This window comes from Bartonella machadoae, assembly GCF_022559585.1.
Lineage (GTDB): Bacteria > Pseudomonadota > Alphaproteobacteria > Rhizobiales > Rhizobiaceae > Bartonella > Bartonella machadoae.
In genome coordinates this window covers 800,623-915,965 of record NZ_CP087114.1, presented here as the reverse complement: position 1 = coordinate 915,965, position 115,343 = coordinate 800,623, and the positions used below count along the sequence as shown (strand labels likewise).

At 38.3% G+C, this 115,343-nt stretch carries 83 protein-coding genes, 1 tRNA gene and 8 pseudogenes (1 of these 92 running past the window's edge); 24 read left to right on the top strand and 68 right to left on the bottom strand.

Translation table 11 applies throughout. The annotated features are described in order from the left end of the window. From aroC to LNM86_RS04185, 3 genes are all read right to left on the bottom strand, one after another. Positions 1 to 232, bottom strand: partial view of a chorismate synthase gene (gene aroC, locus LNM86_RS04195; RefSeq protein ID WP_241438564.1) — the start only. Its footprint begins 869 nt before the window's first position; the window shows 232 of its 1,101 coding nt (coding positions 1–232); it begins with the start codon at positions 230 to 232; the stop codon falls past the left edge of the window. Between the two features lie 147 nt (positions 233 to 379). Beyond that, positions 380 to 1,198: an enoyl-ACP reductase FabI gene (gene fabI, locus LNM86_RS04190; protein WP_241438563.1), complete on the bottom strand. Its 819-nt coding sequence runs from the start codon at positions 1,196 to 1,198 to the stop codon at positions 380 to 382. Positions 1,199 to 1,317: 119 nt separating this feature from the next. Next, positions 1,318 to 2,220 (bottom strand): DnaJ C-terminal domain-containing protein, encoded by a 903-nt coding sequence (locus tag LNM86_RS04185; RefSeq protein WP_241438561.1) that lies wholly within the window; start codon positions 2,218 to 2,220, stop codon positions 1,318 to 1,320. Between the two features lie 314 nt (positions 2,221 to 2,534). On the opposite strand from LNM86_RS04185, the gene pdxH reads away from it, so the two are divergent. Next, positions 2,535 to 3,158: a pyridoxamine 5'-phosphate oxidase gene (gene pdxH, locus LNM86_RS04180; RefSeq protein ID WP_241438560.1), complete on the top strand. Its 624-nt coding sequence runs from the start codon at positions 2,535 to 2,537 to the stop codon at positions 3,156 to 3,158. A gap of 338 nt (positions 3,159 to 3,496) precedes the next feature. After that, positions 3,497 to 3,939: pseudogene (locus LNM86_RS04175) on the top strand (integrase); the annotation flags it as partial. Positions 3,940 to 4,099: 160 nt separating this feature from the next. Here LNM86_RS04175 and ubiA read toward each other — a convergent pair. Then, positions 4,100 to 5,104, bottom strand: coding sequence for a 4-hydroxybenzoate octaprenyltransferase (gene ubiA / locus LNM86_RS04170; RefSeq protein ID WP_241438559.1), 1,005 nt, complete (start codon positions 5,102 to 5,104; stop codon positions 4,100 to 4,102). A gap of 91 nt (positions 5,105 to 5,195) precedes the next feature. On the opposite strand from ubiA, the gene purD reads away from it, so the two are divergent. Then, positions 5,196 to 6,479, top strand: coding sequence for a phosphoribosylamine--glycine ligase (gene purD / locus LNM86_RS04165; RefSeq protein ID WP_241438558.1), 1,284 nt, complete (start codon positions 5,196 to 5,198; stop codon positions 6,477 to 6,479). 525 nt (positions 6,480 to 7,004) lie between these two features. On the opposite strand, the gene LNM86_RS04160 is transcribed toward purD, so the two are convergent. From LNM86_RS04160 to LNM86_RS04130, 7 genes are all read right to left on the bottom strand, one after another. Next, positions 7,005 to 7,538 carry a DUF6101 family protein gene (locus LNM86_RS04160; RefSeq protein ID WP_241438557.1) on the bottom strand — a complete coding sequence of 178 codons (534 nt, stop codon included), beginning with the start codon at positions 7,536 to 7,538 and terminating at the stop codon, positions 7,005 to 7,007. Positions 7,539 to 7,685: 147 nt separating this feature from the next. Beyond that, positions 7,686 to 9,095 (bottom strand): FAD-binding oxidoreductase, encoded by a 1,410-nt coding sequence (locus LNM86_RS04155; RefSeq protein ID WP_241438556.1) that lies wholly within the window; start codon positions 9,093 to 9,095, stop codon positions 7,686 to 7,688. Positions 9,096 to 9,097: 2 nt separating this feature from the next. Beyond that, positions 9,098 to 10,060, bottom strand: coding sequence for an L-threonylcarbamoyladenylate synthase (locus LNM86_RS04150; RefSeq protein WP_241438555.1), 963 nt, complete (start codon positions 10,058 to 10,060; stop codon positions 9,098 to 9,100). Continuing rightward, the gene (gene rnhB / locus LNM86_RS04145; RefSeq protein ID WP_241438554.1) at positions 10,057 to 10,698 is read right to left on the bottom strand and encodes a ribonuclease HII; all 642 of its coding nucleotides are present in this window, start codon (positions 10,696 to 10,698) and stop codon (positions 10,057 to 10,059) included. The genes LNM86_RS04150 and rnhB overlap by 4 nt, the downstream gene beginning before the upstream one ends. Before the next feature lie 305 nt (positions 10,699 to 11,003). Further along, complete coding sequence (locus LNM86_RS04140; protein WP_241438553.1) at positions 11,004 to 11,912, bottom strand: 4-(cytidine 5'-diphospho)-2-C-methyl-D-erythritol kinase; 909 nt, start codon at positions 11,910 to 11,912, stop codon at positions 11,004 to 11,006. A gap of 250 nt (positions 11,913 to 12,162) precedes the next feature. Next, complete coding sequence (locus LNM86_RS04135; protein ID WP_241438552.1) at positions 12,163 to 13,014, bottom strand: S49 family peptidase; 852 nt, start codon at positions 13,012 to 13,014, stop codon at positions 12,163 to 12,165. Between the two features lie 214 nt (positions 13,015 to 13,228). Continuing rightward, positions 13,229 to 14,017, bottom strand: a complete 789-nt coding sequence (locus LNM86_RS04130) for a tRNA1(Val) (adenine(37)-N6)-methyltransferase (protein WP_241438551.1) — start codon at positions 14,015 to 14,017, stop codon at positions 13,229 to 13,231. Positions 14,018 to 14,210: 193 nt separating this feature from the next. On the opposite strand from LNM86_RS04130, the gene LNM86_RS04125 reads away from it, so the two are divergent. The 7 genes from LNM86_RS04125 to LNM86_RS04095 all read left to right on the top strand — a co-directional run bounded on the left by LNM86_RS04125 (position 14,211) and on the right by LNM86_RS04095 (position 23,671). Then, positions 14,211 to 15,287 carry a polyprenyl synthetase family protein gene (locus tag LNM86_RS04125; RefSeq protein WP_241438550.1) on the top strand — a complete coding sequence of 359 codons (1,077 nt, stop codon included), beginning with the start codon at positions 14,211 to 14,213 and terminating at the stop codon, positions 15,285 to 15,287. A 94-nt stretch (positions 15,288 to 15,381) separates the two neighbouring features. Further along, a complete protein-coding gene (locus LNM86_RS04120) occupies positions 15,382 to 17,076 on the top strand; it encodes a tetratricopeptide repeat protein (protein WP_241438549.1) in 1,695 nt (564 codons plus the stop codon). 95 nt (positions 17,077 to 17,171) lie between these two features. Continuing rightward, positions 17,172 to 18,116, top strand: coding sequence for a glycine--tRNA ligase subunit alpha (locus LNM86_RS04115; RefSeq protein ID WP_241438548.1), 945 nt, complete (start codon positions 17,172 to 17,174; stop codon positions 18,114 to 18,116). Next, positions 18,116 to 20,338: a glycine--tRNA ligase subunit beta gene (gene glyS / locus LNM86_RS04110; protein ID WP_241438547.1), complete on the top strand. Its 2,223-nt coding sequence runs from the start codon at positions 18,116 to 18,118 to the stop codon at positions 20,336 to 20,338. The genes LNM86_RS04115 and glyS overlap by 1 nt, the downstream gene beginning before the upstream one ends. 486 nt (positions 20,339 to 20,824) lie before the next feature. Next, positions 20,825 to 21,037: a hypothetical protein gene (locus tag LNM86_RS04105; protein WP_241438546.1), complete on the top strand. Its 213-nt coding sequence runs from the start codon at positions 20,825 to 20,827 to the stop codon at positions 21,035 to 21,037. 599 nt (positions 21,038 to 21,636) lie between these two features. Further along, on the top strand, positions 21,637 to 23,067 hold the full coding sequence (xseA, locus tag LNM86_RS04100; protein ID WP_241438545.1) for an exodeoxyribonuclease VII large subunit: 1,431 nt from the start codon (positions 21,637 to 21,639) through the stop codon (positions 23,065 to 23,067). Then, entirely contained in the window at positions 23,045 to 23,671 is a 627-nt protein-coding gene (locus tag LNM86_RS04095) for a DNA-3-methyladenine glycosylase I (RefSeq protein ID WP_241438544.1), read from the top strand. Before xseA ends, LNM86_RS04095 begins: the two co-directional genes overlap by 23 nt. Positions 23,672 to 24,132: 461 nt before the next feature. On the opposite strand, the pseudogene LNM86_RS12850 reads toward LNM86_RS04095, so the two are convergent. Further along, a pseudogene (locus tag LNM86_RS12850) lies at positions 24,133 to 25,141 on the bottom strand (tyrosine-type recombinase/integrase). Between LNM86_RS12850 and LNM86_RS04080 the strand changes: the two are divergent. Then, positions 25,129 to 25,404 (top strand): annotated as a pseudogene (locus LNM86_RS04080) (Arm DNA-binding domain-containing protein); the annotation flags it as partial. The pseudogenes LNM86_RS12850 and LNM86_RS04080 overlap by 13 nt on opposite strands. A gap of 90 nt (positions 25,405 to 25,494) precedes the next feature. Here LNM86_RS04080 and LNM86_RS04075 read toward each other — a convergent pair. The 3 genes from LNM86_RS04075 to LNM86_RS04065 form a co-directional block, all read right to left on the bottom strand. Then, entirely contained in the window at positions 25,495 to 27,126 is a 1,632-nt protein-coding gene (locus LNM86_RS04075) for an ABC transporter substrate-binding protein (protein ID WP_241438541.1), read from the bottom strand. Positions 27,127 to 28,002: 876 nt separating this feature from the next. Next, positions 28,003 to 29,628 (bottom strand): ABC transporter substrate-binding protein, encoded by a 1,626-nt coding sequence (locus tag LNM86_RS04070; RefSeq protein WP_241438540.1) that lies wholly within the window; start codon positions 29,626 to 29,628, stop codon positions 28,003 to 28,005. 918 nt (positions 29,629 to 30,546) lie between these two features. Beyond that, positions 30,547 to 32,178 (bottom strand): ABC transporter substrate-binding protein, encoded by a 1,632-nt coding sequence (locus LNM86_RS04065; RefSeq protein WP_241438539.1) that lies wholly within the window; start codon positions 32,176 to 32,178, stop codon positions 30,547 to 30,549. A gap of 950 nt (positions 32,179 to 33,128) precedes the next feature. Between LNM86_RS04065 and LNM86_RS04060 the strand changes: the two genes are divergently transcribed. Then, complete coding sequence (locus LNM86_RS04060; protein ID WP_241438538.1) at positions 33,129 to 33,269, top strand: hypothetical protein; 141 nt, start codon at positions 33,129 to 33,131, stop codon at positions 33,267 to 33,269. Between the two features lie 76 nt (positions 33,270 to 33,345). Further along, positions 33,346 to 33,609 carry a DUF6460 domain-containing protein gene (locus tag LNM86_RS04055; RefSeq protein ID WP_241438537.1) on the top strand — a complete coding sequence of 88 codons (264 nt, stop codon included), beginning with the start codon at positions 33,346 to 33,348 and terminating at the stop codon, positions 33,607 to 33,609. A 22-nt stretch (positions 33,610 to 33,631) separates the two neighbouring features. Here LNM86_RS04055 and LNM86_RS04050 read toward each other — a convergent pair whose 3' ends face one another. The 3 genes from LNM86_RS04050 to LNM86_RS04040 all read right to left on the bottom strand — a co-directional run bounded on the left by LNM86_RS04050 (position 33,632) and on the right by LNM86_RS04040 (position 36,155). Continuing rightward, positions 33,632 to 34,441: a TIGR02186 family protein gene (locus LNM86_RS04050; RefSeq protein WP_241438536.1), complete on the bottom strand. Its 810-nt coding sequence runs from the start codon at positions 34,439 to 34,441 to the stop codon at positions 33,632 to 33,634. A 2-nt stretch (positions 34,442 to 34,443) separates the two neighbouring features. Continuing rightward, positions 34,444 to 35,364, bottom strand: coding sequence for a sulfite exporter TauE/SafE family protein (locus tag LNM86_RS04045; RefSeq protein ID WP_241438535.1), 921 nt, complete (start codon positions 35,362 to 35,364; stop codon positions 34,444 to 34,446). Between the two features lie 161 nt (positions 35,365 to 35,525). Then, a complete protein-coding gene (locus LNM86_RS04040) occupies positions 35,526 to 36,155 on the bottom strand; it encodes a hypothetical protein (RefSeq protein WP_308219231.1) in 630 nt (209 codons plus the stop codon). Positions 36,156 to 36,872: 717 nt separating this feature from the next. Between LNM86_RS04040 and LNM86_RS04035 the strand changes: the two genes are divergently transcribed. From LNM86_RS04035 to LNM86_RS04025, 3 genes are read left to right on the top strand one after another with little or no spacing between them, the layout of a single operon-like run. Next, positions 36,873 to 37,619: an electron transfer flavoprotein subunit beta/FixA family protein gene (locus tag LNM86_RS04035; protein WP_241438533.1), complete on the top strand. Its 747-nt coding sequence runs from the start codon at positions 36,873 to 36,875 to the stop codon at positions 37,617 to 37,619. A 52-nt stretch (positions 37,620 to 37,671) separates the two neighbouring features. Next, the gene (locus tag LNM86_RS04030) at positions 37,672 to 38,592 is read left to right on the top strand and encodes an electron transfer flavoprotein subunit alpha/FixB family protein (protein ID WP_241438532.1); all 921 of its coding nucleotides are present in this window, start codon (positions 37,672 to 37,674) and stop codon (positions 38,590 to 38,592) included. A 3-nt stretch (positions 38,593 to 38,595) separates the two neighbouring features. Further along, positions 38,596 to 40,260, top strand: a complete 1,665-nt coding sequence (locus LNM86_RS04025) for an electron transfer flavoprotein-ubiquinone oxidoreductase (protein ID WP_241438531.1) — start codon at positions 38,596 to 38,598, stop codon at positions 40,258 to 40,260. Between the two features lie 874 nt (positions 40,261 to 41,134). Here LNM86_RS04025 and LNM86_RS04020 read toward each other — a convergent pair. The 6 genes and pseudogenes from LNM86_RS04020 to LNM86_RS03995 all read right to left on the bottom strand — a co-directional run. After that, a pseudogene (locus tag LNM86_RS04020) lies at positions 41,135 to 41,376 on the bottom strand (Arm DNA-binding domain-containing protein); the annotation flags it as partial. A 471-nt stretch (positions 41,377 to 41,847) separates the two neighbouring features. Continuing rightward, positions 41,848 to 42,639 carry a pyrroline-5-carboxylate reductase gene (locus tag LNM86_RS04015; RefSeq protein WP_241438530.1) on the bottom strand — a complete coding sequence of 264 codons (792 nt, stop codon included), beginning with the start codon at positions 42,637 to 42,639 and terminating at the stop codon, positions 41,848 to 41,850. A 56-nt stretch (positions 42,640 to 42,695) separates the two neighbouring features. Next, complete coding sequence (locus tag LNM86_RS04010) at positions 42,696 to 42,941, bottom strand: hypothetical protein (RefSeq protein ID WP_241438529.1); 246 nt, start codon at positions 42,939 to 42,941, stop codon at positions 42,696 to 42,698. A 105-nt stretch (positions 42,942 to 43,046) separates the two neighbouring features. Continuing rightward, positions 43,047 to 43,415 carry a YraN family protein gene (locus LNM86_RS04005; protein ID WP_241438528.1) on the bottom strand — a complete coding sequence of 123 codons (369 nt, stop codon included), beginning with the start codon at positions 43,413 to 43,415 and terminating at the stop codon, positions 43,047 to 43,049. Positions 43,416 to 43,438: 23 nt separating this feature from the next. Then, positions 43,439 to 44,326 (bottom strand): 16S rRNA (cytidine(1402)-2'-O)-methyltransferase, encoded by an 888-nt coding sequence (gene rsmI, locus LNM86_RS04000; RefSeq protein WP_241438527.1) that lies wholly within the window; start codon positions 44,324 to 44,326, stop codon positions 43,439 to 43,441. Positions 44,327 to 45,144: 818 nt separating this feature from the next. Then, positions 45,145 to 46,239 (bottom strand): Mrp/NBP35 family ATP-binding protein, encoded by a 1,095-nt coding sequence (locus LNM86_RS03995; RefSeq protein WP_241438526.1) that lies wholly within the window; start codon positions 46,237 to 46,239, stop codon positions 45,145 to 45,147. A gap of 592 nt (positions 46,240 to 46,831) precedes the next feature. Here LNM86_RS03995 and rpmH point away from each other — a divergent pair. The 8 genes from rpmH (at position 46,832) to LNM86_RS03955 (ending at position 52,805) form a co-directional block, all read left to right on the top strand. Then, positions 46,832 to 46,966: a 50S ribosomal protein L34 gene (gene rpmH / locus LNM86_RS03990; protein ID WP_005864709.1), complete on the top strand. Its 135-nt coding sequence runs from the start codon at positions 46,832 to 46,834 to the stop codon at positions 46,964 to 46,966. A 130-nt stretch (positions 46,967 to 47,096) separates the two neighbouring features. Next, positions 47,097 to 47,465 carry a ribonuclease P protein component gene (gene rnpA / locus LNM86_RS03985; RefSeq protein ID WP_241438525.1) on the top strand — a complete coding sequence of 123 codons (369 nt, stop codon included), beginning with the start codon at positions 47,097 to 47,099 and terminating at the stop codon, positions 47,463 to 47,465. Between the two features lie 13 nt (positions 47,466 to 47,478). Then, a complete protein-coding gene (gene yidC / locus LNM86_RS03980) occupies positions 47,479 to 49,317 on the top strand; it encodes a membrane protein insertase YidC (RefSeq protein ID WP_241438524.1) in 1,839 nt (612 codons plus the stop codon). Further along, positions 49,314 to 49,961 (top strand): ribosome biogenesis GTP-binding protein YihA/YsxC, encoded by a 648-nt coding sequence (gene yihA / locus LNM86_RS03975; RefSeq protein ID WP_241438523.1) that lies wholly within the window; start codon positions 49,314 to 49,316, stop codon positions 49,959 to 49,961. Before yidC ends, yihA begins: the two co-directional genes overlap by 4 nt. A 135-nt stretch (positions 49,962 to 50,096) precedes the next feature. After that, a complete protein-coding gene (locus LNM86_RS03970; protein WP_241438522.1) occupies positions 50,097 to 50,789 on the top strand; it encodes a glutathione S-transferase family protein in 693 nt (230 codons plus the stop codon). Between the two features lie 362 nt (positions 50,790 to 51,151). Next, positions 51,152 to 51,964: a 4-hydroxy-tetrahydrodipicolinate reductase gene (gene dapB / locus LNM86_RS03965; RefSeq protein ID WP_241438521.1), complete on the top strand. Its 813-nt coding sequence runs from the start codon at positions 51,152 to 51,154 to the stop codon at positions 51,962 to 51,964. Positions 51,965 to 51,993: 29 nt separating this feature from the next. Beyond that, complete coding sequence (locus LNM86_RS03960; protein ID WP_241438520.1) at positions 51,994 to 52,614, top strand: 2,3-bisphosphoglycerate-dependent phosphoglycerate mutase; 621 nt, start codon at positions 51,994 to 51,996, stop codon at positions 52,612 to 52,614. A 106-nt stretch (positions 52,615 to 52,720) separates the two neighbouring features. Continuing rightward, positions 52,721 to 52,805, top strand: a tRNA-Leu gene (locus tag LNM86_RS03955). Positions 52,806 to 52,897: 92 nt separating this feature from the next. Here LNM86_RS03955 and LNM86_RS03950 read toward each other — a convergent pair. The 44 genes and pseudogenes from LNM86_RS03950 to LNM86_RS03730 all read right to left on the bottom strand — a co-directional run bounded on the left by LNM86_RS03950 (position 52,898) and on the right by LNM86_RS03730 (position 115,326). Then, a complete protein-coding gene (locus tag LNM86_RS03950; protein ID WP_241438519.1) occupies positions 52,898 to 53,287 on the bottom strand; it encodes an XRE family transcriptional regulator in 390 nt (129 codons plus the stop codon). Between the two features lie 100 nt (positions 53,288 to 53,387). Then, on the bottom strand, positions 53,388 to 53,618 hold the full coding sequence (locus tag LNM86_RS03945) for a hypothetical protein (protein WP_241438518.1): 231 nt from the start codon (positions 53,616 to 53,618) through the stop codon (positions 53,388 to 53,390). A 110-nt stretch (positions 53,619 to 53,728) separates the two neighbouring features. Next, complete coding sequence (locus tag LNM86_RS03935; RefSeq protein ID WP_241438516.1) at positions 53,729 to 53,962, bottom strand: hypothetical protein; 234 nt, start codon at positions 53,960 to 53,962, stop codon at positions 53,729 to 53,731. After that, positions 53,959 to 54,621: a gene transfer agent endolysin BgtA gene (gene bgtA / locus LNM86_RS03930; RefSeq protein ID WP_241438515.1), complete on the bottom strand. Its 663-nt coding sequence runs from the start codon at positions 54,619 to 54,621 to the stop codon at positions 53,959 to 53,961. Before bgtA ends, LNM86_RS03935 begins: the two co-directional genes overlap by 4 nt. Before the next feature lie 66 nt (positions 54,622 to 54,687). Next, entirely contained in the window at positions 54,688 to 55,020 is a 333-nt protein-coding gene (locus tag LNM86_RS03925; RefSeq protein ID WP_241438514.1) for a hypothetical protein, read from the bottom strand. A 13-nt stretch (positions 55,021 to 55,033) separates the two neighbouring features. Further along, complete coding sequence (locus LNM86_RS03920) at positions 55,034 to 55,981, bottom strand: phage major tropism determinant (RefSeq protein ID WP_241438513.1); 948 nt, start codon at positions 55,979 to 55,981, stop codon at positions 55,034 to 55,036. A gap of 1,153 nt (positions 55,982 to 57,134) precedes the next feature. Continuing rightward, positions 57,135 to 57,914 (bottom strand): hypothetical protein, encoded by a 780-nt coding sequence (locus LNM86_RS03915; RefSeq protein WP_241438911.1) that lies wholly within the window; start codon positions 57,912 to 57,914, stop codon positions 57,135 to 57,137. A 76-nt stretch (positions 57,915 to 57,990) separates the two neighbouring features. Further along, positions 57,991 to 58,488, bottom strand: a complete 498-nt coding sequence (locus tag LNM86_RS03910; RefSeq protein ID WP_241438512.1) for a hypothetical protein — start codon at positions 58,486 to 58,488, stop codon at positions 57,991 to 57,993. 82 nt (positions 58,489 to 58,570) lie between these two features. Next, on the bottom strand, positions 58,571 to 59,254 hold the full coding sequence (locus tag LNM86_RS03905) for an LbetaH domain-containing protein (protein ID WP_241438511.1): 684 nt from the start codon (positions 59,252 to 59,254) through the stop codon (positions 58,571 to 58,573). An 84-nt stretch (positions 59,255 to 59,338) separates the two neighbouring features. After that, complete coding sequence (locus LNM86_RS03900) at positions 59,339 to 60,067, bottom strand: LbetaH domain-containing protein (RefSeq protein ID WP_241438510.1); 729 nt, start codon at positions 60,065 to 60,067, stop codon at positions 59,339 to 59,341. Between the two features lie 1,508 nt (positions 60,068 to 61,575). Then, positions 61,576 to 66,540 carry a DEAD/DEAH box helicase gene (locus LNM86_RS03895; RefSeq protein WP_241438509.1) on the bottom strand — a complete coding sequence of 1,655 codons (4,965 nt, stop codon included), beginning with the start codon at positions 66,538 to 66,540 and terminating at the stop codon, positions 61,576 to 61,578. 602 nt (positions 66,541 to 67,142) lie between these two features. Next, entirely contained in the window at positions 67,143 to 68,771 is a 1,629-nt protein-coding gene (locus LNM86_RS03890; RefSeq protein WP_241438508.1) for a YfjI family protein, read from the bottom strand. Then, a pseudogene (locus tag LNM86_RS03885) lies at positions 68,744 to 69,671 on the bottom strand (DUF7146 domain-containing protein). The gene LNM86_RS03890 and the pseudogene LNM86_RS03885 overlap by 28 nt, the downstream one beginning before the upstream one ends. Before the next feature lie 100 nt (positions 69,672 to 69,771). Continuing rightward, the gene (locus LNM86_RS03880; protein ID WP_241438507.1) at positions 69,772 to 69,978 is read right to left on the bottom strand and encodes a helix-turn-helix transcriptional regulator; all 207 of its coding nucleotides are present in this window, start codon (positions 69,976 to 69,978) and stop codon (positions 69,772 to 69,774) included. 219 nt (positions 69,979 to 70,197) lie between these two features. Further along, positions 70,198 to 71,364 (bottom strand): tyrosine-type recombinase/integrase, encoded by a 1,167-nt coding sequence (locus tag LNM86_RS03875; protein WP_241438506.1) that lies wholly within the window; start codon positions 71,362 to 71,364, stop codon positions 70,198 to 70,200. A gap of 125 nt (positions 71,365 to 71,489) precedes the next feature. Continuing rightward, entirely contained in the window at positions 71,490 to 75,173 is a 3,684-nt protein-coding gene (locus LNM86_RS03870) for an alanine-zipper protein (protein ID WP_241438505.1), read from the bottom strand. Positions 75,174 to 75,189: 16 nt separating this feature from the next. Beyond that, positions 75,190 to 75,408 (bottom strand): hypothetical protein, encoded by a 219-nt coding sequence (locus tag LNM86_RS03865; protein ID WP_241438910.1) that lies wholly within the window; start codon positions 75,406 to 75,408, stop codon positions 75,190 to 75,192. A 761-nt stretch (positions 75,409 to 76,169) separates the two neighbouring features. Continuing rightward, positions 76,170 to 76,949, bottom strand: coding sequence for a hypothetical protein (locus LNM86_RS03860; RefSeq protein WP_241438908.1), 780 nt, complete (start codon positions 76,947 to 76,949; stop codon positions 76,170 to 76,172). 79 nt (positions 76,950 to 77,028) lie between these two features. Beyond that, on the bottom strand, positions 77,029 to 77,526 hold the full coding sequence (locus LNM86_RS03855) for a hypothetical protein (RefSeq protein WP_241438469.1): 498 nt from the start codon (positions 77,524 to 77,526) through the stop codon (positions 77,029 to 77,031). Between the two features lie 88 nt (positions 77,527 to 77,614). Then, positions 77,615 to 78,778, bottom strand: a complete 1,164-nt coding sequence (locus tag LNM86_RS12845) for an LbetaH domain-containing protein (RefSeq protein ID WP_308219230.1) — start codon at positions 78,776 to 78,778, stop codon at positions 77,615 to 77,617. A gap of 83 nt (positions 78,779 to 78,861) precedes the next feature. Continuing rightward, positions 78,862 to 79,638, bottom strand: coding sequence for an LbetaH domain-containing protein (locus LNM86_RS03845; RefSeq protein WP_241438504.1), 777 nt, complete (start codon positions 79,636 to 79,638; stop codon positions 78,862 to 78,864). Positions 79,639 to 81,024: 1,386 nt separating this feature from the next. After that, positions 81,025 to 86,004: a DEAD/DEAH box helicase gene (locus LNM86_RS03840; protein ID WP_241438503.1), complete on the bottom strand. Its 4,980-nt coding sequence runs from the start codon at positions 86,002 to 86,004 to the stop codon at positions 81,025 to 81,027. Positions 86,005 to 86,576: 572 nt separating this feature from the next. Beyond that, on the bottom strand, positions 86,577 to 88,178 hold the full coding sequence (locus tag LNM86_RS03835; RefSeq protein WP_241438502.1) for a YfjI family protein: 1,602 nt from the start codon (positions 88,176 to 88,178) through the stop codon (positions 86,577 to 86,579). Beyond that, positions 88,175 to 89,081: pseudogene (locus LNM86_RS03830) on the bottom strand (DUF7146 domain-containing protein). The gene LNM86_RS03835 and the pseudogene LNM86_RS03830 overlap by 4 nt, the downstream one beginning before the upstream one ends. Before the next feature lie 98 nt (positions 89,082 to 89,179). Beyond that, a complete protein-coding gene (locus LNM86_RS03825; RefSeq protein ID WP_241437301.1) occupies positions 89,180 to 89,386 on the bottom strand; it encodes a helix-turn-helix transcriptional regulator in 207 nt (68 codons plus the stop codon). A 219-nt stretch (positions 89,387 to 89,605) separates the two neighbouring features. Continuing rightward, on the bottom strand, positions 89,606 to 90,772 hold the full coding sequence (locus tag LNM86_RS03820) for a tyrosine-type recombinase/integrase (RefSeq protein ID WP_241438501.1): 1,167 nt from the start codon (positions 90,770 to 90,772) through the stop codon (positions 89,606 to 89,608). 216 nt (positions 90,773 to 90,988) lie between these two features. After that, on the bottom strand, positions 90,989 to 92,110 hold the full coding sequence (gene bgtC, locus LNM86_RS03815; protein ID WP_241438500.1) for a gene transfer agent tail collar protein BgtC: 1,122 nt from the start codon (positions 92,108 to 92,110) through the stop codon (positions 90,989 to 90,991). A 7-nt stretch (positions 92,111 to 92,117) separates the two neighbouring features. Next, positions 92,118 to 93,128, bottom strand: a complete 1,011-nt coding sequence (gene bgtC, locus LNM86_RS03810; RefSeq protein WP_241438499.1) for a gene transfer agent tail collar protein BgtC — start codon at positions 93,126 to 93,128, stop codon at positions 92,118 to 92,120. A 7-nt stretch (positions 93,129 to 93,135) separates the two neighbouring features. Then, on the bottom strand, positions 93,136 to 94,143 hold the full coding sequence (gene bgtC, locus LNM86_RS03805) for a gene transfer agent tail collar protein BgtC (protein WP_241438498.1): 1,008 nt from the start codon (positions 94,141 to 94,143) through the stop codon (positions 93,136 to 93,138). A gap of 11 nt (positions 94,144 to 94,154) precedes the next feature. Next, positions 94,155 to 94,820, bottom strand: a complete 666-nt coding sequence (locus LNM86_RS03800) for a transglycosylase SLT domain-containing protein (RefSeq protein WP_241438497.1) — start codon at positions 94,818 to 94,820, stop codon at positions 94,155 to 94,157. After that, on the bottom strand, positions 94,817 to 96,898 hold the full coding sequence (locus tag LNM86_RS03795) for a glycine zipper family protein (protein WP_241438496.1): 2,082 nt from the start codon (positions 96,896 to 96,898) through the stop codon (positions 94,817 to 94,819). The genes LNM86_RS03800 and LNM86_RS03795 overlap by 4 nt, the downstream gene beginning before the upstream one ends. A gap of 11 nt (positions 96,899 to 96,909) precedes the next feature. After that, complete coding sequence (locus tag LNM86_RS03790; RefSeq protein ID WP_241438495.1) at positions 96,910 to 98,178, bottom strand: hypothetical protein; 1,269 nt, start codon at positions 98,176 to 98,178, stop codon at positions 96,910 to 96,912. Between the two features lie 192 nt (positions 98,179 to 98,370). Further along, on the bottom strand, positions 98,371 to 99,294 hold the full coding sequence (gene bgtD / locus LNM86_RS03785) for a BaGTA-type gene transfer agent maturation protease BgtD (RefSeq protein ID WP_241438494.1): 924 nt from the start codon (positions 99,292 to 99,294) through the stop codon (positions 98,371 to 98,373). After that, positions 99,284 to 99,721, bottom strand: coding sequence for a hypothetical protein (locus LNM86_RS03780; RefSeq protein WP_241438493.1), 438 nt, complete (start codon positions 99,719 to 99,721; stop codon positions 99,284 to 99,286). Before LNM86_RS03780 ends, bgtD begins: the two co-directional genes overlap by 11 nt. Next, complete coding sequence (bgtE, locus tag LNM86_RS03775; RefSeq protein ID WP_241438492.1) at positions 99,721 to 101,178, bottom strand: gene transfer agent protein BgtE; 1,458 nt, start codon at positions 101,176 to 101,178, stop codon at positions 99,721 to 99,723. The genes LNM86_RS03780 and bgtE overlap by 1 nt, the downstream gene beginning before the upstream one ends. Before the next feature lies 1 nt (position 101,179). Further along, positions 101,180 to 101,725: pseudogene (locus tag LNM86_RS03770) on the bottom strand (phage adaptor protein); the annotation flags it as partial. A gap of 882 nt (positions 101,726 to 102,607) precedes the next feature. Then, complete coding sequence (locus LNM86_RS03765; RefSeq protein WP_241438906.1) at positions 102,608 to 103,348, bottom strand: hypothetical protein; 741 nt, start codon at positions 103,346 to 103,348, stop codon at positions 102,608 to 102,610. Between the two features lie 114 nt (positions 103,349 to 103,462). Next, positions 103,463 to 103,960: a hypothetical protein gene (locus LNM86_RS03760; RefSeq protein ID WP_241438491.1), complete on the bottom strand. Its 498-nt coding sequence runs from the start codon at positions 103,958 to 103,960 to the stop codon at positions 103,463 to 103,465. 72 nt (positions 103,961 to 104,032) lie between these two features. After that, positions 104,033 to 104,716, bottom strand: coding sequence for an LbetaH domain-containing protein (locus LNM86_RS03755; RefSeq protein WP_241437517.1), 684 nt, complete (start codon positions 104,714 to 104,716; stop codon positions 104,033 to 104,035). 84 nt (positions 104,717 to 104,800) lie between these two features. Beyond that, entirely contained in the window at positions 104,801 to 105,529 is a 729-nt protein-coding gene (locus tag LNM86_RS03750; protein ID WP_241438490.1) for a hypothetical protein, read from the bottom strand. 1,431 nt (positions 105,530 to 106,960) lie between these two features. Continuing rightward, positions 106,961 to 111,946, bottom strand: coding sequence for a DEAD/DEAH box helicase (locus LNM86_RS03745; RefSeq protein WP_241438489.1), 4,986 nt, complete (start codon positions 111,944 to 111,946; stop codon positions 106,961 to 106,963). Positions 111,947 to 112,516: 570 nt separating this feature from the next. Next, the gene (locus LNM86_RS03740) at positions 112,517 to 114,118 is read right to left on the bottom strand and encodes a YfjI family protein (RefSeq protein WP_241438488.1); all 1,602 of its coding nucleotides are present in this window, start codon (positions 114,116 to 114,118) and stop codon (positions 112,517 to 112,519) included. 4 nt (positions 114,119 to 114,122) lie between these two features. Beyond that, a pseudogene (locus tag LNM86_RS03735) lies at positions 114,123 to 115,020 on the bottom strand (DUF7146 domain-containing protein). 99 nt (positions 115,021 to 115,119) lie between these two features. After that, positions 115,120 to 115,326: a helix-turn-helix transcriptional regulator gene (locus LNM86_RS03730; RefSeq protein WP_241437301.1), complete on the bottom strand. Its 207-nt coding sequence runs from the start codon at positions 115,324 to 115,326 to the stop codon at positions 115,120 to 115,122. Between the last annotated feature and the right edge of the window lie 17 nt (positions 115,327 to 115,343).

Here is a 115,343-nt window from a genome sequence, read left to right as displayed (position 1 = left end):
TACCATCATCCTGAACAACAACACCTGAAAGCACCTCTACTTGATCTAATTCTCGGCGCTGAGTTGTATATCGAGATTGCCCTGGTCTGCGTTTATCAAGATAGGCTTGAATTTCTGCAACAGTAAAGGTAATCCCTGGGGGGCACCCATCAATGACACAACCAAGAGCAGCACCATGGCTTTCACCCCATGTTGTGACACGAAATAAATGACCAAATGTATTATGCGACATAAAAAATGCCCCGCTTCTCCGTCAAATATACGTAACTAAAGCCCATGCTGAATTGCGCAAAAACAACCCCTCTTCCAAAACGTCATTGACCATTTTAATTTTTTTGGTCAAATCATTGCTGTCAAAAAAAGTTTTGTAAAACAGATTTTATTCTTTAACGACAGAAATGTCTGGTGCATCAACAGCTTTCATACCGATGATATTATAACCTGAATCCACATGATGCACTTCACCCGTAACAGAACGAGACAAATCGGAAAGAAAATAAAGAGCAGAATCACCTACTTCTTCAATTGTCACCGTACGGCGTAAAGGAGCATTATATTCATTCCATTTTAAAATATAACGGAAATCACCAATGCCAGAAGCAGCCAACGTTTTAATTGGCCCAGCAGATATAGCATTAACGCGAATATGCTGAGGACCTAAATCTACTGCTAGATATTTCACACTCGCCTCAAGGGCAGCTTTTGCAACTCCCATCACATTATAATTGGGAACAACCTTTTCTGCACCATAATAGCTTAGTGTTAAAATCGAACCGCCGTCCAACATCAACCTTTCTGCACGCTTAGCGAGAGCTGTTAAGGAATAAACAGAAATATTCATGGTCATCATAAAATTTGATTCGCTAATATCAATATAACGACCGCTTAATTCATCTTTATCAGAAAAACCAATAGCATGAACTAAAAAATCGAGTTTGCCCCATTTCTTCTCTATGACTTTAAAGACCGCATCAATAGATGCACTATCAGAAACATCACAATGACCGCAAACTAACCCTTTTACTTCCTCAGCCAAAGGCTCAACACGCTTTTTCATAGCTTCACCCTGATAGGTAAAAGCAAGTTCCGCACCTGCGCTACTTGCCGCTTTAGCTATTCCCCAAGCGATAGAGCGATTATTGGCCAATCCCAAAATCAAACCACGCTTGCCGTACAACAAACCATTACTTTTAGCCATTAGCACTGCCCCATTGTTACTTAAAATTAATATTACTTATCTGCCTATGGCATAGGTTAACTTTTTCTTCAAGCAATTGGTTTAAAATCAAATAAAAACTACGTGTTTATATATTCAAATTAATCTTTTTGCATTTGCAAAAATTGTTCCAATGCAGCATCTCTACCTTCCGGTAGCATGATACGAACATGCACATAAAGATCGTCTCTTGTGCCGTTTTTTAAATGAAGCCCTTTTCCTTTCAATCGTAAAACACGATCAGAACTTGACCAAGCAGGAATCGTTAAAGCCACACGCCCTTCCAAAGTCTCAACTTCTTCTTTTGCTCCCAAAACAGCATGTTTAAGAGGAATAGGCAAATCAAGATGAAGCGCCCTTCCTTCAACTCGAAAACGAGGATGTTTCTGAATCTGAATGGTTATCAAAGCATCCCCTGCTTGCCCAAAAGAAACCTCTTCTCCTTGACCTTTTAATCGAATAGTTTGACCGTCTTCAACATAATCTGGAAGTTTAATTTTTAACTTTTTTCCATTAGGAAAAACAGCTTCTACCTTTTCTGCTCCAACCATCTGCTCTAATGTTATTGCAAGATTGGCACGAATATGAGCGCCTTGTTGAGGATGCGTATATTGTGCAGAATTTGAAAAGTTCCCTCCTCTACCAAATAAATCGCGAAAAATATCGCTCGCATCAAAACCTGCACCACCAGAAGAACCAAAATCAAAACCTTTTGCTCCTCCCGAAAAAGGATTATGATTCTTGCTAAAATTTTCACCAGCACCAAAGGCTTGATAAAGAGGTTTTCCTTCCATATCAATTTCACCGCGGTCAAATTGTGCTTTTTTGTCTTTATCACCTATAATTTCATAAGCTTGATTAATTTCAGCAAATTTCTCTTTGGCTTTTACATCATCCCTATTGTGATCTGGATGATACCTCTTTGCTAACTTTCTAAATGCTGATTTAATCTCTTGCGGTTTTGCGGTACGTGCCACACCCAAAATCGCGTACGGATCACGCATATTGTCCTCTTTTCAATTTTTCTGTTTTTAAATATCAACGGATATGTTTCTTAACATCCCTTATAACTTCATCAAACTCCTCTCAAGAATGATTTTTCCTCTCTTTATATGTCTATAAAGCAACCAAAATACCAGATAAAAGAGATATTTTATTTTAATATAGTTTATTATTCATGCTAAAAATAAAAATGGTCAAATATTTTAACAGAACGAGATGACATTGGCTTTTTAAAATAAAAAACAGTACTTTACTTCTTGATAACAGGGTAAATTATAAAAATTTTCATTCATATACGCTGATCTTTGGAGACACTATGGACAATAAAGTACAAACAGATGACAGTTTTATGCAAATGCAAAAACCTTTTGCACTTTTTGCAAAGTGGCTTGAAGAAGCAACCATAACAGAAGTCAATGATCCTAATGCTATGGCTTTAGCAACAGTTGATGAAATGGGATTACCTAACGTTCGCATGGTTCTTCTCAAATATTATAGCCCCCAAGGTTTTGTCTTCTATACAAATTATGAAAGCCAAAAAGGACAAGAAATTTTAAAATCAATGAAAGCATCTTTAGGTTTTCATTGGAAATCACTTCGCCGTCAGGTTAGAATTCGAGGAATTGTTGAAAAAGTCAGTGCTCAAGAAGCAGATGCATATTTCCAATCGCGACCACGTGGTAGCAGAATTGGTGCATGGGCGTCTAAACAATCTCAACCATTAGAAAACCGTTTTGTCCTCGAAAAAGCAATTGCTCAATATACTACACGCTATGCTATAGGGAATATTCCCCGCCCACCTTATTGGTCTGGATTTCGTGTTAAACCCCTTTCCATCGAATTCTGGCGTGATCGCCCATTTCGTTTACATGACCGCTTGCTCTTTACACGAGATTCTCTTGAACATGACGATTGGCAAAGGCAAAAACTTTATCCCTAACCTCTTCAAACTTTAAAATATGGAGAATTTGTCTTCATAACGATTAAACAACACTTCGTAAAATAAAAAGGAAATGATCTCATTTTAAAATAAAAAATTAAAATTCTTCACTATGAAACTTTATTGATAACAATCCTTTGCCTAGCATCACTTAAAAACAAATATAATGACGCGTTCACATGAAGATAACCTATTGATTTATAAAGACAAATCATACTTTTTTTCAACTTGTATTATAACCCCAAATATTGTAAGATTCTTTCATCTCAAATCATTTCATTTTGAATCAATAAAAACCATCCCTTTGTACATCACAAGTGGGATTGTCGTATCGTGAAATGGGCTTGGGTTCTTTAAGAAATGTTTCTTAAAAAAACTCGTGAATGTGTAATACAACAGTGTTCTGTTTTGCATGAGGGTCGTAACCTCATTCAAAGAAAGTGAGAAAAAGTGTGAAGCTATGCGTAATCTCCACTACTTAAAAAATATGGCTTTGGACGCTTTTGAAAGTCGTAAAGCAAGATTAAAAGGAGATGGTGAGGCTAGGAATCGGTTTCTTCCTTTAAAACTTTATATTCTCCCTAAATTAGGCTGTTTACCAGTTTCAGAGATTACCCAAACAGATATACGCCATACGCTTGCTGCTATCTGACATGCAAAAGCTGCAACAGCTTATAGAACTCTTAACCGTCTCAATATTTGTCTTAAGCCTGCTGCTGTATTGGGTTTGGATGTTAATTTGCAAGCAACAGAAAAAGCAAAAGCTCTTTTAGGAAGACAAAGCTGTCTTCGTAGTCCTTTAATAAAGTGATTTTGATATTAAAAAGCACAGTGTTAAAAAGGTAAACTCATCTTGCATATTTCAGCCTTAATAACGCAAATAGAAATATTGAATTTGGCTAAAGTAAGAATCGTCCATCACGATATCCTCATCCTCGTTGTTAAACAACAGGATAAACTATCGTCCATATACCACCGCATACTAAACCAGCAAAAACTATAAACCCAATAAATGAATTGGATTTAAAAAGTTTTAAGCATTGTGAATTGTCGTCGATATCAAGAATCTTAATTTGAACAAACATATGGATACTTGCAACAAAAATACCAAAAAAACTAACAACGGGAACCTGTGCTAAATAAAATGCTAAGCTGACGAAAATCACAAAACCACTATATAAAAACACCAAAGCACGCTTAGTTGCTTTACCAAAAAGAAGTGCCGTAGAACCTACACCAACAGTAGCATCATCCTCTTTATCTTGATGCGCGTAAATTGTATCATATCCTATCGTCCATAAGATAGATCCTACATAAAGTGAAACGGCTGCCCAATTCAGACTTCCACATACAACGGCCCACCCCATTAATGCACCCCAATTAAATGCAATACCTAAAAAAAATTGCGGCCAATATGTTACGCGTTTCATAAAAGGATACACCGCAACTGCTATCAATGATGAAATACCGAGAAAAAAACTGTATCTATTAAATTGCGATAAGACAGCCAGACCAACCAAACATTGCACCAATATAAAAATTTTTGCCTGAAACCGACTTACATGACCTGTTGGCAATGGACGAGAACGCGTTCTTTCTACCTGAGAATCAATCTTATGATCAATAAGATCATTCCAAGTACACCCTGCCCCTCTCATCGCTATAGATCCTAGAAAAAAAAGAAAAAGATACCAAAACCAATGAAAGAGCATTGATAAAAGAGGCAGTGGGTAGCTTTCATAAGAGAGGAAAGCCATTGTTGTTGACCAAAAACAAGGCCACATCAATAATTGCCATCCAATAGGTCGATCCCAACGCGCTAATTGTGCATAAAACCACAAAGAAGATGGAAGAAAATGGTAAACCCATTGTTTGGAAGATGCATCCATCACCCGCCCCTGACTCTCACAGGATTGAATATGTGCAATATTTTTATTTTTTTTCATCAAATAACTCTATCTTTCATCTTGCGATATAGGTATTTCATTTTTATGACAAGAAAACCTCTTTAATCATCTTCTATGATAGGAACAAGCAATGAACATCCTTCTTATCGGTTCTGGTGGACGAGAACACGCTTTAGCATGGAAATTAGCAGCATCGCCACTGTTAACAAAATTATATTGCGCTCCTGGAAATCCTGCAACAATGAAACTGGGTGAAAATATTGATTTGAACATTGAGGACCACCTTCTCGTCATTGATTTTTGTAAAACGCATTCTATTGACTTCGTGATTGTTGGATCAGAAGCTCCGCTTGTTGCTGGTATAACAGACTCTCTTAATAATGCTAATGTATGTGTCTTTGGACCTACGCAAAGAGCTGCTCAACTAGAGGGGTCAAAAGCTTTTACAAAGGATTTATGCCATCAAAATAACATTCCTACAGCATCATACCAGTGTTTTAATGATGCTGTAAAAGCCAAAGCTTATATCCGTGAACAAGGCGTCCCCATTGTTATTAAAGCCGATGAATTAGCTGCCGGTAAAGGTGTTGTTGTTGCAACAACTATGGAAGAAGCGTTTAATGCTGTTGATAGCTGCTTCCAAAATCCCTTTGATAATGTAGAAAAAAAAATTGTTATAGAATCTTTTCTTGAGGGTGAAGAAGCAAGCTTCTTCTGTCTTTGTGATGGTAAAATTGCTCTTCCCTTTGGATCTGCACAAGATCATAAACGCGTGGGAGATGGTGATACTGGCGCAAATACCGGTGGAATGGGAGCCTATTCACCAGCGCCCATCATGACTCAAGAAATGGTGGACCGTACCCTCAAAGAAATTGTTGAACCAACTCTCCATAGTATGAACGCTATGGGAGCGCCCTTTAAAGGTATTCTCTTCGTTGGATTAATGATAACGCAAAAAGGACCTCAATTAATTGAATTTAACGTACGATTCGGTGATCCTGAATGTCAAGTTTTAATGATGCGCCTTGAAGAGGATCTTCTTCCACTTCTTCTTGCTGCAGCTCAAGGAAATCTTGAAAAGAAGCCTCTTCAATGGTCTGAAAAAACTGCTTTAACTGTTGTCATGGCCGCCAAAGGTTATCCAGATTCTCCTCAAAAAGGCACTGTTATCCGCAACCTTGATAAGGTAAGCGCTCTGCCTGATGTGAAAGTTTTTCAAGCTGGCACTCTCTTGCACAATGGAGAACTCATCGCGAATGCTGGACGCGTTTTAAACATAACAGCAATGGGAGAGACCGTTACGCAAGCGCAAAAACGTGCCTATGAAGCGGTTGATTCTATTGATTGGCCCGAAGGCTTTGTTCGTCGCGATATTGGATGGCGAGCCATTGCGCGAGAAAGCGAAATCTTTTGAAAAGTCTTTTTTGTCATTTGACGCGATAATATAATGCATAAATTTGCTAATTATTTTGTCTTTTTTGTTGTCTTGGATAAAAAGAGCGGATTTTCTTTTGAAAATAAATACTATAGTTATTCACGCCTAGTAGGTAAAATAAGATTGAACAAACCTCATAGCGGGAATATAGCGTTTGCGATATATCTCTTTATAAATAATTTTTTGCTTATTCAGGCTTCAAGACAAGCATCATGTCCTATTATCTCTTTTGCATAAAAAAACGTGAAATTTTTTCTCTTATAACGATGCAATGCTTTCATAATCCGGCAAAAGCAAAATCTCCATTTGTTAATCAATGTGTTCCCATGATTGTTAAAGCCAATAGCGTAACTGCCTTGGCAAAAAATATTGTTGTAAAAATCACAAAGAAAGAAATATCTCACACAGCTGTTTACTACAAACTCACCTTGTCAAACAAAGCTCTCACTACGGTCAATAAAATACAATAAATTCATATAGCGAATAATAAAAAATGAACGCGCATCAATATGGTTGTAGGACAACTCGATTACCGATCACCAATCGTAAACCAAATGGATTGTTGTAACGGAGTAAAAAACGCTTTTGTTTAGAATGCAAGGTCGTATAAAGAAAATGGCGTAAATCAAAACGATCTCTGACAACCATAATGTGATTATCTTCATTAATCATAAGCATCGGAAGATCATAAGTATCTGACCATAATCGCCAATCTAGAAGAACATTATTTAAATCTCTAGAAACTAAAAGTGGTATACAAGTTTTCTTATCTGTATGAAGCAACTCTAATGTAACGGCTCTCTCACCTGAATACGTTTTTACAGTACGTGCTGCAATACCTTTGAAATGATAAGATGGTACTAAATGTGATAAGCTTGCAGGAGTATCCGTTTTAAAAAAAACACCGCGTTCATTCAACGAACAAATGATTTTATGACCCGTTTTTGATGAAAAATAGGTTGTTGTTTGTGGCAAATGGCACGGATCTAACCGAAATTCAAGCACCGCTTTTGCCTGATTAAAGCATTGATTAGCCATATACAGTGTCCCAATTTATTTTAACAATATACACTTTTTACCAGCTTTTTCTCATTGGACTATTAAAAGATTGAATAAAAAACAACAGGTTTCTTTTTTGGTTATTAAAATCTAAACAAAAAATGACAAAATTCATCCCTTTTTAAATTACAATATTTTTCCAGGATTCATAATTCCTAAAGGATCAAGCATTTTCTTAATCCCCTGCATAATATCCAATGCAACAGGTGACTTGAAAGCACGAAGCTCTTCACGCTTCAATTGACCAATTCCATGCTCAGCAGAAAAAGCACCCCGATAATTCATTACTAAGTTATGAATATGATGATTCATTTTTGACCATAACCTTAAAAATACTGCAGGATCAGCTCCCTCAGGTTGGGTTACATTATAATGCAAATTTCCATCCCCCATGTGACCAAAACAAACCACCCGCGCACCTGGAGAAATCTCTTCAACAATACGTGCTGCCTCAGTGATAAAATCAGGAATAGAGGCAAGGGGCACCGCAATATCATGTTTAATAGATCCTCCTGCTAACTTCTGTGCCGATGATATACTTTCACGCAATTGCCAAAAAAAATCTTGCTGCTTCAATGATTGTGCAACCACCGCATCCTCTATTACAGCATCCTTTAAAGATTCTTCTAAAAGAATACTAAGTACTGATAATGCCTCCCCATCACCCTGCAATGATGAAATATTGATTAACACATACCATTCATGCTCATGTTCAAGAGGGGATTTCTCACACATCTTATAATCTAAGGCCATTTTTAAACTGAGTTTGCCCATAAGTTCAAAACCCGTCAACATCCCCCCTCCATGACACTGAGCTAGGGAAAAAAACTCGAGAGCTCTTGCTGGATTATGCAAACCAACTAAAGCAACTGCCTTTCCTTTAGGTCTTGGAAAAAGTTTTAAAACAGCCGCTGTTATAATGCCTAAAGTGCCTTCAGCACCAATAAAAAAATTTTTCAAATCATAACCGCTATTGTCTTTCTTTACAAAACGCAAATCATCCAAAACACGGCCATCAGGTAAAACAACTTCTAAACCAAGACAAAGTTCACGCATATTGCCATAAGCTAAAACAGCTGTTCCTCCAGCATTAGAGGAAAGATTTCCTCCTATCTGGCAAGAGCCTTCTGAAGCTAACGAGAGAGGAAAAAAACGATCTGTTTCATCCAGTTTTTTATGTAAATCCTGTAAAATAACACCGGCCTCCACCACAGCAAAATTACCCTCAAGATTGATACATCTCACCTTGTTTAATCTTTCCATGGATAAAATGACACTCTTTCCACTCTCATCTGGTTGTTGAGCACCCACAAGACCTGTATTTCCTCCCTGAGGCACAATCGGTGTGTGTGTTTGGCTCGCTAGCCGCATAATGGATGATATTTCTGCGCTAGAAGAGGGACGTAACAGTAGTGGTGCTTTTCCATGAAAGAGACCGCGTTCTTCACGCAGATAGGGGGCAATCAACGTCTGATCTGTTATAGCGTGCGCCGCACCAACAATGCTTCTAAATCTTTCAATTAATTTCTGCTCCATTTTCATTTCTCCCTTGGAGCCGCTGCACGTATGAGACGATCGTTAATAGCCTCCCCTAATCCATATGATGGAATAGGTTCTACAGCAATCGATCTCACCTTCAATGAATCCAATTTCCTCAAATATTGAAATAAATGAGAGGCTGCTTCTTCTAATTGTCCACTCTCACTAAGATTTAAAATAGAAACTGCATTTTCAAAACCCATCATACGTTTGGGACCAAATGCTAAAAGTGCTTCACCATTTTCCACTTTCTGTACATTCAAACGAATTGCAGCATCAGGCGCATAATGGGATTTTAACATCCCTGGAGCCTCAATCGCAGCACGTTGTTCCATGCGTTTCAGAGACTTTCCCGAAACTTTTTCAATCTCTTCAGTGGCAAGCCCCCCTGGACGCAAAAGATAAATACTTTCACCACAAACTTTAATAATTGTTGATTCGAGTCCTATTTTAGAAGGTCCTCCATCAAGTATCAAAGGAACAGCCCCCCCTAAAGATGCCAATACAGCTTCAGCTGAAGTGGGACTAAGACGCCCAAATTCATTCGCACTAGGGGCTGCAAGAGGACGACCAAAATGGTGTACAACTTCTGCAAAACGACTATCTGGAAAACGAACAGCCAATGTCTTTAAACCAGAAGTAGTCAAAGGGTGGATATTATGCTGACTCTTTAAAGGTAAAACGAATGTCAATGGTCCTGGCCAAAATGCCTCCATCAATCGTCGTGAAAGAACATCAATTTCAACGTAGCGCTCCGCCATGTCTATACCGCTTACATGAGCAATAAGAGGATTAAATTGTGGTCGCTTCTTTGTTGCAAAAATAGAAGAGACTGCTCTTCCATTGGTTGCATCTCCCGCCAATCCATAAACAGTTTCCGTTGGTAGGGCGACCAACCTCCCCTGTTCCAGAAAGGCAACGGCATCCTTTATCGAAGCGCTATTGAGAGGCAGAATTGTCATGATTTATCATCCCTATAGCGCCCTTTAAGGGGTGCAAAACTATAACGATGTAATCTCATAACGGGTCCATATTTATCAAGAGCTTCACGATGTGCTAGTGTTGCATAGCCTACATGCTTCTCTAAACCATAATTTTTATACACTTGCCCTGCACATTCCATCATCTGATCTCGTGTTACTTTAGCAAGAATAGATGCTGCTGCAATTGAAGCCGAACGTTGATCACCTTTAATCAAAGCGGTCGCTGGACATGGTAACTCAGAGGGAACATCACGTCCATCAACCAGCGCATAGTGGACTGGAATTGCCAGTCCTGCAATACAGCGGCGCATCGCTTCTAAAGTTGCTTTTCTAATATTAGACTGATCAATCGTACGGGCGCAAAGACTAGCAAACGAAATCGCTAATGCATTTTGCAAAATATCATTATACAATTTTTTTCGTTGTAGAGTGGAAAGTTTTTTTGAATCATTCAACCCTTCAGGAATACGATCTTTATCCAAAATGACGGCTGCTGTTACCACAGGTCCAGCAAGTGGTCCACGTCCTACTTCATCAACACCGGCTATATGGAAAAACCCCTGTTTCTGCAAATCCAATTCATATGAAAAATTTGGCTGAAGTGGTAAATTAAACATTTTTGATAATTACAAATATAATGAAAGACATATCCGTTTTTGCAGAGGGACTTTTTTCCACAAACTCTATAGTGGAAATTGCTCGCCAAACACCCTCATGAACTCTTGCATAAACACAAAAATAAAAAAACGCAATCATGAAGCTTTCTGCACGGCTCTTTATTATCTCTAGTAAAATATTATCCTAGCAAGTCCCTACCTTTAATCTAGAGAATAGAAAAACTCTCATTCTCTTGCTTAATCGCTCTATTATATACATAATAGAATCGTTACCAAGTATAATCTTTTACCTACATCTTTATTTCTCAAATTTTTCCCAAAGTCATGATTGGTTTCACAAACCAACTTGGATGTAGCGATTTAATAAAAAGAGCTGCCTTTTGAGCGGCTTGCTGGTCTTTAAAAATACCAAAACAAGTTGCCCCTGTTCCAGACATACGAGAAAACAGAGAGCCACACTCATCTAATAGAGATAACACTTGTATTAATTGCGGTGCAATTTTTAATGCAGGAAGAAAAAGATCATTACGCGTTTCTTGTAAAGCGTCAACTAATGAATAAACCGACTTTAGAGCTGCTGGATCAATTTTCAAGGAAGGATGATCATGCTTTTCCAAAGCCTTAAAAGCAGCTTTCGTTGAAATTTGTTGTCCATGATTCACTAATACCATTGCAAGAGAACAAGCTTCTGGAAGTGGTATAATATCTTGACCAATTCCCTGCACAAAAAGCGGCTGCTGATATTCTAATGCCAAAAGACACATTGGCACATCTGCACCAAGAACTAAGCTCATTTGTGCTAATTTTTCACAAGAATAATCAAGATTCCATTGTTGACGCAACATGCTTATAACACCGGCCGCATCACCTGAACCACCACCAATACCTGAAGCAATAGGCAACGTTTTAATCAACCGAAAAAAAGAAGGCTTCGCATTTCTAGGAAATGTGTTGCGCATAAAATCGCGTGCACGAATAACTAAATTATCCGCATCAGAAACAAGCTTACTTGCAAACGGTCCCTCTAAAAAAAAGCGATCACTTTCACACGGAGCATAACCTAGACAATCACCACTCAGACTAAAATAGACCAAACTTTCTATTAAATGATAACCATCAGCACGCTGTCCAACGACATGCAAAGTTAAATTCAACTTAATGGGTGTAAATATATAAGGACACCCCTTAAATGAAGTCTGCGTACCCGACATCATCTAATGTAATATTCACCTGTACAGGAACTCTTTACCAATAGACCCATTTTCATCATGCTTGGTTTAGACTCTTTAGTCCTTTTCTCCTTGTAATGCCTTCTGCAATCCTTTTCTAAACAAATAATAGACACAGAAAACTCCATAAAAAGTCAACTAAACGCCTCTCTTCATATCATTTTAACTCTTTTTTACAACTGTTTCTCGATAAAACTATTCTCTTCCTTGAAGCTTTATCGAATTGTACGCCCAATTACAAACCATAACGTTGCCAAAGCGCACGTTCTTGTACTGCTACAAATGCACTATCAACTGCTGTATAAACTGCGTGTGCACTCACCCCTGAAGGAACTTTAGGTCCTAAAAGACTCTTTGGAGGCGTAATTAATCGCAACCTAGTATTATCGCCAAACCGCTCCTTAATAACAGAACGTATATCATTCAATCCATCAATAAGTCCAAGCTCAACGCTTTTCTTTCCACTCCAAAACATCCCTGTAAAAATATCTGGATTATCTGATAACTTCTCTCCACGTCGCTCTTTAACCAAATCAATAAACGTTTGGTGAACTTCGAGTTGCAAAGATTTCAAATGCTCAACATCTGCCTTCTTTTCAGGCTGAAATGGATCTAACGTAACCTTGTTCTTTCCTGCTGTGTAAACACGCCGTTCAACACCAATCTTCTTCAAAAGCTCAGGAAAACCAAAGGATTGAGAAACAACTCCTATAGAACCAACAATTGAAGAAGGATCAGCAAAAATCTCATCTCCCGCGCAAGCAATCATATAGCCACCTGATGCCGCTACATCTTCAACAAAAACAAGAACTTGTTTCTTTTTTTCCTCTGCTAAATCACGAATACGCTTGAAAATAAAGCGTGATTGCACAGGTGATCCACCAGGAGAGTTGATAAGAAGTGCAATAGCTGGAGCTCTTTTGTTCGCAAAAGCCTTGTCTAAAAGATTGGCGCATCTAACCAATGAAAGCGAACGTGCTATTGGACTTGTTGAATCCATAATTGCCCCATGAAGACGTACCACAGGAATTTCAAGTTCATTAGAATAAAAACGACGTGGAATAAGATTCTTGATACAGCTCACCAAAATAAACTTCCTTTAATAAGTTAGTAGAAACTAAAGAAACAAGAGCAAATAAAAGGAAAAATATAACTGAAAAAAAAGCGAGTACATAAGTCCAAATTGCAGACCAAAAAGAAATTTCATCCACAATTAAACCTCCTTTTAAAGCAGAATTAAATCTCCTTTTTAAAAGATTTAATTTGATTTTAAATAATAAATTGGAAAATACAAGATATTATTAAAAATTTTCCCACAAGCTTATACGCCCATTATTAATCGCATCAATGCGCGGTGAAAAAGTGTGATCATTCCCTTCATGCATAACCAATGCTGGTAATATGGATAAAGCCGCTTTACTTCCTCGTTTTGCATAAAGTAAAATACGCATTGCTGCCGTTGTTTTACGTGCATGAACAGGGATTATACAGGTACCACCAAAGCGTCCTTCCAAAGCGTGCAAGATATCATTTAGCGATTGTGGACGTGCAATTAACCCTAGATATCCACCTGGTTTAACAATCGCTGCTGCACTTCGTAACCAATGATCAAACATTGATTCAGACATAACATGTGCTTCCAACTTTTGTTTATCAGGTGTTTTGCGATCTATAGGATTGTTAAAAGGGGGATTCATAATCGCGAAATCAAAAAAATTATCTATCAAGCCCGCTTTTAAGCGATTCTTACCTTTTAAAGTAATATCTGCTTCTAATAAACAAATTCTCTCAGCAAGTTTTTCATTTTGTTTTAACATAAGCGTTTTTTGTGCATAGGATGCCATAAAAGCGGATCTTTCAACCAATGTCACATGAACTTTCAGACAACGCGAAGCAACTGCCAATCCCGCAGCACCAGCACCAGCACCTAAATCAACAACCTTCCCTTTTAAATTATTGGGAACCAAACTGGCTAATAACATAGCGTCCATGCCAGAACGATGGCCATATTTACGTGGCTGAACCAAATAAAATTTTCCGCGATGAAAACTATCAATTGTGTCATCACTCTGATTCGTTATTTCATCCATTTAAAAATCTAATGTTTCTGTTTATAATGACAATTTTTCCTATTAACTGCTGTTTAAACAAAAATGCTGCAAATTTTCCTTACAACTTCATAACAAAATTACATAGGCTTTTCAAAATATCCCTTATAGATACCATCCAAAACTTCCACTCCAAAGCAACATCAAAAGCTTGTGTCAAAGTAAAAGCCTCTTTATGCTAGGAGGCAAAATAAAATTCATCTCTTTTAATTGCAATACTCTAGGAGTAAACACATTGAGCGTAGCTGCAAAACCAAATCAGACAGAAAACAATCAAAACTCTCTCCAATCCCTCATCAATCTTACCCAATATGATATGGAGCAGGTCAATCAACTCATTCTTTCTATGGCAAAATCAGAAGTTGAAATGATCCCTGAAATTTCCAACCACCTTATTGCATCGGGTGGGAAACGGTTACGCCCGATGATTACATTAGCTTCCGCTCATATGTTTGGTTACCAAGGTGATGGGCACATAAGACTTGCAACAGCTGTTGAATTTATGCATACAGCAACCTTATTACATGATGACGTGGTTGATGAAAGCAATTTACGACGCGGAAAATCTACTGCACGAATGATTTGGGGAAATCAAGCAAGCGTACTCGTTGGTGATTTTCTTTTAGGACAAGCTTTTAAAATGATGGTTGAGGTTGGTTCTATAAAGGCACTTTCTGTTCTAGCAAACGCTGCTGCTGTTATTGCTGAGGGAGAAGTTATGCAACTTTCTGCTGCAAAAAATATAGAGACCTGCGCTTCTGACTATCTCAAAATCATTAATGCAAAAACAGCAGCACTTTTTTCAGCTGCTGCTGAAGTAGGACCCATTATTGCTGGCTATAGAGAAAAAGAATGCTCTGTATTGCGTGAATATGGAACATTGTTAGGCCTTGCTTTCCAATTGATTGATGATGCACTTGATTATAGTGGTACGGCCCAACATTTGGGAAAAAATATAGGTGATGATTTTAGAGAAGGGAAAATTACAATGCCTGTTATCCTCGCATATGCACGTAGTAACGCGGTAGAAAAGGCATTTTGGAAACAAGCTCTTGAAAATGGAAAAACCGACGATGAAGCCTTTGCTCACGCACAACATTTAGTAGAAAAATATGATAGCCTCACGGATACAATAGAGCAAGCACGCATCTATGGTAAGCGCGCAATCGATGCTCTTGCTTTGATAAATAAAAGCCCTGCTCGCAATGCTCTCATTGAAACCGTTGATTTTTGTATTGCGCGTGTAAACTGATTCTTTACAAGAATCTTAATATTTTTCAACAAAGTAATCGGATATGATCTATAAACCATACAATCGATTGATTATCTTGAAAAGGATTAGCTCTATGTGCGGTACAATAGTATCCCGCTTTTTTACTCTCTTTATCGTCGGAATCATGCTGATGCCAGCAATTACCTACAGTAAAACGAAGTCCTCAACAAAGACAACATCCTTTACAGGCGCTTATCTCGCTGGAAGGATCGCAAATCGCGAAAATAAAACAAATCTTGCCATCAATTATTTTAAACAAGCACTCGTTTATAAACCTGATAGTATCGAAACACAAAAAGAGCTCCTTGAATCCTTTCTCTCAGTGGGTGCCTTCAAAGAAGCTGTTCAACAAGCCAAAAAACTTAAAGAGCAAGGTATCATAACACCCTTTGTTTCCTTGACTCTGTCGATAGAAAGCCTCATTAAAAAAGACTACGAGAATGCCAAGCTTCTTCTACAATTAAAAACACCTGCTGCTAGTAACAATCCCATACCTGAACTTATCGGAGCTTGGGCTGCATTCGGAGCTGGGCAACGATCTCAAGCAATCGCTGATCTTGAAAAAGTTCAAGGACCTGCTTGGTATGAACTTTTTATACGCTACCATCTTGCACTTATGAGTGATTTAGCAAAACGCACGCAGGATGCAAAAAAATATTTTACTCAAGCTCTCAATAACCGCCAAGGTATTGCCATAGCTCCTAATACTTATGAACGTGTTATCATAGCATATGCCTCATTCCAATTGCGTCACAAAATGCGTAACCAAGCTCTTCAAACTCTTAAACTCGGCGAACAAATGTTGCAAGGTCGAGAAACACTCAAAAACATCCGAGAAAAAGTTGAAAAAGGTGCTTCCCTAGAAAGATTCATTCAAACACCACAACAAGGAGCGGGTGAAGTATTGTATAACTTTGGTACTGCTTTGAATCACAAAAACTCCGGACATATTGCACGTATTTTCAAACAGTTATCTTTAACCCTCTATCCTCAAAATGATGCAATATTGTTTCAACTCGCTAATATTTCTGCCAAACTGGATGATGTTAATCAAGCAATTAAGCTTTATCAGGCTTTATCACCTAGTTCCCCTTATTATAGAATCGGGCAGTTACGGCTTGCATTTATTCTTACAAATAACAATAAGCACAATGAAGCCATCAAATTACTTAGCGCATTAAACAGAAAATTCCCCAAAGATCGCCATATTTTGATAACGTTAGCTGCTGTTTATATGCAAGAAAATAAGTTTGCTGAAGCTGCTAGGAGTATGGATCATGCTATTACACAAATAAAAGATTTTCAACGTGATGATTGGAAACTCTTTTATCAACGTGGTATCGCTTTTGAGCGTCTAAAGCAATGGCAAAAAGCCGAAGTTGATTTACGAAAAGCGCTTGAATTCGTTCCCAATCAGCCTGAGATTCTTAATTATTTGGGCTATTCACTTGTTGAACGTGATCAAAAGCTTGAAGAAGCGTTCCATATGCTACAAAAGGCTTCCGCATTACAACCTCAAAATAGTCATATCCTCGATTCTCTAGGGTGGGCTTATTACAAACTGAAGCAATATAACCAAGCTGCTCAAATATTGGAAACAGCTGTCAAATTGCAACCTGAAGATCCAACATTAAATGATCATTTAGGCGATGCTTATTGGCAAATTGGACGCAAACGTGAGGCAATATTTCAATGGAATCACGCAATTGATGGAGAAGCAGAAAATTCTAAACAAATCCAAAAAAAACTGAAATTTGGTTTACAATAAAGGACAATACTTGACCATAACCCTATGAAACAATAGAAAGTATTAAGTCCTTTTGATTGCTGTCTATTTGTTAAAATATTAAAAGAGTATAAAGCGTGAAACTTCCTGAACACCTCAATCCAAAATATTCTTTTCAAGGACTTATCTTAACGCTGCAAAATTATTGGGCGCATTATGGATGCGCAATTTTGCAACCTTATGATATGGAAGTTGGAGCTGGAACTTTTCATCCCTCTACAACACTGCGCTCACTGGGGCCGCGCCCTTGGAAAGTTGCTTACGTCCAACCCTCTAGACGCCCAACAGATGGACGGTATGGTAAAAATCCAAATCGTTTACAGCACTATTATCAATTCCAAGTGCTTATCAAACCCTCTCCTCCCAATTTACAAGAGCTTTATATCAATTCGCTACAAGCTATCGGTCTTGATACAAAGCTTCACGATATTCGCTTTGTTGAAGATGATTGGGAAAGCCCTACCCTCGGGGCTTGGGGGCTTGGGTGGGAGTGCTGGTGTGACGGAATGGAAATCTCTCAATTTACTTATTTTCAGCAGGTTTGTGGTATCGAATGTGCTCCAGTTTCAGGAGAACTCACTTATGGGCTTGAGCGTCTCGCAATGTATATACAGGGTGTTGATAACGTCTATGATCTTAACTTTAATGGTTTAGATGGCGAAAATAAAATAAGTTATGGAGATGTTTTTTTACAAACAGAACAAGAATATTCATATTACAATTTCGAATTTGCTGATACGAAACTGCTACACCAACATTTTATCGATGCAGAACGCGAATGCATTGCACTTCTTGAAGCTGGGAAACCAAATAAAGAAAATGTTTTTCATCGATGCGTTTTCCCAGCTTATGACCAATGTATTAAAGCAAGTCATATTTTTAATCTTTTACAAGCACGTGGTGTTATCTCTGTAACTGAGAGACAAAGTTATATTCTTCGCGTTCGCGATCTTGCACGCCGTTGTGGAGAAGCTTTCTTACATACAGAAGCTGGTCAAATCACACTAAAGGAAAAAGTCTAATGTCTGATCTTCTTCTTGAACTTTTCAGTGAAGAAATCCCTGCACGCATGCAACGAAAAGCGGCTGCTGATCTCAAAAAAAGCCTTACGGATCAACTTGTAAAAGCAGGCTTAACTTATAGAGCTGCTAAGGAATATTGGACACCTCGTCGTCTAACATTAGACATACGCGGTCTTTCTCTATGTTCAAAAGATGTCCATGAAGAACGTAGAGGCCCCAGTACAAAATCACCACAGCATGTCATTGATGGCTTCCTACGCTCAACAGGATTAAGCGATATTTCTGAAGCAGATATTGCACATGATAGTAAAAAAGGTGATTTTTATATCGCTAAAATCATCAAAAAAGGTCGCAATGCGGAAGCAATTATTGCGGATATTTTACCAGATATTATTTGCAACTTTCCTTGGCCAAAATCTATGCGTTGGGGCAAGGATTCAGCAAAAAGTGGTGCTTTGAAATGGATTCGATCTTTACAAAACATTCTTTGCATCTTTGGACCAGAAATTGGTGAAACACATGTCATTCCGTTTACCATCGGTTCTCTCAAAAGCAATAATCTAACCTATGGTCATCGTTTCTTAAGCGACGGAAACCCTCTTCAAATCCGCCGCTTCGAGGATTATATCACCAAGCTTGAAGCCCATAAAGTTATTCTTGACGCGGAAAGGCGAAAGAATATCATTTTGGCTGATGCTCAAAACCTTTGCTTTGCTAATGGTTTAGAACTGGTTCAAGATAACGCTCTTTTAGAAGAAGTTGTGGGACTCGTCGAATGGCCTGTTGTCCTTATGAGCGATTTTGATCAATCTTTTCTTGACATTCCCCCAGAAATTATTCGTTTGACCATTCGAGCGCATCAGAAGTGTTTTGTAACGCGTAAACAAGGCGATAAGGTCGAACTCTCTCATCATTTTATTCTTGTTTCTAATGTCCTTGCAAGTGATGAAGGCAAAGAAATTACGAAAGGAAACAGTAAAGTTGTCTGTGCTCGCCTTTCCGATGCACTTTATTTTTGGCAAACAGACCAACATGATTTACCCGATATTAAGCATTTAGAATCTTCGGCAAAAAAATTTGATCTTGATTTAAAAAAGCCTCTCGATCAAAGAATGGCACGATTGGATCATTTAAATGTAACCTTCCATGCAAAATTAGGTACACAAGGTGCAAGAGTAGAACGCATCGCTGCTTTAGCACAAAAAATTGCTCCTTTAGTGGGAGCGGATTTGCTTTTAGCTAAACGTGCCGCAGTGCTCGCAAAGGCTGATTTGCAAACAGAAATTGTCGGAGAGTTTCCTGAACTCCAAGGACTCATGGGAAAAAAATATGCCCTTCTTCAAGAAGAAAATCCCCGCGTAGCTGAAGCAATTGAAGATCATTATAAACCTCTAGGACCAACAGATCGTATTCCACAAGAACCTCTTGCTATAACAATTGCACTGGCTGATAAAATTGATATGCTCGTTGGTTTTTGGCTCATTAATGAAAAACCTACAAGTTCCAAAGACCCTTATGCATTAAGACGAGCAGCATTAGGAATTATTAGACTTGTTCTTTTGCGTGACTGGAAAATTAATCTCATACCCCTGTTTCATTTGGCAGCAAATCTTTTCTTGCAACAAAAAAATAAATATGAAGAATCGCAAAGAGAAAATACGCAATCACAGAATCTACTTCTAGAAAAAACAGAATATATTTTATCAGATCTGTTGGTTTTTTTTCATGAACGTTTAAAAATCTATTTAAAAGAGGAAGGTGCCCGTTATGATGCTATTGAAGCAGTCTTAAATAAAGATTCTGATGACTTTTTATCAGTCGCACGTCGCGTCGAAGCACTGATTTCTTTTATCAATACAAATGAAGGAAACAATTTTTTATCTGCTGTAAAACGTACTGTAAACATTCTTGAGAATGAATCACAAAAAGAGACAATAATAGCAAATGAAATTAACCCTGAACTTTTTATTGAAACAGAAGAAAAACAACTTTATCAAGAAATCATTGAAAGAGAGAATAAGATACCTCAACATATCACTGCTACAGATTTATCAAATGTACTCAGTATACTCTCCCCACTCGGAAAATTTATCGATACATTTTTCGAAAAAGTGTTGGTGAATGACAAAAATCCCAATATTCGTATGAACCGTCTTGCTCTTCTCAAACATATTCATACCATTACAGCAAAAGTAGCAGATTTCTCAAAACTTGTTATCTAAAGCCTATACATAAAAAAATGATATTAAATTTTTGTGAGATCTTCGTAAAATTTCAATAAGTAGAAAATATGAATAAAAAACTAAAGGGCTTTTCTCTTGAGTATCTGCGCATTCCTAAACTTGGCATTTCCTCTGAGAAACAATAAAGTTTGAGATCATGAACCTTTCTTTGAAAGCTATCAAGATATAGCTCTTAAAAATAATTTGAATGCGATAAAAAATCATATCAAATATTTTAGACAAAAAATATATTATGATCGCCTAGTTTAAAGCTAATTTATGCGTATTTCATAGAGAAAAAATAGCTTTAACTCTTATACAATTACAAGATTGAAAATATAAAATTAAGCATATCTAAAATAACTTACAAACTTTTTAAATACGGTGATATTCTATCGTCTTCTTGCCAATCATCTGCTCATAACATTATAAAGAAATGCATTATTCACACTACAGGTAAATCGCATCTAAGAAAAGAGAATAGATATGGCACCTCGCCCCGCCGCTATAACACAACCAGCTATTGCACGCGCCTTAAGAGAAGCAAAAAAACAAGGATGCGAATTAATAGAAATAAAGCCTACAGGTGAAATCCTCATCTACCTCAAATCCGATATTCCAATACCAAACTCAGCAACACAGGCTGATAACATTTGGAATTCATTAGACAATAAATATGACCTTGATATCGTTTTATAGGCCTCGCCATACCAAGCCGGCACCATCATACTATTTGCCAGCCCCCAATGTTGCGACAGTCCTTAGTATTGAGACGATTCATAAGAGGCATTTTTACTCCTTTCTAAATGTTTTCTATCCACACGTTAATCCCACTTGTGACGTGCAAAGGGATAATTGTGATTGATTCAACATAAGCAGGTTTGAAATGAGAGAATCTTAAGATATTCGGGTCTCTCATTCAATATGCAAAATGATAAATTATCATTATAAATCAATATGTTGTATTTTGTAGGTGATGGATTGATATGTCGTGTAAAGAGTATCATTTCAAGCATTCTCTTTTAGAAAAAGATTTTATCTTGATTAAAGATTTTTTGTATGAGTGTTCAGATTGAATATTTCAATTGTTGTTAAGATTCTTTTATAGGATAGAATAATGCTCTATGAATTTTTATCCAATAGCTTCACGTCTTATTTACAATTCTGATAATCGGTTTAAGGCTAAAAGTACAGATATCTCAGTTAGTCCCATAGATTTTGAATAAAAATATAAATTAACGCGTTAAAGATGCTATATTTCAAAAAGATTCACAAAAAAGAGCGTAAAGAATTGAAAAATGGTAAGTTTGTTTGATGAAAAAACAAGTGCAACGAATGTAGCAGAATTTACTGTTTCAGAAATAGCAGGGGCTTTAAAGCGTGTTGTTGAAGAGAAGTTTGGTTATGTTCGGGTGCGGGGAGAGATATCAGGTTACCGCGGTCCTCATGCTTCGGGTCATGCTTACTTTGCCTTAAAAGATGATAAGGCACGGTTAGAGGCTGTTGTTTGGCGTGGATTCATGGAAATGCTCAAATTTCCCCCTGAAGAAGGGATGGAAGTTATCGCTGTTGGCAAACTGACAACTTATCCAGGATCATCTAAATATCAAATTGTCATTGAAGCACTCGAACCAACGGGAGTTGGTGCTTTGATGACACTCCTAGAAAATCGCAAGAAGAAGCTTGCGGCTGAAGGTTTATTTGACGAAGCTAAAAAGAAACCTTTGCCTTATATGCCGCGAGTTATAGGTGTTGTGACATCGCCAACAGGTGCTGTTATTCGTGATATTATCCATCGTATATCAGATCGTTTTCCATTGCACATTTTAGTTTGGCCTGTTCGTGTTCAAGGGGAAACAAGCGGGCGTGAAGTGGCTGCTGCTGTTGAAGGTTTTAATGCGCTTCCTTTAGGAGGACTTGTCCCAAGACCTGATCTTATTATTGTTGCACGAGGTGGAGGAAGTTTAGAAGATTTATGGGGGTTTAATGATGAATCTGTTGTTCGTGCTGTTTACGGATCTACTCTTCCGGTGATCTCTGCTGTTGGGCATGAAACGGATTGGACATTGATTGATTATGTTGCGGATTGGCGTGCTCCAACTCCTACAGGAGCAGCAGAAAAGGCTGTTCCCGTCAAGCTTGATCTCGAAGTGTATGTGGCCTCTCTTGGTGCACGTTTACGCAAGGGACTTGCGCGTTATTTTGATTTTTATCAACAAAAATTGCATGCGATTATACGTGCTCTTCCAACTTCTGACCAACTTTTTGCTTTACCGCGGCGTGGTTTTGATGAAGTTTCAAGTCGATTACAGCGTGCTCTTTGTGTGAGTTATGATAAAAAATGTTTTTATTTTCATGCACTTGCTGTTCGTTTTGCACCGCGTTTGCTGAATACTGACAAAGCACAGCGCAATACAAAGGAATATACTATGCGTCTTCATCGTGCTTTTATGCGCAATGTGGAAAAACAACGTGCTGAACTAGAGGTAGCATCTAGGCTTTTAAAAAGCACTTCGTATCAGAGTATTTTAGAGCGTGGTTTTGTTTTGGCTTTGGGACAAGAGAATAAGCCCATTAAACGATTGGTTCAGATTCCTGAAACAGGACAAATCAAATTACGCTTTTTTGATGGTGAAATTAGTGTTTTAACGCATGATCCTGCTATCAACCGCTCTTCAAAGTCTAAACGCTTAAAGTCGAATCAAGATGATCAAGGAACACTCTTTTAGTATGCCAAACGTTATGCTTGATGAAGGGCTTCTCATGGGAGCGGATGGAAAAGTTCGTTGTTCATGGGCTGGGACTGACCCGCTTTATTGTGCTTATCATGATAATGAATGGGGAAAGCCTGTTTTTGAAGACCGTCGTTTATTTGAAAAAATTTGTCTTGAAGGTTTTCAGGCAGGACTCTCTTGGCTGACAATTTTAAAAAAACTTTCTTCTTTTCGAGATGCATTCGATCACTTTGATTTTGAAAAAATCATTCATTATGATGAAGCGAAAGTGCAAATATTGTTACAGAATAAAGGAATCATTCGTCATCAAGGAAAAATTCGGTCGGTGCTTAATAATGCGTTGAGAACACAAGAAATTGTTACAGAATGGGGAAGTTTGTCTCACTATTTTTGGTCTTTTCAACCACCACACTCGGAGCGTTATGAAAAGATAGATTTTCAAACGCTGTTGGCTCATCCTATAACACCGGCTTCTCTGCGGCTTTCTAAGGATTTGAAGCGACGTGGCTGGACATTTGTTGGTCCTACAATCTGTTATGCTTTTATGCAATCTGTAGGGATTGTTAATGATCATATTGAAGGGTGTTTTTTTCGGTAAATTTGCAAAACTCTCTTTGCTGAAGAAATATTGCTCAATAACACAAATAAAAGGTCTTGAAATGGTCTTTTCTTGTTTTTATTGGATCATCATTTCTGAGATAGTATAGAATGCATTTGAATAGCTATAGTAATTTGAGAAATATGAAGAAAAAGAAGCGAAATAATTTTTTAAGAATTTTATTATTTTTTCCTGAAAACATTATTGAAACAATTTACAGCATTGGTTCTGTTTAATATTTTTATATTAATATAGTCGTTATAATAATGCACATAATAACATTTTTGTGATCATTATATAAACATTTTTCAACATAGAATTACTATCGTATTGGTCTGTTTTTGTATCCAATATATAAATTTATAGAATGACTTTGAAAGAATAAAGTAAATAAAATCAAAGCGTTATATATATAAGTCCTTTGTTGGTTGTTATTTCTATTACGTTGTTTCTCCTATTCCTCACTTTTTTATAGCTTCAAGGGCAAGGTTTTTACGATCTGCACTCTTTATATTAAGAGATGCTATGTTGTTATCTCTCTATCCAAAAAGTGCTTTCAATTGTAAGGCCGTTGTACTGGAATGAGCAACACATGTTGCTACTCATTTTTTTCAAACCATATGCTGTTTTATTGATTTTCGCCGTATGACAAGCCTTACGAAAGAGATTGCCAAAACTTTCTAAACGAACTTATTTCCATTTCCTCTACGAGTAAATATTTTCTTTCCAGTGGACCAATCTTAAAGGTTTCTGCTAATTTTAGTAAAATAGGAAGAAAAATATCTGTTTAGAATTTACTTTTCTCTGTTTTGAGATGAACGATATTCTCTTAGATATCTTTCCAATCAATTCGTACCATATCACTACGACGCAAACCCGTGTAAAGAAGAACATCAATCTAGACGCGTTCATGGGTACCATGTGATCAAGAGTAATAATACTTTTCAATATCTTCTTCTGTCCAAATGGCAAACTCCTCTTTGTTATTGAAAGCTGGTCTTTTTACTCCTACGATTGGATTGTTTTCTAAAAGACCTTGGTCAATTGCCCAATTAAAAAGGCCATTCAGTGCTTTTAGAAAATTTTTAGTCATTGCCGGTTGTTTTTTACGCCGTTCAATCCAGCTATGATATGTTTCTTTATATGGAATATTCCTTATTGAATCGCATAGTTTCATAAGAATGCGTTCTCTTTATCTTTTCGTACTTTTAGCGATGCTATATCAAAAAATACTATTACAATGTTTGATAAGTTATGCAAAGGAACCTTCAACAAGTTTCCTTAGCTTAGATTTAGAAAGTATCAGTCCTTGTAATTGGGCAAGTGCGTTTTTGTAATTGTCAACAAATTCTTGTATTTCATAGGTTCCTCGTACTCTAATACGTTCTCCATGACCAATACGCACATACCACCGATTTTTTTATATTTGGTAATTTGTTTAACAAGATGAGGGGGGCGTGGTTTTGGTATTTCATAAGCGTAAAGATGGTGGTGCTCAATGGGTTTTACGCTATACCATTCACGGGCGGCGTCGTGAAATAGGCTTGGGGACTTTAAGAGATGTCTCTTTAAAACAAGCCCGTGAATTGACAACTGGGTGGCGCTCTGTTTTGCATGATGGGTGTGACCCCATTAAAGAACGTGAGAAACAAAAACATGAGGCAATGCGCAACCTACATTATTTAAAAGATATTACTTTAGATACTTTTGAAACTCGTAAAGCTGAATTAAAACTCAACGTATTGCAAAGTTCTTAAACCCTTTGCAATACGTCAAATAGATTATGATTATAGTTTTTTGTATTTTATAAACTTGATACCTTCTTATTTTTCAATTGCACTGTAAAAAATACGTGGTTCACTATTCCAAACCCATTTTTTAACAGCAGGACTCATCGCTACAGAAACATAGGTCTGATAAATAAAAGCATAGGGACCTTTCTGCATAACATCACGCTGCAAATCAGCATACATTTGTGCTCGTTTTTGCGGATCTTTTTCAAACAATGCATCCTTAACCTTTTGATTCATACTTTCATCAAAATAGCCATTGCACCAGCTAGAATAACCTATATTTTTAACCTCAAACCGATTATCAGGATTGTAAATAAGGCGCACAGCCATGGTATGGGGATCAGAAGAACCATTAGTCCATCCGAAAAAAATCGTATCAAAAGCACGTGTAGAAAGTTTTGAAAACAGCTGCGTACCGACAAAACGTTCAATTTTAAAACGCACGCCTACCTTTTTTGCATTTTCTTGCAGAGATTGGGCAATAGGCAAAGCAAAAGGATAAGGAGAGGCTCCAGCAAAAATATTGGCCTCAAAACCATCTGGATATCCTGCCTCGGTTAAAAGCTGTTTGGCTTTTTGAAAATCAAGTTTAAAGGGTTGTCCTTCTTTTTCATCCAAAGCACCAAAAGTACCAAGAGGGATAAAGCTTGCACGAGGAATACCAACATCTTTAAGAAGGGTTTTTCCTAATCCTTCATAATCAATAAGATAGCGCATCGCTAAACGCACTTTTTCATTGGAAAAAATTGGACTTATCGAATTAAAACCCCATATGATCATAGAGGGTGCCAAAATTTTTTCAACTTTAATATCTGTCGTTGCTTGGAGATCTGCCAAATCCTCTGGCATCAGATTACGTGCAACATCAATATCGTGTTTTTGCAATAATAAACGTTGTGTTCCAGGCTCCGCGACATGGCGAATGAGAATCTTCTTCAATTTAGGCGCTTCGCCCCAATAGTGACGACTTGCACGCAATAAAATCGCTTCTCCTGGGTTCCAGCTGCTTATCTGATAAGGACCAACACAGGCAGAATGACTAGCTAAATACCGATTTCCCATATCTCCATCTTGCTCGTGTTTCATGAGTGTCTCACGATCAAGCAAAGCAAGTGTACGACTACTCGCAAAATGGCTAAGAAGGAGCCCTGCTGGATAAGGCTTATTAAATTTCATCACCACCGTTTTGTCGTCTGGGGCTTGAAAAGCTTCATCCATGTTTTGTTCTGTGATACCATATTCATTAAAGGTTGCCGCAGCGGATAACTTCAATTTCACAATTCGCTTCATACCCCAAACAAGATCACTCGCATGGGCAAGTCTCCCATCGTTAAACTTTAAATTATCACGCAAGTGAAAAGTAATGACGGTACCCTGATCATCAGTTGAAACATCCCAACTCTTTGCCAAAGAAGGAACAAGTTTAGTCGCATCATCTTTAGCAGAAACAACTAAATTATCACAAACATTGACAAGAACTTCATTACCATAACGGTCATTGATTTGCGCAGGATCAAAGTTACTGATTGGATCAAGATTCCAAGCCATCACGAGCGTATCAGCAGGTGTTTTGGCTGAAACCTGTTGTACTATCATCCCCAGTGCGATAACAGCAGAAACGAAACAACTGCTTCTCTTCAATATTTTTCCCCTCAAATTCATAGACTTTTCCTTTTTAAAGTTTGTTGTATAAAGTTCTCATGTAATAATAATGTGCAAAAATAATATCATCATGCTTAGAAAGCACACCCTTCGAGGCAAAACAATAAAATCTTCAATATCAGAAACAATTTACCAATATCTCAACCCTTTTGAGCGGGTATCAACTAAACCAAATATGCAACGAAAAACGATCTGATTAAAATGAAATTATCATGCATGTTTGCTTTATCAGACAGACTTCTTCTCCAAATTTCTTTTTGCAGTTTTCTAAAAACTGCCATCAAAGAACCTCTACAACTTCTTCAAGAACCTCAATAAAATTTAATCTTTTGATGACCTTCAATAAATTGTAAGTTGTCTATCATGACCGCTTTCATCCCTGCTTTAGAAAGATTAGCCTGAGATTCGTCCTCAACGCACAATGGGAATTTTCCATAACTCCGTATCAAATAACCGTCCAAAATCTCTGCCTTAGCATATTTTAAAGTAACAGTGACATCACCTGAAGTATGAAAAGAATAGCCTGATATTTCACCAAGTATCTGCAGATAATAATTTTTTCATCAAAGCATTTTAAAGCCCCCACTTTTTAGTAACACGCAATTCTGTTTAATTTGTTACACCTGTCTTTTGTAGCAAACAAATTTATTACTTTCTTATGCAGATTAAAATATCCAATTTTGATATCTATGCATGCAAATCTTGTTGAAGTAAACAACCTCTCTTGCAAAGAAAATGCTTAAAATGATATTCTTTATGCAAAATATCAAGTCATCATCTATAAAATCCAACATATTGCAAAGTTCTTAACTCCTTTGCAATACGCCAAATGTATCATGATTATAGTTTTTTATATTTTATAAACTTGATACCTTCTTATTTTTCAATTGCATTATAAAAAATACGTGGTGCACTATTCCAAACCCATTTTTTGATATCAGGGGTCATCGCTACAACAGCATATTTCTGAAAGATAAAAGCATAAGGTCCTTTTTGCATAAGCTCACGCTGTAGATCAGCATAGATTTGTGCCCGTTTCTGTGGGTCTTTTTCAAACAATGCATCTTCAACCTTTTGATTCATGCTTTCATCAAAATATCCTTGGTGCCAACTACCATAGCCTGTATTTTTCGCCTCAAACCGATTATCAGGATTGTAAACAAGCCGTGAAGCCATGGTATAAGGATCTGCAGAGTCATTATTCCAACCGACAAAAATCGTATCAAAAGCACGTGTAGAAAGTTTTGAAAACAACTGCGTACCTACTAAACGTTCAATTTTAAAACGTACACCTATCTTTTTTGCATTGTCTTGCAGAGATTGGGCAATTGGCAAAGCATAAGGAGAAGTCCCCACTAAAAAATTTGCCTTAAAACCTTTTGAATAACCTGCCTCGGCTAAAAGCTTTTTTGCTTTTTGAAGATCAAGCTTAAAGGGTTGCCCTTCTTTTTCATCCAAAGCACCAAAATTACCAAGAGGAAGAAAGCTTGCACGAGGAATACCAATACCTTTGAGAATGGTTTTTCCAAGTCCTTCATAATCAACAAGATAGCGCATCGCTAAACGCACTTTTTCATGAGCAAAAATTGGATTTGTCATATTGAATCCCCAATACATCATTGTGGGCTCCAACACTTTTTCAACTTTAATATCGGTTTTCGCTTGAAGATCTGCCAAATCCTCAGGTGTCAAATTACGTGCAACATCAATATCGTGTTTTTGCAATAATAAGCGTTGCGTTCCTGTCTCTGCAACATGACGAATGAGAATCTCCTTCAATTTAGGGGCTTTCCCCCAATAGTTGAGACTTGCACGCAACAACAGAGCTTCTCCAGGATGCCAACTGCTTATCTGATAAGGGCCAACACACGCAGCATTATTCGCTAAATATTGGTTTCCCATATCACCATTTTTTTCGTGTTTCATAATCGTTTCACGATCAAGCAAAGCTGTAATAGAACTCGTAACAATATTGTTAAGAATGATCTCTGCAGGATAAGGCTTATCAAATTTTATCACCACCGTTTTGTCGTCCGGAGCTTGAAGAGATTCATCCATGTTTTGTTCTGTGATACCATATTCATTAAAGGTTGCTGCCTTAGCCATCTTCAATTTCACAATCCGCTTCATCCCCCAAACAAGATCACTCGCATGGGCAGGTCTCCCGTCGTTAAACTTTAAACCATCGCGCAAATGAAAAGTAATAACGGTACTCTGATCATCACTTGAAACATCCCAACTCTTTGCCAAAGCGGGAACGATTTTAGCTGGATCATCTGTCGCTGTACTGACCAAATTGTCACAAACATTGAGAACAACTTCTGAGCCATAAACATCGTTGATTTTTGCAGGATCAAATGTATCAATTGCATCGATATTCCAAGCCATCACCAGCGTATCGGTAGGTGTTTTTGCTGAAACTTGTTGCACAAACATCCCCATTGCCATAACAACAGAAACAAAAGAAGTGCTGCTTTTCAGTATTTTTCCCTTTATATTCATAGATTTTTCCTTTTTAGAATTTTTTGTATAAAGTTCTCATGCAAAAACAACGTGTAAAAAATAATATCATCATGCTTAGAAAGCATGCCTCTTAGAGGCAAAATAACAAAATCCTCATCAACAACCGCTCATCACCCACTCAGTCCTTTTTGAACGGGCATCAGCTAAACCAAATATGCAACGAAAAATAATATGATTAAAATGAAGCTATCATGCATAATAGCATCTATAAGTAACAGCACTTACAATCCAAAGCATACCAAGCAAAAATTCTTCTTTGCTTTTATCAGATAGATTTCTTTCTTTTCCAAATTTCTTTTTGCAATTTTCTAAAAGCTGTCATCAAAGCACCTCTACAACTTCTTCAAGAACCTCAATAAAATTTAATCTTTTGATGACCTTCAATAAATTGTAAGTTGTCTATCACGACCGCTTTCATCTCTGCTTTAGAAAGAAATGGGAATTCCCATAACTCCGTATCAAATAACAGCCCAAAATCTCTGCTTTACCATATTTTAAAGTAACGGTGACATCACCTGAAGTATGAAAAGAGTAGCCTGATATTTCATCACGTATCCGCAGATAAATAATTTTTTTATCAAAACATTTTTTAAAGCCCCTCACTTTTTCATAAACATTAAACACTGTTTAATTTGTTACATCTGCCTTTTGTGCGGCAAACAAATTTATTACTTCCTCATGCAGATTGAAATATCTGACCTTAATATCTATGCATGTAAATCTTATCGAAGTAAATAACCTTTCTTCCAAAGAAAATGTGTTAGGATGATATTCTTTATACAATATATCAAGCCATCATCTATAAAATTCAACGTATTGCAAAGTTCTTAAACCCTTTGCAATACGTCAAATAGATTATGATTATAGTTTTTTGTATTTTATAAACTTGAGATCCTCTTATTTTTCAATTGCACTGTAAAAAATACGTGGTGCACCATTCCAAACCCATTTTTTAACAGCAGGACTCATCGCTACAGAAACATAAGTCTGATAAATAAAAGCATAGGGACCTTTCTGCATAACATCACGCTGCAAATCAGCATACATTTGTGCCCGTTTTTTCGTGTCTTTTTCAAACAATGCATCCTTAACCTTTTTATTCATGCTTTCATCAAAATATCCATTGCACCAACTCGCATAACCTGTATTTTTCGCTTCAAATCGATTATCAGGATTGTAAATAAGGCGCACAGCCATTGTATGGGGATCAGAAGAAGCATTATTCCATCCAAAAAAAATCGTATCAAAACCACGTGCGTAAAATTTTGAAAACAGCTGTGTCCCTACAAAACGTTCAATTTTAAAACGTACACCTACCTTTTTTGCATTTTCTTGAAGAGATTGAGCAATGGGCAAAGCAAAGGGATAAGGAGAAGCTCCAGCAAAAATATTGGCCTCAAAACCATCCGGATATCCTGCTTCTGTTAAAAGTTGCTTGGCTTTTTGAAAATCAAGTTTAAAAGGTTGACCTTCTTTTTCATCCAAAGCACCAAAAGTACCAAGAGGAAGAAAGCTTGCACGGGGAATACCGACATCTTTAAGAAGGGTTTTTCCTAATCCTTCATAATCAATAAGATAGCGCATCGCTAAACGCACTTTTTCATTAGAAAAAATTGGACTTGTCGAATTAAAACCCCATATGATCATAGAGGGTGCCAAAATTTTTTCAACTTTAATATCTGTCGTTGCTTGGAGATCTGCCAAATCCTCTGGCATCAAATTGCGTGCAACATCAATATCATGCTTTTCCAATAACAAACGTTGGGTCCCAGGCTCCGCGACATGGCGAATGAGAATCTTCTTTAATTTAGGCGCCTCGCCCCAATAATTGGAGCTTGCCTGCAAAATAAGAGCTTCTCCAGGGTGCCAACTGCTTATCTGATAAGGACCAACACAGGCAGAATGACTAGCTAAATAACGGTTTCCCATATCTCCATCTTGCTCATGTTTCATGAGTGTCTCACGATCAAGCAAGGCAGCTGTACGATGAGTAGAAATATTACTAAGGATGAGCTCTGCTGGATAAGGCTTCTCAAATTTCATCACCACCGTTTTATCATCCGGTGCTTGAAAAGCGTCATCAACATTTTGTTCTGTGATACCATATTCATTATAGGTTGCCGCATTGGACAATTTCAATTTCACAACCCGCTTCAGCCCCCAAACGAGGTCACTGGCATGAGCAAGCCTACCATCATTAAACTTCAAACCATCACGCAAATGAAAAGTAATAACGGTACTCTGATCATCACTTGAAACATCCCAACTCTTTGCTAAAGAGGGAACCATTTTATTCGCATCATCTTTAGCAGAAACAACTAAATTATCACAAACACTATTAACCACTTCAGCTCCATAACGGTCATTGAGTTGTGCTGGATCAAAGTTACTGATTGGATCAAGATTCCAAGCCATCACGAGCGTATCAGCAGGTGTTTTGGCTGCAACCTGTTGTACAATCATCCCCAATGCGATAACAGCAGAAACAAAACAACTGCTCCCCTTCAATATTTTTCCCTTCAAGTTCATAGATTTTTCCTTCTTAAAATTTATTGTATAAAGTTCTCATGCAGCATAACGTGCAAAAATAATATCATCATGCTTAGAAAGCACACCTCCTAAAGGAAAAATAATAAAGTCTTCAAATCAATAACCGCTTACCCCCCACTCGACCCTTTGAGTAGGTATCAGCTAAACCAAAACATGCAACGAAAAACGATCTGATTAATCTGATTAAAATGAAGCTATTACGCATAACGACACCTATGAATAATAGCACAGTACTTATACTTCAGAGCATATCAAGCAAAAATTCCTCTTTGCTTTATCAGACAGATTTCTTCTTCAAATTTCTTTTTGCAATTTTCTAAAAATTGTCATTAAAACGTCATTTCAATTGCTTCAAGAACCTCAATAAAATTTAATCTTTTGATGATCCTCGATAAATTGTACGTTGTCTATCGTAACCGCTTTTATCTCTGCTTTAGAAAGAAATGAGAATTTCCCATAACCCTATATCAAGTAACAGTCCCAAATCTCTGCCTTAGCATATTTTAAGGCAACAGTGACGTTATTTAAAGTATGAGAAGTATGAAAAGAGTAGCCTAATATTTTCCCACATATCGGCACATAATAATTCTTTCATCAAAGCATCTTAAAGCCCCCCACTTTTTAGTAGTACTAAATTTTGTTCTCTTCGTTATATTCATTTTTTGCAAAAAAGAATTTATTACTTTTTTATGCAAATTGAAATAACTTTTTTATGTAGATTGAAATATCCAATCTTAATACCTATATAAGCACATCTTTATTAAGATAGATAGTCTCTTTATAAGATAAGTTGTTTTAAAATTATATTTTATATGTGACATATTCATTTTCACACTGATTGTTTTTAAACGTCATATAAAACGTTACAAAATTCCCCTGCGAATTTATAGAAAATAAAGAATATCCAACAAATTAATGAAAGGAATAATATGAAAATATTTCGAAAAATGCCAACAGAACATGAACGCGTTTCAGAAACCAGTACAAAAGTCACACCGGTATTACAGGGTGGTAAACTCGAAAGAGAAGTAAAAAAAAATAATAAAAAAAGCACTTTCTCTTCTTTGTGACAAAAATATTATTGTATTATTGCAGCAAAAGCACAATATATCTGAAAATGCGTCAAAATAAATATAAAGGGACAATATGTCTAATTCTTTTCATACATTTCTTGGGGGAACATTACGGCGTGTTTCTATAAAATTGCTCATCCTTTCATTTCTCGCTGGTGTCGTAATGAATTTTCTTGGATGGACACCTCGAAGTCTCATGCGAACAATAACAGAATTTTTTAAATCCCTATGGGAAACAGGATTTATAACACTTACAAACTTCTTCCATATGACCATCACGGGGGCCATCATTGTTGTACCTGTTTTTCTTTTTTTACGTATTTTTTATAAAAAATAAATACTTCAGACTTCCCCTTGTGTTAATCCTTTCGAAACATCAGACGACATAAAAAGCCTGTACTAATAGCCACAATTACTGCAACAATACCATATAAGAAACTATGCTTGTGTGCTGCATGAAAGATTGTATAAGCAATATGTGCTTTAACGATTTCCAGAGTCGTAGTCGCGCTATCAATAAACTGTCCATCACGAAAAAGATAAGCACGGGCTTGATAATGTCCAACAGGTGTATTTGCTGGCAAACGAAAATGTGCTGTAAAAAGAGTGCCAGAACCAAAACGAACACCACCTACTTCCTCATGATAAAGATTTTTAGCTTTTTGCAATTTTATAAGTTCATCACGAAAGATTTGTACTTTCTCCTGATCTTGTTCGTCCGTTTGCAATAACAAATGAGAGAGTCCTAACCCCAAACGTTTATACTCTTCAATGCTAGAAATCTCATCAATTTCACGCGTTGTAACCATAGAATAAAAGAGCGGAATATTTTTAAAAATAAGGGAATCTGCGTTTACCCAAACACCAGCATTTCGTTTTTTCTCCCGCATAACCATAGGTCGCGCTTGCCCCTCCAAGAGGACAACAATATCATAACGATTTTGTCGAGAATATAATGGACTGATATTTTCCAAAACACCCGCGATATAAAGATCACGACCATCAAAATGTGTGTCAACCATAATCCTATTGGTTGTCACAATAATTTGGATAGTCTCGTGATCAACTTGATCAACAAATGGAGCGTTTTTTCCAACATCTGCATATGTAGAAAAAGAGACTACATAAAAGCAGCTTATAACGATGCATAAAGAAAACAATCGACCCATTTTTATCTCATTAGAACATCTAGAGAGAACAGATTATCAGGGCGTACAAACAACTGAAAAGCGAGACGCATACATACAATCAACACCAGAAAAGCAAGTGCCATACGTAATTGTTCAGCTTTTAACTTTCGTCCAACCCGTGTTCCATATTGTGCACCAATACTTCCCCCAAGCATCAGAAAAAAAGCTAAAACAATATCAACTGATTGATTACTCACACTTTGTAAAACTGTAGTAAAGGAGGACACAAATGTAATCTGAAAAAGTGAAGTTCCAATAACCACACTGGTTGGAACGCGTAGAAGGTAAATCAGTGCTGGTATCATGAAAAAACCACCACCAATGCCCATAATAGAAGATAATAAGCCAACAATGAGACCAATTCCTAAAACTGGAATGATGCTGACATATATCATTGATGTCCGAAAACGCATTTTGAATGGCAAGCGATGAATCCAATTATGTCTTCCAGCAAGACGAATATTGGCTTTTTGTGCCTTGCGCTGGCGCAGCATATCGCGCCAACTTTCAATAATCATTAAGCTTCCGACACTCCCAAGAAGAATCACATAAAGAAGCGAAATGATAAGATCCAATTGTCCCAATTTTTTCAGAATAGAAAAAATCTGTGTTCCAAGGATAGAACCAGCTCCCCCTCCAACTACTAAAAAAAGGCCAAGTTTAATATCCAGAGTGCGTCTTCTAAAATGTGTAATCGCACCGATCACAGATGATGCAATCATTTGGTTAGCACCTGTGCCAACAGCAATAGCAGGAGGTATATTATAAAAAATTAATAACGGTGTGATAAGAAAACCACCACCAATGCCAAAAAGACCTGAAAAAAAACCAGCAACAACCCCCATACCAATCAAGATCAGCATGTTGAGTGACATTTCAGCGATTGGTAAATAGATACTCACTTACAAAACCTTCAAAATAATTTGGCTTTTTAGATAACTTGAGAGCTCCTCTCTCATATTCCTCTTCTCCAGCAATCTTTCGCGTGTTCAAAAATCGTTTTAGAAAACCATATATGCCTTTGCAAAATTATGAATGTATAACATACCTTACAGCAATGCTCTTAAATCGTAAAATTAAAAAGAGCTCCTCTTAAAAATCCATAAATACATAATGTTATTGCTATAACAGATGTCATAATTAGAAAATACCAAAAAAACTTTTTAATAGGGGAACAGAACAAAAAGACAGTCTCTTTAGACTCCGCATTTAAAGGAAGAGACGGATCTTTTTCAGTACAACAATCAGATACTTGAATATCGGAGCACTTTTCCTCTCTTTTCGAATCCGTCACAAGATTCTCAACCTCTTTTGAAGAAGGCTGCATAACATCACTTGGTAAAGAGCTTTTATGCTCTTTTTGCAACAGATGTTCAAGATTCGTTTGGTTCTCAGTTATACATTTTTGTCTTGAGACGTTTGGTATCTCTTGGAGCAACGCGCTTTCTTGGTTTTCTCCACATGTCATATCAGCAAGCTTCTGCACAACAGAATCAAGCGATTTTGAACGAGACGTGCGTTGTTTTATTACTGTTTCTGCTAGATTTATCTTTTCATTCTGCAAATTCTGAACAAGCGATTTAATCTGCTCCAAATGTTCAAAAAGCTTTTTTTCTCTTTGACGACGAATGTAGTGCTCCGCCAAAATTGCCCGACTAATGTCATCTAAATAAGATTTTAAATCATCTTCCACAAAACTTTGCGCTATCAAAGGACGTGGCGAATGTTTCTTCTGCATTTGTGCATACACAGAGCGTAATTTTTTAGCAATGTCCGACATCGTTATTTCAGTTAGCGTAGCTTCTCTTTCCTTTTGCCCCACAACATGAAAGGAAGGATTATCTTGTTCAGTCTGCTTTATCGTATGAATTTTTCTATTCAAAAACGCTACCCCTCATTATATTGCAAAAAATGTTGTATCTTATTTATTTTCTGCAAAGAATCGTATCGATAATTGGAAAGAATGCTCTATGTTGGTAAATAGAGCTTTAAGAACTTGCTCAAAATATTTATGCGTGATCTTTGAGGATAATACTTTTAAGGTTCAAATTGAAAAATCATTTCCCATTTTCCTCTTTTACCATTGTATTAAAGCCATCTTGATTTGTTATAACTCTACATGCTGATCTCCTTATGCGTTATTCTCATACCATTTACCATTCTGTATCTCTTTTATTTTAAATTCTTTTAAAATTATGATGAGAATATCCATTTTTAATGAATGAATTTTTTATTTAAACGAAGATGATAATGATTAAAGTGAGTAAAAACAAATGAGAGACGAATAATCATGATAAACAAGAAACTTAAAAAAACTTCTATAATGATTGTATGAGATTTCATTCTAAAAAATTTGGTTTCTTATAAAGATTACTATAAACTTGTAATCATACAAACAAAGAGGATTGCTATGAAGATAATTGTCGCCGTCAAACGTGTTGTTGATTACAACATCAAGGTACGTGTTAAACGCGATGGTACAGGTGTTGATCTTTCCCATGTAAAAATGTCTATGAACCCTTTTGACGAAATCGCAGTGGAAGAAGCCGTTCGTCAAAAAGAAGCTGGGAAAATTTCAGAAGTTGTTCTTGTTTCAATCGGACCAGAAGCTGCACAAGAAACTTTACGAACAGGACTTGCAATGGGTGCCGATCGAGCACTTCTTGTAACAACGGAAAAAACACTTGAACCCTTAGCCGTTGCTAAGATTCTTAAGGCTATTGTTGATGAAGAAAAACCAGATATGGTTTTCTTGGGAAAACAAGCTATTGACGACGATAACAACCAAACGGGACAAATGCTCGCAGCTCTTCTTGGTTGGGGGCAAGCAACTTTTGCCTCACATTTAGACATAGAAAACGATCACGCAACGGTCACTCGCGAAGTCGATAACGGCACACAAACTATTCGCCTTCGCCTTCCCATCATTATGACAGCTGATTTGCGTTTAAACGAACCACGTTATACTTCTCTACCTAATATCATGAAAGCGAAAAAGAAACCTATCGAACAAAAGGCACTTGCTGATTTTGACGTAGATACACGAGCACGCTTAACGGTCCTTAGCGTTGAAGAACCATCGCCCCGTCCATCTGGTGTCAAAATGGCCAATGTAGCAGAACTTGTCGATGCGCTAAAACAAAAAAAGTGCATTTAATAGTCTATAAAAACATGATCAAAAGCAACACTGCATAAAAAGGTAAAAACGTATGGCAATTCTTTTATTAGCCGAACAAAATACAGAGCAAACCGCAAAAGTACTCACCGCAGCTCGAAAAATAAGCGATGATATTGATATTTTAGTTTGTGGAACAAAAGTTCAAAAAATCACCGAAAATAGTGCTAAGCTTTCTGGTGTACGGCAGATTCTTGTTGCTGAAGCTGATTATTTAACACATCACCTCGCTGAGCCTATGGCCAATACAATTGTCGAACATGCGAATGATTATGATGTGATCATGGCTGCCTCTACCAGCATCGGAAAAAATGTCATGCCACGCGTAGCCGCTCTTCTTGATGTTATGCAAATTTCAGATATTGTTGCTGTTCTTGCGCCCGATACCTTTAAACGACCAATTTATGCAGGGAATGCTCTCGAAACTGTACGCAACAATGATCATAAAAAGGTCATAACAGTTCGTACAGCTTCTTTCACACCAGCCGCTTTGCAAAATAACGCTGCTCCTATTAAAACAATAACACCAGCACCTAATCCAAACCTTTCTTCTTTTATAAAAGCAGAGACCAACAAAAGTGATTGCCCTGATCTTACTTCAGCACGTGTTATTATATCAGGTGGACGTGGTCTTGGTTCACAAGAACAGTTTATGGCACTCCTTCTCCCTCTGGCAAATAAACTCGATGCTGCTCTAGGTGCTAGCCGTGCAGCCGTTGATGCTGGCTATGCCCCTAATGATTGGCAAATTGGACAAACAGGGAAAGTTGTTGCCCCTGAACTCTATATTGCTGTCGGGATTTCCGGTGCAATCCAGCATTTAGCTGGCATAATGGATGCACAAATTATTGTAGCCATCAATAAAGATGCTGAAGCCCCCATCATGCAAATTGCTGATTATGCCCTTGTAGGCGATCTTCATCACATTATCCCTGAGTTGGAGAAAGCTTTATAAGTCATGAATGCATCTTTGCATCAACACCGTGAAAGTATGGAATTTGACATCGTTATTGTCGGAGCGGGACCTGCTGGACTTTCTGCAGCAATTCGTCTCAAACAAATTAATCCAGAACTTTCTGTCACAGTCGTTGAAAAAGGGAGCGAAGTTGGTGCACATATACTCTCTGGTGCAGTTGTTGATCCCATAGGCATTGACACACTTCTACCAGAATGGAGAAATGAACACGAGCACCCCTTCAACACTCCTGTCACCAGCGATCAGTTTTTTTTTCTAAAACCAAAACACGCAACACTCTTCCCTCATATTTTTTCCCCTAAAATCTTATCAAATAGTGGCTGCTATATTGTTTCACTCGGCAATGTTTGCCGTTGGCTCAGCAAAAAAGCTGAAGAACTCGGCGTTGAAATCTATCCTGGTTTTGCCGTATCTGAGACTATTCAAAACGATAACGGAGCCATCATTGGTGTTCTCACAGGTGATGTAGGCGTTAATAAAGATGGAACACTTGGAAAAAATTATATGCCTGGGATGGCTTTGTTGGCAAAATATACTTTAATTGCGGAAGGAGCACGTGGTTCCATTGCCAAACAACTGATACAAAAGTTTGATCTTAGTAAGAACCGTGAACCACAAAAATTTGGTCTTGGGTTTAAAGAACTTTGGGAAGTTGATCCCAAAAAACACCAACCTGGTTTAGTTCAACATTTCATAGGATGGCCCTTAGATAATAAGACCGGAGGCGGAGGTTTTCTTTATCATCAGGAAAACAATTTCATTTCTGTGGGATTCGTGGTGCATTTGGATTATAAGAACCCCTATCTCTCCCCCTTTGAAGAATTTCAACGTTTTAAAACACATCCCAAATTCTATGAGATCTTCAAAGGTGCAAAACGCCTTTCCTATGGCGCACGTGCCATTAGCGAAGGTGGTTGGCAATCTGTTCCCAAACTCACCTTTCCTGGAGGAGCACTTATTGGCTGTTCTGCCGGTTTTGTTAATGTTCCTCGTATTAAAGGCTCACACAACGCCATCTTATCTGGCATATTAGCAGCCGATAAAATCGCTAAAGCTCTTGCACAAGGCCGCACCCACGATGAAGTCAAAGAAATCGAAGAACATTGGCGAAAAGGTCCCATCGGTAAAGATCTTTATAAAGTACGCAATGCCAAACCGCTCTGGGCAAAATATGGCACAAAATACGGTATTAAGCTTGCTGGCTTTGATATGTGGTGGCAACAGCTTTTTGGCTTTTCTTTATTTAAAACACTCTCTCACGGAAAAGCAGATTATGCATGTCTTGAACCAGCAGAAAATTTTAAACCCATTGCTTATCCAAAACCAGACGGTATTGTGACCTTTGATCGCCTCTCTAGTGTTGCTCTTTCCAATGTCCACCACGAAGAAAACCAACCATGCCATCTAAAAATATTCTCATTAGATAAACAAAAAAATTCTGAATATGCAGTTTATGGTGGGCCTTCCACCCGCTATTGTCCTGCTGCCGTTTATGAATGGACAATAGAACATGGTGACAACAAAACTTATGTTATCAATGCTTCAAATTGCATACATTGTAAAACATGCGATATCAAAGATCCCAATCAAAATATTAATTGGACCTGTCCACAAGGCAATGAGGGACCACTTTATTTAAATATGTAATCATTGCCCATTTCTCCAAACTGAGAACAGAAAAACACAATCAACAGAGTTCTTCTTCTCAAAAACAAGAATCTCTTCCACGTTCTCGAATGGCAACACATTGATTTATAAAGATAATTCATCGTTTTGCATGTTGAATTAGCCCCCCGAATATTGTAAGATTCTCTCATCTCAAACCTGCTTTTGTTCAATCAATCATAATCACTTATTTGCACGTTATAAGCGGGGTTATCGTGTGGGTAAAAAAACGTTTAGAAAGGAATAAAAATGCCTCTTATGAATCGTCTCAATACCAAGGGCTGTCGCAACATTGGGGGCCGATAAATATAATTGCCTCAGTTTTCTCACCATGCAAAACCTATTCTATCACGAAACTCCCAATAAAAAACACTCCGAGATATTATTTTTTATAAGAAAAATCTCTAACATATTGTTTTTAAAATTTTTACCTACCAATGTGAAAAATATTTGCACTCTTCTTTCATAAGGCTGTAAACCATTCTCCACACTCTCTCTTTTTAATTTAGCTGTACAGTTTTCAAGAACATCCACAAAAATATCTTTGAATGAAGATCGTACAATGCCGACTCAGGTTTTTACTTTTTTCATTCTTTTTCCTCACAAAGAACAATACACCATGACGCTACGCTATTTACAAATTTACTTTAGAGGAACCTCTCTAACAGATCACCTCCCCTTTTCGTTTTTCCTCCACAAAGAGTCTATTGCAAAATCCAATGGATGATATCATCTTTTACATTCTATAGAGTAGAAACCAACACAACTCTTCGGTTTGTGCACTCAAAATGTTATGCTTATTCTTCCATTGTTAAGTTGATTGATAAGAAACATATTTTCTCCCGTCTTAAATGGTTATGGAGTCACGACCTTCATGCAAAACAGAACACCATTGTGTTGCACATTCACGAGCTTTTTTTTAAGAGACATTTCTTAAAGCACCCAAGCCCATTTCACGACAGCACCCGCAAATGATATAGCATAAAAGCCATTGAGCACCACCATCTTTACGCTTATGAAGGTGCAGGCACCATCATACTCTTTACCGGCCCCCAATGTACAACAGCCCTCAGTCTTTAGACGATTCATAACAGGCATTTTTACTCCTTTCGTTAGAGTTTTTTACTCACACGATAACCCCGCTTATAACGTGTAAATAAATAATTATGATTGTTTCAACAAAAGCAGGTTTGAGATGAGAGAATCTTACAATATTCGAGGGTCTCATTCAACATACCAAAACAATGGATTATCATTATAAATCAATGTCTTACAGGTTTATTTATCGATATATGAATGCTTCTTAATAACGGATAAGCAAATATTTTTTATTCATGATGAGAAAGAATTAAAATAAAAAAGCTTTTTATCTTTAATGTTCTCATACAAGATAGAAATAATGAATTGTCTTCATAAATCAGTTTATGACTGTAGAAAAAATCTTGAAGATCAATCTTCTTACTCTTCAAATATCCATAGCTAATAATTTTCTAGAGTTGCGTTCAGGTCATTTTCAAAAAATACACTCATATTTTTCTCATTGAAAACAGAAAATATGAATCCAACATTTTAATGAGAAAACGAATCCTTCATTTTTTGCAAGGTCGTCTCAAGAGCTGTTATTAGAGCGTTTTTCCCCCCTTGATGAGAAAAACAGTTCGACAAAAGTTCATTTGTTCCTCCTTTTGTTGAAAACTCTTTCTCAAGCAATGCAAAATCAAGAGAGGCAGGACCCTCTATTGCTATAATTTTGCGCATTTCATCGGTAAGATTTCCGAACATCATCGCAAGAAAATCTGCTGATTGTTGCTGTTCTAATCCCTGTTTTATAAACCATTGATGTGCTGTTTCTATAAAATTGAAATACACTCCCATGAGTGAACCAGCAGTCATGAAAAGATTAAACTGTTCTTCTGCATTCAATACCAATGTTCCCCCCAGAGCTTCAAATAAACGGTGTAAAAAGGGATGATCAGGATAGATTGGCGTCAAATTTTTACATTCTGCTACAAAAGGAAGTGGAACAGCACGATAAACCTTATGGCTAATCCACTCTTCAACTTGTGCTGCTTTTGCCATAGCAAGAACCGAGACAACAAGCTGTTTGCAACGAAAACGAAGAGAACGTAAAACTTCTTCGGCAATTTGGTTAGGCAAACAAAGAAAAACACAATCACTCATATCGAGCAATGCCTGATTATTTTCAGCAATGATGACCCTATCATATTTGAGTGAAAGGTGTTCTGCCATTTGCGCATTGCGAGGTGAAATAAGAAGCGAAGAAACGTCAAATTTGCTTTTCATTAAGCCATCAATCATTGAAGTGCTGATTTTACCTGTTCCCAAAAAGCCAATTTTCATTTCTACTCCTTACATAAATAATTTTTAAAGAAAACTGCACCAACAGTTCATCGATTTTAACTTACATAAACAGTAATCGAGGAAGCAACACATAACATAGCAACAATAATCAATGCCAAATAGATTTTGGGTTTATCAAAAAGAACTGCAAAAGCAGAAAACCAACCAACGACAGCAGCCGCTAGTGCACATAAAAAACCTGGTTTATTCATAAGAACGATATGCATTGCCATTAAACCACCAATAATCAGTGCTCCAAAAACAATCAATAAACCCGTTGCAAATTTTTCATAATCGTCCATGTTTTGCTCCTCATAGTGCTCAAATTGTAGCACACTTTCCTAACCCATCTGTCTATAAAAATGAAATGTTTTTCATTTACCATGGTTAAAACGATATAGGAACGTTTATTTATCAGATGTAAAAAATGCCGGAATATGCTGTGGCAAACGCCACGGTAAAATTGCAATGAGATCAAAGCGTACACATAAAAGAGCATGATCTTTTTGCCGTGCTAGCCAAATATCAGCGGCTGCTTCAATCCGTCTCTCATTTTCACGAGAAACTGCTGCCATTGCTTCAGCTAAACTTGAACGTGCTTTGACTTCAACGATTAAAACAAGATTTCCACGCCGCGCAATTAAATCAATTTCACCACATTTTGTTTTAAAACGAATTTCAGCAATATGAAATCCTTTGAGTCGCAACCACCAAGCAGCCCATTTTTCTGCACGAATACCGCGATAAAAAGACTTTTGCCTGCGCTCTTTTTGCATAAGCTTATCAATCCTTTAAATTTTTAGCTATCTTTTAAAAAATTTAACCGCTGAAAAAGCTCTTGCTTTTTAAAACCTGTTTTCTTAGCCGCTAAAGCAGCTGCTTGAGCAGCAGAATATGTACGCGCCAATTCTAATAACATGCCATCAATTTCTTGATCGCTCATCACTTCTAAAAAAGGAGGGGCTTCTCCAACAAGAATAACAATCTCACCTCGAATATGAGACTTTTGCCTATAACTTTCCAATAAATTCCCTAAATTGGAAACATCTATTGTTTCAAATTTTTTTGTTAATTCACGACAAATTGCCGCGGGACGATTAGCAGAAAAAACAGGAATCATATCTTGTAAAGTCTCAACAAGACGATGTGGAGATTCATAAAAAACTAAAGTCGCGGGGATCGTTTTTAATTGTTCCAAACGCTTTTGGCGTTGTGCCTTGCGTGCACTTAAAAAACCTGCGAAAAAAAAGCTATCGGTAGGAAGCCCCGTAGCAACAAGAGCTGCTAAAAGTGCTGAAGCACCAGGGATCGGAATGATTTTGCAACCAACTTTGCGCGCTTCTTCTACTAGTCGAAAACCAGGATCAGAAATAAGCGGTGTACCAGCATCTGATACAAGTGCCACGCTTTTATTTTCTACTAAAACTGCTAATAACTTCTGCCCTGCCTTTTGTGCATTGTGTTCGTGATAAAGGAATGGTTTTTTCTGAATACCATAGCGTTCCAACAAAACACGCGTTACTCGCGTATCCTCACACGCTAGAATATCAACCCCCGCCAACACTTGCAAAGCACGAAGAGTGATATCTGCTAGATTTCCGATAGGCGTTGATACGAGATAAAGCCCTGGTTCTATGACAGGCGCAGGATAAGCATGCGTTCCTATAAAATATGTTTTTTCACACATACCCTTCTTTCATCTGCAAGAATCCCCTCTTTTATCAATCTTCAATAAAACCTTTACCCATGATTATCCATCGCTGCCAACTTTATTGTCATTGCCAAAGAATAAACCGCTTAAATAATTCGCGTGTCATCACAAAATGGTTCGCATCAATATCTGCGCTTTTCTTAGTCTCTAATGTGTTTTCAATCATCTTGGCACTTCCAATAGAATTGCATTCCCAGTGTTACTAATACCACATCAACCCCTATCACTTTATATAAATCTTTTTATATAAATCTTTTCCTCATGAACCACGAAGCGAAATTCTCTTCCTCCCCATCCCTTGGGCTTATTCATTCTTTTTAAGGGATAAATTTTTGAATTCTTTCATTGCCTAGATTTTAAAATCAGCCTTATTTATCGATATCAAAACTGTCAACCAAAGCAACTACAAATCACTTCCTCTCAATAATGATTGCCCGTAATGATTGCCTATGTCATTGTGAATAAACATGACTCACTTGCGCCATAACATCTCATGTTGTCATACTCTTTACCGCTTTTACGATGGTATAACCAATATCTAAAATTTCATAGTGAAAAATACATTTTTATACCTACATCAAAGCTTTAGCCAATTCACTCTTCTCACAAAAAACAACAAATAATTTATGTTGATAAAAATAAACATTATCACATACTGTATGATGCGCTTTTCCGTTTATTTCACCCCTGAAACCTCTCCCCCAGTAAAAGTCCATGTCTTGTAATGTTGATAAAATAGCTTCTTATATTTTTAAACAGCGTATTTTAGCATTCCATCTGAGAAAAACATGCATTTATAAAAATTTATTTTTTATCTGATTAACAATCGCACGATAAAGCTTAGCCTGTTCCTCATCAGGCTTAGCAACAAAAATTGGCACACCGTCATCTGAGGAAGACCGCAATTCTGCATCAAGTGGCACTTCTGCTAAGAAAGGCACTCCTCGACGCTCTGCTTCTGTACGGGTACCACCATAACCAAAAATATTGTAACGTTTTTGCGTATCAGGAGCAATGAAATAGCTCATGTTTTCAATGAGCCCTAAAATGGAAACATCAACTTTCATGAACAATTCTATTGCTTTACGCGCATCAACCAAAGCAAGATCCTGTGGAGTAGAAACAATCAATGCTCCCGTCAACTGCACTTGTTGCGCAAGTGTCAATTGTGCATCGCCTGTCCCTGGGGGCATATCAACCACCAAAATATCAAGAGGGCCCCATAAAACATCTCTAAGCAATTGCGTTACAGCCGCCATTACCATGGGACCACGCCACACCACCGGCTTTTCCTCCTCAACCAAAAAGCCCATCGACATTAATTTCAGTCCAAATTTTTCAAGAGGTTGAAACTTTTTCCCATCAATAAGCTGTGGTTTTTCATTAACAAGTCCTGTTAAACGCGGCAAAGACGGACCATAGATATCTGCATCCATCAAACCCGTTTTAAAACCAGAATCTTGTAAAGCGAGAGCAATATTCATTGCCATTGTCGATTTACCAACGCCTCCCTTTCCAGAAGCAACGGCAATCACATGCCGAACACCTTCTATTGGCATTTTCACAGGCAATCCACTTATTCTACGTTTTGACCTAGAAAAAACTGTATTTTTACGCACAGAAGACGAGACCATTGGTTTTTTTTCTGCCGTAAGTGTGACAACTACAGATTCAACCCCATCCATAACACAGACCACTTCTTCAGCAGTACGACGCAACGTCTCCCATTCTTGTACACGTCCATCTGGAACAGTAATGGAAAAAAAAACTTTTCCATGAGCAATCAATATTTCTGAAAGAAGCCCTGATGATACAATATCACTTTCAAAACCTGGTCCTTTGATTTGATGTAATGCATCGCGAATAGCCTCACTCGTGATAGGACTCACATTCTTTCCTCTCTATAAAAAATCTAGAAAATAGAGCAATAAAGGTGAAAAACTTCAACTTAGACGCCCTAAAAATTCCCACTTTATGAGAATTGTAAAGCGCAAATACCTTATATATCACATCTCTTGTAAAATACGAAACAAACCTCAAGTAAAAACCTAGAGCATAAAATCCCATTAACCAGAATGTCATTCGATCATTTTACAAATGTTCCTATAAAAATCTTTAAAAAGCAAAATTGAGAAAACCTCTTAACGTAAACAGGCGCTCTATCATAATTATATAACAACAAATTATAGATTCTTTATGAAAAGTGTGAACACTCCATTGTCTTGTAAAAAAATAGCTGTAAAATTACTCATTGAAAACAGCAATTATTTCCCTTAACTTTTAAGAGTGTTACGAACAAAAAGCTTCTATAATAGAGAGTTTTTTTGCATTTTTTAGGAGAGTGAAAAATAATCTAAGATTGACTTTTTTATTTTTTTCCTTATGAAATAGTGACCGTATAATAGAATATATTACTGTTCATCTAACGCATAAGTTTACCCATAGAATTAAGAAGGGCCGCACTCCGCGGTATTTAAATAAATGAAACGTACTTACCAACCATCTAAACTGGTCCGTAAACGCCGCCATGGGTTTCGTGCACGTATGGCAACAGCCGGTGGGCGCAAAGTCATCGCTGCAAGGCGTGCTCGTGGGCGTAAACGGTTATCTGCTTAAGCATTTAGTTTAACCATTTACATTTTCACAATGGTTGAGTATCGTCCTCATATTTTCATTGTGAAACTTTCGTTATGAACCTTCAATGCTTGTTTTTACAGGCATTTAGTAAAGTTGCGAAATGCCCTTTATGAAGAAAAAACACCCCTGTCGCATTCGCAAAAGAGCGGATTTTTTGGCTGTACGAACAGGAGAAAAGCGGCGTGGTCCTTTGTTTTTGCTGGAGGTTAAATCTCATGAACAAACAGCAGGAATGAAACCTCTCCCTGTTGCGCGTGTGGGTTTTACAGTTACACGTAAAAATGGCAATGCTGTTAAACGTAATCGTATCAAAAGGCGTCTACGTGAAGCGGTGCGGGTTGGACTTATAGACAATATGGAAGCAGGGACAGACTATGTTATTGTTGCGCGTCCTGATGCACTTCATGCGCCTTTTACATCTCTTATCAATGAACTAAACCGACGAATAAAACCAAAAATAAAACACCAACAACGGTAACAGGATAGTACGAATGGAATATAACCGCAATTTCTTTATCGCCATTGGATTATCTTTCATTGTGCTTGTCGCATGGCAGTTTCTTCATGTGATTCCTAAACAGGCTGAATTACAAAAGAAACAAGCAATTGCACAGCAATTGTCAAAACAACAATCAGCACTTTCCACTCCTACAACAAATTTTTCTGATGCTGCACCAACATATGAATCAGCTTCTATAATTAATCACAAAATGACCCCTGAAATGCGAAATGCTGTGTTGTCAAAAACAAACCGTATTGCTATCAAAACCAATGAACTTGAAGGTTCCATTAATCTTGTTGGTGCACAATTTGATGATCTTCATCTCAAAAAATATCGCCTGACAGTAGAAAAAAAATCACCAGAAATTGCTCTACTGAATCCCAAAGGATTCACAACAACCTATCTTGCTGAATTTGGTTTTACGAGTTCATCTTTGCCAGCAAACGCCTTACCACAATCTGATACCCAATGGCAAATAGAGGGTAACAATACAATACTGACCCCTTCCACGCCCATCACTCTCATTTATAACAACGGTCAGGGACAGATTTTCCGTCGGATCCTTTCTGTCGATGATCATTACATGTTTACCATTGAAGATTCTATCAGCAATGAAGCAGATAAACCGGTATATCTCTCGCCTTATGCTCGTGTTGCACGTGCTGCTCCACCAGAACATACAAATGCAACCTATTTGCTTCACGAGGGCATGATAGCTATTGCAGGTGATTCACTTAAAACTGAGAAATATAAAACTTTAGCAGAACTTGATCCAAATCCTGATAATGGTCAGAAAAGTATGGTTTTTTCTAAAGTAACAGGAGGTTGGGTTGGTATTACCGATAAATATTGGGCTGTAGCGGTTATTCCTTCACAAGATCAAGAATATACAAGTCGCTTTATTTATTTTGATCGCTTGCAGACACATTATCAGTCTGACTTGTTAGGGGCGCTTTTAACAATTGCCCCAAATGAAACAAAAACCATTACAAATCGTCTGTTTGCTGGTGCAAAACAAGTTGAAATTATTAATCACTATCAAAATGATCTGAGAATCAAGAAATTTGCTCTTTTAATCGATTGGGGCTGGTTTGATTTTATCACTAGACCAATGTTTTCTCTCATTGAAACTCTTTATAAGCAAACAGGCAATTTTGGTGTTGCTATTCTTCTTGTCACAGTGCTGTTAAAAACACTTCTTTTCCCTCTGGCAAATAAGTCTTATAAATCTATGGCACGCATGAAGCTTATACAACCGCTGTTACTGGAAATAAAAGAAAAATATCCAGATGATCGTACCAAACAACAACAAGCAATTATAGAGCTGTATAAAACCCAAAAAATTAATCCTCTCGCAGGTTGTTGGCCGATGTTGGTTCAATTTCCTATATTTTTTGCTCTTTATAAAGTTCTGTATATTACCATTGAAATGCGACATGCGCCTTTCTTCGGATGGATTAAAGATTTAGCAGCTCCTGATCCAACTTCTGTTTTTAACTTATTTGGTCTTTTGCCATATACAACTCCAACATTTCTTATGATTGGTGCATGGCCTTTAATCATGGGAATAACGATGTTTCTACAAATGCGTATGAATCCAGCTCCTCAAGACCAGACACAAGCTATGATCTTCGCATGGATGCCTGTTATTTTTACCTTTATGCTAGCCTCTTTCCCTGTTGGTCTTGTCATTTATTGGGCGTGGAATAATATACTCTCGATGATTCAGCAAGGAATCATGATGAAACGTCAAGGGGCGAAGATTGAGCTTTTTGATAATCTTAAAGCTCTCTGGAAAAAACCTCCTAAAGAAGAAATGCATAAATGACAAAGCATTCTCTTCTTTCTGATATTTTTTCTTGCAATTGGATTTTTATTCGTGGTGTACCAGCAATACACTTTCTTCCACCAGAAGGACCACCAGAAATTGCATTTGCAGGGCGTTCTAATGTTGGAAAATCCTCTCTCATCAACGCACTTGTTCAACAAAAAGGTTTGGCACGTACCTCAAATACACCAGGACGTACACAGGAACTTAATTACTTTGTACCCAATGGTTTCAGTGGAAAACCTGGGGATCTCCCCCCTCTAGCGCTCGTAGATATGCCAGGTTATGGTTTTGCCAAAGCTCCTAAGAACCTCGTTGATGCGTGGACACATTTGATTTTTAGCTATTTACAAGGGCGGACAACACTGAAACGTGTTTATATTTTGATTGATTCACGTCATGGAATTAAAAAAAATGATGCAGAAGTTCTAAATCTCCTCGATAAAGCAGCTGTTTCATATCAAATAGTTTTAACAAAAAGTGATAAAGTAAAATTGCACATTCTTGAAGAACTAATAATAACCACAAAAAGACAGCTTCTCAAACGCCCAGCATCTTATCCTGAAATTCTTGTGACATCTTCAGAAAAAGCATACGGTTTGGAAGAATTACGTACGGCCATTTTACAAACGATCACAATATAATATTGCTGTTATTAAGAGCTTATTAAGCATAATGACTCGCTTTTGCTAATAATGTTGTACTTCTCGTAAAGCAGCTTTATAAAAATTCCTGTTACTTGAAAGAATTTTCATCAACTCTATTTGATACTGTAGATCATGCTGACACTTTTTCACTCTCCCCTATCCTCTGCCTCCCGTTTCATACGCCTCATTCTTGGAGAATATGGTATAACTGCTCAACTCATTGAAGAACATGAATGGGCCAGAAGACATGAATTTCTTGCGCTTAATCCAGCTGGTCATGTTCCCGTTCTTCTTGATGAACACGAAGTTCCATTATCAGGAGCCATTGTTATCTACGAATATTTAGATGAAACACATGGAAGTTTACGACAAGAAAATAAACTTTTTCCGGAAAATCCTCTAAGTCGTGCTGAAGTACGCCGTCTTAATGATTGGTTTTTAAATAAATTTGAAAACGAATCTACACGCCATATTGTACGAGAACGAATCTATAAACGTGAAATGCCACTCGCTATTGGCGGTGGTGCTCCCAATTCACAAATTTTACGCAATGCACGCGCCAATATTCTACCACATATGAACTATCTCAATTGGCTTTGTGCCTCTCGTGACTGGTTAGTCGGTTCTGAATTATCCTATGCGGATCTTGCAGCAGCAGCTTCTGTGTCTGTTCTTGATTTTCTTGGAGAAGTTGACTGGGAACAGTCCCCCTCCGCCAAAGACTGGTACACGCGGATTAAATCGCGACCTTCTTTTCGCTCTCTTTTAACAGATCGCATCCGAGGAATTGTAGCAAGCCCGCATTATGCAGATCTAGACTTTTAAGCGCCTTTCTCACCAAGTAAAAGCAATATTCATTGTTTTAAAAAAGAGACTTCTACATCAAGAAAAACGCATTAAATTTTTACAATATAATAAAGAATTTATCCTTTTATAATTTGAATGAGACCTTCAAATACAAGAATATTTTCTTGTTTTTCCTCATCTTAAGATGAAACAAAAAGTCGTTTTTTGTTCATCATAAATGTAATGTGAATAAAGATTCCCCACCAGCAGCTTCTATAAGCTAGCAATCCTTACATATAACTAAAGAAGTAAAATTTTTCTCCTATAGAGAAAAGAACTGTTGGAAAGAAAGTGGAAATTTGCCTATACTGTAAGACGTAAAGTGTTATAAGGAGAAAAATATGCGCCTTACCGTTGTTGGTGCTAATGGAAAAATGGGACGCGAACTTATTTCAGCCATCCAGCAGAGGAAAGACGTAGAGCTTCATGCTGTGCTTGTACGCAAAGGATCGTCTTTTGTAAACAAAGATGCTAGCATATTGATTGGTTCAGATGTCCTTGGTGTTCACATCACTGATGATCCTGAAAGCGCTTTCTCTAGCACAGAAGGTATTTTAGATTTCTCACAGCCACAAGCCAGTCTTCTTTATGCTAACTATGCTGCTCAAAAGGGTCTTGTGCATATTATTGGTACAACAGGATTTAGTAAAGCAGAAGACATGCAAATTACAAATTTTGCGAAATATACGACTATTGTCAAATCTGGAAATATGAGCCTTGGAATCAATCTTTTAGCAAATCTTGTAAAAAGAGCTGCAAAAGCTCTAGAATCTGATGATTTTGATATTGAAATCTATGAAATGCATCACGCGGATAAAATTGATGCTCCTTCTGGAACAGCTCTTCTTCTTGGACAAGCAGCAGCCGAAGGTCGCAATGTTATGCTAAAGAATGTGTGTGTCAACGAGCGCAATGGCCATACAGGTAAACGCGAAAAAGGAACAATTGGCTTTATCTGTTCACGAGGTGGAACGGTTGTTGGCGACCATAATGTTACTTTTGCCGGCCCTAATGAACGCATCGTTCTTTCACACGCAGCACAAGAACGCTCTATCTTTGCCAATGGTGCCTTAAAAGCAGCCTTATGGGCAAAAAATCGTGAAAATGGTCTTTTTTCAATGCTTGATGTTTTAGGATTGAATGATGCACTTTAAACAACCAATATAACGCAGGAAATTTGCGCATGAAACGCACACTTGTACTCATTCGTCATGGACAAAGTGAATGGAATCTCAAAAATCTTTTCACCGGCTGGAAAGATCCCAATTTGACCGAAAGAGGTCATGCAGAAGCAATAGCAGCAGGAAAAAAACTTAAAGAAACTGGTTTAAAATTTGATATTGCGTATACATCAGCCTTACAACGTGCACAAAAAACGGCACAGCACATTCTGGAACAAATGGAACAATCAGACTTAGAAGTTATCAAAACCCCCACATTGAATGAACGTGATTATGGTGATCTCTCTGGTCTGAACAAAGATGAAGTACGTCAACAATGGGGAGAAGAACAAGTACAAATATGGCGTCGCTCCTATACTATTGCACCTCCAAATGGAGAGAGTTTACGTGATACTGGTGCTCGGATTTGGCCCTATTATATTCACCGCATCCAACCGCATATTTTACGTTGTCAAACTGTTTTGATCGCAGCACACGGGAACTCTCTTCGTGCCCTTATTATGGCGCTTGAAGGTCTAAACAGTGAAGAAATTATCTCTCAAGAATTAGCAACCGGTATTCCTATTATCTATACCTTTCATTCCGACTCAACAATTGCATCAAAAACAATCCTTACGCCTTAAATTTCTAAAATTGTGGTGAATACAAGGAACTCAAGAGCGTTGATCTGCAAAATAAATTCTAAATTTTATTGACAGAGTAACCTCACAGGCTTAGATGGATTTTATAGCCCAGATGGCGGAATTGGTAGACGCGCAGGTTTCAGGTACTTGTGCCGTAAGGCGTGGAGGTTCGAGTCCTCTTCAGGGCACCATGTGCTTTTAAGCTTCATGTAATTTATTGATGATCAATATGTTTTTTAATGTGAGGGATGCATGAATAAAAGCGAGGGAATAGGATTTTGAATCATGCCTCCACAACAGAGGCATTTTTTTTGCTTTCCCTTTCTCTAATTGCTGCTAAAAATTCTCTGAAGAATTCTAAATCCTGTTGTGAAAAACTATTCAACATTCTCACAAACATGCCGGTGATTTCACACCTCAACTGATCAGAAGGTCTGATCGTAAAAACATGACGACAAGCATCAGATTCTCGCCTTAAACGTTCTGCCGCTTCTTGATCTAAAGCATAAAGCTCTATGATCTTTTCTTCCATGCCAACCGGTACTGATTTTTTGCCAATTTCTACTGATGATAAAAATGGTACGGATATGTTTAATTTCTCAGACATATCTAAAAGACGTTCAGAATAATCAATGCGAAGTTTCCGTAAGCTTTTTCCAAAAGGTGTAAGCATCTAAAATCCTATGAAACAAACGAATATTCGCTCTGATTCTAGCAAAAAAATTCAGATTTTTCTTTCAATTATTCCGAATCAACAGTTCTTTTCGGAGTATCTAACTCTTGCTTATCCATCTTTTAAGATGTGAGAAGATATTATCGAGCGCATCCATAAGGCGGGCAAAATCAAGAATAAACATAAAGACAAAAAACATCATCCACTTCATAAAACGAGACATCATCTTCACACCCTGATAAGCATTGATCATCTCATGAAGGAGCTCTCGTTCTCTCTCTGTAAGCTCTTGCTCGTCGCTCTTGGGATTTCTGTTCATCTTTCCAACCACATAAATGCGCCCCATGCTTGTTATGCTTTAAAATATCTCTTGCTAAATTGGCACTGATCACACCAACATCCTGCTGGTCCAAATAAATCGGCAACCAACCACCACAACTCTCAATCCTCTTTGCTGCGCACCCAACGAGAAAGATCACGGCGCACATCACCATCACTCTTCTGATTAACTTCATTTTCAACCTCAAGACGTGTTTTTACTTGCTTTAAAGCGTTCTCTGTTTGCTTGTGCTGTTCGCTTTTCTTGCCTAAATGAAACGCCTTCGCTAAAGCCATAAAAAAAACGGCTAAAGCCGCTGTAAACATCAAGTAATATTTCTTGAGATAAAACATCATAGCCGTTGCTCCCGAAACCGTTTGGCAACAAACACAAGACCAACACAAGCCGCTAAAACCATCAGACCGGCTAAAGCCCATTGAATAGGACCATTGCCTGCTAATAAGCCTCCAAGACCAGAGCAAGAACCTATAATCGGTGCTAAGGCTTCTATTTTAAGTGCACCCGTTGCCTCTTTTACTTGAACTCTTTGATAGTTAGAAGAAACATAAGACCCTCGAGCCCATAATCCCGCTTCGGCAGCACGCCGGTTGGCTAAACCTTTTAGAACTTTGCCTCCAGCCTTATTCCATTTTTGCAATTCAAAAGGAACAGACGCATAATCACCTTGATTAAGCCTTTTTAACAAAGTCGAGTTGTAAAAAGCGCGCGTGCCTACATTATAGCAAAACGAGACTAACGCTGCGAACTGTTCATCCGTTAACGAAACCTTCACCGCTTTTGCAACAGCCTTCTCAAATTGCTTTAAATCCTCACAAAGAATTTCTTCTGCTCGCTCTTGGCTAATCGACATGCCCTTCTTAACAAACGGTTCGCCTGCCTTACTGGTGTGCCCATAACCAATCGTCCAAACACATGCCTTATCTAGATACGCATCCAAGCGTAAACCTTCCCATTGCTTGATTAGCGCTAAACCTTCTTGCGATATTTTTCTCATTGCCTGCTCCATAAAAAAAGCCCCACAAAAGTGAGGCGGGATAAACTCGTGATGGCTGTTAGTGATTTATTGGCTGTGCTCTCTTATTAATTGCTCGACCTCCTCAACACCAAAGCCAAGTTGAAAGAGCGGTGCATATTCGCTTTCCTGTAATTCATACTGATAACGCTTTTCTACAGGTGTAGCATTAGCGTCCAAAGACGTCATTTCCATCACAACATGAATGCTATGCCCCTCATCTTCAATCCCTTCTTCACCTTCTCCAAGCTCTTTTATCGGTACCCAATAAAAACGCGTCTCTAAAAGCTGTTCTAACCTTCGCACTGTTTCTGCCTTGTCATAGTCCAGCATGTTGAGATAATCTTCTTTGCTATTTAAATGCTCTGGATAATCTATCATCTTTACATCCTCTCTAAACAAAACGAAGGGGATGGCTACAGCCACGGGCGCCAGATGATGCATAAACGGATGACCGTATAATGACTGCACGCAAATGTGGAGTAATATTCTTAGTATCTGACCATTCTCCACCACCTAGCAAGGCATACATATCTTTTTTAAATTGTATATTTGGTGCTTGTCCTGATACTGTTTGCATAAAACAAACATCCCTCAAATATTGCCAAACATAACCGCAACCATCCTCACAACCGATATGCGAAATCATCCGTCTATTCGCCGTATCCCTATAACCTCCGGAATGTTTTGGAGAAGGTGCTTTTTTGCCTTGAATAGGACTACCTTCGTTGCTTCCATACATCGCAGAAGCGAATTGTGTATCATCTAGCAATGCTTTCTTAACACGCAACATATCGGATAGATGATCTGTCTGTAGACGGTTCGTCGTGATAGGAACACCATAAGCAGAGCGTGTATTGCTACCCATTCCTGACTGAAGGTAAATATCAACCCAAAGATCTTGTGAGGGGTCATAAACCATCCCTTCAGGAGAACTATGCGGACGGTGATTAAGACACCAAACTGAGTTAGGTAAAATATCCCCTGCCCGATAACCAGACAATGGATGACCTTCAATCGTACCAACATCCGCACAAAGCGTATGAAACCCGCCTATCTTCCTCGAATTATTAACCGTGTAATCCCTTGGATAGGTAGAGTTTTCTGACAAAACAAATTTGTGAGACTGTCCTTCATCCGAAACCAAATAAACATAATAATCCTTGCCCGCCGAAAGAGAAGGAACGGAGATTCTTGTATCTGTCGTATAACTGGCAACCAAAACATCATTGGCGAGTGCCAAAGAAATATGCGTTCCTTTTTTTAACGTTAATTGACTCTTTCCCGTCGCAACAAGAAACGGTGTGGAAATGGAAAGAACCGTTAAATTAGACTGTTTCAATAAATCCTTTGCCTCTTGCGCTAACGCTTTTGCCTGTGAGGCTACTGTATTCGCAGAAAGAAACGTGTTGTTAAGAAAAACACAATGAAATCAATATATTAAGTGCATTTATTTTATATGAATCCACTTATGAATCCATACTTTTATGCACGATTCAATTGATCATTTTTTACAAACAATAGCTATCTATAAACAGAGCATAAAAAGCAAATCATGATGCCAATGTTATAACACATGAGAGCATTCAAATGAAATGCAAAGCAGTTATCATTCATAACAGGTCATAAATTTTACAAGACGTTTTTATCATAATAAATCGCATTGTTAAAACGATATGCTTTTAATGATAGAATGCAAAATACGTTTCAAAAGCTTTTTTGATAATAGGTTTAAAGTAATAAACGCAATTTGGATTGAGTGATTAGGGTTACCCCAAATTTGGGGACACCTCTTTAAGATAATATAGTGTCTTTAAATGCAGATATTTGAAACTTTTTTTTGAAAGGAGTTAATCCAAATTTGGATTAGCTATTTTAGTCACCTCAATATGAGGGCATTTCTTTAAAGATAAACAGAGAGAGATTGAGAGATAACATCATTAAACGCAAATATTTAAAGAGAGCTATAGAAAGATAAAGATACTACCCCAAAAATTGGGGCGAGTAATTTTAGCCAGCTCAAATTTGAGCCGGCTAATTTAAAAAAAGAGCTATTTTTTGTTTTATGAGAGATTGCTTTCAAAACCAACGCTTGCTTTTGATTGACTTGATATAACTTACAAAGCGTTTTGATTTTAGAATGTAATTTCTTTGAAATTTACTCAACTCAAAAATGAGCTTAGTATTTTAATACGTTTTAAAAGAGGTTTTATAACCATTAAGAGAGCTAACATTGTTTTTTCATTCAAATGTGATGATCTAAAAGAACGCTTTCATAATCATTCCTTTATATTATTTTGGATAAATTTTTATAAACAGACTAGAGAGCTTGCAATATAATACGTTTTGTATATATGTGCTTATAACTCCTTAGAGTGATGATTGATTCAACATGAGAGACATGAAAGCCGCGTCACGTAAAAATGGCACGGCTTTCTTTTTTGCACTCTTGTTTTTTTAGATGGCATGAAACCAACGCCCCCCGCATTTGTTATTTATTCTTCAGTATCAATAATCTCTATAAGAATATCGCTCTTATTAACCTCCTTATCTTTTGGAACCTCTCTTATTTCACTTTTTCGATTAAGTTTTGCACGACCACAAGCACGACCAAAGACCTTGATAGTATGAGAAACCTGAGCTTTACCATAAACAGAGCCATAAATTTGTGCACAGCCACTCACTTTTGCATAGTCATAAACCTTGCCATAAATTTTTGCACGGCTATTAACAACAGCATAGCCATAAACACGCGCATAACTAAAAAGACAAGCAGAGCCTAACACTCTAGCGTTGCCATAAAGCCTTGCATATTCAAAAAGATAACTATTATGAGAAAGATGCGCATTGCCATAAACATGGGCTTCAATTGAAACGCGACTATTGCCATAGACACGAGCCTTGCCATAAACATAGCCAGCCACATGCGCACTGTCATAAACAAATGCATTGTCATAAACTTTTGCATATTGAGAAATGAACACCTTATCATGCACCTGAGCATTGCCATAGACAAGACCACAAATTTGCGCGTTGCCTCGTATTTTTGCATTGTCATAAACACGGGCATGTTTATAAACCAATGCCTCATCATATACCCAGCAAAGACCGTTATGAGAAAGATTTTCTTCCTTTTCAATAAAACCGCCCAGTTGACCAGCTTTGACATCAGAAAAGCTTTTTAAAGCCTGAATGCGATAAAGCGTTGTAATTTTTTGTGTAATTTTATCTTTTAGTTGTTTTGTTTCATTGGTTCGTTTGTATTTTTTAGACATCATAAGAGCCCTCACAATCTCTCTTGTGTTAAAATTGGTATGGAAAATGTTGGAAAAATGGAATGACCGCAGCGCTTTAAAGCTTTAAAAAGGCTTTATTACGCAGCCAGATGATTTTTATTTCATTATTGGAAAGCAATTCGATATAAGACCTTGTTTCAATATCATCGCGCGTCTTTTCTAAAATCATAACAACGCCGTGACTATTAGCATTTTCATAAATATGGACATGATTGACGACACGGGCGTGATCATAAATTTGTGCATTACCATAGACATGGGCATGGTCATAAATGATCGATTTACCAAGAACGATTGCATTGCCATAGACATAACCAGCGATAATAGCGTTATGATAGACCCTAGCATTTTCAGAAACCCGACCTGAGTTTAAAACCAGAGCATTACCATAAACCCAGCAATTGCCATCATGGGATAAATTGCTTTCATTTTCGATAAAGCCGCCCAGTTGACCAGCCTTGACATCAGAAAAGCTTTTTAAAGCCTGAATGCGATAAAGTATGTGATTACCAAAGAGACGCGTTTCATTTGTAAGTGCAAATTTCTTTTGCATAGAAACAATCCTTATAGAACATGAGATTTTTAAATGGAAAGAATTTGGAAAGCAGGCGCCCCCGCCGCGCCCGTGGTGTTATTTATGCTGCTTGATTTATGATTTGATCACAAATTTTGATATTACCATTCAATTTTTTTGTATCTATATATGAATTACCAAAAACACTCACTTTATTGCAAATGTATGTAGCACCTGTAACTTTAGCATTGTCATAAATACAAGCATCATCACAAACCACAGCAAAAAACCAAACTTGTGCGTTACCAAAAATCTTTGCATTCCCATAAGCTTGCGCATAGCCAGTTAGTAAAGCGTTATCATAAATTTTTGCATTGCCTTTTATAACAGCCCTGTCAGAAACTTCAGAATTATTCAAAACACAGGCATGATTGTAAACAAAAGCCCTTCCCAAAACCCTAGCATTATCAGCAACTTTTGCATTGTCATAAATTTTTGCACAATCACAAACCTTTGCATCATCACAAACCGTTGCATTGTCGAAAACGCTAGCATAATTGAAAATTTGCGCATTATCAGACACGACGCCATTGTCAGCAACCCACGCATCATCATAAACCCAGCAGTTACCATCATGAGAGAGATTATTTTCATTCTCAATAAAGCCACCCAATTGACCAGCCTTGACATCAGCAAAATCTCTTAAAGCACGAATGCGATAAAGGGTACGATTACCAACGACATGCGTTTCATTTGTTAATTCATATTTTTTGGATACAATTTTAGATACAGTTTTAGTGGTCATAGGGAGCTCCCAATCTAAATAATGGATTAAATTTTAATGAAATGTTCTTAAGAAGGGGCGCCCCCGCCGCGCCCGCGGTGTTATTTACGCAGCTTGATTTGCATCTTCAGAATTGCAATCATATTGGTAATCATCATCATAACCATAATCATCATAATATTCATGACGATAGTAATCATCTTCGCTACCAAATTCAGGAACCGCGGCATCATAAATATCATCATCAGATGATAAAGAGGCGTCACTATGAATACAAGAATAACCAGATACGGTAGCCCCACAAACCACGGCATCATCAATGACATAAGAATTACCACAAATATAAGCAGCGCCGCTTATTTTTGCATTGCCTCCAATTTGAACATCATCACAAATCACGGCATCATCAGAAATATGAGCATGCCCACTTACAGAGGCGTTATCATAAATTTTTGCATTGCCTTCAATAACAACCGCCCCTTTAATATGAGCATTTCCATAAAGGCGCGCATTGCCCCCCATAAAAATAGATTCGAAAATAGCATTTCCATAAATTTTTGCATTGCCACAAACGTCTACAAAATAGCTTTTTACTTTCGCATTGCCTGAAACCTTTGCATTTTCAAAGACGCGAGCTTTATCGTAAACCCAGCAATTCCCTTTATGTGATAAGTTACTTTCTTTTTGGATAAAACCGCCTAGATCCCCTTTTTTCACATCACCAAAGTCTTTTAAAGCACGGATACGGTACAATGTGAGACCAGTCATAAAATCCATTTCATTGGTCAATTCATATTTTTTGGATGATGTTTTCTTATTAACAGTAGCATTCATAGCTAGTGTCTCCTTACTGATTAGATGTTTTTGAATTGACACCCTATAAGAGCATCGGGCGTTCAAAAACACGGCAGTAAGTCCGTCGTTACACTTTTCCCATAAGGGTATTGTATGGTGTAACCACACCCGACAAAATCCTCATATACTAACAAGAGCATAAAAGATAGTCAGTTTTTATAACAGGATTAGGTTTATCGTAACCTATTCGCTTACTGTTTAAGTGTTTTTGATCACTTGGGTATTTATATAACAAAATACGTATTTATTGTCAATTATATTTTATTCTTTTTTGTGTTTTTTATAATTATTTTTTTTATGACATTGTGTATAAATACGCATCATATGCTTATGAATATTTTCTGTTTTATTGCGTCTATTTGACTCTATATTACGCAATTGCGTTATTTTCCTCTTTTAAACATCATAATAACTAAATGCGCTCTTATGATACTTATTTTTAACTTTATAACGCATCATTATTTTTATGAGATAACTTGTGAATATTTTTGTGAATTTTTTATTAAGAGGTTTGTAATTTAGACAGCTTTATAGAGACCGCGTCTTTATAACCAACGCTTTTGATTCAAATCTATTGTTTTGATTCATTCTCTATAGCCACCGCATCATTTTCATAAAACAAAGGATAATATGATCATGCGGTTTTGATTTTTATAAAAACATTTCGAATTCTTATATCCTTATCAAAATACCTTTTTATGGGCTTTTGTCTCTTTTGTTTGTTTTGTCAGTTAATCTAGCCCCCCCTTTCATTTAAAAAAATTGAGATAAAATAAAAACATTATATTTCAATAGGTTAGTATTTTTCAAAATTTTGAAACATCACGTATAAAAGCAATGTGAGTAATATAGACAATTAATGACACGCATTTTGTCTGTTTTGTCAAATTTTGTCAGTAAATTTTAAAAGACAATTGTTATGATTAGAGTGCGTGTTTAAATCATGTTTTATGAGAGGGAATATAATGCTTTAAATGCTTCTCAAAAGACCGTTTGTAATTATGAGGCATGTTATAAAGAGTGACTTATAGATTTAAAGGGGGTTTTGAGTTTTGAAACTTTGTGTTTTAAAGAAAAAAACAATAAAAAGATAAAAAGCATTATATTTTAATATATTAAGTTTTATCAATGCTTCAAAAAACAATCTCTATTGATAAATACAACCTATTAATACGCATAATTCTCTTTAAAGAGAGCTTTTGAAAGATATGAAAGGCATCATTTGAGATTGCGATATAATCTTTTAAAGGCAATGTAAAAAAATCTCATTCTATTTAAGATGGGATTTCTTAAAAGCCTTAAAGCAATCCAAATAAGAGTGTCTAAAAGTGCAAGGCTTCTCTTTTTAGAGTATCGCATGATAAACCATTCCTTTTAAGATTATAGGTAAGCAACCTAATAAGAGAGTATAGATGATGGTTATAAGATCTATACTCCTTATAAGATTGGCATATTCATATGATAGGCATGCTTCATAAGTCTTAAGTCTATTCAGTTTCTCTTAATTCCAAATTTGGTAAGTTCTTAACAATCTTCATTGTTTCTAAACTTACCGTAATAACCCTTTGAAACAATTCCAATGGATAAGCAGGGTTGCCAATGGTCTCAAGTGCATAGCGATTGGCATCATTAACAATGCCACTCTTTTTATCAGTTTTTACACATTGACGCCCCATAACCCATTCAAGAGCGGGTTTACCATTTACGATATACTCATAAGCTTCAAGAGGGATATCTGTTATCGTGATATTACTGTTATAAAAAACAGTGGTTTTATCCTTTTCCTTACTATTTTTGATTTTTGCGAATTTCATTTCTGTAACGTAATAGAATTTCTCAGGATTAGAGATCTCTGTAAGTTTTGGATTGCCTTTTTTAAAGGTCACAGGATAAGGGGCTACAGTCTCATAATTGACGTGCAAATTGCCTAATTCACGACCCGCATTAACGAATGCCCAGAAATCTTCAGTGCTCTTTACGCAAGGGATGCGAGGCAATTCCTTAGAGAGATTATCAGCATAGCGAGCACGGTAATCTTCTGAATGCAAGAGACCGTAAACATAATAGAAGATATCATCTTTAGTTATGGTCTCATTAGGATAAGCTGTTTTAAAGTATGCTAAACCCTCATCCGTAATGGCATCACGGCGTCGTAAACCGGTGGTTTCGCTTTCTTCTGTAGAATTTGTAAATAAATGAGTTTGTTCTTCGTTCTTATCTTTTGCAACAGCAATATCTTCGTAAAGATACAATGGAAAACATTGACTTTTTTCTATTGAATCGAGGTTAGGCAAAACATTACTCATCAAAACAGAAAAACCGCTTGCTCCTACACCGGTAACTTGTATCACCCTGTTTTCAACCACTTTTCCCATTGGAAAAATACGCGGCAATTGATAAACCATATCATTAAAGATGCGATTATAATAGAGCCATTGTCGTGTAAAAGGACGGTACAAACTTTGCGTAAGACTTGCTTCTTCAGATTCAAAAGACTTTCCTTTTGCTAATTCTTGTTTAAGTGCACGGCTCCAACTAATTTTTTTTGCATCCACATTGATAAAATTATCTACAAAATTTGCACGTGTTTTACGGTCAGCATGTGAATGGGTATCATTAAAACGTTCTACTTCGCTATTATAGAAAGTAATCATATTCTTCATATTTTTTGCTAAAGATTCACGGCTTGAGTTATATGCCCAAGCATCACGGCTGGTCATAATACCACGAGAAAAGGTTTCAAAAAGCTTTTTACTATGCTCTTTCTTATCCTTAACACCCATGGCTAAAAATGCTTTAAAACTTTCATCACGTTGATTTATCCAATCTCCATGCTTATCTGGTGTAATGATTTGCCAGCTTGATTTATCAGCAATACTATCAACACTCCTAAGGAACTCAAGAGCCGTGAGTTTTTCTTTTGTCGTAAGATTATTACCAATATCATGATAGTAAATTTTACAAGGTTCAGAAACATTAGGATTTTTAATAAACAGTGTCACAGCAATACCGGTCATACTACCATTACCAAAAATATTCTCTCCTTCTTCAGCTCTACCACCGCTTAACATATTTTTACGAATATCCCCCCGTAAATTAAGCACATAAATACTGGTGAATTCCTTGGTTAAAGCTTTTCTTAAGCTGTCCATAGAATATCCAGTAACAAAGCTTGCATTTGTCACAAAACCAATAACACCACGGTCTTTTATACGGTCACTTGCCCAGCGGATAGCTCGAATATAACTATCATATAGTGATCGTATATTCGTGACTTTCGATTGAGCAGCATAGGTTTCACGAATACGGTTATCTAATATGGGGTAAGGAGTGTTTTTTGCGTTGTCATTTTCATTCTTTTGCCCCATGGAATAAGGAGGATTACCAAAAATAACTTCGATATTCAGGTTTTTCTGAAGTTCTAAATAGGCGCTGTTTTCCTCTAGTAAGCCCTTCATCAGATCTTGTTTTTCAACCATCTGAAACGTATCAGTCAAACCAATATGCTTAAAGGGGATATACTCTCCTTTCATAAGACTATGATAGGTTGCTTCAATATTAACAGCAGCAATGTAATAAGCGAGCAAAACAATCTCATTGGCATGGATATCATGACGGAATTTATATTCCATATCCTCTGGTTTAATGAGATCAGATTGCAAAAGCCTTGTGATAAAGGTACCTGTTCCCGTAAAGGGGTCAAGAATAGAAACATCACGGGAACCCAAGCTCTTGCCAAATTCCTTGCGTAAAACATCATCAACCGAATGAATAATAAAATCCACAACCTCAACAGGGGTATAAACAATCCCAAGCCTATCCGTTGTCTTTTTGAAAGCCTTGGCAAAAAAACTTTCATAAAGAGTAATGATGAGGTTTTGTCTTGCATGCGGGGTAGTAATCCCAGAAGCACGTAATTTTACACTGTCATAGAATTCTTTAAGGTCCTTTGACTCTTCTTCAATATTGGTCTTATCTAATTCCTTTAAGATCTTTTCCATTGCTTGTGAGATGGCATTGTTTTGAACAAATTGATTGCCATCAAATAAAGCTTCAAATACAGGACGGGTGACAAGATGCTGTGCGAGCATCTCAATGGCTTCTTCTTGTTTGATATCACTGTTTAAATTGTTCTTTAGTTCAAGATAAAAGCTCTTAAAGGCATGAAAGGCTTCACTCTTTTCATCAGCAAGCATATTTTGCAGGCGGTTGATATGATTTTGCGCAATCTCAGCAACATTGCCAGCCCAGTTTTCCCAATAATCGGTAATGGCAAATTTCTTCGTTAGAAGGGTTATCAGAGCATTACGGAACTCCTTAAAAAAGGGTAATCTTGTTTGTATTCCAACACTTTGAGCAGGTTCATAGGCGGGTTTTCCTATCTTTAATCCCATACTTTCTGATTTTTCATAGATTGAGATTTTATCTTCAACCGCAGTCATACTGTCTAAGGCGATAATCTCTAGGGTATGACTTACATCTTGCCCTAAAATCATTTGGTTCAGGGTTATCTCAAAATTCTCATCATGGGCAAGCAAGGCATTGATGACTTGCCAGACAACCTTGTATCTCTTATTGTGTCTTAAAGCCTGTTCAGCAGAAATCCCCGCAGGGACGCCAACCGGTAGAATGATATAGCCTCTTTTTTTGCCCTTGGCACGGCGCATGATACGTCCCACCGCTTGTATCACATCGACATGACTTTTGCGCGGGTGTAAAAACATCACCGCATCAAGAGCAGGAACATCCACACCTTCAGAGAGACAACGGACATTGCTTAACACACGACAAACGTTTTCCCCCGCATCTTCTTTAAGCCAATCAAGGGCTTGATTACGTTTTTTTGCACTTTGTTTTCCGTCAATATGTTCAAACTTACAATGAAGAGGGGAGGTCTTTTTATAGCTTTCATAAAGAGTCCGTAATTCATCCTGAATTTCTTCAGAATTGAAGGTATCACGAATGCGTTCAGAGGTTTTAATATCTTTACAAAAAGCCAATGCCCGACGCATAGGGTTGGGGTCATCGCTTAGATCAACCTTCAAATCGATTTTACTGAGAGCTTGATAACAGCCTACAATCTTGGTCTTATCATCAAGAATAAGTTCATAATTATCATCGGTCATAAGATGTTGAATGGATTGAGCGACTGCTTCTTCATTCACACCCAACACAATAATCTTATAAGGTGCTAATAGGTTATTCTGAACGGCTTTTGAGAAGGTATAAGTGTAAAGGGTTTTTCCATAGAGCTCTTCATCATCCATAGAAGCCAGCACGGCATTAATCTCATTGGCTTGTTTCTTGGCATTATCCGTAAAGATCTTTGGAGTTGCGGTCATGTAGAGACGTTTTTTGCCCTGAACAATGCTGTTGTCATGAACCTTAACAAACTCTGATTCACTGTTGTCTGTACCCAATACAGCACCCGTTGTCCTATGGGCTTCATCGCAAATGATCAGATCAAATTCAGGTAAATCATATTTCTTTTGTGCATCGGATATCACTTGGATGGAATGATAAGTCGAAAACACCACAGTCATCACATCAGATGAAATTTTATTGGCTTTGCTAGCAAGCTCTTTTGCATCTGTTGTAGCAGGCAAGACAAGATCGGATGCGTTAAAATCAGCGGCATCCTCTTGGTTTTTACGCCGCTTGCCAACTTGTGTATCAGAACACACCGCAAAGGAACGCAAGGGTATATCTGTATCACTTGTCCATTCTCTGATGGTTTGTGACATAAGAGCAAGAGAAGGCACTAAAAACAAAACACGCTTGCCTTGACCAGCAAGAGTTTCTGCTATCTTAAGACTTGTGAAAGTTTTACCTGTTCCACAAGCCATAATCAGCTTGCCACGGTCTGCTTCTTTTAAACCCTCACAGACTTTCTGAATTGCTTCTATCTGATGAGGGCGTGGCTCTTTTGTCGATTTAAGAACGACTTCTTTTTTTGTTGCAAAGATTTGCCAGTCTATACGACTGTTTTCCATATGACGAAGGTCAATGCGATAAACCGGTATCGCTTGTCCTTTAATCATTGCATTCACATTGTCACTTAAATTCACTTCAGTGCTATCAACCAAAAGGCGATATTTGAAGATATCTTTCCCAGATGCGGCGATAAAGCTATCAATATCCTTTTTACTAATCTGATGGTCTGCTTCATAAAACTTACATTGAATGGCAACATACCCATCTCGATTACGAAGTTTTGCAACTAAATCGATTCCAATATCCCGCCCATCTTCATCACGCTCTTTAGCCCACTCGTAATAGCTCTGAACCTTTTCATATCGTCCATAATGAAGAGGGTCATACATAAGATATTTCGTCACAAAACTTTCAAAGATTTTTCCTTTTTTTGCGTTTGAGGTTGCCTGTTGGCGATAAGACTGTAAGAGCGAGCGTAAAGAGGATTGTTTCTTATCAGAATTGATGGATTGAGACATTATTCAATAAACTCCATTGCCTTATGAGACTCAAAAAATCACAATGGCGTTTCATAAATACATTTAGGATAAATATCGAGTCTGAAATGGGAGAAAACCGCCCGAAAACCCACCAAATACGTCAAAAAAATTTAACAAGTTGCAATTATAAACAGCCTATAAACAGCAAAGTAGTAAAATTTACTATTCATTTTACGGAAATAAAGACAAATTCGAACCGTGTTTTAAGAGATCAAAATAATTGTTTTGAAGTGTTTTATGATCTCAAAATATCATAACAATTGTCTATTAAAATTTACCGACAAAAATTGACAAAACAGACAAAACTCAAGTCACTGATTGTCTCTCTTACTCACATGGCTTTTATACATTGGATTGCAAAAAATTGTATAATGCTAACCTATTGAAATAGAATGCTTTTATTTTTTCTTTCAATTTTTTTAAATGGGAGGGGGGTAAATCAACAGACAAAACTGTCAAAAGAGACAAAACTCTTTTTACAAAAGAATTCTGATCTTTCCCTTTGCAGAAGGTTACCTAACAGAATGCCATTGAAAAGAGTTTTGCAAAATTGTTTTGAGAAGCTTTAAAAAGAGCTTTCTTCATTGCTTTATACTCTGATTTTTCACCAAAGGATGCCATTCATAGCGTATGGTAGAACGACCGCCTTTTTGCTCCTTATCATCACAGATTTCACGAAGATAGTTGCAACGGCATAAAACATCTAAAGCTGTTTTAACGGCTTCTTTGTCTTTTAAATGCATCCAGCAGCGCCTGTAGATATCACGAGCAGTAAAAACCTCAGGTAAGCCATTACAGCGCTCTATAAGCAAATTTGCACGCTCTGTTGTTAAGTTATCATCCATCGCATAAAGACGTTTTGCATGACTTAACAAATAGGTTTCCCAACGCAAGGCTGTTTGAAGGGCTTCTTTATTGATTTCCAAACGACCACCTTCGACAAGTTCAAAAATCAAAGCAAGACTTACTATGGTTTTGTCCATTTTTGCACAATGGGATTGCAAAGCTTCAGAGAGATCATCCCTTCTGATCGCTTTCTGATGATTTTCCCACCACTCACTAAACATCTCTTGTGCTTCAGCAGAAAAACGCATGGTCGTTGGATGTTGAAAAGAGCCTACCGGTTTATCATAAAGAGAACGAAACACTTTTTCATAAGCTTCCCATGCCTTTTGATTGGGATATTCATCCCTCCATTCTCTCTCTTTATTGTTATCGGGCCATACCATCAGTTGAAACCGTTGCAATAAACCATCATCGTTTATTCCACGGTTTATCGCTTGTACAATGGGAATAATCCGAGAAGGTTGAATGCCTCCTATAATGGAAAGTGTTGCATTGGGAATATAAATTGTTCCACGTTCTATACGGTCATAGGTGTAAGGAGAATTTCCATTAAAAGCCGTCAGATAAAAAGAACGGTCTGTCTGATATTCCTTTCTTTCCATATTAGCTAAAAAACCAGAAAGTTCATCACGAACCATTAATAACCCGCGCGGGTTTTCTCTCAGTAATTCTCCAAGCTTTTCAACCGTTGCATCATTGACCAGAAGACGTCGTTTAACAAGAGTTTCATCCTCACTTTCTTGATCTTCAAGAGATTCATTAAGAAGAGCGATAGCTTGTTGCTTGTTTTTATTTTTAAAAGCTTTTCGGGCTTGTTTTTTCTTTTCTTGTCTCTCTAATTCAATGAGAAGATTTTTTGTCTCTTTCTGTTTTTTCTGTTTACGCCATTCTTGATGCCATTCATTTTGAAAGGAATAAAGAGGAGCGAGAGCGGCTTGCATATCAGGTGTTTTGAGAGTTGCAGATCGCCCGATAATGGCGCCCCATAGATTAGGGACAATTTTCCAATTGTGCGTATTTTGTTTTGGAGCAATGCGAATTCCATTACCAATCAGGGCAGCTAACCCACACAGAGCCGAGACAGCAATAAAATCGAGAGAAGATTGTTGGCATTCAGCCACGTCATAAATATAGTCTCGTAAAGTTGAAGGCATTTGTTCGGGGTGAAAAGGTTCAACCGGTAAAAGCGCGTTGTTTATCGGTTTTAATTCGCCCCAACCCATTTGTTGCAAAGCCTGTTCATAAGGGATGGCTTGTAAACAGGGATGCTCCTTTAAAGAGACAGGATGGTTATCGTTATCAGTATTCTTTACAGAAGTATTGCCATTGTTATTGGTTAAATCAGTTTTATTTTTGTGGTCCATAAGATATTCCTTTCAAAGGGTAAAAAATCATTAAAATCCGCTCCTTCGGGAGCTTGCATCATCAAGACTTCAAAGCCTTGGCTATGCGCACGGGTAGCAAGGGCAAAACCTGCTTTACGACCCGCATCATCGCCATCCATAGCTATGGTGAGATGGGTTTTTGATTTGATATGAGGTAAGCGCACATGCACCATGCCACTGGTTGAGAGGGATGCCCATAAAGTCACAGGCTCCGATAACAGACCAGACAGCAGAGAAAGACCTGTTTCAATTCCCTCACAAATGACCAGATGTTGGTGATTGGCTTGGCATAAATGCACGGCACCGCCCTTAACAGAGCCCAGCATCGCTTTTTTTGGTAATTGTTCTGTTTTGCATCCATTGTCTTGTAAAAAGGTTCTATGGATTGCAAAGGAGCCACCCCCCTCAACGAGGGCAACCAACGCGGGGATGGTTTTGCCAGAGGGATGGGGGCATTTACTATGAAAGCGTAAACTAGGGAGGTAAGTTACAAGTGATACCACGCTTGCGTAAATAAAGCTCTGCTATGGTCTCTTTAATTGGTTGACTTTGCTTCCAAATCTTTTGAGCTCTCTCTGCTTTCTGTTTTGCCTTGTTATCTTCACAACAAAACTGTTTTGAGAGAGACAACCTATAATCATAAGTTTTATCAAAACATATTTGTGTATTGATAAGACCAATGCTCTTAAGAGCTTGTAAGATCTCTTTAAAAGAGCAGCCGGCATAACAATAAAGCAAGAGACGCCCATCATTTCCATTGGCAAGAGATAAACTAGGCACTTGATCATCATGGGCAGGGCAACGGGCTAGTCCATAAGCACCATACCAGACACCCCGCAAGGCATTTGTAATGCCCCGAGCATTTATAAAATGATACATTTTTCTCATCCTATGATATTGCGTCACAGGACGGATTTTGCTATTTTCAATTTGCGATAATTTGAGAAAGCCTTGTCCGTCCTTACGTGACAAGGTTTTTTTATGCCACATCACTGAGATGTTGACGTTGCGTTTTGGCTTTTTCAATCACATTCAACAGATCCGATTTTAACCAACGCGATAAAGAACCAAACTTTAAGGGCTTTGGTAAAGATCCATTGGTGACATGGCGACGGAATGTTGAAACGCTTATATGCAATAATTTTGCACTTTCACGGTCTGTAAGAAGAACATCATGTTCAGTCATAACTCAATCCTTTCAATCTAAAAAATAGTAACAAATCATAAGTATTTATTAACCATATTTTATTGAAATTGAAAAGTAAGTTTAATCATAAAAAACAGTACTTTATGATGTATTTTCTCATTTGATAATTTATGAGTCTTATTGAAACGAAATGAGAGAACGAAGAGAGAAAGTTATCCACAGATAATGGAATAAAAATGGGGTACGAGCCCCCATCTTTTAAGATTGCCCCGTGACATAAGCCGCCCATTTATCCATATAAACACGGCGCTGTTCTAAATAATCAGTACGACGGTAAGCACGCTCTACTTTACCTCCGACCGTATGACCTAGAATGGTTTCAGCGACTTCAAAAGGGGCATCGGTTGTTTCTGCGAGCCAATCTCGTAAACTAGACCGAAAACCATGCGGGCAGGCATCAAGTCCAGTTTTTTGCATGTAGAGTGACATGCACTTATCAGCAAGAGGACCACGACCGGTTGCAGAGAAAAAGAAATCATTGCGAGAGAGAGGACGTGCTTGTTTCAAAATTTCCAATGCTTCTGTTGGGAGAGGCACGCGAAACTCTGTTGTAGTATCAAGCCTTCCTTTCATATTTTCAGCAGGGATGGTCCATATATCATCTTCAACTTGATCTTTATGGATATGACGCAAAGGATATGTACGAACGCCTGTCAGAATAAGCAAACGCAAAGCCAATTGTGTCATGGTTGTTTTTTGACAAAGTGTTTTATAAAAATCCGGTATCTCTTTCCAATCCATTGCTGGTCTATTTTTGATTTTATGACGTTGTTTGCCTAAAAGAGCCTTTGCTTTTTCTGTAGCCTGTAAATCAACATCCAATCCCATTGCAGCAGCATGTTTGAGACAAATATTAAGACGAATGAGAGCTTTCTCTGCTGTTCCAGCTTTTGTATGCCAGATGGGAGCGAGGACATTGCGTATATCGGTTTGAGTAATTTCTGAAACCGGCATACAACCTAACTTAGGGAGAATATGAAGTTGTAAAGGTGAAAACCAACGCCCATCTTTAGCATCATTTTTTAATTCTGCTTTACGAGTTTCAAAAGTATCTAAAGCGATATCTTTTAGATAATGCAGATTACGCATTGCCTCACGCTTTTGTTTGTCACGTTCTTTAATGGGGTCACGACCATCACGAAGAACAAAACGCCATTGGGTTGCCAATTCACGAGCTTGTTTTAAAGAAACATCTCTTAAGGCACCCAATCCCATTTCACGACGCCGCCCGTGAATGGTATAGCGTAAAAGCCATTGAGCACCCCCATCTTTACGCTTATGAAGTAGCAAGCCGGCACCATCATTATATTTGCCAGCCCCCAATGTTGCGACAGCCCTTGCATTAAGACGATTCATTAAAGGCATTTTTGCTCCTTTCTAAACTGTTTTTTACCCACACACCAACCCCACTTATGACGTGCAAATAAGTGACTTTAATTGATTGAACATAAGATGATTTGAATTGGGAGAATCTTACAATATTCGGGAGTCTAATTCAATATGCAAAACAGTAAATTATCATTATAAATCAATACGTTGTACGCAGAAGAAACCGTTGCTAGGGAATTCTTAATACCATCAAATTCTTGCTGCGTCGTATTTGCTGTTTTTTTTGCTTGCTCTGCAACAGTTTTTGCTTCCTCTGCTGTCCTTTTCGCTCTGTCGGCTGTTTCCTTGGCTTTACCAGCTTCGCTCTTGGCTTGATAGGCTTGTGAATCTGCTGCCTCGGCTTTTTTCTTGGCTTCTTCTGAATACGTCCGTGCTAAACTTACGGACGCTTTCAAATTATCAACCACTTGATTAATATCTATTACTCTACTCGTTGCTCCAGATGCTTCATTTTTGGCTGCTTCTGCTATAGACCGCGCTTGCTCGGCATCATGTTTTGCATAACCCGCTGTCTGCTTGGCTTCCTTCGCTATCTTTTGGGCTTCCTCCGCTTCATTTTGTAAAGATGCTGCCTTTTTACCAGCTGCTTCTGCTGCCTTCTGTGCCTCTTCTGCTTGATATTTTGCACTATTGGCTATATCTTTCGCTTTACTTGCTTCATCCTTCGCCTCATACGCTCGGTCATCGGCTTTATCTGCTATTTTCTTGGCTTCTTCTCCGGCACTTCTAGCCAAGCTTGCTGTAACCTTAGCGCCATCAGCGACTTCCCGCGCATCATGCGCTTTATTCCAAGCTTCCAAAGAGTTGCTTGCCGCCTTTTCCGCCTGACTCCTAGCTTGCTCGGCATCATGTCTTGCAAAACCTGCTGTCTCCTTAGCTTCTTTCGCTATTTTTTGAGCTTCTTCCGCTTCTTCTTCTAAAGACGCTGCCTTTTTACCGGCTGCTTCTGCCGCCTCCTTTGCCTCTTCTGCTATATATTTTGCATTACCAGCTATTTCCTTGGCTTTTTCTACTTCTTGCTTGGCTTCATACGCTCGGTTATCGGCTTTATTCGCTATCTTCTTCGCTTCTTCACCTGCCATTTCTGCTAAACTTGCTTTAACCTTGGCACCATCGGCGACTTGCTGCACATCATAGACTTTACTCAAAGCTTCAGAAGCGGTGCTTTTTGCTTTTTCCGCATCACTCCGCGCTTGCTCCGCGTCATGTTTCGCATAACCCGCTGTCTGTTTCGCTTCTGTCGCTGCTTTTTGGCTTTCATCCACTACCGTTGCTAACGATTCTGCCTTCTTCTGTACCCCTTCGGCAACCTTCTTCGCTTCTTGGGCTGTGCTCTTGGCTTCTTGCGCTAAAGTCTTTAAGGCATCTTCATTGGAGGAGACGACTTGCCTTTCAGCGCTTGCCGCCTGCTCTGCTACCGCTTTCGCTTCATTGGCTAAACGCGTTGCTTCTGAGGCTTCCTGTTGTGCCTGTTCTGCTTTCACTGTTGCTGTTTCTGCCGCGCTTTTAGCTTCTTCTGCTACACCCTTCGCTGCATTGGCGGTAGAGGTTGCTGTTTCTGCTACAGATTTTATACTCTCAACGGCTTGCTTAGCTTCATCCGCTGTTTGCTTTACATTATCAATCAAGCTTGAAGCTGCCGTTGACGTATTCTTGGCATCCGTCGCTGCACTAAGCGCTGTATCACAAGATTGCTTGGCTTCTCTTGCCGTCTGCTCTGCTCGATTGGCGGTTTCCCTCGCTCCATCGGCTATATTCTTTGCCAAATCCGCCGTGCTCTTCACATCTTCGACTGATTGTTTGGCTTCTAAAGCTTTCATCGTTGCTTCTGTAACGAGTGTCTCTACTGTTAAAACCTTCTGTTGTGCTCCTTCTGCTGTCCTGTTTGCTGCCTCCGCTGTAGCCTTCACATGTTCAACCGATTGCTTAAGACCATTAGCTACAGACACTGCCATCAATGCACTTTCTTGTGCTTCACCGGCAACATTGGATGCCGTTGTTGCTGTCTCATTGGCACCTTGTGCCGTCGTGAGAGATGCTGTCGCTGTATCCTTCGCCCCATTGGCTAAATCTCTAGCCTCATGCGAAACACTCTTCGCATCATTCGCCGTATTAAGAGCTGTTGATGCTGTTTGACTTGCATCCATAGCCGTCGAAGTTACTGAAGAAACTTTTTGCTCTAATGCTTCCGAAAAAGACGTTGTTGTTGCTTTGACCTGTTCTGCTAATCCTTTTGCCTCTTCTGCCGTCTGATTAGCTGCTGTCGCTGTCTGTGCTGCTTGTCCCGCTACTTGTGAAACAGCAGAAACTTCTTGTTTTGCCGCTCTTGCCAATTGCTCCGCCCGTTCTGCACTCTCCTTAGCTTGTCTCGATTCTGATAGCGAGGTCGAAGCCGTTGCTTTGCACTCTCTTGCATCTGTAAGGGCTTCCTCTACTGTCCTTGCTATTTGCGTAACCTGTTGAGAACTTTCCGTAGATGCTGTCGTTGCTTTGTCTGCCAACCCTTTTGCCTCTTCCGCAAGACTCTTCGCATCATTTGCCACCTGCTTTGCTTCTTCCGCCGCTGTCGTTGCTGCCGTACCAACAGCCTTAGCATCTGTAGCCGTCGTGACAACACGAGAAACCTCTTCTCTAACTTCTATTACCGTCTGCTTCGTCTCATGAGCAAGCGTTTCTGCCGTTTCTGCCTTACTCTTAGATGCTTCTGATAACTGTTTTGCTTCATCTGCTATCGATTTTGCTTCATTGGCTACCGTTTTTGCCTCATTGGATACTGTTACTGCTGTTTCTGCTATACCTTTCGCTTCATTCGCTACCCTCACGGCACCTTCACTTGCTTGTTTGGCTTCCACGGCATTCGTAACCGCTCCTGAGGCGACTGTCTTGGCTCCTTCTGCCGTTGTTTTTGCATCATCCGCAAGACGCTTCGCATCTGTTGCTATCTGCTTGGCTTCATTCGCAATAGTCGTTGCTGTCGTGCTCGCATTCTTCGCATCTGTTGCCGTCTGCTTGCTTTCATTCGCAAGGCTCTCTGCTAATTCTGATTTACTCTGAGACCTTTCCGATAAAAGCTTTGCATCATCTGCTACGCCCTTGGCTTCATTCGCTGCTCTCTCTGCTCCTTCAGACGCTTGTTTGGCTTCTTTTGCAATAGAAACAGCTCCTGAAACTTCTGTCTTAACTGTTTCTACTTCTTGCTTGGCTTCATCACTAGCACTCTTGGCTTGTTGGGATAAGTTCTGTGCATTCTCCGATTGGCTCTTTGCTTCTCCTGATAACTGTTTGGCTTCTGCAGATAGACTCTTCGCTTCTGCTGCCTCTGTTTGTGCTTTTGATGCCGCTTCATGCGCACTGCGTGCATTATTAACCGCTGTCTCTGAATGGCTTTTCGCATCACGACTTGCTACCAAGGCTTGATCTGCCGTTGCTTTCGCTTCTGTTGCCGCAGTTGTCGCTGCCGTCACTCCTTCTTTCGCAACATTCGCTGCTGTGAGTGCTGTCGTCACTGTTTCACCGGTTTTCGTACTCTCTGTAAGCGCTCTGTCCGCTAGTCCCTTCGCTTCTTCCGCCTTTTGATAAGCACCATTGGCGTGCGCCGTGGCTTGCTCCGATTCTTGCCGAACTTGGACGATCTGCTCCGCGGTCGCAAAAGCTTCATAGGCATAAAGGGACGCTGTTCCTAATAATTTCGGTACAACAATCGTGTTGATAGATTTCCCCTCTCTAATCTCTTCTTTCGTTGCTACCGGTATTTGATACTCATGCGTGTGGTAAGGTATCCCCATGGTCTTGCTCCATCAATTAAAATGAACACTCTTTCAGCTCTTCTAGCTCGCTGCTTAAAACTTTTATCCGCTCTTCTAGAGATTGGATTGAACCCTCAAATTCTGAACGCAAAGACGCCCTCAACAAATCCAAAAGCCCATTAAGCGGCGCGTGGACAAAATGCTGTCCTGAATACAAAACGACCCGTACTTGAGACGGGTCGCTTATGCCTGGCGTCCCATTTTGTATAAAAATACAATAAAATCAGTATATTAAGTGCATTTATTTTATTTGAATCCACCTTTGAATCCACACTTTTATGCACAATTTAATTGACCATTTTTTACAAACAATAGCCATCTATAAACAGAGCATAAAAAGCAAATCATGATGCCAATGTTATAATACATGTGAGCATTCAAATAAAATGCAAAGCAGCTATCATTCATAACAGCACATAAATTTTACAAGACGTTTTTATCGTAATAAATCGCATTGTTAAAACGCAATTGAATATGAGAGCTTGTTTAAATGCAAATATTTGAAACATTCTTTAAGAGGTTAATCCAAATTTGGATTGAGCGATTTTAGTCACCTCAAAAATGAGGGCACCTTTTTTATAAACAGAGAGAAGTTGAGAGATAACATCATTAAACGCAAATGTTTAAAGAGAGCTCTATAGCTGTTTTTTGTTTTACTGAGAGATTGTTTTTAAAACCAACGCTTGCTTTTGATTGATTTGATATAACTTTATTAGGCTTTTTTCATTCAAATGTAATGATCTAAAAGAACGCTTTCATAACCATTCCTTTATATTATTTTGGATAAGTTTTTATAAAGAGACTAGAGAGCTTGCAATATAATACGTTTTGTATATATGTGTTTATGACTCCTTAGAGTGATGATTGATTCAACATGAGAGATATGAAAGCCGCGTCACGTAAAATGGCACGGCTTTCTTTTTTGCACTCTTGTCTTTTGAGATGGCATCAAACCAACGCCCCCGCATTTATTGTTTATTCTTCAGTATCAACAATCTCTATAAGAATATCGCTCTTATTAACCTCCTTATTTTTGGGAACCTCTCTTATCTCACTTTTTCGATTAAGTTTTGCACGCCCACAAGCACGACCAAAGACCTTGATAGTATGAGAAACCTGAGCTTTTCCATAAACAGAGCCATAAATTTGCGCACAGCCACTTACTTTTGCATAGTCATAAACCTTGCCATAAATTTTTGCACGGCTCTTAACAACAGCATAGCCATAAACATGCGCATAACTAAAAAGACAAGCAGAGCCTAACACCCTCGCGTTGCCATAAAGCCTTGCATATTCAAAAAGATAACTATGATGAGAAAGATGCGCATTGCCATAAACATGGGCTTCAATTGAAACGCGGCTATTGCCATAGACACGAGCCTTGCCATAAACATAGCCAGCCACATGCGCACTATCATAAACAAATGCATTGTCATAAATTTTTGCATATTGAGAAATAAACACCTTATCATGCACCTGAGCATTGCCATAGACAAGACCACAAATTTGTGCATTGCCTCGTATTTTTGCATTCTCATAAACACGGGCATGTTTATAAACCAATGCATCATCATAAACCCAGCAAAGACCGTTATGAGAGAGGTTTTCTTCCTTTTCAATAAAGCCGCCCAGTTGACCAGCCTTGACATCAGAAAAGCTTTTTAAAGCCCGAATGCGATAAAGCGTTGTAATTTTTTGTGTAATTTTATCTTTTAGTTGTTTTGTTTCATTAGTTAGTTTGTATTTTTTGGACATCATAAGACCCCTCACAATCTCTCTTGTGAAAAAAGTTGCATGGAAAATATTGGAAAAATGGAGTGACCGCCGCGGCGCTCTAAATGTTTAAAAAGGCTTTATTACGCAGCCAGATGATTTTTATTTCATTATTGGAAAGCAATTCGATATAAGACCTTGTTTCAATATCATCACGAGTCTTTTCTAAAATCATAACAATGCCGTGACTATGAGCATTCTCATAAATATGAACATGATTGACGATACGGGCGTGATCATAAATTTGTGCATTGCCATAGACATGGGCATGGTCATAAATGATCGATTTACCAAGAACGATTGCATTGCCATAGACATAACCAGCAATAATAGCGTTATGATAGACCCTAGCATTCTCATAAACACGACCGGAGTTTAAAACCAGAGCATTACCATAAACCCAGCAATTGCCATCATGAGAAAGGTTACTCTCATCTTCGATAAAGCCGCCCAGTTGACCAGCCTTGACATCAGAAAAGCTTTTTAAAGCCTGAATGCGATAAAGTATGTGATTAGCAAAGAGACGCGTTTCATTTGTAAGTGCAAATTTCTTTTGCATAGGAACAATCCTTATAGAATATGAGATTTGAAATGAAAGATTTGGAAAGCAGGCGCCCCCGCAACGCCTGTTATTTACGTTGCTTTATTTATGGTTTTGTTATTTTACCAATATCTTCATAAATTTTTTGATTGCCATTAACCACGGCATTGCCTGAAATTTTTATTAAATAACAAACATATGCGTTATCATCAATGAAAGCATCATCATAAACACGAGCATACCAATCAATACGAGCAGAACCTGAGATTTTTGCATTTCCATAAATAAAACCACTCACATACGCATTATGAGAAATTTTTGCATTCTCATAAATTTTTGCCTCATAAAGGATATTGGCTTTATTACAAACCATGGCATTGCCATAAACTTGACCACGCACTATAGCATTGTCATAAATTTGCGCATTGTCATAAACATGGGCATTGCCTCCAAAAACCCATGCCTTATCACGAACCACGGCATTGCCATAAACACAAGCATTTCTATTAATAAAGGCATTGCCATATATTTTTGCATTTTCATACACACGGGCATCACGAGAAACGGTAGCATTATCATAAACCCAGCAATTGCCATCATGGGATAAATTGCTTTCATTTTCGATAAAACCACCCAATTGACCAGCCTTGACATCATCAAAATCTCTTAATGCGCGAATGCGGTGTAAAGTAACCCCATCACGAATGCAGCTTTCATTTGTTAATTCATATTTTTTTGTTATGGGTAAATCAACACAAACATTGTCACAAGGTTTAGATACACAGGAGAGCTTTGTATTGCCTTCAATACGGGTATACCAACTCACAAAGGCATTACCATAAACTTTTGCCTTATCTCTTATAACAGCCTTATCACATACAGCAGCATTCTCAAAAACATGGGCATATTTGTAAACAAAAGCATCCCCATAAACCAAGGCATTATCATAAATTTTTGCATTGTCATAAATACTTGCAAAATCAAAAACTTTAGCATTGTCACAGACCGTTGCATTATCGAAAACACTAGCATAATTGAAAATTTTCGCATTATCAGAAACATGGGCATTATTATACACACATGCCTCGTTACCAACCCAGCAATTGCCGTCATGAGAGAGGTTATCTTCCTTTTCGATAAAGCCACCTAACTCTCCAATTTTAATATCATCAAAGTCTCTTAAAGCACGAATGCGATAAAGGGTGCTATTAGCACATACACGGGTTTCATTTGTTAATTCATATTTTTTGGATACATTTATAGTGGTCATAGGGAGCTCCTAATCTAATAATCGATAAATTTTTAATGAAATGTTCTTAAGAAGGGGCGCCCCCGCCGCGCCCGCGGTATTATTTACGCAGCTTGATTTGTATCTTCAGAATTGCAATCATATTGGTAATCATCATCATAACCATAATCATCATAATATTCGTGACGATAGTAATCATCTTCACTACCCAATTCGGGATAAGCATCATCACAGATATCTTCATTAGCAGTTAAAGAAGCATTGCTATGAATATAAGAATTGCCTGAGATAAGAGCATCACAAACCATGGCATCATCAAAGACACGGGATTCATCACAAATATAAGCAGAGCCCTTTATTTTTGCATTGCCACCAACATGGGCATCATCACAAATGACAGCATCATCAGAAATATGGGCATGATCAGTTACACGAGCATTATCATAAATTTGCGCATTGCCTTCGATAACCACGGCATTGCTAGCATGGGCATTGCCAGAAAGTTTTGCATTATCTTTTAGTGTCATACCTTCAAAAATAGCATTTCCATAGATTTGCGCATTGCCATAAACATCAACAAAAAAGCTTTTTACTTTTGCATTTCCAAAGACACGGGCATTTTCAAAGACACGCGCTTTATTATAAACCCAGCAATTGCCCTCATGAGAGAGGTTATCTTCCTTTTCGATATACCCCCCTAGATCTCCTTTTTTGACATCACCAAAATCTCTTAAAGCACGTATACGGTATAAATAATGATCATCTATTAATTCACAATCATCAATAAATTCATATTTTTTTACAGGTTCTTGTTTTGCAAGGGATGTAGTGTCATTTGCATTGGAAACGATAACGGGGGTGTTATTTTCTATAGCGTTCATAACGAACTCCTAACTGTTAAATTTTTGAATTGACACCTATAAAGGTGCCGGGCGCTCAAAACACGGCAGTTAGTCCGTTGTTATGTTTTCCTCCATAAAGGAGTATTGTATGACATAACGACACCCGACAGAATCTTCATATACTAACAAGAGCATAAAAGACAGTCAGTTTTTTTTATATTAGGGATTAGGTTTATCGAACCCATTCGCTAACTGTTTAGTGTTTTGATCACTTGAGTATTTATATAACAAAATACGTATTTATTGTCAACTATCTTTTATTATTTTTTGTGTTTTTTTATAATTATTTTTTATACCATTGTGTATAAATATGCATCATATGCTTATGAATATTTTCTGTTTTATTGCGTCTATTTGACTCTATATTACGCAATTGCGTTATTTTTCTCTTTTAAACATCATAATAACTAAGAACGCTCTCATAATGCCTATTTTTAACTTTATAACGCATCATTATTTTTATGAGATAACTTGTGAATATTTTTGTGAATTTTTTATAAGAGGTTTGTAATTTAAACAGCTTTATAGAGACCGCGTCTTTATAACCAGCGGTTTTGATTTTTATGAAAACATTTTGAATTCTTATATCCTTATCAAAATGCCTTTTAAATAGGCTTTTGTCTCTTGTCAGTGATTAGCAGTTATTTTACCCCCTCATTTTTAAAAAAACTTTTCGATAAAAGTAAAAAACATTATATTTCAATATGTTAGTAAGTTTTGAGAAATATTCAATGCTAATAAGATGATTTATATAGACAATTAATGAGATAAGTTGATTAAAACCTGTCAGTATCTGTCTAAAAATTTAACAGACAACATTTATGATTTTAATGAATAATTAAATCATGTTTTATGAGAGGGCATATAGCTCTTTAAATGCCTCTCAAAAGACCGTTTGTAATTATGAGATATGTTATAAAGAGTAACTTATAGATTTAAAGAGGGTTTTGAGTTTTGAAACTTTGTGTTTTAAAGAAAAAAACACTAAAAAGATAAAAAACATTATATTTTAATATATTAAGTTTTATCAATGCTGCAAAAAACAATCTCTCTTGATAAATACAACCTATTAATACGCATATTTGTCTTTAAAGAGAGCTTTTGAAAGATAAGAAAGGCATCATTTGAGATTGCGAGTTAATCTTTTAAAGGCAATGTAAAAAAATCTCATTCTATTTAAGATGGGATTTCTTAAAAACCTTAAAGCAATCCAAATAAGAGTGTCTAAAAGTGCAAGGCTTCTCTTTTTAGAATAGCGCATGGTAAATCTTTCCTTTTAAGATTGTACATAAGCAACCTAATAAGAGAGTATAGATGATGGTTATAAGATCTATACCCCTTATGAGATTGGCATGATTCATAAATCTATTCAGTTTCTCTTAATTCTAGATTTGGTAAGTTCTTAACAATCTTCATTGTTTCTAAACTTACAGTAATAACCCTTTGGAATAATTCCAATGGATAAGCAGAGTTTCCAACGGTCTCAATAGCATAGCGATTGGCATCATTAACAATGCCACTCTTTTTATCAGTCTTTACACATTGACGCCCCATAACCCATTCAAGAGCGGGTTTACCATTCACGATATACTCATAAGCTTTAAGAGGAATATCTGTTATTGTAATATTGCTATTGTAAATAACAGTGGTTTTATCCTTTTCCTTGCTATTGCCAGCGAATTTCATTTCTGTAACGTAATAAAATTTCTCAGGATTAGAGATTTCTGTAAGTTTTGGATTGCCTTTTTTAAAGGTCACGGGATAAGGGTCTACAGTTTCATAATTAACGTGCAAATTGCCTAATTCACGACCTGCATTAACGAATGCCCAGAAATCTTCAGTGCTCTTTACGCAAGGGATGCGAGGGAGTTCTTTAGAGAGGTTATCAGCGTAGCGAGCACGGTAATCTTCTGAATGCAAGAGACCGTAAACATAATAGAAGATATCATCTTTGGTAATTTTCTCATTAGGATAAGCTGTTTTAAAATGTGCTAGTCCCTCATCAGTAATGGCATCATGGCGTTGTAAACCGGTGGTTTCGCTTTCTTCTGTAGAATTTGTAAATAAATGAGATTGTTTTTCGTTGTTATCTTTTGGAACCTCAATATCTTCGTAAATATAGCGTGGAAAGCATTGACCAGCACTCATTACACCTAAATCAGATAAATTATTAGTCATAAGTACAGAAAAATCAGTGATTGTTCCTATACCTGTAATTTGTATTACTCTATTATCAACTGCTTGCCCCATAGGGAATATACGCGGCATTTGATAAACTCTATCATTGAAAGTCCGATTGTAATAAAGCCATTCTTGTGTAAAGGGACGATATGCACTTTGCGTGAGACATGCCTCTTCAAATTCATAAACTTTTCCTTTTATCAATTCTTGCTTAACATTATGGCTCCAACTGATTTTTTTAGCATCTGAATTGACAAAATTATCTACAGCCTTTGTGCGTGTTTTACGGGCAGTATGTGGATGGGTGTTGTTAAAACGTTCTACTTCGCTATTATAGAACGCAATCATATTACGCATATTATTTTCTAAGACCTTCCGGCTAGAATTATATGCCCACGTATCACGATTGGTTTTTATACCACAGGAGAATGTTTCAAATAGCTTTTTACCATGACCTTTCTTATCCTTATCACCTATGGCTAAAAATGCTTTAAAACTGTCATCCCTTTGACCAAGCCAATCACCATGTTTGTCTGGTGTAATGATTTTCCAACTGTGTTCACTCTGTGTAATACCATCAATGCTACCAAATTCCTTAATTGTCTTAAGTTTTTTTTCTCTTGTGAGATAATCTCCAATATCATAGAAATATATTTTACCGCGCTGTTGTGCATTTGGATTTTTTACGAGAATAGAGATCGCAATGGGAGCCCGAGATCCTTCTCCAAAAATGCCACCACTTTCTTTCTTACGTTGTTCTCCAGAAGTCCGAGCATTTCCCCGCAAATGGAAAATATAAAGACTGCTAAATTCTTCAACAAGGCATTTACGTAAACCTGTCATAGAATATCCATTAACAAAACCGGCATTTGTAACAAAACCAATAACACCACGGTCCTTTATACGGTCACTTGCCCAACGAATAGCACGGATATAGCTATCATATAATGCTTGCACACAAGTTGCTTTTGATTGAGTAGCATAGGTTTCACTGATACGTTTATCTAAGAGTGGATAAGGAGTGTTCTTGGCATTATCATTCTCATTCTTTTGCCCCACGGAATAAGGGGGATTGCCAAAGATAACCTCAATATTCAGCTTTTTCTGAAGTTCCAAATAGGCACTGTTTTCTTCTAATAAACCCTTCATCAGATCTTGCTTTTCAACCATCTGAAACGTATCGGTTAATCCGATATGTTTGAAGGGGATATAATTACTTTTCGTAAGACCATGATAGGTTGCTTCAATATTGATGGCAGCAATGTAATAGGCTAATAAAACAATCTCATTGGCATGGATATCGTAACGGTATTTATATTCCATATCTTCCGGTTTTATCAGATTAGAATGTAAAAGCCGCGTGATAAAGGTACCAGTTCCCGTAAAGGGGTCAAGAATAGAAACACCACGGGAGCCTAAGCTCTTGCCAAATTCCTTGCGTAAAACATCATCAACCGAATGAATAATAAAATCCACAATTTCAATAGGGGTATAAACAATGCCTAATTTTTCTACCGTACGCGGAAAGGCATAACGGAAAAATTCATTATAAAGCTCTACAATTAAGTTTTGTTGTGCTTCAAGACTCGTAATTCCTCGTGTGTAAAATTGTACACTCCTAGAGAGAGTTCTGTAATCTTGAGATTCTTCGTTAAGAGTAACTTTATCAAGGATATTGAGTACACGTTGTAAAGCACAAGAGACGGGATTTTCTTGAACAAACTGATGCCCCTCAAACAAAGCATCAAAGACAGGACGCGTTGCAAGGTGTTGTGCAAGCATTTCAATCGCATTTTCTTCGGAGATGGTTGCGTTTAAATTGCTACGCAATTCTGTCATAAAATCATTAAACACCCGCCGCGTTTCCGTTTCTGATTGCGTCAAAACTTCAGTTAAGCGTGTGATATGATTTTGAGCAAGATCAGCAACATTCGTTGCCCATCTTTTCCAATAGCTAGGGTCGTAACCTCTCTTAACAATAGCCGCTCTAATGAGCTCCGCACATTGAGAGAATAAGTCAAGTTCTTCTTCTGGTTTATAGGCGTGAAAGGATTCATAAGTTGGTGACCCAATATCCAGTCCTGAATATTCTGCTTTTGAGTGTATCGGTAAGTCATCAATAACCACAGTTGTATCTTCTGAGGTAGCCTTTTGAGAAGGAACAACAATGTCAAGAGCATAGCTTACGTCCTGTTTTATGGACATATGATGAATGATTTTATTAAAACCATCATCATGGGCACGCAAAGCATTGATGACTTGCCAGATGACATCATATTTCGGATTATTTTCCAAGGCTTTTACTGGTGGAATGCCAGCCGGTATTCCAACGGGTAAAATGATGTAGCCTCTTTTTTTACCCTCTGCTCGACGCATAACGCGTCCTATTGCTTGAATGATCTCGATTTGACTTTTGCGCGGGTGTAAAAACAGTATCGCATCAAGAGCGGGAACATCCACACCTTCAGAAAGACAACGAACATTGCTTAACACACGGCAGGTATTTTCCCCAGTGTCTTCCTTTAACCAATCAAGCAATTTATTACGGTCCTTAGCACTAACAGTTCCGTCAATATGGGCAAATGTACAGTCAAGAGGAGGCGTTTCTTTATGGCTTTCATGAAGAGCAAGCAAATTTTCTTTCATTTTTTTAGAATTGAATCTTTTACAGATGCGTTTAGAGGTCTTGATATCTTTACAAAAAGCCAAAGCGCGACGCATAGGGTTGGGGTCATCGCCAAGATCAATTTTTAGATCCATTTTGGTCAGGGCTCGATAACAACCATGGATTTTGGTTCTATAATCAAGAATGAGTTCATAATTTTTATCTGTAATAAGACGTTGAATAGATTTGCTTACTTCTGTTTCGTTGACAACTAATATGATCACTTTACAAGGTGATAACAGTTTATGTTCTAGAGCTTCTGCAAATGTGTAATGATAGAGTTGTTTCCCATAAAGTGTTTCATCATCCATAGAGGCAAGAACAGTATCAGATAAGTCAGCTTTCCTTTTTAACCTATCCGTAAAGATTTTTGGGGTTGCGGTCATATAGAGACGTTTTTTACCCTGTATAATGCTGTTATCATGCACTTTGACAAACTCAGATTCACTTTTATCTGATCCCAACACAGCACCCGTTGTACGGTGAGCTTCATCACAAATGATCAGATCAAATTCGGGTAAACCATGATCTTTTTGTGCATCCGATATCACTTGTATCGAATGATAAGTCGAAAACACCACCGTCATTGCATCTGCTTGGTTTTCACGAGCTTCTTTGGCAAGTGCTTGTGCATCCGTTGTAGCAGGCAATGCAAGATCGGATGTTTCCATTCCAAGAATATCCTCTTGATTTTTACGACGCTTGCCAACTTTTGTATCCGAACAAACAGCAAAGGAATGCAATGGAATTTGTGCATCCGCTGTCCATTCCCTTATGGTTTGTGAGACTAATGCAAGAGAAGGCACTAAAAACAAAACACGCTTGCCTTGACCAGCAAGAGTTTCTGCTATCTTAAGACTTGTAAATGTTTTACCTGTTCCACAAGCCATAATCAGCTTGCCACGGTTAGCTTCTTTTAAACCATCACAGACTTTCTGAATTGCTTCTATCTGATGAGGGCGTGGTTCTTTTGTCGATTTAAGGACAACTTCTTCTTTTGTTGCAAAGATTTGCCAGTCTATACGACTGTTTTCCATATGACGAAGGTCAATGCGATAAACCGGTATCGCTTGTCCTTTAATCATTGCATTCACATTGTCACTTAAATTCACTTCAGTGCTATCAACCAGAAGGCGATATTTGAAGATATCTTTCCCAGAGGCAGCAATAAAGCTATCAATATCCTTTTTACTGATCTGATGGTCTGCTTCATAAAATTTGCATTGAATAGCAACATACCCATCTCGATTACGCAGTTTAGCAACCAAATCAATGCCGATATCATTTTTATTCCAACCTTCACGCTCTTTAGCCCACTCGTAATAGCTTTGAACCTTTTCATATCGCCCATAATGAAGAGGGTCATGCATAAGGTATTTAGTAACAAAACTTTCAAAGATTTTTCCTTTTTTTGCATTTGAGGTTGCCTGTTGGCGATAAGACTGTAAGAGAGCGCGTAAAGAGGATTGTTTGTTATCAGAATTGATGGTTTGAGACATTATTCAATAAACTCCATTGCCTTATGAGACTCAAAAAATCACAATGGCGTTTCATAAATACATTTAGAACAAATATCGAGTACCCAATAAACCAAAATGGCGCGAAAACCTATCAAATGCGTCAAAAAAATTTACAAGATGCAATTATAAACAGCCTATAAACAGCAAAGTAGTAAAATTTACTATTCGTTTTTGTGTTAATAAAAACAAATTCGAACCGTGTTTTAAGAGATCAAAATGATTGTTTTGAAGTGTTTTATGATCTCAAAATATCATCACTAAAATCATAAATGGTGTCAGTTCAATTTTTAGACAAATACAGACAAGTTTTGATCAATTGTTCCCATTAATTCTCTATACAGATCATCTTATTGGGATGGATTTTTTGTAAAAATACATTAACGCATTGAAATATAATGTTTTTTATTTTTATCGAAAAGTTTTTTTTAAAATGAGGGGGTAAATCAACCGACAACGACTGACAAGAATATGACCTGAGTTATGACTATCCATTCAGATCATATCTTTCTCTTTTGCCAGCACTCTTTAAAATCATCTTCTGTTCATTCGCTTTATTGCCTTGCATTTTTGTTTTTTACCAAAGGATGCCATTCATAATAGGTACTCGATTTACTTGTCTGATGGGTTATGAACTTTTTGCGAATGTGGTTTGTATGGCATAAAAGCTCTAAAGCTTGTTTGACCGCTTCCTTGTCCTTTAAATGCGTCCAGCAGCGTCTGTAGATATCACGAGCAGTAAAAACCTCAGGTAAGCAATTACAACGTTCTATAATCAAATTTGCACGCTCCTTTACCAAGATATCGCCCGCAGTATAAAACCGTTTCGCATGGCTTAACAGATAGTTTGACCAACGCAAGGCTGTTGAGAGAGAAGGCAAAGTGATCTCAAAACGCCCATCCTCAACAAGTTCGATAATGAGGGCAAGGCTTGCTATGGTTTTTGGCATTTTTAAAAGATGCGCTTGGTAAGAGACAGAAACTTTGCTTTCCTTGATTTCTTTATGATGATTTTCCCACCATTCACGAAACAATTCTTGAGCATTAGCAGCAAAGCGCATGATCCGCGGGTGCTTAGGTGATCCTAAGGGTTTGTCATAAAAAGAACGAAGCACCTTTTCATATTCTTGATAGGCTTCTTGATTGGGATTTTTATCTTTCCATTCCCACTCTTGGTTTTCATCCGGCCACACCATCATTTGAAACCGTTGCAATAAACCATCATCTCCTTTCCCAGACAGCATTGCCTGAAGTAGGGGCATAATCCTTAAGGGTTGAATCCCTCCAATGATAGAAAGCGTTGCATTGGGAATATGAAGGGTTCCACGTCCAATACGGTCATAGGTGAATTGACCATCCCCATTAAAGGTTTCCAAATAAAAAGCCCGCTCCGATTGATATTCAACCCGCTCCATATTTGCTAAAAAACCAGAAAGTTCATCACGAACTAACAGTAACCCACGTGGATTTTCTTTGAGTAATTCTCCTAGCTTTTCGACCGTTGTGTCATTGACAATAAAACGTGAATTTTCCTCATCCTGCTGGTTATCTTTGGTTATGTTTTCAGCTAAAATAGAACGGGCAGCTTGGGTATCTCCATTCTTTAAAGCTTTTCCGGCTTGTTTATTCTTTTGTTTTTGATTTAGCGCCTCAAGAGCCTGTTCAATCTCTGCTTGTTTATTCTTTTGTTGGTAAGCTTGCAAAGCTTCTGTTTGAAGATCAGCAAGGGGTTGAAGAGCGGTTTTCAAAGCCGGTGTTTTTCGTGTAGAAGGGTTACCAATAATAGCCCCCCATAGATTAGGAACAATGTACCAATTATCATGCTGTTTTGGAGCAATGCGCACGCCATTGCCAATCAGAGCAGCTAAAGCACAGATAGCAGAGACAGCCACAAAATCGAGAGGCGATTGTTGACGGTCAGCAATATCGTAAACATATCTGCTTAGTCTATAAGGCATTTGTAAAATATTAAAAGGCTCGACCGGTAAAAGAGCGGTGTTAATCGGTTTTAATTCGCCCCATCCCATTTGTTGCAAAGCCTGTTCATAAGGGATGGCTTGTAAACAGGGATGCTCCTTTAAAGAGACAGGATTGTTATCGTTATCAGTATTATTTACAGAGCTATTTTCGTTGTTATCAAGACTATGTTTTGTCATTGTTTTTCGCTTTCATAATTTAATAATAAAATGTTGAAGTCAGAGCCATGGGGAGCTTGCATCATTAAGACTTCAAAGCCTTGGCTATAGGCGCGGGCAGCAAAGGCAAAACCTGCTTTACGACCCGCCTCATCGCCATCCATAGCTATGGTGAGATGGGTTTTTGATTTGATATGGGGTAAATGCACATGCACCATGCCACTTGTAGAAAGGGATGCCCATAAAGTCACAGGCTCTGATAACAGACCAGACAGCAGAGAAAGACCTGTTTCAATTCCCTCACAAATGACCAGATGTTGGTGATTGGCTTGGCATAAATGCACAGCACCGCCCTTAACAGAGCCAAGCATGGCTTTTGTTGGTAACTGTTCTGTTTTGCATCCATTGTCTTGTAAAAAGGTTCTATGGATTGCAAAGGAGCCACCACCCTCAACACGGGCAACCAACGCGGGGAATGTTTTCCCAGAGGGATAGGGGCATTTGCTATGAAAGCGTAAACTAGGGAGGCAAGTTACAAGTGATCCCACGCTTGCGTAAATAAAGCTCTGCTAAGGTCTCTTTAATTGGTTGACTTTGCTTCCAAATCTTTTGAGCTCTCTCTGCTTTCTGTTTTGCCTTGTTATCTTCACAACAAAACTGTTTTGAGAGAGAAAACCTATAATCATAAGTTTTATCAAAACATGTTTGTGTATTGATAAGACCAATATTCTTAAGAGCTTGTAAGATCTCTCTAAAAGAACAGCCGGCATAACAATAGAGTAAGAGACGCCCGTCATTTCCATTGGCAAGAGATAAACTAGGCACTTGATCATCATGAGCAGGGCAGCGGGCTAGTCCATAAGCACCATGCCAGATACCCCGCAAGGCATTTGTAATGCCCCGAGCATTTATAAAATGATACATTTTCTCATCCTTAGACGTTGCGTCACAGGACGGTTTTTGCTATTTTCTTATCGGTTCATAAGAGAAAGCCTTGTCCGTCCTTACGTGACAAGGTTTTTTTATGCCACATCACTGAGATGTTGACGTTGTGTTTTGGCTTTTTCAATCACATTCAACAGATCCGATTTTAACCAACGCGATAAAGAACCAAACTTTAAGGGTTTTGGTAAAGCTCCATTGGTGACATGGCGACGGAATGTTGAAACGCTTATATGCAATAATTTTGCACTTTCACGGTCTGTAAGAAGAACATCATTTTCAGTCATAACTAAATCCTTTCAATCTAAAAAATAGTAACAAATCATAAGCATTTATTAACCATATTTTATTGAGATTTGAAAGTAAGTTTAATCATAAAAAACAGTCATTTATGATGTATTTTCTCATTTGATAATTTATGAGTCTTATTGAGTCATAGTGAGCAAATGAAGAGAGAAAGTTATCCACAGATAATGAAATAAAAATGGGGTACAAGACCCCATCTTTTAAGATTTGCTCGTGACATAGGCAGCCCATTTATCCATATAAACACGGCGCTGTTCTAAATAATCAGTACGACGGTAAGCACGCTCTACTTTACCCCCGACTGTATGACCTAGAATGGTTTCAGCGACCTCAAAAGGAGCATCTGTTGTTTCTGCTAGCCAATCACGTAAACTAGAACGAAAACCATGCGGGCAGGCATCAAGACCAATCTGTTGCATGTAGTTTGACATGCAATTTTTTGCAAGGGGACCACGACCGGTTGCAGAGAAAAAGAAATCATTGCGAGAGAGCAGGCGCGCTTGTTTCAAAATTTCCAATGCTTCTGTTGATAGAGGCACGCGAAACTCTGTTGTAGCATCACGCTTTCCTTTCATATTTTCAGCAGGGATGGTCCATATATCATCTTCAATCTGATCTTTATGAATATGACACAAGGGATTTGTACGAACGCCTGTCAGGATAAGCAGACGCAAAGCCAATTGTGTTAGGGTTGGTGTTTTGCAAAGTGTTTGATAAAAAGCCGGTATCTCTTTCCAATCCATAGCAGGCATATTCGTAGCTTTATACCTTTGTTTGCCTAACAAAGCTTTTGCTTTTGCTGTAGCCTGTAAATCAACATCTAAACCCAATGCAGCAGCATGTTTGAGACAAATATTAAGACGAATGAGAGCTTTCTCTGCTGTTCCAGCTTTAGTATGCCAGATGGGAGCGAGCACATTGCGTATATCGGTTTGAGTAATCTCTGAAACCGGTAGACAACCTAATTTAGGGAGAATATGAAGTTGTAAAGGTGAAAACCAACCTCCATTTTTACCATCTCCTTTTAATTCTGCTTTACGGCTTTCAAAAGTATCTAAAGCAATATCTTTTAAATAATGGAGATTACGCATTGCTTCGCGTTTTTGTTTCTCACGTTCTTTAATGGGGTCACGACCCTCGTGTAAAACAGAACGCCATTGGGTTGCCAGTTCACGTGCTTTTTTTAAAGAGACATTTCTTAAGGCACCCAAGCCCATTTCACGGCGTCGCCCGTGGATGGTATAGCGTAAAAGCCATTGAGCACCCCCATCTTTACGCTTATGAAGTAGCAAGCCGGCACCATCATTATATTTGCCAGCCCCCAATGTTGCGACAGCCCTTGCATTAAGACGATTCATTAAAGGCATTTTTGTTCCTTTCTAAACTGTTTTCTACCCACACGATAACCCCGCTTATGACGTGCAAATAAGTGACTTTAATTGATACAAAATGAAATGATTTGAGATGAGAGAATCTTACAATATTCGGGGGTCTCATTCAATATGCAAAACAGTAAATTATCATTATAAATCAATGGGTTGTCTATGCCTGAAATCGCAAATGGTTTTGATAACATTGTAACCTCATGTCTTAATGCCAAACACAACCGATACATTAATCGGGCGTGTTTCTTCCCCGCCAACCCTTTCCGCTAAAAGATGGTGTTCATGATGCCCACTACTCTCTAAACCCTGCGTGATAGGCGTGGAGTAATAAAGAAAGTTTGCAAAAGGGCTCCTGATAAACCAAGGCAAACGTGCAGGTTTATCCGCTTCGGTAAACCAAAAAGGCTTAGTGTGTTCAGTCAATTCCTCAAAGGCTTCTTGGCATTTCTCATAGCCATCATCGCTTAAACCAACACACTCCTCATCAACCGCCCTCTTCCTCCTTGGCAAAGAAGCCTCAACAGACAGATCTCGTTTCTTGCGCGAGGAAAAACGCTCTGAAACTGAGGGACCAATAAAATGATCATGCGATTTCAAAGAACAGCCTTGGAAACTGGCAAAACTACGCCATGGGTCGACATTGCGCCCCCCATCCAAACCACGCAAAAACACCCCACGTAAATCGGGAACATTAAAGGTGCGTACACCATCCCCTGCTCCCCAGCTCGTACCTATCGTCAAAAACAGATCTCTATAATCCTCACGCGAATAAGCACGCCCATCGCAAAGAAGCCAACCAGAAGGCAAGTTTTCCATGGCAAACGGACCGATAAGACCACAAGGCAAACGCTTTAAAGAAGTCGATTTTTGTATCGTTGGATTGAGAAGTTGCCAACCCGTTATTTCTTCATCATACACCAAACTATAAAGACAACCCTGTTGAAGTTCGCCTCCGGTAAGCTGGACAAGACCCGTTGCTGTCGCTTTGTAAACAGGTTGGCTTGCTAACCCATTCAAGGAAACCGTTGTCACTCCAATAGTCGTGCATGGAGATTGAAAACGCAAAAATATCCCTGTCTGATACTTGGAAAAAACTGTGTGACTGTTCAGATAAATCTCTACCTTTTTCTGTTTATCATCAATCTTAAACGTGCTTATAAAAGCGCCCCCCGTATCCGATAAATACTCCTTTACCCTCTGCATCATCATACGCGCACTATTGTTGACCGTATTGGGGGATTGCCCCTCTGACCAATTGATGAGACTATCAGCACCACCATTTTCTGATGCTGTTAAGGACCAGTCATAAATCGTTGACATCTCAACCTCACGTTTTTATCGCAAAAACAACCGATACATTCTTTGGGCGGGTCTCATGCTCTCCTGAACGCTCCAAAACAACATCTTGCATATGAAGATGGGAATGCGGGAAAGCAAACTTATGGTGAACACGGATATCTTCTACTTTTACCCCCAAACGTTCTGCAAGTTTCAATCTTTGTTGATCATTCAGTTCATAACCCCATAAAATAGTGATATCCCCATGCCAACTTTCTTTCTCCCCTTCACTATTCAAAATGGAAAAGCTCTCACCACCATGGTCATGCACCTTTATGCTATCATTTTGTAAGGTTGCAAAACTACGCCATGGGTCAATCTGACGGTCATCATCTACACCTCGTAAAAACACCCCGCGCAGATCGGGAACATTAAACTTCGTATGACTCTCCCACCCTCCCCATCTGATCCCTATCGCTTCATACAGAGCACTATAATCACTGCGCGAATACGCCTTTCCATCACACAATAACCAATCTGAAGGCAAAAACTGCATGGCAAAAGCCCCTATCGTGCCTGAAGGATAAGGTGAAATAACTGGAACAGGAGAAGGAATGGGGGTAGGATTCAAAACTTGCCAAAGCCCATGATTATAAACAACGCTATAAATACACCCCTGTTGGAACTCGCCCCCTGATAAAAACTCTGCTCCTCTTTCTGTTGTTTTATAAACAGCTTGTCCCTCTAATCCATTAAGCGCAAGGGTCGTCTCGCCAATATTCTTGCCCCGCGCTTTAAAGCGCAAAACCAGATCATTATTATATTCTTTAAGCTGTGACTTGCTCTCAAGCCTAATGGCTGTTCTTTGCTGCGCTGCATCATTCGTAAAAACACTTTCAAGGACACCACATGTATCTGTAAGATACTCCTTTACCCGCTGCATCATCACACGCGCACTGTTATTCACCGTGCTTGGTAATTGTCCTTCAAACCAATTGATTGCATCATCACTGTAGGCATTTTCTGATGCCGTTAAAGACCAATCATAAATCGTTGACATCTCAACCTCATGTTTTTATCGCAAAGACAATCGACACATTGATCGGACGGGTTTCACCCGCTCCTGAACGTTCCAAAACAATATCACTCCTATCATCAAGTGTATAAGGCTCGACAATGTATCCGTGAATATTCTCACTCTCTATGCCGGTAAAAAGCGATATGACACCGCCCTCAAACAAACGTAACCTATGACCCAATATATCTGTGGTATTGCCATCCCAATAGTTTTCGTTGCTTACAAAATGAGAAAGAGAAAGTGTTTGACCCTCATGTTGATGTGACTGCATGAGATCTGTCTGAATACTTGCAAAGCGACGATTAGGGTCAACATTGCGCCCCCCATCCAAACCACGCAAAAACATCCCCCGAAAATCCGGTACATTAAATGTTGTCACCTCATCCCCTGCTCCCCAAACCGTTCCTATCGCCTCAAACAATGGTCGATAAACAGTTCGTGAATAGGCTTTCCCATCGCATAACAACCAACCCTCAGGAACATTGCGCATCGCAAAACTGCCTATAAAACCTGAAGGATAAAGACTGCTGTCAAAATCTTGAGATAAAGGCACCGGTGTAGGATTTAAGAGATGCCAACCATCCTTGCTATAAAGCAAACTATACACACAACTGTTCTGAATCTCCCCTCCTGATAAAAGCTGTGCTCCTCTTTCTGTTGCCTTATAAACAGGCTTCCCTTCTAACCCATTCAAGGAAACCGTCGTGACCCCTACATTCTTGCCCGTCGCTTGAAACTGGATAAAAAGACCCGCCTTATACTCTGTAAACTGCGACGTGCTTTCAATCTTAATCTCTGTGCGTTGTTGCTCTTCATGAACCGTAACAACCCCGACAACAGCACTTCCTGTGTCTGTAAGATACTCCCTTACCCGCTGCATCATTACACGCGCACTGTTATTGACCGTATGGGGGGATTGCCCCTCTGACCAATCAATCAGATCATCAGCGCGTGTGTTATCAGACGCTCTAAGCGACCAATCATAAATCGTCGACATGTTGGTAAATCCTATACCCTATAAAAGGGTCCGTAAAACGCTCTCATAAAGTCTGACATCAGAGGGGCTTCCTCTTCATCATTCTCATCTTCTGAAGCCTCTTCCTGTGAGGCTAACAGAGCCCTTAAAACCTGAAGCAAATTCTCGCGATTGCCAAATCCCCCCTGTGCAACAGAGCCTCTATAAACAGCAGGGTGACGAGAAGGCTGCTGTCCACCATACATCTGCAAAACGTGATTGACAAAATCACCAGCACGCATATCCCTGTTTCCGCCATTCAAACCAACGGCATTGCTGCCAACAATTTGTGCCGCTTGGGCATGGGGATTTTGCAAAAGACGCGCGGCTCCCCCTGCACCTTGTTGATGTGCTAAATATAATTCTGCCTCACTAGGCGCTCTCCCCAAAACACGGCTTAAATGATTGCGATTATCCCGTGTGAGTATACCCATCGCATCTGCTGCTTGTATAGGGTCAAATCTATCTTGCAAGCCATATTGCTTGGCTGTGCTGTCTATAAACTGATACAGACCACCAGCAGAGGACCGCGGATTCCTTGCATTGGGATTCCCACCACTTTCAATCTGGGCTACACGATACAAATAACTCTCAGGCAAACCATAACGCGCTGCCGCCTGACGTATTGCTTCATCAATAGGAGAATTAGAACGGGTCATAGAAGCTTACTCCTTGCAAAGACACCTGCTTGTCGCGTCAACGCCGAAGACAACACATGCGAAATATATTCACTCTTAATTCCCTTTTTATGCAAATTGATAAACCGTTGGAGTATTTCAACAACTTCCTGTTGACTCATTCCTTTAACACCAAAAGTCGCTAACTTCGCTATATCACGTTCAAGCAGTTGCCTTTCTTTTTGAGGCAATTTCCTAATCGTATCCGATAAAAGATTTTGAGTCATTTTAGCTCCTGCACGAGCAGTACTCCCTTTACTATAGGGTAAATTAACACCTGTAAAAGGAGAGGGTTCAGGCGTCCCTAAAAACGGCTTCACACCTCTTTTAGCAGCATCTTGATAAAATCTTTCCTCATCTACAGCCCGTCTAAAAGCATCAAGTTCTTTACTGCTTAAAGAACGGCTAAGATTATCAGTCATACGACCCGTTTGTAAAATATTAGAAAGGTTTCGAACCGCATTGGGACCTTTTAATATATCATCGACATAATCTCTCATCCCGACGCGATAACTATTAACACCATTAGGCATCGCTCCTTTCTGGAGTCCTTCTGCTATCCCCACTCCTGAAACATCTCTCTTAGTAATATTTTTACCTTTACTTATGGCTTCCTCAAAACCTGCATATTTTGCTACGCTATCACGGGCGGCTTTATAAGTAGGGGAAATTCTGTCCGTTATGTCTACCAAATCTTTCTTAAGAGATTGGTATATAGAGACCATTTGGTTATCACCAAGATTCTCATGCTTCCTTACAAAGTAATCAAGAGACTGCTTGGTTTGATCTAATAACTCCATCGTAGGCTTATAGTTGATATGTTTAAAATCTCTTGAATAAAATGCCTCAGGTTTTGCCTTACGACGGTCTTTTTTTAAAATTTTAACTGCTCGCTCGACAGCTTCTTGAAACCCTTCATTTTCAAAAAGCTTATCAAGAGCTGGATAATACTTTTCGCCTACAGGAACCGCCAGCGCTTTATCATAAAGATGTTTATAGGTTTTTTCTCCTTGCTCTTTAAGCATACTTTTGAAAATATCTACATCTTGTAAAGGTGTAATGTTTTCATCTGCCGATTGACGAAGACGGTCAACAGCCCCCTGCATCCGTCTCCCATGGGCGCGGTTCACAATATCAGAAACGTGTCTGTTTATTTGCCCCGTATTGGCAAGAGATACTTCTAGATTTGGACTGATATCTGTCAAAAATGCACCGCGCGGCGCAGAAGCAAGACGCTCTGCAACATTCTCAACACCATCATCGTACAACGTCCTTGCAACTTCTCTGACCGCTTTGTTTGGAACATCCTTATAAGCAGGGTTCAAACCACCTCTTATAAAAGGAGCCGATTGCCATGCATGTCTTATTTTATCAACGCCCGAAGAAACAAATGTACCAGCAACAGAACCAACAGGACCAGCAACAGAACCAATAGCACCTCCAACCCCTGCCGATAGAAGCTTATCCTCTAAACCTTCCCCTGCTCCAGCACCATGTAAAGCCCCTGAACCTGCTCCTACAAGAGCCGCCCTACCCCAATTGCCTAAGGTTGAACCTCCTCTTAACAGCCCACCTGCACCCAACCACTGGAATCCAGGAACAAAGGATAATGCTACTGGAGCAAGTGATCCAAGAAAATAAGCACCTGAGGACCACCATGGATGTTTCTCTTCCAATGCCTTCTGGTAAGCGCGCTCCTTTGCGACTCTTCTGTTATAGACTTCTTCTGCTTTTTTATCACCGCTCCAATAGTCCGTAACACCCGCTTCAAGCGCCGCCTGTATCTCATCACTATGACCTGCCCAGAAACCATTTATCCCATGTGTTCTCAATGCATCCCAAACACTAAGATCTTTCTCATCAAAGGAAATATCATCTGTTGTAAGTTGTGAATTCACTGAAGATATACCATCATCATCTGACATATCATCAACAATGGGAGAATAAGGAATATAACCGGTTGTTTTTTTATCTTGATTACCACGTCGCTTTTTCAATGAAGATATACTCCTATCGTCTGATGCATCATCAACAATAGGAGAGTAAGGAATATATGCCATTTCAACTCCCCTTAATTCTTTCTTCTTTGCTTACCATCTTCACCAATAAAACGTGTACCACGAGGCAAGGCGTCTTCTTGCTCTTTGCTGGTCACAACAGGCAAATTACTTCCAAAAGCAGCAGCCACGTCTTCAGGCGTGATATCATCACGCAGCAAAAGAGATAATTGCGCATCTGTTAGTTTGTTGTAAACCTCTTCCAAGTATTGCAAATTCCTTATCAACTCTTTAGCAGGTAAACCCTGTTGCAAAGCAGCATAAGCATTTTCTAATTTCACGCCTTCCTTATCACTTAAAGGACCAAGTCCTGAAGAACCATTAGGTGAAAGAGATTTAATCCTCTCTAACCTCTTAAGCAGTGTTCCAGCTTTGATAGATTCAAGATGCCCTTTCAAACTTGCTGCGGGTGTATTCCATAAATCTTGAAATAATTGACCAATTGGACCTGTTGCGTATTGAGGCTTTTTCTTAAGTATATTGAGTGCTTCCTTTATCGTTCGTGACGTACTCTTTCTCGTAATTTGGGCATCTACTATTTGTAATTTCTTCATCTGTTCACGATTTTTCATTTCGTCATAGGCTTTACTACCCTCAGTTATGAGATATCTATATCCACCTAGAGCATTTGGGTCTTTCACAAGCATCCTACCGTCACTGGTGAATTGAGGATTATCGCTCCCACCACTAAGCTTTTGTGCAAAAACCGCATTAAGAGCAGCCTTATTTCCAGCTATAAACCTTGCTTCTTCTTCACTCATACCCTGTGATTTCAGGTACTCAACGGTTTGGTTAACCTTCTTTCTTTCCTTATCGCCTTGATTAAGACGCTCAACCCCACTTGCAAGCGCATCCCATCCCGAACCACCTGATGGTGCCGCTGCCATACCAGCAAAAAGATCTTGAAGCTTCTGATAAGGATCTGACTGAAAAAACTTATAAGTATCGGACTGTAAAAATTTATCTAAATCTGTCGGTTCTGGAGGCGGTGTTGGAGATGTAATTTCTGATAATCCGTTTTGGCTTGCATCATCAACCTTAGGCGTGAGCATTTGTTGATCAAGCATTAACGCATTCGGTAAAGGAGGATGATTTCCATGTGGTATTCCTGTGTAAGGATCAATATAGGCTCTACCGTCTCCCGGTATCGGCATTAAATTTTTTGCATAAATTTCTCTCTCCTGCCAAGATGGAATGACCATCTTAGCTTCTGGTTTCATCTCTGGATCAACTTGACCATATTGATACAATCCAGCCCCTAATCCACTAGCCGTAGACCACATGGGATACTTTTTTATTAATCTTGGAGCACGATCTATTAATTGTCCCAATCTTTTCGCTCCTTTCAGCGTTCCTCTAGTTATTGGAGGGAAAATATATCTCATAAATAAATTATTTATGTGTGGCAAAGCGATTCTCCCCGCCGCTGCTGCCCCTGATATTAGTGGTCCATACATCACACTCTCCTTGAATTATTATCCTTTGTTCTTCATTGCATTTTGAAATGCAAATGATGCCGATCCAGCTGCTGCTGCTCCTGCTGGACCACCAGCCATATAACCAAAAACCATCGGCGCTGCCTGAAGTGCAAGAGAACCAACAGTCCCTGCATTTTTCCAAGGATTGTTACCTTCAAACTTAGAAACTGTGCTATTATTCGTCGTTGTGCCATAGTTTCTTGCAAAGCCATGCCCTGCATTCATCAACATGTTCAACCTACTCCAACCTCTATTGTCTTGCTCCATCCAGCGTTCTCGATTGGCATCAACAAGGCGTTGATTGTAATCATCAAGCACCCCTCCGCCTTGTAACGCATTGCTATACGCATTGCCGTAACCCTGTAAGAAATTACTTGATGCTCCCAACTGATTTTGATTGGCTTGATCAATCATCGCATTGGCTTGCATCATATGCTGTAAGTCTCTATCACGCCGATCATACACAATACGGGCAAGCGCATCATTGAGCCCTTTATTTAATTCATTCTTATGCGCACTAGAACCATAGAGACCACTACCTAAAAACTGTCTATTAATACTATTCCTTATCTCACTTAAACCCTCTTTAAGAACCTCACCAAAATACGGGTCTTGCCCCATCAGACCACCAGATGCAACAAATCCAAGGTTGCTTGCTGCCGACGTTGGATTGTAGATTGTATTCATCAAAGAGCGATTTTGATAATGATGAGGCATACTCCCAAGACCGCCAATTGCTTGGTTGGTTTGAGCACTCAAAGGCGCAACGCGTGGTCCCATATAAGTATTACCACCAGCACCTAAGTTATAAAGATTATATGCATCCGCACCTCCCCGTTTAAAAACATTCTCCATCCATGAAGGAGGCGCTGTGGTTTGTACCTGATTTGTTTTCGTTTCTTCCGGTCGTTTACTCCCCATCTTTCAAGTCCTTCCTAAAATATATCATATCTATTCCATAGCCTTTCTTGGTAAGTGCCGGTTTCCAACCTAAACGACCCAAAATTTCCATTTCAAAAGCACCATTCTCACGCGCCCAATCTTCTATAACGCCTAGGTGATCAACAAGCTCTAATGCGCCACGACCGCAACAATCACAAATCAGAGCGCGCTTCTTGCCCAAAACCGTGTGCTGTATTTGCGTCGTCCCTGCTAATAAAAACTGGTCGTCATCATCAAGCACCAACCATAATTGTTTCTTGCCGCTGCAAATCTCTTCGATAAGCTGTTGCAAAGTAATCTCGTCCTTAAAACGCTCTACATATTGACCAAAGGCTGCAATAATCTCCTCAAGATAAGGGGCTATCCGCTCCTGATCCCAACAAGAGGTAAGAAACACTTTTGCCATTAGCGTCTGCCTAAAGGTCGTAAATCCACGTTAAAACCCGTGATATGCTTCCAACGTACACCCTCTGGAATACGTAACTTAAAGCGGTGATAGCGATTGCGTGAACGCCCATGATAGGCACCAGTAACAAAAGAACATATTCTTTCCTTATGCCATGTAATCGGCGTGTGAGGGTTGCGAACGCTACGTTCCCCTACACTTAAAAGTCCCTCTAACGTATCAACCTCGGCAAACATCTTCGTGAAAAAGCTAAAGCTACCATCAGGCGCACCCATCTCTTGCGATACAACAACCGCCTCCATTGGAGACCCTGTAAACACGACAAGCCTGTTTTGCGCATCAAAACCACCAAGAACCGGTGCACCACTTTGCCAAATGGAACTATCAAGAGAAGCTGGTAAGCTTTCAAGACTTGTCGAAACCTCATCAAGCTGCTCCAAAGTGTAGCCTGTTGTAAAAACAGGAAACAAAGTTACAGGCTCTCCTTGAATTGTTGACCATTTCTGCAAACCCCAATCATAAACAAAGGTGGTTTGTTGGTTATTTCCACGTTTTAAAGACCAATAAACACGATTATAAATAGGGTCGACTACTCCTTGCATATCATCAAGAGCAAGCTTATCAAAAGTTGTAAACACCGTTCGGTCAACCTTTTCAAAGCCTATCGGTAAAAGCTGTCCATCGGCACTCACTTGATAAAAGCCACCATCACCAGCAAAAAAAGCATTATCACCACAACAAGCAATAGCTTGTGTACTTCTCGCTCCACGCTTGTCTTGTATCTTCTGAAAAGTAAAAGGACTCTTAGAACCTAAAGTAAGAGCCCCTGCATAAACAGCAGAACGCAAGAAAACCAAGGGACTGGTCGATTCTGTTGCCCCTTGAACATATTCTCCATCTAGAAAATCCATATAACCACTAACGTTATATTGGGTCTCCCAAATAGTTTCGTCACCTTCTCCTGACCAATGGACACGATTTGGATTATCGGTCAATTGCATTAAACAAACGAAGGGTCCCCAAACCTTGACCAAACCAGCTTTGGGGGGATTGCCTCCTAAATCTTCAAACCGTTGTGAACTCTTGGCTTTGAAAACCTGTGGTTTATCATTTTTGTTGACCGCAATAATCATATCTTTAAAAAGAGCAAAGGACCATTTGTTCTCTTCATGCGCTTGATAGGTTACACCAGTTTGACTGATATCTTTCCAACCGCGCGTTTGACTATCATAAGCATAGAGCTTTTTGGCTCCTCCTACGATTATCTTAACCCCATCACCTGATCTAAAGGCTATCGAACCTAACGGCTTTTCCTCCAAAGGAGCAGAAATAACCGTTGCACTGGGCATGGGAATGTAAGAACCGTCCGCCGGTAAAACATTCACAAGCATATCGGTAAAACTGCTGTTAACAACCGAAACATCCGGTCTGTAATCGGCAATGGGGAAATAAACCATGTTAGAAATCCGTTGGAATTATTCTTGTAACGTTATGACGTTTAGAGGTCTCAGCACGCAATTCCCGCAATTGTTCTTCGAAATCACTGTAAGCTGCTACCGCACAATCGGGTTCTTTGAGAATATTTTTATACAACTCATATTTCGCACGGGCTTTGAGAAGATCAAAACCATGCACAAACCACGGGTGTTCTTGATTAACTGTCTCAAGATCTGCTAAACGCATGGGTGAGAGAATGAGTTGAACCTGATAGGCTCTATCTGGTATGGGATAGAGATACAATTTCCTATCAAAATAACTGTAACAAACCGGCGTTCCTTGATGCCCTGAGGACAATGAAGTCTCTAAGGAAAGATGATCTCTCTTCTCCAATTCGGACTTATTATGCCCTACGTTAAGAAAAACATTTTTGATTTGCACTGCCGTTTCAATATGGGGACTATCAGACGCATCATAGCCCCCCTTACCTGCCTGTGTGGTGAAAGTAACATCACGGCTTTCATTAAAGTAAAATGTTTCCCGTTCACAGAAACGTGTTGTTAAGAAAAATACAATGAAATCAATATATTAAGTGCATTTATTTTATATGAATCCACTTATGAATCCATACTTTTATGCACGATTCAATTGATCATTTTTTACAAACAATAGCTATCTATAAACAGAGCATAAAAAGCAAATCATGATACCAATGTTATAACACATGAGAGCATTCAAATGAAATGCAAAGCAGCTATCATTCATAACAGGTCATAAATTGTACAAGACGTTTTTATCATAATAAATCGCATTGTTAAAACGCAATTGAATATGAGGGCTTGTTTAAATGCAAATATTTGAAACTTTTTTTTGAAAGGGGTTAATTCAAATTTGGATTGAGTGATTTTAGTTACCTCAAAAATGAGGGCACCTCTTTAAGATAGTTAGAGAGAAGTTAGAAAGATACTTCCCCCAAAATTGGGGTGAGTAATTTTAACCAGCCCAAACCAGCCCAAATTTGGACCGGTTGATTTTAAAAGAGCTGTTTTTTATTTTATTAAGAGATTGCTTTCAAAACCAACGCTTGCTTTTGATTGACTTGATATAGCTTTCAAAGCGTTTTGAGAACGTGCTTTCTTTCAATTAACCGCTTTAAAAATGAAGGCATTGTATAAATAGGTTTTAAATCATCATAGAGCTAATAGTTTTTTTCATTCAAACGTAATGATCTAAAAGAACGCTTTCATAACCATTCCTTTATATTATTTGGGATAAGTTTTTATAAAGCGAATACAAAGCTTGCAATATAATACATTTTGTATATATGTACTTATAACTCCATTGAGAGTTGAGACATGAAAGCCGCGTCACGTAAAAATGGCACGGCTTTCTTTTTTGCACTCTTGTCTTTTGAAATGGCATGAAACCAACGCCCCCCGCATTTATTGTTTATTCTTCAGTATCAATAATCTCTATAAGAATATCGCTCTTATTAACCTCCTTATTTTTGGGAACCTCTCTTATCTCACTTTTTCGATTCAGTTTTGCACGCCCACAAGCACGCCCAAAGACCTTGATCGTATGAGAAACCTGAGCTTTTCCATAAACAGAGCCATAAATTTGCGCACAGCCACTCACTTTTGCATAGTCATAAACCTTGCCATAAATCTTTGCACGGCTCTTAACAACAGCATAGCCATAAACATGCGCAGTGCTAAAAAGACAAGCAGAGCCTAACACTCTAGCGTTGCCATAAAGCCTTGCATATTCAAAAAGATAACTATTATGAAAAAGATGCGCATTGCCATAAACATGGGCTTCAATTGAAACGCGACTATTGCCATAGACACGAGCCTTGCCATAAACATAGCCAGCCACATGCGCACTATCATAAACAAATGCATTGTCATAAATTTTTGCATATTGAGAAATAAACACCTTATCATGCACCTGAGCATTGCCATAGACAAGACCACAAATTTGCGCATTGCCTCGTATTTTTGCATTCTCATAAACACGGGCATGTTTATAAACCAATGCATTATCATAAACCCAGCAAAGACCGTTATGAGAAAGATTTTCTTCCTTTTCAATAAAACCGCCCAGTTGACCAGCCTTGACATCAGAAAAGCTTTTTAAAGCCTGAATGCGATAAAGCGTTGTAATTTTTTGTGTAATTTTATCTTTCAGTTGTTTTGTTTCATTAGTTAGTTTGTATTTTTGGACATCATAAGACCCCTCACAATCTCTCTTGTGAAAAAAGTTGCATGGAAAATGTTGGAAAAAGGGAATGACCGCCGCGCTTTAAAGATTTAAAAAGGCTTTATTACGCAGCCAGATGATTTTTATTTCATTATTGGAAAGCAATTCGATATAAGACCTTGTTTCAATATCATCACGTGTCTTTTCTAAAATCATAACAATGCCGTGACTATGAGCATTTTCATAAATATGAACATAATTGACGACACGGGCGTGATCATAAATTTGTGCATTACCATAGACATGAGCATGGTCATAAATGATCGATTTACCAAGAACGATAGCATTTCCATAGACATAACCAGCGATAATAGCGTTATGATAGACCCTAGCATTTTCAGAAACCCGACCTGAGTTTAAAACCAGAGCATTACCATAAACCCAGCAATTGCCATCATGAGAGAGGTTATTTTCATTTTCGATAAAACCACCGAGTTGACCAGCCTTGACATCAGAAAAGCTTTTTAAAGCCTGAATGCGATACAATATGCGATTACCAAAGAGACGCGTTTCATTTGTAAGTGCAAATTTCTTTTGCATAGGAACAATCCTTATAGAACATGAGATTTTAAATGAAAGAATTTGGAAAGCAGGCGCCCCCCGCGCCGTTATTTATGCTGCTTTATTTATGATTTGATCACAAATTTTGATATTACCATTCAATTTTTTTGTATCTATATATGAATTACCAAAAACACTCACTTTATTGCAAATGTATGTAGCACCTGTAACTTTAGCATTGTCATAAATACAAGCATCATCACAAACCACAGCAAAAAACCAAACTTGTGCGTTACCAAAAATCTTTGCATTCCCATAAGCTTGCGCATAGCCAGTTAGTAAAGCGTTATCATAAATTTTTGCATTGCCTTTTATAACAGCCCTGTCAGAAACTTCAGAATTATTCAAAACACAGGCATGATTGTAAACAAAAGCCCTTCCCAAAACCCTAGCATTATCAGCAATTTTTGCATTGTCATAAATTTTTGCACAATCACAAACCTTTGCATCATCACAAACCGTTGCATTATCGAAAACGCTAGCATAATTGAAAATTTGCGCATTATCAGATACGACGCCATTGTCAGCAACCCACGCATCATCATAAACCCAGCAGTTACCATCATGAGAGAGATTATTTTCATTCTCAATAAAGCCCCCCAATTGACCAGCCTTGACATCAGCAAAATCTCTTAATGCACGAATGCGATAAAGGGTACGATTACCAACGACATGCGTTTCATTTGTTAATTCATATTTTTTGGATACAATTTTAGATACAGTTTTAGTGGTCATAGGGAGCTCCCAATCTAAATAATGGATAAAATTTGAATGAAATGTTCTTAAGAAGGGGCGCCCCCGCCGCGCCCACGGTGTTATTTACGCAGCTTGATTTGCATCTTCAGAATTGCAATCATATTCGTAATCATCATCATAACCATAATCATCATAATATTCGTGACGATAATAATCATCTTCACTACCCAATTCCGGATATGCCTCGTCCCAAATATGATCATCAGAAGTTAAAGAGGCGGCACTATGTACATAAGAATTGCCTGAGATAAGAGCCCCACAAACCACAGCATCATCACAAACTTGAGAATGATCACAAATATGAGCAGCGCCACTTATTTTTGCATTGCCTCCGACATGGGCATCATCACATATGACAGCATCATCAGAAATATGAGCATAATTCGTTACAGAGGCGTTATCATAAATTTTTGCATTGCCTTCAATTGCAACAGCATTTTGCACATGGGCATTGCCATAAAGTTTTGCATTGCCTTTTATTGTACGACCTTCAAAAATAGCATTGCCATAAATTTTTGCCTTGCCATAAACGTCGACAAAATAACCTTTTATTTTTGCATTCCCAAAGACACGAGCCTTTTCAAAGACACGAGCCTGATCATAAACCCAGCAGTCCCCATCATGAGAGAGGTTACTTTCCTTTTCGATATACCCCCCAAGGTCACCTTTTTTGACATCAGCAAAGTCTTTTAAAGCACGGATACGGTATAATAAGTGACCATTGACGCATTGCATATCATATGTGAATTCATATTTTTTGGATGATGTTTTCTTATTAACAGTAGCATTCATAGCTAGTGTCTCCTAGTTGTTTGAAGTTTTCAGTTGATACCTATAAAGGTATCGGGCGTTGAAAACACGGCAACTAGCCCGTTGTTACGCTTTTCCTATAAAGGTATTGTATGGCGTAACCACACCCGACAAAATCATTATATGCGTTCAATAGCATAAAAGAAAGTCAGTTCTCAAAAAGATGGGAAAGATTGTTTCGTAATCCATCCGCTAGTTGTTAGTGTTTTCATCACTTGAGTATTTATATAACAAATTACGTATTTATTGTCAACTATCTTTTATTCTTTTTTGTGTTTTTTATAATTATTTTTTATGCCATTGTGTATAAATATGCGTCATATGCTTATAAATATTTTATGTTTTATTGCGTCTATTTGACTCTATATTACGCAATTGCGTTATTTTTCTCTTTTAAACATCATAACAACTAAAAACGCTCTCATAACGCATATTTTTAACTTTATAACGCATGATTATTTTTATGAGATAACTTGTGAATATTTTTGTGAATTTCGTTGTCATTTTATAAAGAGATCGCATCTTTATAATCAATGCTTTTGATTCAAAACTTTTTTCGATTCATTCTCATAAAACAAAATGATAAATATGATCATGCGGTTTTGATTTGTTATGAAAACATTTTGAATTCTTATATCCTTATCAAAATACCTTTTAAGGGGCTTTTGCCTCTTGTCAGTTATTAGCAGTCATTTACCCCCCCTCATTTTAAAAAACATCTTTTAGCAAAAAGTAAAAAATATTATATTTCAATGTGTTAGTGTGTTTTGAGAAATATTCAATGCTAATAAGATGATTTATAGTGACAATTAATGATATCAATTGAACAAAACCTGTCAGTATCTGTCAAAAAATTTAACTGACAGCATTTATGATTTTAATGAATAATTAAACCATGTTTTATGAGAGGGAATATGGCTCTTTAAATCCTTTCAAAAGACAGCTCGTGATTATGAGGCATGTTATAAAGAGTAACTTATAGATTTAAAGAGGGTTTTGAGTTTTGAAACTTTGTGTTTTAAAGAAAAAAACACTAAAAAGATAAAAAACATTATATTTTAATATATTAAGTTTTATCAATGCTTCAAAAAACAATCTCTCTTGATAAATACAACCTATTAATACGCATATTTGTCTTTAAAGAGAGCTTTTGAAAGATATGATGCTCTCATTTGAGAGAGCGATATAATCTTTTAAAGGCAATGTAAAAAAATCTCATTCTATTTAAGATGGGATTTCTTAAAAACCTTAAAGCAATCCAAATAAGAGTGTCTAAAAGTGCAAGGCTTCTCTTTTTAGAATTGCGCATAGTAAATCATTCCTTTTAAGATTATAGGTAAGCAATCTAATAAGAGAGTATAGATGATGGTTATAAGATCTATACCCCTTATAAGATTGGCATGATTCATAAATCTATTCAGTTTCTCTTAATTCCAAATTTGGGAGGTTCTTAACAATCTTCATTGTTTCTAAACTTACCGTAATAACCCTTTGGAACAATTCCAATGGATAAGCAGGGTTGCCAATGGTTTCAAGTGCATAGCGATTGGCATCATTAACAATGCCACTCTTTTTATCAGTCTTTACACATTGACGCCCCATAACCCATTCAAGAGCGGGTTTACCATTTACGATATACTCATAAGCTTCCTTAGGTATATCTGTTATTATGATATTGCTATTGTAAATAACAGTGGTTTTATCCTTTTCCTTGCTATTGCCAGCGAATTTCATTTCTGTAACGTAATAAAATTTCTCAGGATTAGAGATCTCTGTAAGTTTTGGATTGCCTTTTTTAAAGGTCACGGGATAAGGGTTCACCGTTTCATAATTAACGTGCAAATTACCTAATTCACGACCCGCATTAACAAACGCCCAGAAATCTTCAGTGCTCTTTACGCAAGGGATGCGAGGCAATTCTTTAGAGAGATTATCAGCATAGCGAGCACGGTAATTTTCTGAATGCAAGAGTCCGTAAACATAATAGAAGATATCATCTTTAGTTATGGTTTCATTAGGATAAGCAGCTTTAAAATGTGCTAAACCTTCATCAGTAATGGCATCGCGACGTTGTAAACCAGCAGCTTTGGTTTTTTCTGTAGAATTTGTAAATAAATGAGACTGTTTCTTATCATGGTCATCTATTGAAGATTCAACATCTTCATAAATATAGCGTGGAAAACCTTGTCCAGTATCCATTGCGTGATAATTAGGTACATCTTTAGTCATCAAAACAGAAAAACCACGTGTAATTCCTATACCTGTAATTTGTATCACCCTATTTTCAACTGCTTTTCCTATAGGAAATATACACGGCATTTGGTAGACTCTCTCATTGAAAGTACGATTGTAATAAAGCCATTGTTTTGTAAAAGGACGATATGCACTTTGCGTGAGAGATATATTTTCAAATTTAAGAATCTTTTCCCTTACCAATTCTTGTTTAACATTATGGCTCCAACTTATCTTTTTCTCATCTGAATTTACAAAACTATTGACAACCTTTGCACGTGTTCTACGGTCAGTATGTGGATGGGCATCATTAAAACGTTCTACTTCGCTATTATAGAACGCAATCATATTCTTCATATTTTTTGTTAAAGATTCACGACTTGAGTTATATGCCCACGCATCACGACTAGTTGAAATACCACAAGAATAAGTCCCAAAAAGTTTTTTATCATGACCTTCCTTAACACCCATAGCTAAAAATGCTTTAAAACTTTCATCACGTTGATTTATCCAATCACCATGTTTGTCTGGTGTAATGATTTTCCAACCGTGTTCACTCCGTGTAATACCCTCAATGCTACCAAAGTCCTTAATTGACTTAAGCTTTTTTTCTCTTGTGAGATAATCTTCAACACCATAGAAATATATTTTACCATGCTGTTTGGATTCTGGATTTTTCACAAGAATAGAGATGGCAATAGGGGCTCGTGATCCAGAACCAAAAATTTTGCCTCCTTCTTTTCGAGAAAGTTCTCCAGAGGTGCGTTGATTACCACGCAAATGGAAAATATAAAGGCTGCTAAATTCTTCAACCAGACATTTTCGTAAACCATCCATAGATTTAGTATCTACAAAACCGGCATTTGTGACAAAACCAATAACACCACAGTCTTTTATACGGTCACTTGCCCAGCGAATAGCACGGATGTAGCTATCGTATAGAGATTGCATGAGACTTGCTTTTGAATGAGCGACATAAGTCTCACTGATACGTTTATCTAATATGGGGTAAGAGGTGTTTTTTGCGTTGTCATTTTCGCTTTTTTGCCCTGTTGAATAAGGAGGATTACCAAAAATCACTTCAATATTGAGATTTTTCTGAAGTTCTAAATACTCACTGTTTTCTTTAAACAATTTTTGCAGCAGATTTTTCTCTTCGAGCATCTGAAACGTATCGGTTAAACCAATATGTTTAAAGGGAATATAATCTCCTTTCATAAGACTATGATAGGTTGATTCAATATTAATCGCTGCTATGTAATAGGCTAAAAGAACAATCTCATTGGCATGGATATCATGACGGAACTTATATTCCATATCCTCTGGTTTAATGAGATTGGATTGTAACAAACGCGTGATAAAGGTACCTGTTCCCGTAAAAGGGTCAAGAATAGAAACACCACGGGAACCCAAGCTCTTGCCAAATTCTTTCCGTAAAACATCATCAACGGAATGAATAATAAAATCGACAACCTCAACAGGGGTGTAAACAATCCCAAGCTTATCGGTTGTACGTTTGAAAGCCTTGGCAAAAAAGCTTTCATAAAGCTTGATAATCAGATTTTGTCTTGCATGGGGTTCGGTAATCCCAGAGGCACGGAATTTGACACTGTCATAGAATTCTTTAAGCTCTTTTGACTCTTCTTCAATATTGGTCTTGTCTAATTCCTTTAAAATCTTTTCCATTGCTTGTGAGATGGCATTGTTTTGAACAAATTGATTGCCATCAAATAAAGCTTCAAAAACAGGACGCGTGACAAGATGCTGTGCAAGCATCTCAACAGCTTCCTCTTGCTTGATATCACTGTTTAAGTTGTTTTGTAATTCTTTGAGAAACGCATCAAACGCACGGCATGCTTTGCTCTTTTCATCAGCAAGCATATTTTGCAGGCGGTTGATATGATTTTGTGCAATATCAGCAACATTACCCGCCCAGTTTTCCCAATAGTCACTCATAGTAGATCTTTTGACAAGAAATGTTCTAAAAGCATTGGGGAATGCCTTATACAGAGGCAATTGTCCTTGCCCATTATGGTGAGAAAGGGATTTACGGACAGTCGTAGCAAAAGAAGCATGTGCACTTTCTGTTTTCGCTTGTAAGGGCACATCATCAACAACGGTTGTCACATTTTCTATCTCCATCTTTTGAGAAACCGTGACAATATCGATAATAGAACTTACATCTTGCCCTAAGTTCATTTGATTAAGGGTTTTGCTAAAATTCTCATCATGAGAAAGCAAAGCATTGAGAACTTGCCAAACAACACTGTATTTCTTATTGTTTTTTAAAGCCAATTCGGGGGAGATCCCAGCCGGTACGCCAACCGGTAAAATGATATAGCCTCTTTTCTTATTGGGAGCCCGACGCATCACACGCCCCACCGCCTGTATGACATCCACTTGGCTTTTGCGCGGGTGTAAAAACATCACCGCATCAAGAGCAGGGACATCCACACCTTCTGAGAGACAGCGAACATTGGTTAAGATACGACAGGTATTTTCCCCCGCATCAGCTTCCAACCATTCAAGCAATTCCGTTCGTTTCTTGGCACCATCTTTTCCATCAATATGTTGCACCTCACAGAGAAGAGGAGGTGTATCTTTGTGTTCTTTATGGATTTTACGGAAAGCTCTCTTAACACCCTTGCCTTCAAAGGTATCACGAATGCGTTGCGAGGTTTTAATATCTTTACAAAAAGCCAAAGCACGGCGCATGGGATTAGGGTCATCACCAAGATCAACTTTCAGATCGATTTTGCTAAGAGCTTGGTAACAGCCTAAGATCTTTGTTCTATCATCAAGAGTAAGTTCATAATTCTTATGGTTGGTAGGAATCTCAAGAGTATCACGTACGAACTTTTCATCCACACCCAAGACAATAATCTTATAAGGCGTTAAGAGGTCATTCTTGACGGCATCGGAGAAACTATAAAAATAGAGCTGTTTTCCATAGATTGTCTCATTATCCATAGACGCCAGAACAGCATCCAGTTCATCCGCACGCCTTTTTGCATTGTCACTAAAGATGCGCGGGGTTGCGGTCATGTAGAGACGTTTTTTGCCCTTAATAATGCTGTTATCATGAACCTTGATAAAATCAGATTCACTTTTATCGGTTCCCAAAGCCGCCCCCGTTGTCCTATGGGCTTCATCGCAAATGATCAGATCAAATTCAGGTAAATCATGGTCCTTTTGTGCATCAGCAATCACTTGGATTGATTGGTAAGTAGCAAAAACAACATTCATAACATGGGGAGAAACTTTGTTCCCTTTCTCTCCAAGCATTTGCGCATCGGTTGTGACAGGCAAGGCAAGATCTGAAGCACTCAGTTCAGCATCATCATCATTATTGAAACGCCGCTTGCCTATTTGCTTATCCGAACACACAGCAAAGGAACGCAACGGGATTTGTGCATCCGCTGTCCATTCTCTGATGGTTTGTGACATAAGAGCAAGAGAAGGCACCAAAAACAAAACACGCTTGCCTTGACCAGCAAGAGTTTCTGCTATCTTGAGACTGGTGAAAGTTTTACCCGTTCCACAAGCCATAATCAGCTTGCCACGGTCTGCTTCTTTTAATCCCTCACAGACAGCTTCAATGGCTTCTTTCTGATGGGTAAAAGGCAACTTTTGTTTCTTATCTTTAAGAACAATTTTCCCTTCTGTTTCAAAAATCCCCCAATCAATTGCACTGTTTTCCATATTGAAGAGATTAATGCGATAAACCGGAACCGCTTGTCCTTCAATCATGGTATTGGCGTTTTCGCTTAATTCACCTTGCGTGCTGTCAATAAGAAGGCGATATTTAAAACGATTTTTACCTGAGATGGCGATAAAGCTCTCAATGTTCTCTTGCGTGATCTGATAATTTGTCTCATAAAATTTACATTGAATGGCGACATACTCATTGCAATCACGGATTTTTGCCACCAGATCAATATCCGTATCTTCATCGCTTCCTTTCCATCCATGCACATCAGCCACGTCTCTATAGCTTTGAACCGTTTCATATTCTTGGCATTGGAGAGGGTCTTGCGTGAGATAAGCAATTACAAACTTTTCGAAAGCCTTTTGCTTTTCTTGATCTGAGATTGATTTTTCACGATAGGATTGTAAGAGAGAGCGTAAAGAGGATTGTTTGTTATCAAAATTGAGGGTTTGAGACATTATAGAGAAACTCCATACCTTATGACATTGACTCATTAACAGTGTAAGAATCACAATGGCGTTTCATAAATACATTTAGAACAAATATCGAGTACCAAATAAACCAAAATGGCGCGAAAACCTATCAAATCCGTCAAAAAAATTTACAAGATGCAATTATAAACAGCCTATAAACAGCAAAGTAGTAAAATTTACTATTCGTTTTTGTGTTAATAAAAACAAATTCGATATGTATTTTAAGAGATCAAAATAAATAGTTTGAAGTGTTTTATGATCACTAAAATCATAAATGCTGTCAGTTAAATTTTTTGACAGATACTGACAGGTTTTGTTCAATTGATCCTATTAATTCTCTATACAGATCATCTTATTGGGATGGTTTTTTTGTAAAAATATCATAACATATTGAAATATAATGGTTTTTATTTTTATCTAAAAGTTTTTTTTAAAATGAGGGGGGTAAATCAACAATAATGACTGACAAGAATATGACCTGAGTTATGGTTATTCATTCAGGTCATATCTTTCTCTTTTGCCAGCACTCTTAAAATCATCTTTTGTTTATTCATTTCATTGCTTTGCATTCTTGTTTTTTACCAAAGGATGCCATTCATAATAGGTACTTGATTTACTTGTCTGATGGGTTATGAACTTTTTGCGAATGTGGTTTGTATGACATAAAAGCTCTAAAGCTTGTTTGACCGCTTCCTTGTCCTTTAAATGCGCCCAGCAGCGTCTGTAGATATCACGAGCAGTAAAAACCTCAGCTAAGCAATTACAACGCTCTATAATCAAATTTGCACGCTCCTTTACCAAGATATCACCCGCAGTATAAAACCGTTTCGCATGGCTTAACAGATAGTTTGACCAACGCAAGGCTGTTGAGAGAGAAGGCAAAGTGATCTCAAAACGCCCATCCTCAACAAGTTCGATAATGAGGGCAAGGCTTGCTATGGTTTTTGGCATTTTTAAAAGATGCGCTTGGTAAGAGACAGAAACTTTGCTTTCCTTGATTTCTTTATGATGATTTTCCCACCATTCACGAAACAATTCTTGAGCATTAGCAGCAAAGCGCATGATCCGCGGGTGCTTAGGTGATCCTAAGGGTTTGTCATAAAAAGAACGAAGCACCTTTTCATATTCTTGATAGGCTTCTTGATTGGGATTTTTATCTTTCCATTTCCAATCTTGGTTTTCATCCGGCCACACCATCATTTGAAACCGTTGCAATAAACCATCATCTCCTTTCCCAGACAGCATTGCCTGAAGTAGGGGCATAATCCTTAAGGGTTGAATCCCTCCAATGATAGAAAGCGTTGCATTGGGAATATGAAGGGTTCCACGTCCAATACGGTCATAGGTGAATTGACCATCCCCATTAAAGGTTTCCAAATAAAAAGCCCGCTCCGATTGATATTCAACCCGCTCCATATTTGCTAAAAAACCAGAAAGTTCATCACGAACTAACAGTAACCCACGTGGATTTTCTTTGAGTAATTCTCCTAGCTTTTCGACCGTTGTGTCATTGACAATAAAACGTGAATTTTCCTCATCCTGCTGGTTATCTTTGGTTATGTTTTCAGCTAAAATAGAACGGGCAGCTTGGGTATCTCCATTCTTTAAAGCTTTTCCGGCTTGTTTATTCTTTTGTTTTTGATTTAGCGCCTCAAGAGCCTGTTCAATCTCTGCTTGTTTATTCTTTTGTTGGTAAGCTTGCAAAGCTTCTGTTTGAAGATCAGCAAGGGGTTGAAGAGCGGTTTTCAAAGCCGGTGTTTTTCGTGTAGAAGGGTTACCAATAATAGCCCCCCATAGATTAGGAACAATGTACCAATTATCATGCTGTTTTGGAGCAATGCGCACGCCATTGCCAATCAGAGCAGCTAAAGCACAGATAGCAGAGACAGCCACAAAATCGAGAGGCGATTGTTGACGGTCAGCAATATCGTAAACATATCTGCTTAGTCTATAAGGCATTTGTAAAATATTAAAAGGCTCGACCGGTAAAAGAGCGGTGTTAATCGGTTTTAATTCGCCCCATCCCATTTGTTGCAAAGCCTGTTCATAAGGGATGGCTTGTAAACAGGGATGCTCCTTTAAAGAGACAGGGGTGTTATCGTTATCAGTATCATTTACCGAACTATTTTCATTGTTTTCTAGAATATTTTTTGTCATTTTTTTATCTTTCATAATTTAATAATAAAATGTTGAAGTCAGAGCCATGGGGAGCTTGCATCATCAAGACATTGAAGCCTTGGCGATAAGAACGGGCAGCAAGGGCAAAACCTGCTTTACGACCCGCATCATCGCCATCCATAGCTATGGTGAGATGGGTTTTTGATTTGATATGGGGTAAATTCACATGCACCATGCCACTGGTTGAAAGGGATGCCCATAAAGTCACAGGCTCTGATAACAGACCAGACAGCAGAGAAAGACCTGTTTCAATTCCTTCACAAATGACCAGATGTTGGTGATTGGCTTGGCATAAATGCACAGCACCGCCCTTAACAGAGCCCAGCATGGCTTTTTTTGGTAACTGTTCTGTTTTGCATCCATTGTCTTGTAAAAAGGTTCTATGGATTGCAAAGGAGCCACCACCCTCAACACGAGCAACCAACGCGGGGATATTTTTCCCAGAAGGATAGGGGCATTTGCTATGAAAGCGTAAACTAGGGAGGCAAGTTACAAGTGATCCCACGCTTGCATAAATAAAGCTCTGCTATGGTCTCTTTAATTGGTTGACTTTGCTTCCAAATCTTTTGTGCTCTCTCTGCTTTCTGTTTTGCCTTGTTATCTTCACAACAAAACTGTTTTGAGAGAGAAAACCTATAATCATAAGTTTTATCAAAACATGTTTGTGTATTGATAAGACCAATGCTCTTAAGAGCTTGTAAGATCTCTTTAAAAGAGCAGCCGGCATAACAATAAAGCAAGAGCCGCCCATCATTTCCATTGGCAAGGGATAAACTAGGCACTTGATCATCATGAGCAGGGCAGCGAGCAAGTCCATAAGCACCATACCAGACACCCCGCAAGGCATTTGTAATGCCCCGAGCATTTATAAAATGATACATTTTCTCATCCTTAGACGTTGCGTCACAGGACGGTTTTTGCTATTTTCAATTTACGATAATTTGAGAAAGCCTTGTCCGTCCTTACGTGACAAGGTTTTTTTATGCCACATCACTGAGATGTTGACGTTGCGTTTTGGCTTTTTCAATCACATTCAACAGATCCGATTTTAACCAACGCGATAAAGAACCAAATTTTAAAGGTTTTGGTAAAGCTCCATTGGTCACATGGCGACGGAATGTTGAAACGCTTATATGCAATAATTTTGCACTTTCGCGGTCTGTAAGAAGAACATCATTTTCAGTCATAACTAAATCCTTTCAAT

What these genes read in the sequence shown, in the direction of transcription:
- LNM86_RS03820 (WP_241438501.1), bottom strand. Translation starts at nt 90,772, where the DNA reads ATGCCTTTAATGAATCGTCTTAATGCAAGGGCTGTCGCAACATTGGGG.
- bgtC (WP_241438498.1), bottom strand. Translation starts at nt 94,143, where the DNA reads ATGTCGACGATTTATGATTGGTCGCTTAGAGCGTCTGATAACACACGC.
- bgtC (WP_241438499.1), bottom strand. Translation starts at nt 93,128, where the DNA reads ATGTCAACGATTTATGATTGGTCTTTAACGGCATCAGAAAATGCCTAC.
- LNM86_RS04050 (WP_241438536.1), bottom strand. Translation starts at nt 34,441, where the DNA reads ATGGGTCGATTGTTTTCTTTATGCATCGTTATAAGCTGCTTTTATGTA.
- purD (WP_241438558.1), top strand. Translation starts at nt 5,196, where the DNA reads ATGAACATCCTTCTTATCGGTTCTGGTGGACGAGAACACGCTTTAGCA.
- LNM86_RS03925 (WP_241438514.1), bottom strand. Translation starts at nt 55,020, where the DNA reads ATGATAGATTATCCAGAGCATTTAAATAGCAAAGAAGATTATCTCAAC.
- LNM86_RS04120 (WP_241438549.1), top strand. Translation starts at nt 15,382, where the DNA reads ATGTGCGGTACAATAGTATCCCGCTTTTTTACTCTCTTTATCGTCGGA.
- LNM86_RS03970 (WP_241438522.1), top strand. Translation starts at nt 50,097, where the DNA reads ATGCTGACACTTTTTCACTCTCCCCTATCCTCTGCCTCCCGTTTCATA.
- LNM86_RS03860 (WP_241438908.1), bottom strand. Translation starts at nt 76,949, where the DNA reads ATGTCCAAAAAATACAAACTAACTAATGAAACAAAACAACTAAAAGAT.
- rsmI (WP_241438527.1), bottom strand. Translation starts at nt 44,326, where the DNA reads ATGTGTGAAAAAACATATTTTATAGGAACGCATGCTTATCCTGCGCCT.
- LNM86_RS03835 (WP_241438502.1), bottom strand. Translation starts at nt 88,178, where the DNA reads ATGACAAAACATAGTCTTGATAACAACGAAAATAGCTCTGTAAATAAT.
- LNM86_RS04105 (WP_241438546.1), top strand. Translation starts at nt 20,825, where the DNA reads ATGGCACCTCGCCCCGCCGCTATAACACAACCAGCTATTGCACGCGCC.
- LNM86_RS04125 (WP_241438550.1), top strand. Translation starts at nt 14,211, where the DNA reads ATGCTAGGAGGCAAAATAAAATTCATCTCTTTTAATTGCAATACTCTA.
- LNM86_RS03935 (WP_241438516.1), bottom strand. Translation starts at nt 53,962, where the DNA reads ATGATGTTTTATCTCAAGAAATATTACTTGATGTTTACAGCGGCTTTA.
- LNM86_RS04185 (WP_241438561.1), bottom strand. Translation starts at nt 2,220, where the DNA reads ATGCGTGATCCGTACGCGATTTTGGGTGTGGCACGTACCGCAAAACCG.
- LNM86_RS04055 (WP_241438537.1), top strand. Translation starts at nt 33,346, where the DNA reads ATGTCTAATTCTTTTCATACATTTCTTGGGGGAACATTACGGCGTGTT.
- LNM86_RS04160 (WP_241438557.1), bottom strand. Translation starts at nt 7,538, where the DNA reads ATGGCTAATCAATGCTTTAATCAGGCAAAAGCGGTGCTTGAATTTCGG.
- LNM86_RS03880 (WP_241438507.1), bottom strand. Translation starts at nt 69,978, where the DNA reads ATGACTGAACATGATGTTCTTCTTACAGACCGTGAAAGTGCAAAATTA.
- LNM86_RS04035 (WP_241438533.1), top strand. Translation starts at nt 36,873, where the DNA reads ATGAAGATAATTGTCGCCGTCAAACGTGTTGTTGATTACAACATCAAG.
- bgtC (WP_241438500.1), bottom strand. Translation starts at nt 92,110, where the DNA reads ATGTCAACGATTTATGACTGGTCCTTAACAGCATCAGAAAATGGTGGT.
- LNM86_RS03755 (WP_241437517.1), bottom strand. Translation starts at nt 104,716, where the DNA reads ATGACCACTAAAACTGTATCTAAAATTGTATCCAAAAAATATGAATTA.
- LNM86_RS03730 (WP_241437301.1), bottom strand. Translation starts at nt 115,326, where the DNA reads ATGACTGAAAATGATGTTCTTCTTACAGACCGCGAAAGTGCAAAATTA.
- LNM86_RS04005 (WP_241438528.1), bottom strand. Translation starts at nt 43,415, where the DNA reads ATGCAAAAAGAGCGCAGGCAAAAGTCTTTTTATCGCGGTATTCGTGCA.
- bgtE (WP_241438492.1), bottom strand. Translation starts at nt 101,178, where the DNA reads ATGGTTTATTTCCCCATTGCCGATTACAGACCGGATGTTTCGGTTGTT.
- LNM86_RS03910 (WP_241438512.1), bottom strand. Translation starts at nt 58,488, where the DNA reads ATGCAAAAGAAATTTGCACTTACAAATGAAACGCGTCTCTTTGGTAAT.
- LNM86_RS03795 (WP_241438496.1), bottom strand. Translation starts at nt 96,898, where the DNA reads ATGGCATATATTCCTTACTCTCCTATTGTTGATGATGCATCAGACGAT.
- LNM86_RS04015 (WP_241438530.1), bottom strand. Translation starts at nt 42,639, where the DNA reads ATGAAAATTGGCTTTTTGGGAACAGGTAAAATCAGCACTTCAATGATT.
- LNM86_RS03825 (WP_241437301.1), bottom strand. Translation starts at nt 89,386, where the DNA reads ATGACTGAAAATGATGTTCTTCTTACAGACCGTGAAAGTGCAAAATTA.
- LNM86_RS04140 (WP_241438553.1), bottom strand. Translation starts at nt 11,912, where the DNA reads ATGATGTCGGGTACGCAGACTTCATTTAAGGGGTGTCCTTATATATTT.
- LNM86_RS04130 (WP_241438551.1), bottom strand. Translation starts at nt 14,017, where the DNA reads ATGGATGAAATAACGAATCAGAGTGATGACACAATTGATAGTTTTCAT.
- LNM86_RS04060 (WP_241438538.1), top strand. Translation starts at nt 33,129, where the DNA reads ATGAAAATATTTCGAAAAATGCCAACAGAACATGAACGCGTTTCAGAA.
- rnpA (WP_241438525.1), top strand. Translation starts at nt 47,097, where the DNA reads ATGAAGAAAAAACACCCCTGTCGCATTCGCAAAAGAGCGGATTTTTTG.
- fabI (WP_241438563.1), bottom strand. Translation starts at nt 1,198, where the DNA reads ATGGCTAAAAGTAATGGTTTGTTGTACGGCAAGCGTGGTTTGATTTTG.
- bgtD (WP_241438494.1), bottom strand. Translation starts at nt 99,294, where the DNA reads ATGGGGAGTAAACGACCGGAAGAAACGAAAACAAATCAGGTACAAACC.
- xseA (WP_241438545.1), top strand. Translation starts at nt 21,637, where the DNA reads ATGGTAAGTTTGTTTGATGAAAAAACAAGTGCAACGAATGTAGCAGAA.
- LNM86_RS04025 (WP_241438531.1), top strand. Translation starts at nt 38,596, where the DNA reads ATGAATGCATCTTTGCATCAACACCGTGAAAGTATGGAATTTGACATC.
- rnhB (WP_241438554.1), bottom strand. Translation starts at nt 10,698, where the DNA reads ATGTTTAATTTACCACTTCAGCCAAATTTTTCATATGAATTGGATTTG.
- LNM86_RS04030 (WP_241438532.1), top strand. Translation starts at nt 37,672, where the DNA reads ATGGCAATTCTTTTATTAGCCGAACAAAATACAGAGCAAACCGCAAAA.
- LNM86_RS03840 (WP_241438503.1), bottom strand. Translation starts at nt 86,004, where the DNA reads ATGTCTCAAACCATCAATTCTGATAACAAACAATCCTCTTTACGCGCT.
- LNM86_RS03800 (WP_241438497.1), bottom strand. Translation starts at nt 94,820, where the DNA reads ATGACCCGTTCTAATTCTCCTATTGATGAAGCAATACGTCAGGCGGCA.
- glyS (WP_241438547.1), top strand. Translation starts at nt 18,116, where the DNA reads ATGTCTGATCTTCTTCTTGAACTTTTCAGTGAAGAAATCCCTGCACGC.
- LNM86_RS03750 (WP_241438490.1), bottom strand. Translation starts at nt 105,529, where the DNA reads ATGAATGCTACTGTTAATAAGAAAACATCATCCAAAAAATATGAATTC.
- LNM86_RS03950 (WP_241438519.1), bottom strand. Translation starts at nt 53,287, where the DNA reads ATGCTTACACCTTTTGGAAAAAGCTTACGGAAACTTCGCATTGATTAT.
- LNM86_RS04075 (WP_241438541.1), bottom strand. Translation starts at nt 27,126, where the DNA reads ATGAATTTGAGGGGAAAAATATTGAAGAGAAGCAGTTGTTTCGTTTCT.
- LNM86_RS03895 (WP_241438509.1), bottom strand. Translation starts at nt 66,540, where the DNA reads ATGTCTCAATCCATCAATTCTGATAAGAAACAATCCTCTTTACGCTCG.
- pdxH (WP_241438560.1), top strand. Translation starts at nt 2,535, where the DNA reads ATGGACAATAAAGTACAAACAGATGACAGTTTTATGCAAATGCAAAAA.
- ubiA (WP_241438559.1), bottom strand. Translation starts at nt 5,104, where the DNA reads ATGAAAAAAAATAAAAATATTGCACATATTCAATCCTGTGAGAGTCAG.
- LNM86_RS03760 (WP_241438491.1), bottom strand. Translation starts at nt 103,960, where the DNA reads ATGCAAAAGAAATTTGCACTTACAAATGAAACGCGTCTCTTTGGTAAT.
- LNM86_RS03960 (WP_241438520.1), top strand. Translation starts at nt 51,994, where the DNA reads ATGAAACGCACACTTGTACTCATTCGTCATGGACAAAGTGAATGGAAT.
- LNM86_RS03915 (WP_241438911.1), bottom strand. Translation starts at nt 57,914, where the DNA reads ATGTCTAAAAAATACAAACGAACCAATGAAACAAAACAACTAAAAGAT.
- dapB (WP_241438521.1), top strand. Translation starts at nt 51,152, where the DNA reads ATGCGCCTTACCGTTGTTGGTGCTAATGGAAAAATGGGACGCGAACTT.
- rpmH (WP_005864709.1), top strand. Translation starts at nt 46,832, where the DNA reads ATGAAACGTACTTACCAACCATCTAAACTGGTCCGTAAACGCCGCCAT.
- LNM86_RS04095 (WP_241438544.1), top strand. Translation starts at nt 23,045, where the DNA reads ATGATCAAGGAACACTCTTTTAGTATGCCAAACGTTATGCTTGATGAA.
- LNM86_RS03845 (WP_241438504.1), bottom strand. Translation starts at nt 79,638, where the DNA reads ATGAACGCTATAGAAAATAACACCCCCGTTATCGTTTCCAATGCAAAT.
- yihA (WP_241438523.1), top strand. Translation starts at nt 49,314, where the DNA reads ATGACAAAGCATTCTCTTCTTTCTGATATTTTTTCTTGCAATTGGATT.
- LNM86_RS04065 (WP_241438539.1), bottom strand. Translation starts at nt 32,178, where the DNA reads ATGAACTTGAAGGGAAAAATATTGAAGGGGAGCAGTTGTTTTGTTTCT.
- LNM86_RS03890 (WP_241438508.1), bottom strand. Translation starts at nt 68,771, where the DNA reads ATGGACCACAAAAATAAAACTGATTTAACCAATAACAATGGCAATACT.
- LNM86_RS12845 (WP_308219230.1), bottom strand. Translation starts at nt 78,778, where the DNA reads ATGACCACTATAAATGTATCCAAAAAATATGAATTAACAAATGAAACC.
- LNM86_RS03740 (WP_241438488.1), bottom strand. Translation starts at nt 114,118, where the DNA reads ATGACAAAAAATATTCTAGAAAACAATGAAAATAGTTCGGTAAATGAT.
- LNM86_RS03780 (WP_241438493.1), bottom strand. Translation starts at nt 99,721, where the DNA reads ATGGCAAAAGTGTTTCTTACCTCTTGTTGGGATCAGGAGCGGATAGCC.
- LNM86_RS03875 (WP_241438506.1), bottom strand. Translation starts at nt 71,364, where the DNA reads ATGCCTTTAATGAATCGTCTTAATGCAAGGGCTGTCGCAACATTGGGG.
- LNM86_RS03870 (WP_241438505.1), bottom strand. Translation starts at nt 75,173, where the DNA reads ATGGGGATACCTTACCACACGCATGAGTATCAAATACCGGTAGCAACG.
- LNM86_RS04010 (WP_241438529.1), bottom strand. Translation starts at nt 42,941, where the DNA reads ATGGACGATTATGAAAAATTTGCAACGGGTTTATTGATTGTTTTTGGA.
- LNM86_RS04150 (WP_241438555.1), bottom strand. Translation starts at nt 10,060, where the DNA reads ATGACAATTCTGCCTCTCAATAGCGCTTCGATAAAGGATGCCGTTGCC.
- LNM86_RS03855 (WP_241438469.1), bottom strand. Translation starts at nt 77,526, where the DNA reads ATGCAAAAGAAATTTGCACTTACAAATGAAACGCGTCTCTTTGCTAAT.
- LNM86_RS03745 (WP_241438489.1), bottom strand. Translation starts at nt 111,946, where the DNA reads ATGTCTCAAACCCTCAATTTTGATAACAAACAATCCTCTTTACGCTCT.
- yidC (WP_241438524.1), top strand. Translation starts at nt 47,479, where the DNA reads ATGGAATATAACCGCAATTTCTTTATCGCCATTGGATTATCTTTCATT.
- LNM86_RS04155 (WP_241438556.1), bottom strand. Translation starts at nt 9,095, where the DNA reads ATGGAGCAGAAATTAATTGAAAGATTTAGAAGCATTGTTGGTGCGGCG.
- bgtA (WP_241438515.1), bottom strand. Translation starts at nt 54,621, where the DNA reads ATGAGAAAAATATCGCAAGAAGGTTTAGCGCTAATCAAGCAATGGGAA.
- LNM86_RS03790 (WP_241438495.1), bottom strand. Translation starts at nt 98,178, where the DNA reads ATGTGGTCTACGGCTAGTGGATTAGGGGCTGGATTGTATCAATATGGT.
- LNM86_RS03905 (WP_241438511.1), bottom strand. Translation starts at nt 59,254, where the DNA reads ATGACCACTAAAACTGTATCTAAAATTGTATCCAAAAAATATGAATTA.
- LNM86_RS03900 (WP_241438510.1), bottom strand. Translation starts at nt 60,067, where the DNA reads ATGAATGCTACTGTTAATAAGAAAACATCATCCAAAAAATATGAATTG.
- LNM86_RS04070 (WP_241438540.1), bottom strand. Translation starts at nt 29,628, where the DNA reads ATGAATATAAAGGGAAAAATACTGAAAAGCAGCACTTCTTTTGTTTCT.